The 115,343-nt window shown below is 29.3% G+C and carries 93 protein-coding genes and 2 other annotated features (2 of these 95 running past the window's edge); of the genes, 28 read left to right on the top strand and 65 right to left on the bottom strand.

The features are described 5' to 3' along the window. A protein-coding gene (locus Q6H37_RS12165; RefSeq protein WP_318742190.1) for a TetR/AcrR family transcriptional regulator crosses the window boundary here: on the bottom strand, positions 1–222 show its 5' end (the start). Its footprint begins 357 nt before the window's first position; 222 of the gene's 579 nt are visible here — the first part of the coding sequence; the start codon lies at positions 220–222; its stop codon lies off the left edge, out of view. Between the two features lie 285 nt (positions 223–507). On the opposite strand from Q6H37_RS12165, the gene Q6H37_RS12160 reads away from it, so the two are divergent. Then, positions 508–1,122: an ABC transporter permease gene (locus tag Q6H37_RS12160; protein WP_318742189.1), complete on the top strand. Its 615-nt coding sequence runs from the start codon at positions 508–510 to the stop codon at positions 1,120–1,122. A gap of 187 nt (positions 1,123–1,309) precedes the next feature. Continuing rightward, the gene (locus Q6H37_RS12155; protein WP_318742188.1) at positions 1,310–1,960 is read left to right on the top strand and encodes an HAD family hydrolase; all 651 of its coding nucleotides are present in this window, start codon (positions 1,310–1,312) and stop codon (positions 1,958–1,960) included. 776 nt (positions 1,961–2,736) lie between these two features. On the opposite strand, the gene Q6H37_RS12150 is transcribed toward Q6H37_RS12155, so the two are convergent. From Q6H37_RS12150 to Q6H37_RS12135, 4 genes are all read right to left on the bottom strand, one after another. Continuing rightward, a complete protein-coding gene (locus Q6H37_RS12150) occupies positions 2,737–3,384 on the bottom strand; it encodes a DUF3786 domain-containing protein (protein ID WP_318742187.1) in 648 nt (215 codons plus the stop codon). Between the two features lie 206 nt (positions 3,385–3,590). Beyond that, positions 3,591–3,779 (bottom strand): hypothetical protein, encoded by a 189-nt coding sequence (locus tag Q6H37_RS12145; protein ID WP_007061714.1) that lies wholly within the window; start codon positions 3,777–3,779, stop codon positions 3,591–3,593. 219 nt (positions 3,780–3,998) lie between these two features. After that, complete coding sequence (gene serS, locus Q6H37_RS12140; protein ID WP_318742186.1) at positions 3,999–5,276, bottom strand: serine--tRNA ligase; 1,278 nt, start codon at positions 5,274–5,276, stop codon at positions 3,999–4,001. 571 nt (positions 5,277–5,847) lie between these two features. Beyond that, positions 5,848–6,627: a PhzF family phenazine biosynthesis protein gene (locus tag Q6H37_RS12135; protein ID WP_318742185.1), complete on the bottom strand. Its 780-nt coding sequence runs from the start codon at positions 6,625–6,627 to the stop codon at positions 5,848–5,850. Positions 6,628–6,893: 266 nt separating this feature from the next. On the opposite strand from Q6H37_RS12135, the gene Q6H37_RS12130 reads away from it, so the two are divergent. After that, positions 6,894–8,312 (top strand): PLP-dependent aminotransferase family protein, encoded by a 1,419-nt coding sequence (locus Q6H37_RS12130; RefSeq protein WP_318742184.1) that lies wholly within the window; start codon positions 6,894–6,896, stop codon positions 8,310–8,312. A 2-nt stretch (positions 8,313–8,314) separates the two neighbouring features. Here Q6H37_RS12130 and eutH read toward each other — a convergent pair whose 3' ends face one another. Then, entirely contained in the window at positions 8,315–9,418 is a 1,104-nt protein-coding gene (eutH, locus tag Q6H37_RS12125; RefSeq protein WP_318742183.1) for an ethanolamine utilization protein EutH, read from the bottom strand. A 75-nt stretch (positions 9,419–9,493) separates the two neighbouring features. Beyond that, positions 9,494–10,798, bottom strand: coding sequence for an ectonucleotide pyrophosphatase/phosphodiesterase (locus tag Q6H37_RS12120; RefSeq protein WP_318742182.1), 1,305 nt, complete (start codon positions 10,796–10,798; stop codon positions 9,494–9,496). 266 nt (positions 10,799–11,064) lie between these two features. On the opposite strand from Q6H37_RS12120, the gene Q6H37_RS12115 reads away from it, so the two are divergent. Both Q6H37_RS12115 and hydF read left to right on the top strand, forming a co-directional pair. Beyond that, on the top strand, positions 11,065–12,489 hold the full coding sequence (locus tag Q6H37_RS12115) for an aspartate ammonia-lyase (RefSeq protein WP_318742181.1): 1,425 nt from the start codon (positions 11,065–11,067) through the stop codon (positions 12,487–12,489). Continuing rightward, entirely contained in the window at positions 12,489–13,724 is a 1,236-nt protein-coding gene (gene hydF, locus Q6H37_RS12110) for a [FeFe] hydrogenase H-cluster maturation GTPase HydF (protein WP_318742180.1), read from the top strand. The genes Q6H37_RS12115 and hydF overlap by 1 nt, the downstream gene beginning before the upstream one ends. A gap of 77 nt (positions 13,725–13,801) precedes the next feature. Here hydF and Q6H37_RS12105 read toward each other — a convergent pair whose 3' ends face one another. Next, positions 13,802–15,916 (bottom strand): glycosyltransferase family 39 protein, encoded by a 2,115-nt coding sequence (locus tag Q6H37_RS12105; RefSeq protein ID WP_318742179.1) that lies wholly within the window; start codon positions 15,914–15,916, stop codon positions 13,802–13,804. A 223-nt stretch (positions 15,917–16,139) separates the two neighbouring features. Between Q6H37_RS12105 and pepI the strand changes: the two genes are divergently transcribed. Next, entirely contained in the window at positions 16,140–17,021 is an 882-nt protein-coding gene (pepI, locus tag Q6H37_RS12100; RefSeq protein ID WP_318742178.1) for a proline iminopeptidase, read from the top strand. Positions 17,022–17,089: 68 nt separating this feature from the next. Here pepI and Q6H37_RS12095 read toward each other — a convergent pair whose 3' ends face one another. From Q6H37_RS12095 to Q6H37_RS12060, 8 genes are all read right to left on the bottom strand, one after another. Continuing rightward, positions 17,090–17,638 carry a DUF6144 family protein gene (locus Q6H37_RS12095; protein ID WP_007061729.1) on the bottom strand — a complete coding sequence of 183 codons (549 nt, stop codon included), beginning with the start codon at positions 17,636–17,638 and terminating at the stop codon, positions 17,090–17,092. Positions 17,639–17,861: 223 nt separating this feature from the next. Further along, on the bottom strand, positions 17,862–18,695 hold the full coding sequence (locus Q6H37_RS12090; protein ID WP_318742177.1) for an AraC family transcriptional regulator: 834 nt from the start codon (positions 18,693–18,695) through the stop codon (positions 17,862–17,864). 94 nt (positions 18,696–18,789) lie between these two features. Continuing rightward, a complete protein-coding gene (locus tag Q6H37_RS12085) occupies positions 18,790–19,206 on the bottom strand; it encodes a pyridoxamine 5'-phosphate oxidase family protein (protein WP_318742176.1) in 417 nt (138 codons plus the stop codon). Positions 19,207–19,294: 88 nt separating this feature from the next. Then, positions 19,295–19,651: a helix-turn-helix domain-containing protein gene (locus Q6H37_RS12080; RefSeq protein ID WP_318742175.1), complete on the bottom strand. Its 357-nt coding sequence runs from the start codon at positions 19,649–19,651 to the stop codon at positions 19,295–19,297. A 179-nt stretch (positions 19,652–19,830) separates the two neighbouring features. Next, positions 19,831–21,495, bottom strand: coding sequence for a ribonuclease J (locus Q6H37_RS12075; RefSeq protein WP_318742174.1), 1,665 nt, complete (start codon positions 21,493–21,495; stop codon positions 19,831–19,833). A 305-nt stretch (positions 21,496–21,800) separates the two neighbouring features. Beyond that, on the bottom strand, positions 21,801–22,592 hold the full coding sequence (locus tag Q6H37_RS12070; protein WP_318742173.1) for an alpha/beta hydrolase: 792 nt from the start codon (positions 22,590–22,592) through the stop codon (positions 21,801–21,803). Between the two features lie 158 nt (positions 22,593–22,750). Continuing rightward, the gene (locus Q6H37_RS12065) at positions 22,751–23,839 is read right to left on the bottom strand and encodes a VanZ family protein (RefSeq protein WP_318742172.1); all 1,089 of its coding nucleotides are present in this window, start codon (positions 23,837–23,839) and stop codon (positions 22,751–22,753) included. A 209-nt stretch (positions 23,840–24,048) separates the two neighbouring features. Further along, a complete protein-coding gene (locus Q6H37_RS12060) occupies positions 24,049–25,047 on the bottom strand; it encodes a DUF4003 domain-containing protein (protein WP_318742171.1) in 999 nt (332 codons plus the stop codon). Positions 25,048–25,278: 231 nt separating this feature from the next. On the opposite strand from Q6H37_RS12060, the gene Q6H37_RS12055 reads away from it, so the two are divergent. The 6 genes from Q6H37_RS12055 (at position 25,279) to Q6H37_RS12030 (ending at position 31,206) form a co-directional block, all read left to right on the top strand. Further along, on the top strand, positions 25,279–25,914 hold the full coding sequence (locus Q6H37_RS12055) for a sulfite exporter TauE/SafE family protein (protein ID WP_318742170.1): 636 nt from the start codon (positions 25,279–25,281) through the stop codon (positions 25,912–25,914). Beyond that, entirely contained in the window at positions 25,911–27,086 is a 1,176-nt protein-coding gene (locus Q6H37_RS12050) for a 4Fe-4S binding protein (protein ID WP_318742169.1), read from the top strand. Before Q6H37_RS12055 ends, Q6H37_RS12050 begins: the two co-directional genes overlap by 4 nt. Before the next feature lie 16 nt (positions 27,087–27,102). Next, positions 27,103–27,552 (top strand): hypothetical protein, encoded by a 450-nt coding sequence (locus tag Q6H37_RS12045; protein WP_318742168.1) that lies wholly within the window; start codon positions 27,103–27,105, stop codon positions 27,550–27,552. Positions 27,553–27,692: 140 nt separating this feature from the next. Then, on the top strand, positions 27,693–28,277 hold the full coding sequence (locus tag Q6H37_RS12040; protein ID WP_318742167.1) for a TetR/AcrR family transcriptional regulator: 585 nt from the start codon (positions 27,693–27,695) through the stop codon (positions 28,275–28,277). A gap of 170 nt (positions 28,278–28,447) precedes the next feature. Next, a complete protein-coding gene (locus Q6H37_RS12035; protein WP_318742166.1) occupies positions 28,448–29,890 on the top strand; it encodes an MDR family MFS transporter in 1,443 nt (480 codons plus the stop codon). A gap of 131 nt (positions 29,891–30,021) precedes the next feature. Further along, entirely contained in the window at positions 30,022–31,206 is a 1,185-nt protein-coding gene (locus tag Q6H37_RS12030; protein WP_318742165.1) for an MFS transporter, read from the top strand. 132 nt (positions 31,207–31,338) lie between these two features. On the opposite strand, the gene Q6H37_RS12025 is transcribed toward Q6H37_RS12030, so the two are convergent. The 12 genes from Q6H37_RS12025 to Q6H37_RS11970 form a co-directional block, all read right to left on the bottom strand. Beyond that, positions 31,339–32,352 carry a sensor histidine kinase gene (locus tag Q6H37_RS12025; RefSeq protein ID WP_318742164.1) on the bottom strand — a complete coding sequence of 338 codons (1,014 nt, stop codon included), beginning with the start codon at positions 32,350–32,352 and terminating at the stop codon, positions 31,339–31,341. Continuing rightward, entirely contained in the window at positions 32,349–33,023 is a 675-nt protein-coding gene (locus tag Q6H37_RS12020) for a response regulator transcription factor (RefSeq protein ID WP_318742163.1), read from the bottom strand. Before Q6H37_RS12020 ends, Q6H37_RS12025 begins: the two co-directional genes overlap by 4 nt. A 72-nt stretch (positions 33,024–33,095) precedes the next feature. After that, positions 33,096–34,994, bottom strand: a complete 1,899-nt coding sequence (locus tag Q6H37_RS12015; protein WP_318742162.1) for an ABC transporter permease — start codon at positions 34,992–34,994, stop codon at positions 33,096–33,098. Then, complete coding sequence (locus Q6H37_RS12010) at positions 34,981–35,748, bottom strand: ABC transporter ATP-binding protein (RefSeq protein ID WP_318742161.1); 768 nt, start codon at positions 35,746–35,748, stop codon at positions 34,981–34,983. Before Q6H37_RS12010 ends, Q6H37_RS12015 begins: the two co-directional genes overlap by 14 nt. A gap of 179 nt (positions 35,749–35,927) precedes the next feature. Further along, positions 35,928–36,869 carry a HAMP domain-containing sensor histidine kinase gene (locus tag Q6H37_RS12005; RefSeq protein ID WP_318742160.1) on the bottom strand — a complete coding sequence of 314 codons (942 nt, stop codon included), beginning with the start codon at positions 36,867–36,869 and terminating at the stop codon, positions 35,928–35,930. A 5-nt stretch (positions 36,870–36,874) separates the two neighbouring features. Further along, positions 36,875–37,582: a response regulator transcription factor gene (locus tag Q6H37_RS12000; protein WP_318742159.1), complete on the bottom strand. Its 708-nt coding sequence runs from the start codon at positions 37,580–37,582 to the stop codon at positions 36,875–36,877. Between the two features lie 127 nt (positions 37,583–37,709). Further along, the gene (locus Q6H37_RS11995) at positions 37,710–39,560 is read right to left on the bottom strand and encodes a serine hydrolase domain-containing protein (protein WP_318742158.1); all 1,851 of its coding nucleotides are present in this window, start codon (positions 39,558–39,560) and stop codon (positions 37,710–37,712) included. A 9-nt stretch (positions 39,561–39,569) separates the two neighbouring features. Then, positions 39,570–40,580: an alpha/beta hydrolase gene (locus tag Q6H37_RS11990; protein WP_318742157.1), complete on the bottom strand. Its 1,011-nt coding sequence runs from the start codon at positions 40,578–40,580 to the stop codon at positions 39,570–39,572. 208 nt (positions 40,581–40,788) lie between these two features. Beyond that, the gene (locus tag Q6H37_RS11985; protein ID WP_318742156.1) at positions 40,789–41,511 is read right to left on the bottom strand and encodes an ABC transporter permease; all 723 of its coding nucleotides are present in this window, start codon (positions 41,509–41,511) and stop codon (positions 40,789–40,791) included. After that, positions 41,504–42,424 carry an ABC transporter ATP-binding protein gene (locus tag Q6H37_RS11980; RefSeq protein WP_318742155.1) on the bottom strand — a complete coding sequence of 307 codons (921 nt, stop codon included), beginning with the start codon at positions 42,422–42,424 and terminating at the stop codon, positions 41,504–41,506. Before Q6H37_RS11980 ends, Q6H37_RS11985 begins: the two co-directional genes overlap by 8 nt. A 271-nt stretch (positions 42,425–42,695) precedes the next feature. Then, positions 42,696–44,675, bottom strand: coding sequence for a serine hydrolase domain-containing protein (locus tag Q6H37_RS11975; RefSeq protein ID WP_318742154.1), 1,980 nt, complete (start codon positions 44,673–44,675; stop codon positions 42,696–42,698). Positions 44,676–45,078: 403 nt separating this feature from the next. Then, positions 45,079–45,738 (bottom strand): GntR family transcriptional regulator, encoded by a 660-nt coding sequence (locus tag Q6H37_RS11970; RefSeq protein ID WP_318742153.1) that lies wholly within the window; start codon positions 45,736–45,738, stop codon positions 45,079–45,081. A 366-nt stretch (positions 45,739–46,104) separates the two neighbouring features. On the opposite strand from Q6H37_RS11970, the gene Q6H37_RS11965 reads away from it, so the two are divergent. Then, positions 46,105–47,370 (top strand): serine dehydratase subunit alpha family protein, encoded by a 1,266-nt coding sequence (locus Q6H37_RS11965; RefSeq protein ID WP_318742152.1) that lies wholly within the window; start codon positions 46,105–46,107, stop codon positions 47,368–47,370. 157 nt (positions 47,371–47,527) lie between these two features. Here Q6H37_RS11965 and Q6H37_RS11960 read toward each other — a convergent pair whose 3' ends face one another. Both Q6H37_RS11960 and Q6H37_RS11955 read right to left on the bottom strand, forming a co-directional pair. Continuing rightward, the gene (locus Q6H37_RS11960) at positions 47,528–48,466 is read right to left on the bottom strand and encodes a DUF6263 family protein (RefSeq protein WP_318742151.1); all 939 of its coding nucleotides are present in this window, start codon (positions 48,464–48,466) and stop codon (positions 47,528–47,530) included. Between the two features lie 266 nt (positions 48,467–48,732). Next, positions 48,733–50,196 (bottom strand): MFS transporter, encoded by a 1,464-nt coding sequence (locus tag Q6H37_RS11955; RefSeq protein WP_318742150.1) that lies wholly within the window; start codon positions 50,194–50,196, stop codon positions 48,733–48,735. A 144-nt stretch (positions 50,197–50,340) separates the two neighbouring features. Here Q6H37_RS11955 and Q6H37_RS11950 point away from each other — a divergent pair, with 144 nt between their 5' ends. After that, the gene (locus tag Q6H37_RS11950; RefSeq protein ID WP_318742149.1) at positions 50,341–51,213 is read left to right on the top strand and encodes an AraC family transcriptional regulator; all 873 of its coding nucleotides are present in this window, start codon (positions 50,341–50,343) and stop codon (positions 51,211–51,213) included. Positions 51,214–51,336: 123 nt separating this feature from the next. On the opposite strand, the gene Q6H37_RS11945 is transcribed toward Q6H37_RS11950, so the two are convergent. Then, positions 51,337–51,948, bottom strand: coding sequence for a TetR/AcrR family transcriptional regulator (locus tag Q6H37_RS11945; protein ID WP_318742148.1), 612 nt, complete (start codon positions 51,946–51,948; stop codon positions 51,337–51,339). A gap of 164 nt (positions 51,949–52,112) precedes the next feature. Here Q6H37_RS11945 and Q6H37_RS11940 point away from each other — a divergent pair, with 164 nt between their 5' ends. Both Q6H37_RS11940 and Q6H37_RS11935 read left to right on the top strand, forming a co-directional pair. After that, on the top strand, positions 52,113–53,333 hold the full coding sequence (locus tag Q6H37_RS11940; RefSeq protein ID WP_318742147.1) for an alpha/beta hydrolase: 1,221 nt from the start codon (positions 52,113–52,115) through the stop codon (positions 53,331–53,333). Next, on the top strand, positions 53,320–53,868 hold the full coding sequence (locus Q6H37_RS11935) for a class I SAM-dependent methyltransferase (RefSeq protein WP_318742146.1): 549 nt from the start codon (positions 53,320–53,322) through the stop codon (positions 53,866–53,868). Before Q6H37_RS11940 ends, Q6H37_RS11935 begins: the two co-directional genes overlap by 14 nt. A gap of 215 nt (positions 53,869–54,083) precedes the next feature. Here Q6H37_RS11935 and Q6H37_RS11930 read toward each other — a convergent pair whose 3' ends face one another. The 11 genes from Q6H37_RS11930 to Q6H37_RS11880 form a co-directional block, all read right to left on the bottom strand. Next, on the bottom strand, positions 54,084–54,842 hold the full coding sequence (locus Q6H37_RS11930; protein ID WP_318742145.1) for a GGDEF domain-containing protein: 759 nt from the start codon (positions 54,840–54,842) through the stop codon (positions 54,084–54,086). Between the two features lie 239 nt (positions 54,843–55,081). Further along, positions 55,082–56,935 carry a SpoIIE family protein phosphatase gene (locus tag Q6H37_RS11925; protein WP_318742144.1) on the bottom strand — a complete coding sequence of 618 codons (1,854 nt, stop codon included), beginning with the start codon at positions 56,933–56,935 and terminating at the stop codon, positions 55,082–55,084. 2 nt (positions 56,936–56,937) lie between these two features. After that, the gene (locus Q6H37_RS11920) at positions 56,938–57,321 is read right to left on the bottom strand and encodes a DUF1987 domain-containing protein (RefSeq protein ID WP_318742143.1); all 384 of its coding nucleotides are present in this window, start codon (positions 57,319–57,321) and stop codon (positions 56,938–56,940) included. A gap of 8 nt (positions 57,322–57,329) precedes the next feature. Next, entirely contained in the window at positions 57,330–57,884 is a 555-nt protein-coding gene (locus Q6H37_RS11915) for a SiaB family protein kinase (protein WP_318742142.1), read from the bottom strand. Between the two features lie 279 nt (positions 57,885–58,163). Continuing rightward, positions 58,164–58,958, bottom strand: coding sequence for a TPM domain-containing protein (locus Q6H37_RS11910; protein ID WP_318742141.1), 795 nt, complete (start codon positions 58,956–58,958; stop codon positions 58,164–58,166). Positions 58,959–59,041: 83 nt separating this feature from the next. Continuing rightward, positions 59,042–59,611, bottom strand: coding sequence for a LemA family protein (locus Q6H37_RS11905; RefSeq protein ID WP_318742140.1), 570 nt, complete (start codon positions 59,609–59,611; stop codon positions 59,042–59,044). A 132-nt stretch (positions 59,612–59,743) separates the two neighbouring features. Beyond that, the gene (locus Q6H37_RS11900) at positions 59,744–62,179 is read right to left on the bottom strand and encodes an ABC transporter permease (RefSeq protein WP_318742139.1); all 2,436 of its coding nucleotides are present in this window, start codon (positions 62,177–62,179) and stop codon (positions 59,744–59,746) included. Continuing rightward, the gene (locus tag Q6H37_RS11895) at positions 62,172–62,852 is read right to left on the bottom strand and encodes an ABC transporter ATP-binding protein (RefSeq protein WP_318742138.1); all 681 of its coding nucleotides are present in this window, start codon (positions 62,850–62,852) and stop codon (positions 62,172–62,174) included. The genes Q6H37_RS11900 and Q6H37_RS11895 overlap by 8 nt, the downstream gene beginning before the upstream one ends. A gap of 91 nt (positions 62,853–62,943) precedes the next feature. Beyond that, positions 62,944–64,203, bottom strand: a complete 1,260-nt coding sequence (locus Q6H37_RS11890) for a HAMP domain-containing sensor histidine kinase (RefSeq protein WP_318742137.1) — start codon at positions 64,201–64,203, stop codon at positions 62,944–62,946. Continuing rightward, positions 64,200–64,886, bottom strand: a complete 687-nt coding sequence (locus Q6H37_RS11885; protein ID WP_318742136.1) for a response regulator transcription factor — start codon at positions 64,884–64,886, stop codon at positions 64,200–64,202. Before Q6H37_RS11885 ends, Q6H37_RS11890 begins: the two co-directional genes overlap by 4 nt. Positions 64,887–65,050: 164 nt before the next feature. Continuing rightward, positions 65,051–69,226, bottom strand: a complete 4,176-nt coding sequence (locus tag Q6H37_RS11880) for a DUF445 family protein (protein WP_318742135.1) — start codon at positions 69,224–69,226, stop codon at positions 65,051–65,053. Between the two features lie 439 nt (positions 69,227–69,665). On the opposite strand from Q6H37_RS11880, the gene Q6H37_RS11875 reads away from it, so the two are divergent. The 3 genes from Q6H37_RS11875 (at position 69,666) to Q6H37_RS11865 (ending at position 73,083) form a co-directional block, all read left to right on the top strand. Then, positions 69,666–71,768 (top strand): M1 family metallopeptidase, encoded by a 2,103-nt coding sequence (locus Q6H37_RS11875; protein ID WP_318742134.1) that lies wholly within the window; start codon positions 69,666–69,668, stop codon positions 71,766–71,768. 368 nt (positions 71,769–72,136) lie between these two features. Then, complete coding sequence (locus Q6H37_RS11870) at positions 72,137–72,358, top strand: hypothetical protein (protein WP_318742133.1); 222 nt, start codon at positions 72,137–72,139, stop codon at positions 72,356–72,358. Positions 72,359–72,426: 68 nt separating this feature from the next. Then, positions 72,427–73,083, top strand: a complete 657-nt coding sequence (locus tag Q6H37_RS11865) for an erythromycin esterase family protein (protein ID WP_318742132.1) — start codon at positions 72,427–72,429, stop codon at positions 73,081–73,083. 90 nt (positions 73,084–73,173) lie between these two features. On the opposite strand, the gene Q6H37_RS11860 is transcribed toward Q6H37_RS11865, so the two are convergent. The 14 genes from Q6H37_RS11860 to Q6H37_RS11795 form a co-directional block, all read right to left on the bottom strand. Then, the gene (locus Q6H37_RS11860) at positions 73,174–74,517 is read right to left on the bottom strand and encodes a lanthionine synthetase C family protein (RefSeq protein WP_318742131.1); all 1,344 of its coding nucleotides are present in this window, start codon (positions 74,515–74,517) and stop codon (positions 73,174–73,176) included. Next, positions 74,486–76,360 carry an ABC transporter ATP-binding protein gene (locus Q6H37_RS11855; protein ID WP_318742130.1) on the bottom strand — a complete coding sequence of 625 codons (1,875 nt, stop codon included), beginning with the start codon at positions 76,358–76,360 and terminating at the stop codon, positions 74,486–74,488. Before Q6H37_RS11855 ends, Q6H37_RS11860 begins: the two co-directional genes overlap by 32 nt. Before the next feature lie 71 nt (positions 76,361–76,431). After that, positions 76,432–79,683, bottom strand: a complete 3,252-nt coding sequence (locus Q6H37_RS11850; RefSeq protein WP_318742129.1) for a lantibiotic dehydratase — start codon at positions 79,681–79,683, stop codon at positions 76,432–76,434. 338 nt (positions 79,684–80,021) lie between these two features. Then, on the bottom strand, positions 80,022–80,162 hold the full coding sequence (locus Q6H37_RS11845) for a hypothetical protein (protein ID WP_318742128.1): 141 nt from the start codon (positions 80,160–80,162) through the stop codon (positions 80,022–80,024). A gap of 387 nt (positions 80,163–80,549) precedes the next feature. Continuing rightward, complete coding sequence (locus Q6H37_RS11840) at positions 80,550–82,019, bottom strand: MDR family MFS transporter (protein WP_318742127.1); 1,470 nt, start codon at positions 82,017–82,019, stop codon at positions 80,550–80,552. Between the two features lie 203 nt (positions 82,020–82,222). Further along, entirely contained in the window at positions 82,223–84,238 is a 2,016-nt protein-coding gene (locus Q6H37_RS11835) for a methyl-accepting chemotaxis protein (RefSeq protein WP_318742126.1), read from the bottom strand. A gap of 375 nt (positions 84,239–84,613) precedes the next feature. Then, positions 84,614–85,084, bottom strand: a complete 471-nt coding sequence (locus Q6H37_RS11830; protein WP_318742125.1) for an HAD family hydrolase — start codon at positions 85,082–85,084, stop codon at positions 84,614–84,616. Between the two features lie 33 nt (positions 85,085–85,117). Next, on the bottom strand, positions 85,118–85,867 hold the full coding sequence (locus Q6H37_RS11825; protein WP_318742124.1) for a phosphate ABC transporter ATP-binding protein: 750 nt from the start codon (positions 85,865–85,867) through the stop codon (positions 85,118–85,120). A gap of 2 nt (positions 85,868–85,869) precedes the next feature. After that, positions 85,870–86,700, bottom strand: a complete 831-nt coding sequence (gene pstA / locus Q6H37_RS11820) for a phosphate ABC transporter permease PstA (protein ID WP_318742123.1) — start codon at positions 86,698–86,700, stop codon at positions 85,870–85,872. A gap of 13 nt (positions 86,701–86,713) precedes the next feature. Next, on the bottom strand, positions 86,714–87,583 hold the full coding sequence (gene pstC, locus Q6H37_RS11815) for a phosphate ABC transporter permease subunit PstC (RefSeq protein WP_318742122.1): 870 nt from the start codon (positions 87,581–87,583) through the stop codon (positions 86,714–86,716). A gap of 59 nt (positions 87,584–87,642) precedes the next feature. After that, positions 87,643–88,557: a phosphate ABC transporter substrate-binding protein gene (locus Q6H37_RS11810; RefSeq protein ID WP_318742121.1), complete on the bottom strand. Its 915-nt coding sequence runs from the start codon at positions 88,555–88,557 to the stop codon at positions 87,643–87,645. Positions 88,558–88,864: 307 nt separating this feature from the next. Further along, on the bottom strand, positions 88,865–89,023 hold the full coding sequence (locus Q6H37_RS11805) for a zinc-ribbon domain-containing protein (RefSeq protein WP_007061385.1): 159 nt from the start codon (positions 89,021–89,023) through the stop codon (positions 88,865–88,867). A gap of 256 nt (positions 89,024–89,279) precedes the next feature. Beyond that, complete coding sequence (locus Q6H37_RS11800) at positions 89,280–91,142, bottom strand: ABC transporter ATP-binding protein (RefSeq protein ID WP_318742120.1); 1,863 nt, start codon at positions 91,140–91,142, stop codon at positions 89,280–89,282. Next, the gene (locus tag Q6H37_RS11795; RefSeq protein WP_318742119.1) at positions 91,139–93,391 is read right to left on the bottom strand and encodes an ABC transporter ATP-binding protein; all 2,253 of its coding nucleotides are present in this window, start codon (positions 93,389–93,391) and stop codon (positions 91,139–91,141) included. Before Q6H37_RS11795 ends, Q6H37_RS11800 begins: the two co-directional genes overlap by 4 nt. A 243-nt stretch (positions 93,392–93,634) precedes the next feature. Here Q6H37_RS11795 and Q6H37_RS11790 point away from each other — a divergent pair, with 243 nt between their 5' ends. Together Q6H37_RS11790 and Q6H37_RS11785 are read left to right on the top strand one after the other, a co-directional pair. Then, positions 93,635–94,078 (top strand): MarR family transcriptional regulator, encoded by a 444-nt coding sequence (locus Q6H37_RS11790; RefSeq protein ID WP_318742118.1) that lies wholly within the window; start codon positions 93,635–93,637, stop codon positions 94,076–94,078. Between the two features lie 216 nt (positions 94,079–94,294). Then, a complete protein-coding gene (locus tag Q6H37_RS11785; protein ID WP_318742117.1) occupies positions 94,295–95,443 on the top strand; it encodes a Coenzyme F420 hydrogenase/dehydrogenase, beta subunit C-terminal domain in 1,149 nt (382 codons plus the stop codon). 66 nt (positions 95,444–95,509) lie between these two features. On the opposite strand, the gene Q6H37_RS11780 is transcribed toward Q6H37_RS11785, so the two are convergent. The 5 genes from Q6H37_RS11780 to Q6H37_RS11760 all read right to left on the bottom strand — a co-directional run bounded on the left by Q6H37_RS11780 (position 95,510) and on the right by Q6H37_RS11760 (position 101,450). Continuing rightward, entirely contained in the window at positions 95,510–96,313 is an 804-nt protein-coding gene (locus Q6H37_RS11780; RefSeq protein ID WP_318742116.1) for an epoxyqueuosine reductase, read from the bottom strand. 80 nt (positions 96,314–96,393) lie between these two features. Continuing rightward, positions 96,394–97,146 carry an AraC family transcriptional regulator gene (locus tag Q6H37_RS11775; protein ID WP_318742115.1) on the bottom strand — a complete coding sequence of 251 codons (753 nt, stop codon included), beginning with the start codon at positions 97,144–97,146 and terminating at the stop codon, positions 96,394–96,396. 307 nt (positions 97,147–97,453) lie between these two features. Beyond that, on the bottom strand, positions 97,454–99,115 hold the full coding sequence (gene ilvB / locus Q6H37_RS11770) for a biosynthetic-type acetolactate synthase large subunit (RefSeq protein WP_318742114.1): 1,662 nt from the start codon (positions 99,113–99,115) through the stop codon (positions 97,454–97,456). A 23-nt stretch (positions 99,116–99,138) separates the two neighbouring features. Further along, on the bottom strand, positions 99,139–100,140 hold the full coding sequence (gene ilvC / locus Q6H37_RS11765; RefSeq protein ID WP_318742113.1) for a ketol-acid reductoisomerase: 1,002 nt from the start codon (positions 100,138–100,140) through the stop codon (positions 99,139–99,141). A gap of 113 nt (positions 100,141–100,253) precedes the next feature. Then, positions 100,254–101,450 (bottom strand): PLP-dependent aminotransferase family protein, encoded by a 1,197-nt coding sequence (locus Q6H37_RS11760; RefSeq protein ID WP_007061398.1) that lies wholly within the window; start codon positions 101,448–101,450, stop codon positions 100,254–100,256. Positions 101,451–101,535: 85 nt separating this feature from the next. After that, positions 101,536–101,733, bottom strand: a binding site (T-box leader). A 377-nt stretch (positions 101,734–102,110) separates the two neighbouring features. Next, positions 102,111–102,312: a binding site (T-box leader), on the top strand. Between the two features lie 68 nt (positions 102,313–102,380). Here Q6H37_RS11760 and Q6H37_RS11755 point away from each other — a divergent pair. Then, the gene (locus Q6H37_RS11755) at positions 102,381–102,800 is read left to right on the top strand and encodes a PPC domain-containing DNA-binding protein (protein ID WP_318742112.1); all 420 of its coding nucleotides are present in this window, start codon (positions 102,381–102,383) and stop codon (positions 102,798–102,800) included. Positions 102,801–103,458: 658 nt separating this feature from the next. Here Q6H37_RS11755 and Q6H37_RS11750 read toward each other — a convergent pair. Continuing rightward, entirely contained in the window at positions 103,459–104,091 is a 633-nt protein-coding gene (locus Q6H37_RS11750; RefSeq protein ID WP_318742111.1) for a TetR/AcrR family transcriptional regulator, read from the bottom strand. Between the two features lie 261 nt (positions 104,092–104,352). Here Q6H37_RS11750 and Q6H37_RS11745 point away from each other — a divergent pair, with 261 nt between their 5' ends. Then, positions 104,353–105,693 (top strand): MATE family efflux transporter, encoded by a 1,341-nt coding sequence (locus tag Q6H37_RS11745; protein WP_318742110.1) that lies wholly within the window; start codon positions 104,353–104,355, stop codon positions 105,691–105,693. A 308-nt stretch (positions 105,694–106,001) separates the two neighbouring features. Here the strand turns inward: Q6H37_RS11745 and Q6H37_RS11740 are convergent, their stop codons facing one another. After that, complete coding sequence (locus Q6H37_RS11740) at positions 106,002–106,949, bottom strand: AEC family transporter (protein WP_318742109.1); 948 nt, start codon at positions 106,947–106,949, stop codon at positions 106,002–106,004. A 665-nt stretch (positions 106,950–107,614) separates the two neighbouring features. Here Q6H37_RS11740 and Q6H37_RS11735 point away from each other — a divergent pair. The 5 genes from Q6H37_RS11735 (at position 107,615) to Q6H37_RS11715 (ending at position 112,940) form a co-directional block, all read left to right on the top strand. Further along, the gene (locus Q6H37_RS11735) at positions 107,615–108,346 is read left to right on the top strand and encodes an ATP-binding cassette domain-containing protein (protein WP_318742108.1); all 732 of its coding nucleotides are present in this window, start codon (positions 107,615–107,617) and stop codon (positions 108,344–108,346) included. Further along, positions 108,336–109,520: an ABC transporter permease gene (locus Q6H37_RS11730; protein WP_318742107.1), complete on the top strand. Its 1,185-nt coding sequence runs from the start codon at positions 108,336–108,338 to the stop codon at positions 109,518–109,520. Before Q6H37_RS11735 ends, Q6H37_RS11730 begins: the two co-directional genes overlap by 11 nt. Positions 109,521–109,665: 145 nt before the next feature. Beyond that, complete coding sequence (locus Q6H37_RS11725) at positions 109,666–110,622, top strand: ABC transporter ATP-binding protein (protein ID WP_318742106.1); 957 nt, start codon at positions 109,666–109,668, stop codon at positions 110,620–110,622. A gap of 1 nt (position 110,623) precedes the next feature. Next, entirely contained in the window at positions 110,624–111,487 is an 864-nt protein-coding gene (locus Q6H37_RS11720; RefSeq protein WP_318742105.1) for an ABC transporter permease, read from the top strand. Between the two features lie 16 nt (positions 111,488–111,503). Beyond that, the gene (locus Q6H37_RS11715) at positions 111,504–112,940 is read left to right on the top strand and encodes a GldG family protein (RefSeq protein WP_318742104.1); all 1,437 of its coding nucleotides are present in this window, start codon (positions 111,504–111,506) and stop codon (positions 112,938–112,940) included. Between the two features lie 105 nt (positions 112,941–113,045). Here Q6H37_RS11715 and Q6H37_RS11710 read toward each other — a convergent pair whose 3' ends face one another. Both Q6H37_RS11710 and Q6H37_RS11705 read right to left on the bottom strand, forming a co-directional pair. Next, positions 113,046–114,311, bottom strand: a complete 1,266-nt coding sequence (locus Q6H37_RS11710; protein WP_318742103.1) for an ammonium transporter — start codon at positions 114,309–114,311, stop codon at positions 113,046–113,048. Between the two features lie 331 nt (positions 114,312–114,642). Next, positions 114,643–115,343, bottom strand: partial view of a low specificity L-threonine aldolase gene (locus Q6H37_RS11705; RefSeq protein ID WP_318742102.1) — the 3' portion only. The gene runs 334 nt beyond the window's last position; only the last 701 of its 1,035 coding nucleotides appear in the window; the start codon falls outside the window, past its right edge; its stop codon occupies positions 114,643–114,645.

Raw genomic sequence — 115,343 nt, 5'->3', positions numbered from 1 at the left:
TAATTCAATTGACTCCTCAATACTTTTATCAAATTTAGAATAATAATCCAAAACACCCAATATAATTTCATTTTTGCTTTTAAAGTGTTTATATAAAGTTCCCTCAGAAATTCCTTGTCTTTTAGCTATCTCTTTAGTAGACAATCCTTGAAAACCTAGATCACTTACAATATCAATAGCTGTAAAAATTATTCTTTCCTTTCTCTTTATAAAATGGTTCAAATTTAACCCTCCTATAATTTTCTCTTTGGCCGTTATGTAATTAACATTATTTTTTTAAGATACATGGATTATGAATACTACATTTTCAAACAGATAGTTAACTGTAATTTATCTGTAATCTACAGTATACCATAAATTATAGGTAAAATAGCAATTTTTTTATATACTAAATTTTTTTGCACATATGTTTACCTTAAACAGATTAACTAATATATTGATGTAAACTAAATCATAGTTCACATTTCCTAATATTGTATAAAAGGTGGGAGGAATAATAGAAATAATATGTCTACAATTTTTCCGATGTGTATTACTTTGATTGCTGGATATATCATCACCCGCGAACAAAAAGATGACACTTTGAAAAACATTTTAACAATTCCTATTTCCTTTAAGCAGCTTCTTATAAGCAAATTGATTGTATGTGGAATGTTGTCTTTAATTCTTGGTATTACCTGTACCGTTTTTACACTTATAGCAGAAATCCTTGCTGGTTTTCCAAACTTTTCTTTAGGATTAGCAGTACAATCTCTGTGGCAAATTACATTAGTTAACCTTTTCCTCTATATTGCTGTGATACCCATTATCATCATAACAAGCCATTTAACAAATGGTTTTCTAGCTGGTGTCATTGTAGCTTTTGTATATGGTTATGTTAGTATGTTGTCATCAGGTAATATGCTGCTTGCAAATCTGTGTCCAATTACTGCAGGTCTTGGCATAATTCAATATAGAAGCTATGATTCCTCTATTCATTGGAATATACTATTGAATCTTTTAAGTATAGGAATCTCACTGTTTTTTTCTACCTTTTTGATTCATTGCACCGGAAATTCTATTGAACTAAAAAAAGCTTCTAAAAAAGTTGCAAAACATACACGAAAAAAGGGATGGATTTAACGAATGAGGAAAATTCCGATATAGTTTATATAGATAAAAACATTTAAAAAGAGCAAAGTTCAAATACTAAGGAACAAATAAGATAACTTTTTTATTCAAGAAAAGATGTTCATTATGTGCTAAAATTAGGACATACTTACAATACTTTTAGAAACAAATATTATATATTGCTAAGGAGGCAGCTTTTATGAAAAAATATGATACTGTTATATTTGATTTAGACGGAACATTGCTTAACACACTTGAAGACCTTAAGGATAGTGTGAATTTTGCATTAGAACTATATGGCTTTCCATGTAGAAAGGCGGAAGAAATTAGAAGTTTTGTCGGTAATGGTGTTGCTCGTTTAATGGAGCTTTCTATACCAAATGGAATTAATAATCCTAAATATGAAAAATGCCTTGAAGATTTCAAACATCATTATTCCAAGAATATGCGAAATAAGACTAATGCCTATAAAGGAATTATGGAGCTTTTAGAACAGTTAGCAAAAGAAAATTATAAGATGGCAATTGTGTCAAACAAATTTGATAAGGCAGTAAAAGAACTTAACCAAGTTTACTTTGAAAAATATATAAAGGTAGCAATTGGAGAATCAAAAAATGTTTCTAAAAAACCAGCACCTGATACTGTATTTAAAGCACTTAAAGAATTAGGCTCCAATACTAATAAAGCAGTATATGTAGGTGATTCAGAAGTAGATGTTAAAACAGCCCAAAATTCTAAGCTTACATGTATAGGTGTAACATGGGGTTTTAGGGATATAGATGTTTTGAAAAAAAATGGTGCAGACTACATTATAGATAAACCAGAAGAATTATTGAGAATAATTTCTTAATGGGTAAAATAAGCACAATGCGACGTAAGGGTGCAGTGGAAGTTTGGATTTTAACTTAAAGTGCACGTATCTAATTGCATTATTATAGATAATTTCATTAAGTCAAAATTGTATTCGTAATCATAACTTATGACAATTAAAGATTAAGGCGGATCCTGATGTTTGGCTAATATATTTAGTTTAAAAAGAAGTTGTTTTTTATTTTATAGAAATACCTCGAAAGAAATTTATTGTTTATGCCGTTGAAAAATATAACGCTGAAAACTATGAATATTTATAATACAGTTAACAAGCAACCAATTTACTATTTTTTCAGGCTGCTCCATATTATATTATTAAAATATTTTAAGTATACATAAGCTAGGGAATAAGTATTATGAAAGCTACCCTTTTTTTCTAAAGAGCTATAGTTATAATGTATTACAAGCAATTTTTTATATTAGAATTACAATAGTTACTACACAACTTTTTAGGTGGAGGGAGCTTTGAAGATATGGTGTATAAAAGCTTTTGAGTGAATTTAGGAGCTCTTATGTCTAAAATTTAAAAAATCTCGTAATTTGAATCAGGACGATTCAAGCCGCGAAAGTCCCAGGACGGGACATTTGAGCGGGTAGAGATTTTTTGAATTTTAGGCATTAGAGCTCCTTAATAAACGGTTGGCTTTTATACACCATATCTTCAATGCGGACTCCACCTAAAAAGTTGTGTCGCAATATCTTTAAAATACATACTTAATGCTATGACGATTTTTATAGCATAAATAATACTTGTATTTAAACTAACTCAGCATTTTTAACTATTTCATCAACAGCTATGGAGCATAATCCTGCTAAATCTTCTACATGCAATTCTTTAACCGCAGAACAATCATAAAGAATAGTAGCATCAGCTGGAAACTCATCATCTGCTAGCCATAGTCCAAAAATCATAGGAACATTAGGTAATACATTAATTTTTATTCCTACATCGCCAACATTAACCTTTTCTGCTCCTAATTTAAAACCTGCTTTTAAAAAAAGCTCTCCTTTGTTCCCAAAAACTTCAATTAATTTATCTATACCACTTTTAGCAAATCCATGATATGCATAACCGACTCCCTCTAATTCTCTAAATGGTACCCACTTATTTGTAAGTCCGCTATTAGTAGCCCGATATAAATAGCTCAAAATCAACATCTTGTGAATTAACATTCTGTTTTCATTATTGGATATATCTTTTTCATTATCATCTTTTAGCACAATATTTCCATCTGGATAAGAAATTAAGTACTCTTTGTTGAAATAGGTTAATGTGAATTGCTTTTTTTCAGAATCATAGTAAGCTTTACTTCTTTGAGCTACATCCTCTGGACTATATTTGTAGAATTCTCTGCACATCTTTTCATAACAAAGTTTATAATTATTTTCTCTTTCTTCCCCCATACTGAAATCTCCTTATCATTATTTTTCTATTACTTACTTTTATTGCATTTGAATAAAAGTATCTCCTTGTTTTGGAACTTAATTAAATAAATAAGCTTAGAATGTAAATCTTGTATTCTAAGCTCATTTTTAATTATTCAATTTTAATAAAGCATTGTTTTTCACTAATGAGAATTAAATAGTTTTAACAAGTTTACCTTCTCACCTTATACTATACTTTGATTTTGTCTTTCCATAATAACATTGATACTGTTTTTAACAAAATCCATTGCTTGGGTTTTTGTTTGGCCCTTATGTTTAATTTCTTTGTCTTCCTTTCTAGCAATTGCTTTAAATGGGTAATCCTTTTCATTATTCTCTATAACTGTTATTTCGTACCCTCTATAATTTTCCACACAACGACCCCCTTTATTATGTTTTACATATTTATTATACCATATTTTTAATTTTTTAATATTGTGTTATTTTTAAATATTTAACTTAAAAATCTTAATTTTGCTATAAAATCAAAGTTAAATTTTGATTTTCATTAAAAATATAAAATTTAATCATGTTTATATATAAATAATAGCAGCGTATGAACTAAAAAGTTCAATACGCTGCCTAATTTATCACTATTTAATTACTTTCTTACCACCCATGTATGGTTGTAATACAGTTGGGATGTTTATAGAACCATCTTCATTTAAGTTGTTCTCTAAGAATGCAATTAACATTCTTGGAGGTGCTACTACTGTATTGTTTAATGTATGTGCAAAGTATTTTCCATCTTTACCATCTACACGGATTTTTAAACGACGTGCTTGTGCATCACCTAAGTTAGAACAGCTTCCTACTTCGAAGTATTTTTTCTGTCTAGGAGACCAAGCTTCTACGTCTACTGATTTAACTTTTAAGTCTGCTAAGTCACCAGAGCAGCACTCTAAAGTTCTTACTGGTATATCTAAAGAACGGAATAAATCTACTGTATTTTTCCATAGTTTATCATACCACATCGGACTGTCTTCTGGTTCACATACAACGATCATTTCTTGTTTTTCAAATTGGTGAATTCTATAAACTCCTCTTTCTTCAATACCATGAGCTCCTTTTTCTTTTCTAAAACAAGGAGAATAACTAGTTAAAGTTCTTGGAAGAGTATCTTCTGGCAATATAGTATCAATGAATTTACCAATCATAGAATGTTCACTAGTTCCAATTAAATATAAATCTTCACCTTCAATTTTGTACATCATAGCATCCATTTCAGCAAAGCTCATAACTCCAGTTACAACTTCACTTCTGATCATGAAAGGTGGAATGCAATATGTAAAACCTCTGTCTATCATAAAATCTCTAGCATAAGAAATTACTGCAGAATGAAGTCTAGCAATATCACCCATTAAATAATAGAATCCATTACCAGCAACTTTTCTTGCACTATCTAAATCTATACCATTTAATTTTTCCATAATATCTGTATGATATGGAACTTCAAAATCAGGTACAACAGGCTCACCAAAACGTTCAACTTCTACGTTTTCACTATCATCTTTACCTATTGGTACACTTGGGTCAATTATATTTGGAATAGTCATCATATCAGTTTTTATTTTCTTTTCTAATTCAGCTTCTTTTGCTTCCAATTGAGCTAAGTGCTCAGAATGTTCAGTAACCTTTTTCTTCATTTCTTCTGCTTCATCTTTTTTACCTTGAGCCATTAATCCACCAATTTGTTTTGAAATCTTATTTCTATCAGCTCTTAAAGAATCTGCTTCCTTCTTTATATTTCTAAGTTCAGCGTCTAACTCAATTACCTCATCTACTAAAACTAACTTATTATCCTGAAACTTATTCTTTATATTTTGTTTAACGATTTCAGGATTTTCTCTTACAAACTTTAAATCTAACATACTTTTACCTCCTAAGTTAAATGTAATATATTATTGTGTCTTTTTAAAAATATAAAAAAACTTCCACCCCACACATAATAATGGGACGAAAGTAATCCGCGTTGCCACCCAAATTGCTAGCACGTAATAAATACTAGCCTCTTGATATAGTATTATAAAGAATACCAATCTTTCGATTCATCACCGACAGCTCCAAAAGTGGAAAGATTTAACCTTTCACCGATTCTCACCAAACACCGGCTCTCTTGAGAAATTTATAAATCGTAGCTTTTATTATCACTGTTTTTAATATGTATTTCATGTATCATTATATACACATTCATACTGGTTTGCAAGACCTTTTTATGAAATTCTTTTATTTATTGGTCATTATCTAAAATTTTGATAAAATATCTTTATTATTTTTTGCCTAATTCTTGAAAATTATACGTATTTGTAAAAATATAAAGAATGATTTTCCAAATGCAAGTAAGAAAATCATCCTTTAACTTTTCCATAGTTCCAACATCATTCAAGTTTTGAATTAAATTTTTATCCAATACGACTTGTTCATAGTTAAAGTTTCCATTTGTTATACTAAAATATTTCCTTCTAAATACAATGCCACTTCACCTGATATTCTTACCTTATCACCTAAGTCAGCACAATACAGTTTTCCTTTTCTTTCAGATAACTGCAAATCCTTAAGTTCTTTTTTATTTAAAACCTTGGACCAATAAGGAATTAATGTACAGTGTGAAGAACCAGTTACTGGATCTTCATTTACTCCTAGCTTAGGAGCAAAAAATCTTGAAACAAAATCTACTTCATTTCCCTTTGCAGTTACTATAACACCTACAGAATCTAATTTTTTAAGTTCTTCCATGTTTAATTGAAGATTTAAAATATCCTCTTCCTTTTCAAATACTGCCATATAATCTCTAGCTTTATATACTTCCACTGGCACTTTACCTAAGCCTTTAATAAGTGCTTCTGGTACTTCGCATTTTTCTGCTTCTCTTGATGGAAAAATCATTGTAAGCAAATTCCCATCTTTTGAAACTTCTAAAACACCACTTTTAGTATTAAATTTTACAGATGAAGTATTCTTATCAATATAATTGAATATAACATAAGATGTACCCAATGTTGCATGTCCGCATAAATCTATTTCACCTTTTGGCGTAAACCATCGTAATTCATATTCATTGTTCTTTTTAACAAAAAAAGCAGTTTCTGATAAATTATTTTCTGCTGCAATTTTTTGCATCAATTCATCATCAATCCACTGCTCTAGTGGACATACTGCAGCTGGATTGCCTCCAAATTGCTTATTTGTAAATGCATCAACTTGATAAATTGGTATTCTCATTTTTAACTCCTCCATTATATTTACTTTTTATTAAATGTAAGCTTAATATGCTAATTTACCATATAAAACATCAATGGCAGCACTACCTATTATTCTTAACTAATTCATAATACTTGCCGGCACAACACGCATACAATGTATGCATTAAACAAATTATAGCATTGTGATTGTATGGTTTCAATGCTATAATTGTATGTACTACAATTATGTTAAACATAAGGATTAATAATCTTTATACATAAATTAAGAAACTTTAGGAGGTCTATATGCCTGTAAATTCTTTTGAAAATTATCCAATGTCATGGAAGCCCAATAAATCCCAACTTACAACACCACTATACCTTTCAATTGCAAATTTATTAGAATATGATATTGTAAATGGACATCTTACTCCAAACACAAAATTGCCCCCTCAAAGAGAACTTGCAGATTACTTGGATATTAATCTTAGCACTATTACAAGAGCATTTAAAATATGTGAATTAAAAGGATTAATTTATGCTACAACTGGGAAAGGAACTTTTGTCTCACCAAATGCAGGTGCAACAATATCAATAATAGATGGCAAAGCAGAAAAAAGCTACATAGAACTGGGAATTATAAATCCCATTGACCAAACTAATTATATTGCAGCAGACATAATGAAAAGTATCTTGTCAAAGGGATATGTAGAAAACTTACTAAATTATAACCATCCATTAGGAAGTCCGCATCATAAAACTTCTGCTCAAAAATGGTTAAAAAAATATAATATAGATACTAATGTGGAAAATATTGCAGTTACATCAGGTGCCCAAAATTCCCTTGCAGTGACGTTAATTTCACTTTTCCACTCAGGAGATAAAATTGCAGTAGACACTTACACTTATCCTAATTTTATAGAACTTGCAAATATGTTAAACATTCAATTAATTCCAATAAGAGGTGACATTTTTGGAATGAAACCTGAAGAATTGAATTCTCAATGCAAACTAAATAATATCCAAGGTATATACCTTATGCCTTCTTGTAATAATCCTACAGGAATTTTAATGAATATGGAACGAAGACAGGAAATTGCAAAGGTTATAAAAAAGAATGATCTTATTTTAATAGAAGATGATATTTATTATTTTCTTGCTCCAGAAAATTATGTTCCTATTACTTCTTTTATACCTGAACAATCCATTTATATAAACAGTGTTTCAAAGTCCTTATGTTCAGGCATAAGAGTAGCCTTTATAGTATATCCTGAAAAATATTCCACAAGTATAACTCGAGGAATATATAACATAAATCTAAAGACTTCTTCATTAAATGCAGAAGTTATTACTGAAATGATCAATACTGGAATTGCAGATAAAGTAGTTAAAGATAAATTATCAGTTTCAAAAGAACGTAATGAAATCTATGAAAAGTATTTTGAAATGGAAAATTCAAATGAAAACCCTATGAGCTTTTTTCGCTGGCTTCCACTAGAACAAAAATTTAATGCGAATCAATTTGAAAAAAGTGCTTTATCAAAGGGAATTCACATTTATCATTCTGATCGTTTTTTAGTTGGAAATAACCACGAAAATCAATTTTTACGTGTGTCTCTTTCTTCACCTAAGGATACTGGTGAATTAGAAAAAGGACTATATATATTAAAAAATATGCTAGCTGAATCAGCTGACAAAACAGACATAAATCCGCTAATAATATAAATTTATGCTACATGTTTTGAACTTTTAGCTTTACTATTTATTTGACGATTATATATCCATATAGCCACAGGTACACTGCAAATACCCCCTATAAGTTTAGATAAAACAAATGCTTGTACCATTCTAGGAGCCACACCTGATACAAAGCCAAACTGTCCTCCAAACATAAATGCACCACTTACACCATACGCAGTACAAAGAACTTTTCCTTTTGCATCCATATCCTTAAATGTACAAAACACTAATAAATTATTGGCTAAATTTCCAATCAATCCTGTTACAGACGCGCCATTTATGCCTATCTTTTCACCAAGTTTATCAAAATATTTTCTAAAAAAATAGTTTATAGCAAAAAGCATAGGATATGATCCTCCTAAAACTATTGTCATTTTACCTAAAAGATTAAGTCCTTCTGAAAAAGAAATTAATCCAGAAACAACTTGTACATGAAATATGACTGCTATTCCTTGTATAATCAAACCTATAATACTAAGTGATATTATTGATTTTCCAAAAACATTAAATATTTTCATCAAAGTGCTAGGAACTTTTAAAATTGCTATGCCAATGATAAGTGAAAATACCACAACTGGTAAAATACTCAATACTAAATCCTTAAAACTTAACCCTTCACATATTCCACCAACTATACACGTTATAGGAATTGTCATCATTCCTGCCATAATTCCCATGGAAAAATACTTTTCATCCTTTTTATCAATCATTCCCATACCTATTGGTATTGTAAAACTTATAGTAGTACCTAAACTAGATGCCAAAATAACTCCTGAAAATAATCCAATATTAGTATTTAAAGCTAAGCTTTTTGCCACTACATAGCCACCCATCTCCGTGGTTAACAAAGAACCTGCAAATATTGAAGGATCCAAATGAAGCATTTTAAATAAAGGAATTATAATTGTACCTAATCCATTTGAAATTATTGGAGTTAAAGAATAAATTCCTATGACACTAAGAGCCAACACTCCCATTGATTTTATTCCTTCTTCAAATTTTTCCCCTAACCTAAACTTGTTACCTAAAATATAGTCAATTCCACCAAGCACAAAAAAAGTACCTATTATATATAGTATTACATTGCTCATTCTTCTGCCCCCAATTTATTTAAAAATACCTTATAAATTTTTATTCTATCAAACTTTTTTTAATATTATAGTATGTTATTCAAGAATCTCTTCAATAACCCGTCCATCCACATCTTTTAATTCCAATCCCAATAATTTTGCCATAGTTGGTCCCTCGTCTATAAGATTCATTTTTTCAATAGCAACACCCTTTTTTATTCCACATCCAGCTGCCATAAAAACAGTAGTATACTCTTCTTTAAAGGGAGAATATCCATGGGTTGCATTTGTAATATCAGGCACTTGCCCAGCTTCATGTGGTTCAATACTTTTGATTATTTCACCTTCCACATGATCTAAAAAATAATATCCTCTATTTGCTTCAAGCATCATTGCACACTTGGGATCTGCCCCTAGTCCTCTAGCTTCATCTTTTGTTAAAACTGCCTCTATGCATTTATGTTCCTTGTTAAAGTTATCTATTAAATCTCTGACTTCATAAATAAGCTTTTTATTTTGCATATCCTTAACATACACATAAGCTGAACCATCACAGGTTTTAACAATTGCTCTATAATCAATTATATTTCCTGATGTATCGACCTTAATATATCCATTTTCTTTGAGTAATATATTTAAGTTAATAATTTTATCTTCATCAATACTACTGTGATCACCTAAAGCTATAATTGTACTATCGTCATAAATGTTATTTTTCTTTAAAGTTTCTATTATATCTCCAAGTCTTCTATCATGTCTTTTTATCGCTTCCATTGCCTCTTTAGAGTTAAAACCATGATGATGTCGCATAGTATCCAAATCAGTATAATGAACAAGTATTAAATCTGCTTTTTTCTCTTTTATTGTATATAAAAGAGACTCATGAGTAAAATTATCAAGATTTGGCTGCCTGATTCCATCCCTTAAAGCTCCAAACCTGTTATTAAGGCTAATTTGAAATAAAGGACTTCCATTAAAAAGAGAAACCATTATCTGATTCTGCCAAGGTCTGTTTGCAAATATTTCAGGCATATTGTATTGTATACTTGATTTAGCAGTTACCGGCCAAAGTAATGCTGCTACCTTCATTCCACTATCTATTGCAATATCATAAAGGGTTTCTCCCTTAACATACTTTCTCTGCCAATACCAGTCCGGAGATCTTCTGCCTGGCTGAAGTAATGTGTTGTTTATTATTCCATGATTTTTAGGATATTTTCCTGTAACTATTGTGACATGTGCGGGGTAGGTAAGTGTAGGATACACACTATAAACATTTTTACAATAAGATGATTCATCAATAAACTTTTTAAAATTAGGCAGCGATTGTATAACCTCAAAATCTAAAGTTGACAATCCGTCAAAAGATATAACAATTAAATGCTTTGATATTCTTTTCATCAGTATTAACACCTCTATAATCAAACCTATATTAAAGAGAGATACTCCTTATTAATATTTGTGACATTTTAACCTGCTCTTATTATAAGGCAAAAAAGTGTGGCAATCCACACTTTTGCTCTAATACAAATGACAAAAATCCATTTTATTTTTATTTTAGCTTTATATGAATGAAATTCTAAAAAGTTGCTTGTTTTAGTGATAAAATTTATAATAATATAAGATTCTATTATTACCCACTTATTTATATAAAGGAGTGAAAAATAATGGCTTTAGATACAAACTTTAGAGTAGAAAAAGATTTACTTGGAGAAAAAAAAATAAGCAGCAATGTTTATTATGGTATAAATACTGCAAGAGCATTAGATAATTTCAATGTATCTTCTAAAAAAGTCAACTTACATTTAATTAAAGCAATCGTTATAATAAAAAAATCTGCTGCTATTACTCACAAGAAATTAAAAGAGTTGCCACCAGAAAAAGCAGATGCAATCATAAAAGCTTGCGATAAAATATTAAAGGATGAATTTAATTCTGAGTTTGTAGTAGATTCTCTGCAAGGTGGTGCTGGAACATCTACTAATATGAATGTAAATGAAGTAATTGCAAATGTTGCTATAGAATTACTTGGCGGCGAAAAAGGAGATTATTCCCTTGTTCATCCTCTTCATCATGTCAATATGTCACAATCAACTAATGATGTATATCCCACTGCTATACGAATTGCTGCTATAAAGCTCTTAAGGCCTTTAAGTTTAGCTTTTGCCAATCTTCAAGAAGCTCTTCAAATAAAAGAAAATGAATTTGCAGATGTATTAAAGCTCGGAAGAACTCAACTTATGGATGCACTTCCAATGATGGCAGGTCAAGGTTTGGGAGCATATGCACGAGCAATTTCCAGAGATAGATGGAGATTGTATAAGGTTGAAGAAAGACTTCGTGAAGTAAATATAGGTGGTACTGCTATTGGTACTGGCATGAATGCAACTTTAAAATATATATTTCTCATGACAGACATTCTTCAAGACTTAACTGGACTTGGATTAGCTCGCAGCGACTACCCTATGGACACCACTCAAAATATGGATGTCTTTGTAGAAGTTTCTGGTCTTTTAAAGTCTGCATCTGTTAATTTGATAAAAATATCCAATGATATACGTCTTTTGGGTTCTGGTCCGCGAGGTGGAATTGGTGAACTTTCATTACCTAAAGTTCAAGCTGGTTCTTCTATTATGGCTGGAAAAGTAAATCCAGTAATAGCTGAAATGGCTGCTCAAACTTCTATGAAGGTAATATCCAATGATGCTGCTATTACCTATGCTGCAGCATCTGGTCAGTTAGAACTAAATGCCTTTGGTCCTTTAATTGCTGAATCACTTTTAGAATCTCTTGAAATATTAACTAATGCAGTAAGTATATTTACAGAAAAATGCATTAATGGCTTAGAATTTAATGAAGGTAATTGCAGTCATAATCTTGAAGCTTCTACTTCTGTAGTTACAGCTCTTGTCCATCATATAGGTTATGATAAAGCTTCTGAAATTGCAAAAAAATCACTAAGAGAAAATAAGACTATTAAAGAGCTTTGTCTGGAAGAAGGTATTTTAACTCCAGAAAAGCTAAATGAAATACTGAACCCTTATGAAATAACAAAACCAGGAATTCCTGGAATGAAAGAAGGTAAAAAATAATGAGCAATTTAAATGAAACTCCACGTGCAAACAGATTACACATAGCACTTTTCGGAAAAAGAAACGCTGGAAAGTCAAGTATCATAAACGCTCTTACAGGACAGGAAATAGCTCTTGTTTCCGAGGTAAAAGGAACCACCACAGATCCTGTATACAAAGCAATGGAAATTTTGCCAATTGGTCCTGTAGTTTTAATAGATACTGCTGGTCTTGATGATGAAGGTGAATTAGGTGAACTTAGAAAAAAGAAAGCCATGGAGGTCTTAACAAAAACAGATGTGGCTATTTTAGTTATTGATGCTGAAATTGGTGTTACTGATTTCGATAAGGATATATTATCTAAAATTAGAGGAAGAAATATTCCCGTTATAGGAGCTTTAAACAAAACAGATACTAATATCATAAATGCTGATGCTCTTTCTGAAATGCAAAATCAGCTGGATTTAAAATTAATTCCTGTGTCCGCTGTTTCCAATAAAGGTATTGACTTGATAAAAAATGAACTCATTAAAATTGTACCTGAAGATGAAGATAAATTTAAAATTGTTGGAGATCTCATATCTCCTGGTGACTTTGTTGTTTTAGTTACACCTATTGATAAAGCTGCTCCAAAGGGAAGACTTATACTTCCTCAGCAGCAGGTTATAAGAGATATTCTTGAAAGTGATGCCATAGCTGTTGTCACAAAGGAATATGAACTTAAGGAAACTTTAGCTAATTTAGGTAAAAAGCCTAGAATGGTAATTACTGATTCTCAAGTATTTTTAAAGGTAGCTGCTGATACTCCAAAGGATATTCCTTTGACTTCTTTTTCAATTCTCTTTGCAAGAAACAAAGGAAATCTTACAGAACTTGTTAAAGGTGCTAAAGCTATAAAAGATTTAAAAGATGGTGACAAAATATTAATTGCAGAAGGATGTACACATCACAGACAATCTGATGATATAGGAAAAGTTAAAATACCAAGATGGCTTAGACAAATTACTGGTAAGAAACTTGAATTTGATTTTGCATCTGGAGTAAGCTTTACAGAAAATATAAAGAATTATGCTCTCATAGTTCACTGCGGTGGCTGCATGCTCAATAGAAAAGCTATGCTTTATAGAATTGAACAAGCTCAAAATGCTGAAGTACCTATTGTAAACTATGGTGTTTTAATAAGCTATGTTCAAGGCATATTTGATAGAGCTTTAGAAGTTTTTCCAATGGCAAAGCTTACCTGGGAAGAAGAATAAAATTCAAAATAAATAATCATAAAAAAGGTGTTTTAGAACTAATCTCTTAGCTTTAAAACACCTCTTTTAATTATTATTTATTTTGTTGAAGTGGTTGAAGTAGTAGCAACTCCCTTTAAATCGTACAGCTGTTCAGAATTGCCTCCTCCAAAACCTTGAGATTTAGAATTTGAATCCTTCCACTGACTTTCTGAAACAACTTTACCATTTGCCTTAACCCAATTCATAATTTCATTGTTGCCGCCTTGACCACCTACCATAACATATCTTACTTCACCTTTATTCACTAATTCCTTAAACTGGCTCAGTGTAATTGCATTATCATTTCCAAAGAATCCCCAGGTCATTACAGCTTCGCCTGTTTTAATTATTATGTCTGAAGCATATCCATTAGTAGATGATGTTACAAGGATATATTTTTCATTTGTTTTATTTTTTTGTAAAAATTCTATCAGCTTTGAATTACTGCTGTTTGAAGAACTTGTACTTCCTACACCCGCTTGCTTACTAGTCATTAATGACAAACTAGCAGATGGGAAGCTTCCATTCATATTACAAAAGGCAGCAGTACTTGACCAAACTGTAGGTGCAGCCAAAAGTCCTGTAAGTGCAGTAGCTAATACTATTTTCTTTAACTTTATGTTTTTATTTTTTAGTAAATTAAAAGCAATTAATATTAATGAAGATCCAAAGCATAAAACTGACATTATTATCATTATAATTTTTGCAACACTTGATGAACTATAGTAATAAGATATAAGAAGCATTTGAACTAACCCATCTGCAATAAGTGCTGCTGGTAAAATCCATGACTTCCATCCACCCTCTTTATAAAACTTCCACATTGATACAACTCCAATTCCTGTTAAAGCTGCAATTGGTGCAGAAAGCATAGTTAAATAGTATGGGTGAAACAACCCTGTTGTGAAGCTAAAGTATATAAATTCTGGAACCATCCATATAAACCATAGTGCCAATGATATTTTTCTCTTACTATCATAGGATTTTTGTCTTCTTTCCTTTATTGCAGCTGCTATAAATCCAAATACTGCAAGTGGGAAAAGCCAACTGATCTGATCTGATAAACTATTATTGGAAAATAACCTTGTAATACTTGATTTTTCTTGTCCTCCAAAGGTTCCTCCACCTTGTCTGCCGCCATTTCTTCCTTTTCCTGGACCTCCTCCACTAGGAGGCGTTCCTTGCCCTGGAGCATTATTATTAGATGTTCCTTTTCCAGAAGTATTACTAGAAGAATTTTGCGTACCATTACCTGTAGTAGATTGTCCTTTTGTGGCGCTAGAAGTAGCATCTGTTTGTGTTTTAGACGTTGTTTGTGTCTTGCTGCTTTGTCCTGGAGGATTACCACCTGGATTACCCTTTGATCCAGAACCTGATGTACTGCTAAGTCCGAGCCTTTCCAAACCATTATGCTGAACTATAAGTTGTATAACTGAATTACTTCCACTGCTTCCTACATAAGGTCTGTTGGCAGCAGGTGTTAAATCTACAGCTGCAGCCCAAGAGAATGATATTGCTAATAGAACAGCTGTTCCTGCAATAAGATGTACTATTCTCTTTTTTATAGAAACTGTATTAAAAAGAAGATAAGTTATATATAAAGCTGGTGCTGCCATATATGCCTGCAGCATCTTTATATTAAAGCCGACTCCTACAAGTGCTAAACTTAACAAAAGGTATTTTAATTTTCCTTTTTCGGCTGCTATTGAAAGTGCCCAGCAGGCTAAGAGTAAAGTTAAAACAAGCAGGTTATCACAAGTATTATTTCTGCTTACTGCAACAAAAACTGGTGTAACTGCAAGACATAATGCCGAAATTAGTCCTGCTGCAGTTCCAAAAGATCTTTTTACAACACGATATATAACCCAAACGGAAATCACTCCTGCAATAGCCTGTGGAAGAATTATACTCCATCCACTATATCCAAATATCTTAGCAGATATAGCTTGTATCCAAAAGCCCAGCGGTGGTTTATCAATTGTTACAAACCCTGCAGGATCAAAAGATACAAAGAAGAAGTTTTTCAGACTCATAGTCATACTCTTTACACCTGCAGCATAATATTCATTTCCATATCCCTCTATGCTTAAATTTGCCAAATTCAATACCGAAGACATTATTAAAATCATTACCAATCCAAAAGTTTCTTTTGTAAATTTTATCTTTTTCATTTTCACTTTCCTAACCCTTTCCATTTATTAAAATTTATCAACAACATTTACAATTGTTTTTCAATATTTAGCTTATGTATATATCTTACCGTTTAATTGTTACAATTTAGTTGCAGTTAAATAACAATTTGTCAACAATCGCAGTTTGCTATGAATTGACAAGGTTTACATACAAGTATATTATTATATTTGTACTATAATTGCATTAAAAAGGAGATTGCTTATGAAAATTACTGAAGGCTATATGCCATATCTAGAATATAAAACCTACTATCGTATAGTAGGTGAATGTACAGGAAATAAGAAACCGTTGGTTTTATTACACGGTGGCCCAGGTTCTACACATAATTATTTTGAAGTACTTGATAAAATTGCTGAAGATGGACGTGCAGTTATTATGTATGATCAATTAGGATGTGGATTATCTGCAACACCTTCCCGTCCTGACTTGTGGTGTGCTAAAACATGGATTGAAGAATTAATACAACTGCGTAAACATCTAGGCTTGGATGAAATTCATTTATTAGGACAATCTTGGGGAGGAATGCAGGCGATTGAATATGCTTGCGAATACAAACCTGAAGGAATAAAAAGCTATATCCTATCCAGTACTTTACCATCTGCTGCACTATGGGAAAAAGAACAGCGTAGAAGAGTTGCATACCTTCCACAGGAAATGCAGGCTGCCATTGCTAAAGCAGACAAAACTGGAGATTATTCTTCAAAAGAATATCAAGAAGCAGAGGCAGAATTCATGCTTCGTCATTGTGCAGGCAAAGTAGGACCAGATTCTCCAGAATGTTTAAGACGTCCAAAGGTTGCTGGAACAGAAGCTTACATAACTGCCTGGGGACAAAATGAATTCAGCCCATCTGGTACATTAAAAAACTTTGATTTCATGAAAGAAATTGAAGATATTCAAGAACCTTGTTTAATCATCAGTGGTTTGCTTGATCTTTGCTCACCACTTGTTGCAAAAACAATGTATGATAAAATTCCTAATTCAGAATGGGAATTATTTGAATTCAGCCGACATATGCCATTTGTAGAAGAAAATGAAAAATACATAAAAATACTTAATAAATGGTTGAATAAAAACGACTAATTATAAGCTTTAAAAAAATAATGTGTCAACGACTTTCTAGGGTCGTTGACACAAGCTACTTAAATATTCTATTTCCATATAGATTCTTGTGGAATTATTTTCATAAGGCATATCTCATCACCCATTTTTATACTTTTTAACAACTCCACATCTACTTTGCACTCAAAGGCTTTTTCAAAAAGAACTTTACTATACCCAGTTGTACATTGACACCAGGTATTGGTATCTAATCTATCCACATCTGTAAGCATTGGACATGGACAAAAATGAAATTGCAGATATAGCTCTCCATTTTCATAAGAAAGTCCTGCTGCTTTTGCCTTATCTGAATTTCCAAACTCCTCCATACTTGAAGATGATTCTATCAACTCTTTAACCAATGCTAATTTGTCATCCATACCATATCCACATTGACAGTGTGCTCTAATATGCTTAACCTTTGACTTATCAAAATGGTTTTCTAATCTCTTCATTGTAGATTTCACCCATGTGGGATTATCCTCTGTTTTAGCCAGCTTATCTTTTCCATATACTATTTCTCCTGCAATTTCATCATTACTGGCGTTTTTTACAGCTTCATAAATTACCTGTTCTTGAATTTTCCTTATATCAAACATTTTCAAATCGCTCCATTTTTCTTATTTTATTTAACTATAAACTGTGAATTTATAAAATCATATTCATTCAAATTCTGATTCTTATTATAATGATTATCATATACACAACTTTATTCCTATTACTTTTAAAAACATAAAACAGACTCCTTTCAACTCGAACTATATCCCTGTTACAGTTCTTATTATACTAAGGCGTCTGTTTTTTCACTTCTGAATTCTTGCTCTATTTAATCGGTATGCATAGATCCATTACAACACGCATACTTTCCCAATCAATAGCTCGATAAATATCTAATCCATACCTTTCGTCCATTTCATAACCGCTCTCTGGCAGCCAAATACTAAATGCCCCCTGAAAAGCAGCAAAAATATCTTGTATCAGTCCATCAAAGCGACAAAGTGCAAATTTACCTCCTTGAATAGTTGTAACATTATCTAGTGAACAATTTTTATCAACTGTAATGCATATATCATATAAACATTGATCTAGGCTTGTAATACAAGGATCATCATAAAACCTTTCAATCAAAAGCGTATCTTCCTTAAAATAATCTTTATACTTTTCTGTGAAGTCATACCAATTTTTCCCCAATTCAATATAGTTTCCAATATATCTTTTGTAGATAACCACAAAATCATCCAATTCCTGTATAAGTATCCGTTGATCATATTCTTCAAAGGATTGAAACTTGGCAAGCTTGTCCTGGTAAAAAGGATGAGGTACACATGTTGTATTGTTACTCTTTCGAAATTCCGCTGGAGAAATATTATGGTGCTTCTTAAATGCAGAACTATAATTTGATGGGCTATATCCATAATCATATCCAATGTCAGTAATTGATTTCTCTTTTTGAATTTTGAGGTTTAAAGCACTTTGTTCCATTTTTAAGCGTTTGATAAAAGCATAAATACTTTCTCCTGTTTCTTTCTTAAAAATTCTGCTAAAGTAATATTTTGAAAAATGGCAGTAATCTGCAACATCTTCAATGGAAATCTCCTCATCTAAATGTCGCATGATATAATCAATACTTTGACTTACTAATTCATTTGTAATCATAATACACAACCCTCATTACTTTCTTCTATTGACCCTTTGAAAATAAGGATGTTTAGCAACCTTTTATAATATTAAGCATTAAATTACAATTTGTTCAGATATCAAAATCTTCAGACTTAAAATTGCTATAATAGCGTCCTTTTTTTGCTGTAAATTTTAACACGCAATAATCCGGGTCAGTCATACCTTGTTTATAGTACATAGTATCACCATCCTGCCATAATTTTTCTTTTGCTTCTGGTGTTTCAAGGATTTCTACCATTCCAACAAGGCTTACCCCTCGGAAAAAACGTTTATTAACAAAGTATATACTTGCTTTAGGATTTTCTCGAAAATATTTCACTTTATTTGATGATGTATTTGTTGAAAACCAAAATATTTTAATTCCTTCACGCTGTCGTGGAGATAACATTGCCTTACTGATAGGGAATCCCTCATTATCTGTATAACTAATAATTGTCAGATTACTTTTATCAATCAGATTACCAATTGTTTGTTCTGGATTTCTCATTATTAAAAATACCTCCTGCTTATATTTTCTTTTATTTTAACAGGAACATATCTAGTTGTATATTACACACTTTTTTGTATGCATAGATTCAAAGTAATCCCTTTTCTTTCAAGAAATCTTCTTTGCCATCATCTTTCATAAGCTCAATTCCAATTTTCTGCATAGTAGTTACAACATCTAACATTTGTTTTCCTCTTTCAGTTAACGAATATTCTACTTTCAATGGATATCCATTAAATTGCTTCTTTTGAACCATATCAAAATCCTGCAATTCGCTCAAATGTTGAAGCAACATTTTTTGTCCAATTCCTTCTATACTTTCTTGCAAATACACTAAAGAAGAAGCTCCTTTTCCTAGTTGCCATAATATAATCGGTTTCCATTTTCCACGAATAATATCATGGGTTAATTCTAAAGGGCAAGTATATTCATTTCTTAATTTCATTATCATACACCTCAACTACAAATTACTATTATTAAATTGTTTCACATCTGACATTAAGTTATAACTCTGCGATAACTAATTTTAGTATATCATAAAATTTAAGGAGAGGCTTTTTTCTTCCTCTCCTAGATTTCTAACTATTTTTTATTTAACTTTTATGCATATATAATTAATTGTTCCTAAGTTTCCATGATTATTGGTAGAATAATAGGTCTTCTTCTTGTTTTATTATACAAAAATCCTCCTAAGGAATATTTTATGTTAGATTTTATAGTAAACCAATCTTTAATTTTATTTTCCATGCATTTATCCAGCTCTGCTTTTACTACTCCTCTTGCTTCATTTATTAAATCTCCAGATTCTTTCATATAAACAAATCCTCTTGTAATAATATCTGGTCCAGAAAGTATATTAAAGGATGCTCTATCTATTGTTACTACTATTGTTACTACTCCATCCTGTGATAAATGCTTTCTATCTCTAAGTACTATATTCCCTACATCACCAATACCAAGTCCATCTATCATAACTGTTCCACAAGTAACTCTTGCTGACTTTGCAGCACTATTTCTATTTAACTCCAGTACCTGACCATTTTCTAGTACAAAGATGTTTTTCGAGTCCATACCAAGATTTTCAGCTAGTAATTCATGCTGCTTCAAATGTCTATATTCTCCATGCACAGGCATAAAAAATTTAGGTTTAATCAAAGTATGCATCAATTTTAACTCTTCTTGACAAGCATGACCTGAAACATGAACTTCTTCTAAAGCATTATAAATTACTTCCGCTCCCTTCCTAAAAAGTTCATCTATAAGTTTAGATATAAGTTTTTCATTTCCAGGAATTGGTGAAGCAGAAATAATTACAACATCACCTTTTTCAATAGTAATTTTTCTATGGTTTGAATATGCAATTCTTGAAAGTGCAGCCATTGGTTCTCCTTGACTTCCAGTAGTTATAATAGTTATTTTATCAGAAGAGTATTTATTAATATCATCCACACTTATAAGTTGATCTTCAGGTAATTTCATATAACCTAATTCCATAGCCATATTTGAAATTTTCTCCATGCTTCTTCCGCTAAATGCAACTTTTCTTCCATAAAACAAAGATGAATCAATAATCTGTTGAATCCTATTAGTATTTGATGCAAAGGTAGCAACAATTACTCTCCCCTTTGCCTTGCTAAAAATTTCTGTTAAATTATCTCCTATAATTCTCTCCGAAACTGTATAACCTGGACGCTCAACATTTGTACTATCTGCCATTAATAATAGTACTCCCTTACTTCCTAATTTTGCAAACTTCTGAAGATCTATTACCTCTCCATCTATAGGCATATAATCTACTTTAAAATCTCCTGTATGAACTATAACACCTTCTGGAGTGTGTATAGCTAGTGCACAGGCATCTGCAATGCTATGACAGCTTCGTATAAATTCTATTCTGAAATTTTCAGTTTTAATCTCTTCTCCTGTTTTAACTTCAGAAAGAGTACAGTTAGAAAGTATTTCATGTTCTTCCAATTTACTTTCTACAAGTCCTAAAGTCAATCTTGTTCCGTATACTGGTACATTTAGTTGTTTTAAAACATAAGGAAGAGCACCTATATGATCTTCATGTCCATGGGTCAACATAAACCCTTTTACCTTGTCTCTATTATTTAGCAAATAAGCTATATCCGGTATGACTAAATCAACACCATACATCTCCATATCGGGAAAACCTAAACCACAATCAATTACAATTATCTCATTATCATATTCTATAGCTGTCATATTTTTGCCAATTTCACCTAGACCTCCTAATGGAATTACTTTTACTTTACTTTTATTTTTCATTACCATATAAGCTCCTATCTGGTAAAGAAGCTGACCTTATAAAAAGGCTCTTTACCATTGAAAATTTTATGCAACTGCTTTTATAAATATTATTTTAAAATATGAATATTTTATACTTGAAAGCACATTGACAGTATAATTAAAAGTAAAATAATAATAATCCACCATTTTTTAAAGCTAACATAAATTTATGAAAAGCAGCTTTATAATTTGAAAACTATAACTTTTCCATTTTATAAGGAACTACCTTTCACCAATATTTTCATCTACTTGTTCCTTGTAAGTTGTAAAATATTGACTTTTTATTAACATCCATAAAATTTTAGATATTTTTCAATATTTGATTGTATATATTTAGCACTGTGATTACCAGGAAATACATGATTTTGAGAGTTTATCCCCTTTTCTTTCAATCTTTTATATAGAATTAAACATCCTTCATAAAATTTACCTTCATCCTTATCTCCAGCATCAAGATAGATATCAATATGAGAAGAAATATTATTATTTCTCGCAATATTTATTGGATCATATTTCTCCCACATCTCCATGTTTTTGAAATAGGGTTTGTCTTCATCTTCAAGCTTCAACTCCAAGGCAGGCATGTGCCCTCCTACCTTTGAAAACATATGCTGATGTCTTAAACAATTATGAAGAGCTATATAACCACCAGCAGAAACTCCTCCTACATATCTTCCTTGTTTATCTTTTATAGTATTGAAAGTTTTATCGATGGTTGGCACTATTTCTTTTATAAAGTAATCTTCATACATTCCTAAATTTATGCTTCTATTGTTGTCTGCAGAATCATATACTTCTTTGCAAATTAAGGATGAATTCAATCCACGACTGTTTTCAATTCTTGGACATACAATTATCATAGGCTTAATTTCTCCACTTTTTATCATTTCATCAGCTTTGATATTTATATTCAGTTCAAGCATTATATTTTCATTTCCGCTTCTTCCATGCAAAAAATATAATACAGGTAGTGGAGTAAAAATATCATAACCTTCAGGTAAATATACAAGCATCGACATCTCTTTATCTAGTATATTACTATAAAAATTTACTTTTTCTACTTTTGATTTATTCATTTCTATATCCCCTCATTTAAAATTTCAAACTTAATCATTAGAATAATTTTGCTGTTTTCAATAAAAAACACCTGTATTATGATAACTCTATTTACAATATTATTCCAGAATTATATTGCTCAAATTTAGCATAATTTTGATGTGAGGATATAATTATTTTAATTTGCCACTATTAACCTTGTCCCACTTATTTTATCATAAAACAATTTTTTATCTTTTGAGAAAAAGTGTACTGTGACATTTCGTATGACTGCTAAATTTAATAAAAGTACCAAAATCATTAAAATGTAATTAATACAACTGCTTAATATATTGCGATTTAATATATTACCAATAAAAATTATATAATTTGCTCCAAAAAAACCGTAATATAGTGTGCCATATCTTATAAATACTTCTTTAAATTTTAATTTTTTATCCTTACCTTTAATCCTTATTCTAAGAATCCATTTTCCAAAAGTTGTACCATTGGTAAAATAAGTAACTAATATAAAATAGATGAATATAAATATATATATTTTTAAATGTCCTAATGTAATTATTGATAAAATGATAAAAATACCCCAATCAAATATAAAGGCTAAAAATCTTCTTATAAAACCAATAGTAATCTTTTCAAGCTGAACACTTTCGTCCAGCTTACTAACATTAGGTAATAATTTCATGAATACTGGAGATATCATATATCCTAGATATCCACCTAAAGTATTTAACATCAAATCATCTACATCAAAAGTTCTATAAGGTGCATTATAAAAACCATATAATGCACTTAGCTGAGTAAGTTCAAAAAATAAAGAAACACAAAATGATATTAATACAATCTTTTTAAGACTCTTTTTAAAATAATAGCTTAAATAAATTCCCAGTGGTAACAGTAAAATTCCGTTAAAAGCTGCTTGTAAAAAAGCTCTTTCTTTAAATAAATGAAAATAAGTTGAAGGTTTTACTAGCTGAACCTTTGTTTCACTTAAAATGTCTAGCACAAATGTAAATGGCATTAACTGAATGTGCTTGGTTCCAGGTTTTTGTAAACTCAGTACATCATGTGTTTTAGGTAGGGGCAATATAATAAGATAATATGCTGTTATCAAATATAATAAGAAAGAGTATAAAAATAGTGCTCTGTAATAATTTATATATCCATGTTTTCTATATTGATATATCAAAAATGGTAGTGTAAATAATGCTGCAAAAATCGGAAAAGTGATTATTGCTATCTTTATTGGAATAATATATTCTGACATTTAGACACATCCTCTCATAACTTACAACATACAATTATATAACTTAATTTTTACAATACACTTTAGTACTCCTTAAGATTTTCTTAAGATTTTTATAAATACCTTAAAATTCATATATAAAATCCATTAATTAAGGCACGGCTTTTTAGCCACGCCTTAATAATTCTAAACTAAATTTTGTACATTATTTTATAACTATACTCACTTTCTTATGATGAACTTGATGATGAAGCTGCTGCTGCGCTTGCTGCAATGCAAGCTGCAATTGCTGCTTGTTCTTGAGCAATAATAATAGCATTAATACTATTTGCTAGCGCTACCTTAAGCACTCCCTTTTTCATTTCATCTATATAAAAATCACAAACCAAATTAGCTGAAAGTATAGTTCTCATAGATTTATCTAAACTCCACATACCATAACCATCTTTTTCATAAATAAAATCATTAACTTCTTTTATTTCTCTGACTATCTGATCTTCATTTCCTCCAATAAGGGTTAAAACGCCTAGAGTTGCGAGTCCACTATATTTAAGTTTGCATTTTTCATTCTTAAGTTTATTATAAAGTGAATTTGCCTTTTTACATTTTTCATAAACAGACTCTTCTCCAAGTGCCATAATATGAGACAATGTTTGAAGATCATTGCCCTTCCAAAATCCTTCTTCATTTAAAGCCTTATAGCACTCTTCTACTTTTTCCATAGTTTCCTTTACATCTAAATCTGTAGCAGCAAGTACTGCAGCAAAAACATAATCATCAGTAGAAGTTAACCAAAAATGCTTTTCCTTCATGCCTTTGTAAAACTCATCCATTCTTTGAAGTTTACAATTCCACTGTTCTTCAGGCACATCTTTTACCATAGTATAAGTAGCCAGTGGCAAATATTCACTTTTTCTAAAACCATATTGTCTCATTTTCTCATGAACCTCTACCATACTCTTAAAAAAGCTTTTATAATTTTCTTCAAAACACAAGAGAGTAGATATAATCAATAAGTTATTACCTCTATAATCAGATGTCCATCCTGTTTCTTCCTTTATGTAATTTTTTATTTCTTTAATTTTATCTGCATTTACCCTTTCTCCTCTTACAGCATGCATCATTGCACAAAAATGTTTTAATATGCCTGTATCCCATTTAAAGTTTCCTTTAAGTTCTTTGTAATTTTCTGCCATTAAATTTGCTTTTTCCTTTATCTCTATATTCATAATACTTCCCTCCGCCATTTCATCTTAATTTTATTATCACTTAAAATATTTACCTTGTACATATATATTAAAAAAAAATATTCAAAAAATGTTAAAGGAAACCTTAAGAAAACCTTAAGATTTATTCTAATGCATCTTACATACACAATATTGCATGTTAAAAGCAATCTATAGTTTATATTCATAAAATTAACTACAATGGGTTTATACAGAAAAGGAGGTACTTTATATATGCTGAAAGGATTTATCTTAGGACTTTCAAGTGGGGGGTATTGTCTTGCTTCCTGTATCCCCGTATTTATTCCATATATTTTAAGTGAAAATAAAAAGACAAAATGGAATTTTATTTGTTTATCAAAATTTATGTTAGGAAGACTTCTCGGTTATGTATTATTTGCTCTTTTAGCGTGGATTACAGGGAATTTTATAATAAAACAATCACACTACAAAGAAATTATATTTGCTCTATCTTATATATTTTTATCATTTACTCTTATAATTTATACATTTTCAAAGTCTCACAGAGTTTGCAATATTAAATATTTTAGTAAATTTTTTAATCACTCAAATAAGGAAAAAAACTTTGCAACTATACTACTTTTAGGATTTTTAACTGGCATAAATGTATGTCCACCATTTATTTTAGCTTTCTCCGATGCTACTTTCTTTTCCAATGTTATAAGCAGTATTTTATACTTTACTGCCTTTTTTATAGGCACTACTATTTACTTTATGCCACTTCCTTTTATAGGTGTCTTAAAAGGAAAGCAAATTAAATTAGTAGGTCAAATGTGCTCTTTAGTAATTGGAGTGTTTTACATGTATTCAGGAATTATAATGCTTTTTAAGGAGATGATTTTAAAATGAATAATTTAGAAACTGAAAAAATAACAGAAACAAGTAAGAATAAAAAAATCATAAAATCAATAATTGCTTGCATACCAGTGTTACTATTAAGTATTGTTTTAATGAGCGGAGGTAGTACCCTTCCAAAAGAACCTTTAATGAAAATTTCCTTTTTCATAGTTTATATTTTCATAAACATATTATTTTTTCTTATGGTATACACAAAGAAAACCTATAAATACAGAAAAATATTTTTTGTAACCTATGCGCTGCTTTTTGCAGTCAGCTTTATGACTAATTTAATAGAAGTACGAGGCAGCATTTTCTATAATGAATCTACTTTTATTAATGGAGAAACTCCTTTTTGCCATATGGTAATTCCAATGATCATAATACCTGCTGCTTTAACTAAAACCATAGTTTTTCCTGGCTCTCTTTTAACTGGATTTGCCAGCATTGCAAGTATGATGGTCATTTGGATTGGAGCTACCTTAGCCTTTGGACGCGGATTTTGCAGCTGGGCTTGTTTTTATGGAGGACTTGATGAGGGGTGTTCTTCATTATGCAAAAAAACAAAGTTAAAAATAAATAGAAGGTGGACTTATCTACCATTTGCTATTTTAATATCCATTGTTTTATTATCTGCAGCTACTCTTTCTCCTGTTTACTGCGATTGGCTTTGTCCTTTTAAAGCAGTTACAGAATCTGAACAGATAACTTCTACAATAGTGTTAATTAAAACTATAGTTTTTTGTTCTTTATTTTTAATTTTAGTCATAGTACTTCCTATACTTACTAGAAAAAGAACTCAATGTGGACTATTTTGTCCCTTCGGAGCTTTTCAATCTCTCTTTAACAAAATAAATATATTTGAGATAAGAATAGATAAGGATAAATGTTTGAATTGTAAAAAATGTGTAAGAGAATGTCCAACTTACTCAATAGATGAAAATAGTCTTTTAAATGGAAAGGCTTTAATAACTTGCACTAAATGCGGAAAATGTATAGATATCTGTCCTTCTTCTGCTGTATCTTATCACATAAAAGGAACAAAAATAGGAGTAAAAACTAATTTATCCAGATACCTTTTTCTTTACCCTGCCTATATTTTTGCACTGACAATTGGTGGTGGAGCAATAGTTAAAGGATTATATAGAATTTTAAAGCTCATAACTACAGGCAGTTTTTTTTAAAAGGAAGGTGAATGAAATGATTAAATTAAAAGCTTTTTTAGGATACTCTGCTGCTGTTTTAGCTTTGTTTATAGTATTAGCTACTTTCATAGCTAATGACTGCTTAGCCAAAGAGTTTGTCAATATAACTTCATTAAAGGTTTCTCCTTTATTTACTGGAGGTGAAATATATAAAACACTTACTTCTAAAGATGCTGAAATAAAAATACACAAACCTGTATTTCAAGGACTTTTTTCTGATAGATCTGAAGGCTTTGTAGAAGTTGATTATGCAAGTAAAAACACACATACTGTAATTTCTGAAAGTATAGATTTTGATGGTGATGGTAAGGATGATTTTTCTATTAAATATAACCCACAAAACAATACTTCTGATTTTAAGTCTTTAAATAAAAATGTTGTTTCCTTAAAAGGAGTATATAAAATAAAAAACGGTTATGCCATAAGAATAAATTTAAAAAAATAAACTTTAGGCATCTGAAAGAAAATAATTAGTACAAATATTTCAAAATGTTTTAATTTCATTTTACTGTTGACATTTTTTAAATCATATTTATATAATATATATAGACCAGTCGTTATATTATTAGAAAGGATATTAATTCAATGAAAAATAAAACTGATTCAAGAGAAAAAATACTTACAGCAGCAGCAATGCTTTTTCAAATTAAAGGATATAATGCTACAGGATTAAATGAAATTTTAAAGGAAAGTGATTCACCTAAAGGTTCTTTATATTACTATTTCCCAGGTGGAAAAGAAGAGCTAGCTTTAGAAGCTATAAACCTTACTAGTAAGACCATCCAAAAAAGATTAGAAAACACACTAAATGCACACTCAAATCCAATTGAAGCTGTACAATCCGTAATCAAAAATATTATGGAGGATTTAAGAAATGATGGCAAATTAAAAGATATTTCTTTAAGTCTCATAGCTTTAGAAACTTATTTATCAATTGAATCTTTGAGAAAAGCTTGTGAATCAGTGTTTTTAACCATAGAAAATATCTATGCTAAAAAGCTGATGGAAAGTGGGCTTTCCAAAGAAGTGGCAAGTGAACTGGCTACCTTTATTCAAGTTTCTATTGAAGGAGCTATTACAGCCTCAGTTACAGAAAAAAATCCTAGAGCTCTCTTAACAGTTAGTAAACAAATTGGTATTTTACTGATCCCATACATAAATACTAAATAATTTAACTTTGGCGAATACAAAATTTTCACTTATTATAATAAGCACTTTAGAACACAACTCTTCAGATGACAATTATTCCCTGAAAAGTTGTGTCGCATAATTTTTAAAGTGCTATTTATCCTTTTAATATATAGACCGGTCTAGAAAAAAGTTTAAGGAGATTATATTTTATGGAAGCAAAACAAATTTATACAGAAGAAAAGCCTGAGTACAATGCAAAAGCAATTATGTTTGTATTACTGCTTGGAAGCTTTATAGCACTATTTAACGAAACAATACTAAATGTAGCATTTCCTAAGTTAATGATAGAAATGCACATTACAGCCACTACAGCTCAGTGGCTTACTACGGGTTATGTATTAGTAGTTGGAATTCTTGTACCAGTTACAGCTTTCCTTATTCATACTTTTACTACAAAACAACTATTTTTAACCGCAATGATAATATTTTTAATTGGAACCCTATGTGCTGTATTTTCTAATACCTTTACAACACTATTAATTTCAAGAGTAATTCAAGCATTAGGTACTGGTATGCTAATACCTATTATGATGAATTCAGCTTTAGTGGTAACTCCACCAGAAAAGTGTGGTTCAATAATGGGGTTATGTATTTGTGTGATCACATTGGGTCCCGCACTTGGTCCAACAGTTTCTGGTTTACTTTTACAATATTTTAGTTGGCATTCATTATTTATAATGCTAATTCCAATTTTATTGATTTGTATTATTGGAGGTTATATTTATTTAGAAAATATCTCTGTAATAACAAAACCTAAAATTGATTATCTATCCATACTACTGTCAACTATAGGATTTGCCAGTATTATATATTCTGTAAGTTCAGTTGGTACTTCAAGTTTATCATCTACTGCTGTTATTTTTGTAATTGGGCTAATAGCACTAATTTTCTTTGGAAAACGCCAATTATCTTTAAAGCAGCCAATATTGGAAATACGATCATTTAAACATCCTGTATTTACAATAGGTACACTACTGATTATATTAATGCAGATGTTTAACTTTTCAATAAATGTTATATTACCACTACTGCTGCAAAACGGCTTAAATACATCCTCTTTTACATCGGCAATGGCCATATTACCACCAATTCTTGTTGGATGCGTATTAACTCCATTTGTTGGTAAGATTTATGATAAAATAGGCGGAAATATAATCATTCCATTAGGTTTCGCAGTAGCATGTATTTTTACTTTTGTGCTATCACATATTTCGCCATCAACTCCTATAAGCACAATTACTCTTATATATTGTGCTATAATGATAGGAATATCTATGGCAATGTCAACTAGCCAAACCACTGCACTTAGTGAATTACCTGGCAAAAATCAAGCCGATGGTGTTGCTATAGTAAATACTGCAATGCAGATAGCTGGTGCTTTAGGTTCAGCTTTATTTGTAGGTATTATGACAGCTTATCAAAATATATATCTGAAAAATATAAATGGTGCTGCAGCTCCAGGTAATCAAGTAAATGCAATATATAGTGGCTTTAATCATTCTATAACAATTGCAGCTTTACTAATTGGAATAGGTTTTATATTGTCCTTAATTCTCAGTAAAAAAAGTAGAGCTAGAAATACTGAAAAATAGCATAATGCTCACCTTGACAAAGAAAAATACTTGTACTATAATTTAACCTAAATTGTATCAAATGTTGTGTTTGCCCCTCCTAAGGATGTTTGGAGGGGCTTATTATTTTTTAACAAAGGAGAATTAACTTTATGAATGAGAACGAACAGTCTATCCAAAAAAAATTATTACTTTTAATTGTTTCACTATTTTGGTTTGGACAATATGTTTATATTCCATATCAAACACCTTATCTTGCTTCCATTGGTGTAACTTCTTCCATGATTGGAACTATTGTTGGTGCTTATGGAATTTCACAATTGGTATTAAGACTTCCTGTAGGCGTTATGGCTGATAAGAGCGGAAGACATAAGCGTTTTATCATGATTGGTGCCTTTTCTTCAGGTGCAGCATCTATATTTCGTGTTATCATGCCAAATGGATTTGGTTATTTAATTGCAAACATCTTTTCTGGACTTGCATCTGCAATGTGGATTTGTTTCATGATTTTTTATATGAGTTTTTTTTCAAGAGAGGAACAGCAAAAAGCTACTAGTAAAATCATATTAGCAAATAATTTTGGTATGTTGTGCGGATTTATTACCAGTACTCTATTTTATGATAAACTTGGTATGAATTTTATTTGTACAACCAGTATAGCTGCTGGAATATTAGGTGTTATATTAAGTTTATTTATAAAAGAAAGAAATAATGCTCATACTTCTTCCCCATCCACTAAAAGCTTGTTATCAGTATGCTTAAATAGAAAATTGATATTTTTCTCTCTACTAGCACTTATACAGCAAGGTATTCAAATGACAACAACTATGTCCTTTACTTCTCAAATAATTAAAGGATTAGGTGCTTCTTCCTTTATTGTGGGATTATCTTCAATTATTTACATGCTGTCATCAGTTTTTTGGGCTGGTTTTGCTAGTTCAAAGCTTTGTTCTAAAAAAGGCCCAAGGTTCTGGATTTCTTTTGTATTTTGTGTTATAGCAGTATATTGTATTGCTATTCCTAACCTTCATATTATTTATTTAATTTGTATTTTTCAAATTTTACCTGGAATGTCTACAGGAATTCTTTTCTCGCACCTTACTGCACAGGCCATGGATGGCATAAGTGCAGATAAAAAATCTACCGCCATGGGATGTTTCCAAGCAATCTATGCAATTGGCATGACAACATTTCCCCTTTTAGCAGGAAATATCATTGATTTTGCAAATATGTCTACTGCTTACTTAACATTAGCTGTAATTTCAATTGTAGGCTGCATTACTTCTATAAGCTACTATCTTATAAAAAAGCCACATTTTAAAAAACAAGCTAGCTAAGAAATTGACTTATTTATAACTTAAATAAACTAACAAACTATATAATAAGCTGTAATAAACGTTCTATACCAAAATAAAAGCTATGTATAAATATGAAAACAAACTTCATTATATACATAGCTTTTGTTCAAATTACATATAACTCATAAAAGGAAAGTGAATTGAAACTTCCACCCCGCTACCATATTCAGAATCTATAGTTATATAATGTCCTAGCTTTCCTGCAAGCTTCTGGCTTATATAAAGTCCCATTCCTGTTGAATGCTGCTTTACCCTTCCGTTGTAACCTGTAAAGCTTTTTTCAAAAACCCTTTCAATATCTTCTTTTCTTATACCTATACCATTATCCTTTATGAAAAGAATTTTCTCCTTTTGCTCTACCTTAGCATATATTTTTATATTTCCACCCTTAGCTGTGTATTTTATGGCATTATCTAAAACCTGTTTTATTATGAATTTAAGCCATTTGTAATCAGAATTAACCTCTATATCCAAATTTTCTACTTCCAATTTTATATCCTTGTTTATAAACCAAGAAGCCTCACCTTTTATGCTATCTTTCACAATCTGTTCAATTTTAACAGTATCTATTCTATAATCTTTAGAGAAATCATTTATCCTAGAATAAAATAATACCCTTTGAATATAATCTTCAACCTTCTCTATTTCCATTTCTACTGCATATAATAATTTTTCATTGTCATTATTTAAATTGTTTTCAATTATAAGCTTGGAAGCTGCAATAGGAGTTTTTATTTCATGAACCCAAGTGGTTAAAAATTCAACACTTTCATTGTTATTGTCAATAAGCTTTTCTATTTGTATATTAGCATTTTCATGTAACTTATTAATTGTATCCAAATAAATTTTTTGCTCCCAGCTTAAAGGAGAAGGTAAGCTGTAAATCCAATCTAATCCTTCCTTAGGTATCTTCTTGATTTTACTTATATGACAGGCAATTATACTATAATCAATTGCAAGATATATTAAGAACATCAAAAAAGAAACTGTAACTAAATATTCCGCATTGGATTTTAACATTCTTATGGATTTATCAAAGAAAATTACTCCACCTATAAATATCATTAATGTAATAAAGAAAATGATTAAACTTCTTCTATCCCTTAAATATTCTTTTAAACTCATACTATATACCCCATACTTTTTTGGGTTTGAATGTAATTTTCCAGTCCAATATCCTTAAGTTTTTTTCTGAGCCTTGTAATATTTACAGTCAAAGTGTTATCATCAACAAAGCTCTCATCCTGCCAGAGACTTCTTATAATTCTATCACGACTTACTATGGAACCTTTGTTTTTCATAAGTATATGAAGTATTTTAAATTCATTTCTAGTGAGCTGAAGACTTTTGCCATTACACATAATAGTGTCATCTTTTAAGTTTAGTATTAAGTCTTTATGTGTAATTACATCTGACTCTAAATCATTAAAATAAGCATAGGTTCTTCTGAGCAGCGCATTTACTTTAGTAAGTAAGATATTTATAGAAAATGGCTTAGTAAGATAATCATCTCCGCCCATATTTGTTGCTATTATTATGTCCATTTCCTCAGTCCTTGAAGATATAAAAATTATAGGTACCTTTGAAAGCATTCTTATTTTTCCACACCAATAAAAGCCATCATAAACTGGTAAGTTTATATCCATGAGCACCAAATCTGGCTTATATTTTATAAATTCTTCTATTACCATATTAAAATCTTCGATTTTTTTGCTCTCATATACCTGCTTTTTTAAAGCAGTAATTATTTCTTCTCCTATGATTTCATCATCTTCAACTACAAGTATTTTAAACATAAACACACCTTACTTAATGAACCTGCACTAAGTTCATTATATTATATTTCCTTTCCTTAAAAAAATGTACTATTATTCTTTCCCCCACACAATATTAGTATAGGAGTTTACAGTTGCAATGTAATATATAAAGTAAATACATATATAAAATAGCAGTATCACTATACAATATTTCATTATTGCTTCATTCATTAATCTCTGAAATACCATTAAAGCTGCTGTGCTGTGACAAAGTGCAATTATTAAAGGCATTCCAAAAGTTATTGATAATTGTTTTGCTACAGACTTCTTTATTTCTTTCTTGTTCATTCCTATCTTTCTTAAAGTTAAATATCTCTTTTTATCATCAGCTGCTTCCATTAATTGTTTAAAGGAAATTATACTTCCTGTTGCTAGGGAAAATAATATTCCTAAAAAAATTCCAATAAAAATAAATACAGCTCCGCCCTTATAAAATCCTTGATAAGTATCGTAATAGGAATCTATGTATATTCCTTGTGGAACAACTTTACTTAATTCCTTAGTAAGCTCTTTTGATTTTTGTGGGTTTTGAACTAAATATCCACTTATATTAATAACTTCACCCTTACTGCTTAAATCACTAAAGGCTTTATCCGAAACTACAATAGTTTTTGTTGTTATGAAATAGCTTACTACCTGCTGATCTGTAACTTTTTTAATATTAAAATCCATTTGTAAATTGCCTGATTTAATTGAAGTCTTACTATTGATATAATCTTTTTCTTTATTAGATACTTCACCAGATTTAATAAGTAAGCATTCATTATCTCCTAAATATATCTTATTTCCTCTATTTTTTATAGCAATTACACTATTGTAATCACTTTGTGATATTATCTTCCCTTCAAAATCATCTTTTTGAAGCACAGGCAAATTAACCTTTGCATTTATAAGCTTTAAATTATTTACCGAAATCAATTTATTATCATTGTATTTATTTATCACACTTTCAATTTTTTCACTTAATTCTTTATTTGTATTCATAAACTCATAAGAAAAAGGTATACTCCTATTTATATCTTGTTCTGTGGTTTTATAAAAAGAATAAGCTGCTCCAATGGAAGTCAAGGTTACTGAACTTAAAAGAGAAATAATACAAAGAGTTTTTGCATTGCTTTTCATTCTATAGAGGATTTGAGCTGTAGACAGCATATTTTGTCCTCTATAATAAAACCTTTTATTCTTTTTAATAGCTTGTACAAATATTATAATTAAACTATTAAAAAGCATATATGTACCTATAGATACTAAAACAACTATTGGTATACCCAGTCTTATAAGCTGTACTGTAGTTTTATTATAAGACATAAAGTACCCTGATAAAATAAAAACTAATGATAACATTGACATAAACCATGATGCTTTTGGAGTTTTTTCTCCCTGCTTTTGTGCACTTAAAAGTTCTATTACCTCATACCTATATATTATACTGTAACTGTGAATAGAATTTAATAAGAAGAGTATAAAAAATACTAAAATAGTTATGTAAAAAGCTTTAAAAACAATAATAAATTTTATACTTATAGTTTCCCTCATTAAGTAAATGAGCATAAGTGAAAAATATTTTGAAAACATCACTCCTAAAACTATTCCACAAACTATTGATAAGCTGCCAATAATTAAATTTTCATAAAATAACATTTTTGCAATTTGCTTTTTTTCCATACCACTCATAGAATATATACCTATTTCTCTTTTCCTATTCTTTAAAAAGAAACTGTTTGAATACCATATGAATATAAAAGAAAATAAAGCAACTATAATAGCCGAAGCCTTAAATATAAGCTTAACTGTAGGCTTATTATCTGCAAGTTTTACAAATACATCATTAAAAGCAATAGAACAAAAAATATAAAATATCATAACTGAAAATACAGCACTTACAAGATACATAATATAATTATTGAAGTTTTTCTTAACATTATTTACAGCTAAATTAATGAAGGTCACTGTTTTCACCTCCAAGTGCTGATAATACCTTTAGAATTTTATCAAAAAATTCTTTTCTATTTCCATTACTGATTATTTCAGTGAACAAACTACCGTCCTTTATAAATATAACTCTCCTACAAAAACTAGCTGCAAAAGCATCATGAGTTACCATTAAAATTGTAGCATTTTGTTCCTTGTTCAATTCACTCATACAATTAAGCAATTCTCTTGATGACTTAGAATCAAGAGCACCTGTTGGTTCATCTGCCAATATAAGTTCTGGATTAGTTATTATGGCTCTAGCTGCAGCTGTTCTCTGCTTTTGACCTCCTGACACCTCATAAGGATATTTATTGAGTATACTTTCTATGCCTAAAGCCTCTGCTATTTTCTCTACACTTCTTTCTATTTTCTTAACACTAACTTTAGAAAGCGTTAAAGGCAGTATTATATTTTCCTTTAAAGTTAAGGTATCAAGCAAATTATAATCTTGAAATATAAACCCTAAACATTCTCTTCTGAACCTTGAAAGTTCAGGTTCCTTTAAATGCACTATATCTTTGCCTCCTATGTTTACATTACCAGAAATAGGCTTGTCTATAGTAGCTATAACATTTAAAAGTGTGGATTTTCCTGCTCCTGATGGACCCATAATCCCAACAAAATCTCCCTTTTCCACTTCAAAGCTAATTCCATTTAATGCATTTGAAACATTTCCTCCATGACGTCCGCCATATACTTTTTTTATACTTTGTACAGTTAATACCTTCATAAATTGTAAATCTCCTTAATATTTAATTTCAATTCTTAACTAAATTATACAAAGCATTTATAATATACGCCATTTATTTACCTTACAATATGAGCAAATCAATGTTACATTAATGTAAGGATATAGAGGCGATTATTAGAGTTAGAATTGCGTAAATCCCTTTTTAATCTTCCATTTCATTAAAAATCATTATTGAGATTTTTACTTTTAGGCAGTGAAAATGTAAATGATGTTTTTTTTAAAGGATCACTATGAACAGTTATTGTGCCCTTATTAGCTTTTACCAACTGCTTAACTATACTTAATCCAATACCCGTTCCACTTATCATAGCACTTCTTGAATCTTCCACAGTATATAATCTTTCAAATACTAATTTTAAATCTTTATCACTAATACCTTTGCCATTATCCCATACTTCCACATAAACATAATTATCATCTTCTCTTGCTGATACTCCAACTTTATCTCCATCTTTTCCGTATTTCAAACTGTTGGATAGCAGATTATTTATTATTCTATTTACTGAAATTCTATCTGCTAAGACATACATATCTTCTTCAGGTATTTTTATATCTGGAGTTATGCCTAAATCTTTAAAATCATTATAGAAAAATACTATCTGCTCTTGTATTACATCCGTTAGGCTTATTTCTTCTATCTTAAGTTTTTCATCATTTGATTCTAACCTTGATAAATAAAAGAAATTTTCTAAAGTTGTATTTAAATAATATGCTTTACTATGGATAATATCTAGATACTCACGCAGCTCTTCTATACTCAGATTATTACTTTGTTTAATGAGTTCAATATAACCAATTAGAGATGTAAGAGGAGTCTTAAAATCATGAGATATATTTGAAATCATTCTAGACATAGCATTAGTTTTCTTATTCTTTTCGTTTTCAATTTCACACATATTATCTGCCATATTGTTTATGCTGTTAACTAAATCCTCTATAGATTTTTCACTGTTATTTAATGTAATTCTTCTATTTATATTACCTGAAAGTACATCATCCAAAACTACTTTGATATGTTTTAGTTTTTTTCTGGTGGAAATTATTATTAAAAGCAAAGCTATAATTATCACTATACTCATAATCATAAATATTTTATACATAATATTTATTCTCCCAATTTGTATCCAATTCCCCATACTGTTGATATATATTCAGGACTGTCCGCATCATGCTCAATCTTATCTCTAAGTCTTTTTATATGAACCATAACTGTATTATCATTTCTTAAAGCATCCTGTCCCCAAATACTGTCATATATCTGAGATTTAGTAAAAACTTTATTTGGGTTTAAAAGAAATAATTTTAATATTTCAAATTCTATAGGGGTAACTTTTATTAATTGATTTCCTTTTAATATGGTATGAGCTTCTATATCAACTACTAAATCTTTATAATTTATAGCAGATTCATGCATCTCCTGCTCACTATTAAAGTATATATATCTTCGTATAAGAGCTTTTATTCTAACTACAAACTCGTTTAATGAAAATGGTTTTACAATATAATCATCTGCACCCATGCTTATAGCTGATACTTTGTCCATTTCTGTATTTTTCGCTGATATTACAAGTATAGGTACAGTACTTTTTTGTCTAACTCTCCTTATTATTTCAAAGCCATCTACGAAAGGTACCATTAAATCAAGCACTATTAGCTGAAATTCTCCGTCAAAATTAAATTTATCCATAGCATTCCTACCATCAAATGCTTGTACCATTTCATACCCTTCTTTTTCAAGTACCTTACTAATTAAAGTGTTAATCTCTTTATCATCTTCAACTACCAACATTTTTATGTTACTTACAGCATTCACAATAACTCACCTCTTAATGACTATTTTAACATATAATAGTTTATAATCATTGAATTATTTTAATCTGTTATTATTAACCTTGTATCACTTATTTTATCATAAAATAATTTTTTATCTTTTGAAGAAGTTAGAATAAAAGATTCGATTGAATCAACCAAACTACAAACAAAATATATGATATACTCCAAGCTGCATAAAACAAGCGGATAAATACATTTCTCTTTCTTAACCAGAAATGTATTGTAGATAATACGCCAAAAAATCCCAGTATACTAATCAATTCAGATACTTGCTTTGTAAAAGTAAATATTTCTTCTGCCATTGAATACACAACATTATCAAAGAAAAGAAACAAGTGAATAAACGTATAGGCTGCTGCTGCGAATACAAGCAGTGTTGGAATTTCTGCAAGCAAAGAATATTTCAATGATTTTTTCTCATTTACAATACCTCTTATTAAAGAAACAACAGAAATAAATGATCCAACAATTGTTAAAATAACAAAACACCCCAAAACTGAAATCTGCCATGTAAACCCCTCATACCACGGTACTCGTATAAATGATTGTCCATCATCATTTGTAATATAGATTCTTCCGTTTTTTTCAATTTGTTTTACATTTCCAAGATCAGGATGACAATACATCTCTTTTCCAATAGAAGTAAACTTCTTGCCATTCAAGCTAAAACCTTTATTAACATTACCTGATATATGCAGTAACCCTGATTCTGTATTTAAAAGATTGTAGAACTTTTCATCACTTTTAAAACTGCTTCTTACAGAAATGTAATTTCCACTGATATCAGCTTGATTTTTACCACTATAAGCTTCTTTCTTCTGCTCCACTCCACATCGGCTGTCCAATACAGTATTTATAATTTCACTAAACTCACCACACTGTGTATTAGCTGATATAAAAACTCCAAGCTTTTGATCAGGAATAATAAAAATAATTGTAGAAAAATTATCTGTTCCACCTTCATGCAAATATATAAAATGTCCATTTCTCTCATTTCTTCCCCATGCATAACCTATACTAGATGAAAATTCTTTATCCATTTTAAACTGCTGACTAAACATAATTTCTTTTGCCTTATTTCCAAGAACAGATGAATCCTCATCCATCATCAAGAAATTCATATACTTAGCCATATCACTTGCTGTTGATGTCATGGAACCTGCAGGATATATATTAATTAATGACTCTATTCCTTCTCTACCATCTAATTTGTACCCTTTTGAAACTAATGATGCAGACGATTTATGGAGGTCAAAGGTAGAACTGTCCATTTTTAACGGCTTTAATATATTTTCCTCTGCATACTTACTGAAAGATTTTCCATATATTTTTTCAATTACATAACCTGCAAGTGCAACCCCATAGTTTGAATAAGCTTCAACTTCTCCTGGTTTAAAAACCTGTGCTGGAAGATACTTTTTTAGTACAGATCCTAGTGGCTCTTCTTTAGCATTCTGACATATAGCTAGTCCTGAACTTTTTTCTTCAAATCCAGCAGTATGTGTAAGCAAGTCATGCATCGTAACAGGATACTTTAATTTTGGAGAATCTTCTCCAAGATATTTGCTTATAGGTGCATTCATATCAAGTTTACCCTGTTCAACCATTTGCATTGCTGCAAATGCTACAAAAGTCTTTGACACTGAACCAATCCTAAATGCCGTATTTTCACCATCAGCCTTAATATTATTTTTTTCATCCGCATAACCATAACCTTTACTTAAGAGTACATTGTTATTCTTAACTACCGACACACTAGCACCCTTTGCTTTTTTATTTTTTATTAACTCATTAACTTTTCCATCAATATAATCAGTTATTTTTTTATCTGTACTCAAATCAGTTGTTTTTGCATATACAAGAGAAGTACAATTAAAATTCAACAAAATCAACATCATCAATAATACACTAAATATTTTTTTCATACTCATTCTTTTTATCATAGAATTAATCGCCATTTCCTTCCACTATTTATTTAAAATTTCTAATATCTGTTCATTTATGGTTTCAGGTTTATATTGATGTATGTAGTGACCTGCATCAGGAACCATTATTTGTTTACTGTCTGTGGACCAATTTTTAAAAGCCTGCTGACTCTGTTTCCACTTAAGTTCCCCATTAGATTCACTTTCAGAAGTTAATATTCTAAGAGGTATACTTCCTAATTTACCATTTGATACTACTTCAGTGGCATTATTTTTTGCATTCTTTAACTCATCATTTTTATTTTTATTAGTCATGTTTTTCAAGTACATTGCTTTATCAAGTTCTTTTAAATCCTTTGGCACTAATGCAAGATTATTTCTTGGTGCATTTATAGAAGAAGCTAAACTTGGTATGTTAAATATTACTCTGAAAGCTCCAGATTTACTAAGTGATGAAATCAATACATAATTTACACCCTCTTGTTTCTCATTTGAATAATACTCTGGATTCCCTCCCTCTATCATAACAATTCCTTTTACTTCATCCTTGTACATCTGAGCAAATCTTACCACTTCAAGTGAACCCAAAGAATGTCCAACAAGTATATATGGAGCTTTTTCCCCAGATTTAACAAGCAATTCATGCATCTCTTTTGTTATTGTATCAATATCTCTAGGGGTTTTTGATACATCACTCCATCCATATCCTGGTCTATCATAAACAGCTACTCTTGTATGCTTGGATATTTCATTATACAATGGGTAAAAATCCGCATATGGAGATGGAGTTCCCCAACCAGATGCAAATACCACTGTAGCATCTCCCTTTCCTTTTGCAAAAATATGCATATTATGTCCATCTACATTAATTATTTTACCTACAGGTTTATATTTCTTACTATCAGAATACTGTCCAAATTTTTCATATGCAAATCCCATTATCAGTATTACTGCTATTACTACTGCCATACCTTTTAAGAATTTTTTAATACCTGCTAAAAATTTTTTTCTTTTACCTGTAATTCTTTTATTACGTGTTATCTGATTATTCATATGTCCACTCCTAACTAACTTTTAACTTACAAGATATAATTATATAGATTAATTTTTACAATGTACTTTAGTATTTCTTACGATTTTCTTACGATTTTTATAAACAACTTAAAATTCATCTCATAAATCCCCACCTTGATACTAGAAAAACTATTGATGTAAAAAGCACTGAAATCATATTAAAAATACAATTTCAGTGCTTATACTATTAAATATCTCTTTCTTTTGATAATTGAAATATACACAACAGTATTCCAACAATTGCTGTTATTATGCCTAACTTTATCGATGGCATTAAATCTACAAATTGACTAATTTGAAGTTTCCTTATTGGAATATATGGCAGCATTAATGGCCAATAGCTATTCCTCTTAGTCTGATACATAAAAAAGTTTAAAGTCAAAGTAACTACAGCAATAAAAATTGATGCTGCTGTATTTTTTAATATGTTAATGAGAAAAATTATAAGAGGTACTATTGAAAATTCCAACATCATAGAAATTACGTAAGCTGATGCATGGCTTAAGAAAAATATTTTCGTCAGTGGTTTATGTATTACAAGCAAACCTCCACCAAATAGTATTGTAAAATGTAAAATATATATTAATGCTATTATTATGTATATAGTAAATAATTTACTTATGAATATTGATATTTTACTTAAAGGATAACTATACATCAATTTTACAGTATCATATGAATATTCTCTAATAAAAATATGTGATGATAAAAGTATAAAAGCTATTGTACCCACAAAACCAAATGTCAAATCTTCTGCCCCTCCAGCATAAGTTAACCATATTTGTCCTTCAGTATTAAAAGGTGTAAGCACACACTCTAAAGCAGGAAAAAATATACTGATTAAAATTATAAATAAAATTGTTTTTGACTTTTTAAGTTTCAATATTTCTGAGTACACCAAATTAAACACTTTTTTCACCCCCTGTTAATCTAAAGAAATAATCTTCTAAAGCTTCACTATTTACTTTTAATTCCTTTACTAAAACCCCATTTTCTATCATTTGTTTATTGATATCTTCAGGTTCATATGAATTATCAAAAATTCGAATGATATTATCTTCATAAATCCTATATTCATTTATTCCAAATTTCTGTTCTAAAATAATAGAAGCTTTTTTCTGATCATTTACTTTAATTTGAAGGTAAGATTTATTTGTTTTTTCTAATTCCTTATAGAGAACTTCTTCTACTAAATTCCCCTTATGAATAATACCTATTTTGGTTGCCATCAGTTCTATTTCACTTAAAATATGACTACATATGAGTACAGTAGTATTTCGTTCCTTATTAAGCTTTAATATAATTTCTCTAATTTGACTTATGCCTACTGGATCTAAACTATTTGTAGGCTCGTCTATAATTAAAAATTCTGGATTGTTAAGAAGTGCTCTTGCCATTCCTAATCTCTGTTTCATTCCCAAGGAATACTTTTCTACATTCTTATTTCCTTCATCACTTAAATCCACTAAATTCAAAACTTTATCTATTCTTTTTTTATCTTGGACACCCATAGATCTTCTATAAACCTCTAAATTCTCCTTTGCTGTAAGCTTTGGATAAAATGTTGGATTTTCCAGTATTAGGCCAATTCTGCTTTTGTATTTGTAATCACTGCTGCTTATTGTCTCTCCAAATATTTCTATAGAACCGCTATTTGCAGTAGCCTGTCCCATTATCATCTTTAAAGTAGTAGTCTTTCCTGCCCCATTTCGTCCTAAAAATCCATATATATCACCTTTATTTATTGTCATATTTAGCTTATTTACCACTACTTTATCCTTATATTTTTTAGTTAAATTGCTGGTTTTTAATATGATATCCACTATATTAATTCTCCTTTCGGCTTAAGCAGGCGTGTCCTTTAATTTCGTTATTTTTAATTTCGTTATTTTTAATTATCTCAACTTTCGCATATACAAAATTTAAACTTAATATAATAAGCAAAATCGAAGCATTTTTAAATTGCGAAAGTTGAGTAATTACATTATTGTAAAGACGCACAATGAAATACGGACAACCTTTTAAATGAAATCCGCACTTCTAGATATATAGTATATAAAAACCAACCATTTATCAAGAATGTATAATCCTCTATTAATACTTAAATCCAAAAAGATTCCAATAATTTAAAAACCACATATATAGTATTCCTGTAAGGGCTACAAGCAAATAGTATAATCTAAAATATAATTTACTGTTTTTCTTCATCCAATCTATTACTATAAAAAATAAAAAGAGTAAATTTAAAATTAAACTCAATATTGGCACACATAGTAACAATTTAGCTCCCATATTTATGCCATATCTTGTTGGTTCTCCTAGTACAAATAATGCTGCAACAAAGAAAGAAACATTTAATAAGCTTATTACAAAAGCCATGTAAAAATTAGTTTTTTTCAAAAGGTTTAGTTCACTGCTTTTCTTCTTTATTGTAATATAAATTATCCTTCCAATAGAGTATATAACTGCAATTAAGAATATTATTAAAGAAAATAAAGCTACTCCTATTTGTACACCTGAAAGCTCATACCAATTAAGCTTTTCATACGTACCATGCCAACTGTCCTGCTGCTGAGCTAAATAATAAATTTTACCAGCTTCATTCTTCTTAAATATCACATACTCCCCATTGTCAGCTCTTTTAAATACTAATGGTTCTACTTCAGTAATATTAGTGGTATATTCATTTCCTACAAAAACATCTTTACCTTTAAGTGTCAAAGTTTTTTCATCCTTTAGACTTATAGTTAAGCCCTCACCTTCTGGAAAGGCATCCCCTTTATGAAAAGTACTTACAGGGTTTTCGCTAAATCTATAAGTGCCTACAAAATTCCTTAAATCACTTTTCTCTATAAAAACATTTTTATTATCTTTTATTGCTTCTTTTTGTGGAAAATATTTTTTAACCATTTCACCTACTATTTCATCAGGTACATTATTCATTCCTTGATTTATGGATATAAAAGCCCCTAAATTCTCCTCTGGAAACAAAGTCATATCACTGTATATATTATCTGGTGAATATCCAAGATGTTCAATAGCTCTATATCCATTTATAATTTTTTCATTAAATCCATAAGCCATTCCTGGAAGCCTCTTATCAAAGGCTGCATGCTGACTGTGCATATTAATGGCTGTACTTTCCTTTAATATTTTTTCATCTTCATATGCCCCATTATTTAAGTGTGCTATCATAAATTTAGCCATATCTTCAGAAGTTGATATTATGCCTCCAATGGCATAATTATTGAAGTATCCTTCCACTTCCTTAGCCTTTGAAATTCTACCATTTTCATAATTGTAACCACACTCTAATCCCTTTGGATTCATATCCCTATTTAATGTGGAATCGTTCATTTTTAGTGGTTTAAATATGTTATTTTCAATAAAACTATTAAGAGGTTTTCCTGAAACCTGTTCAACAATTCCTCCTGCCAGTGCTGTATCATAGCTGCTGTAGTTTATAATAGTTCCTGGCTTTCTTACCACCTTAGGCAAATGTTTTTTTAAGAAATCATTCATGGACACCAAATCCTTTTTATCCTTTGACAAATCTGCTATTCTGTTATCATCTATTCCTGATGTATGTGTAAGAAGCTGTTCCACTGTTACTGGATTTGAATATTCATTTTTTAAACTATAACCTTTTAAATACTTATTTACATCAGCTTTTAAATCAACTTTTCCTTGTTCATAAAGCTGCATCATTGCTGTATAGGTAAAGAGCTTTGATACAGATGCTATTCTTATTAATGTTTTATCTGCTGTCATAGGTACTTTATTTTCTAAATCAGCATATCCATATCCTTGGCTAAAAATAACTTGTCCATCTTTAACAACAGTAATTACTGCTCCTGGAATATGCTGCTTTTCCATCTTTTTTTGAAAAGTAGTATCCATAAATACTTTCAAATCATCTTTATTACTTAACAAGTCATCATTTGAATTAGTCTCTGCGAAAACTGTAATGCTGTTCCCAAAGCATATTATAAACATTGATATAATTGCAAATATCTGTTTTACCAGCTTATTTTTCAAGAAATTTATATTTTTTTTAGATTTTTCATAACACATGCTCATGTTCCTCCATAGCTTTAACATATTAAGAAATTAACTAGCATTTTTCTTAATATTACTTATTTAAAATTTCAAGTTTAGAACTGTACATATTCTTTAACTTTAATCTTTAAATAAATTATAAAAAACATCTTTAGCATGAGCCATTTATTTACCTTACAATATTCATTAACTAAAGTTACATTATTGTAAGGATGTAAGCTTAACTTTAAATTAAATGCAGGAACACTATTGATTTTATCTGGAAGATTATAATTGAAAAGCAAATATTAAAACCAAGAACTTTTGATGTTTTAATGATAAACTTTCAAAAATTCTTGGCTTTTTTAATTTATTTTTATTTAACTCATTGTTTTATTTAATTTTTAACTAAAAACATATTTATAATTTCCTATACTACTTATAACATATCTCCTTTTTTATCCTTGTTTATTGGAACGGGAACAATATCCGGAATCATAAGATTCTCAATATCTGCCTTCAAAATGTTCACAGCCATTTCAATTTCTCCTCTTTCCAAATAATCAATTAAAACCATATGCAAACTGGTTCTGCTGTAATGCTTTCTCTGTACAAAGCAAATAGTTTGAATATTCATAGCATCTTCCAGAAGTTTATATGCATAATGGTTGCCATAAATAGAGAACAATTTCAAATGAAACTGACAATTATAATTCCAGCGAACCATAAAATCGTTATCTGGACAATTGGTGTGACCCATACAAATATTTTTCAGTTCTTTTATTGAGGTTTCATCTATATACATGCAATAATTTTCTAAAAAAGAACATTCTAAAGCAGAACGAAATTTTGTAATTTCCAATAGTTTATTAGAACTTGGTTGAATAATTTTATATCCCTGCCTTGGAATACTGGCCAATATATGAGTTCCAATAAGCTGTGTAAGTGCTTCACGTATTGGTGCACGACTAACGCCGTATTTTTCCATCAAAAATTTTTCAGTTAAGATAGTATCTGGAGGATATATTCCATTAATAATATCAGAAAATAAAGCATTATAAATTTGATTTTTTAATGTATCCAAGCTTTTTTCACCCATAAAACGACCTCCTTATGTCAATATTATTGTCAAGTTATTATACATTTAAAAAGAAAGTAAGTCAATATAAAAAGACATGGTTTCATAATCAACATTCGTGATCATACCACAAAATAATATACATCATCTTTTTTTACATTAAATCTCAATATTTTCATTATATATCCAATGTAATCAAATACATTGCACAAATACGACATATAATATTGATTATTACACCTTCCTGTGATATGATTAGGATGCATACTAAAGTATGAAACTACATAATACAAGACAGTAATTACTACTGTTTTAGCTGTGTTAAATATTCTTGTAATCATATTAGCACGAAAAATAATTAAGTATTACATATAGGAGGTCTTTTTAATGAATAAAATTCAATACGATAATTACGTTAAAATATTAAAAGGGGAACTAATTCCAGCTATGGGATGTACAGAACCTATTGCCATTGCATTTACAGCTGCAAAAGCAAGAGAAGTTCTTGGACAGATGCCAGAAAAAATGGTTGTTCGCTGCAGTGGAAATATTATTAAAAATGTAAAGGGAGTTATTGTACCTAATTCTGGTGGACAAAAAGGTGTAGAAGTAGCAGCTATCTTAGGCACCGTAGCAGGAAAGGCAGACTTAGAGCTTCAAGTTATCAGCGAAGTACAACAGGAAGACATTGATAAGACTAAAGAATTATATCAAAAGGGAATCTGCAGCTGTGAATTAGAAGAAGGAGAAGAAAATCTTTTTATCCGTGCTGAATTAACAGCAGGACAGGATGTGGCAGCTGTAGAAGTTAGAAAAAAACATAACCACATTGCCAAAATCGAAAAAAATGGTAAGGTAATATTCGAGCAAGCTGATATTGTGACTCAGCAATCCGGAGATAAATCAAAGCTTAATATTAAAGACATACTTCAGTTTGCCAATGAAGTAAATCTTGATGATGTAAGAGATGTTATCAGCACACAAATTAAATATAATTCTGCCATATCAAAAGAAGGCTTAACTCACAATTGGGGTGCTCAGGTTGGACAAACCCTTATGAAATTTGGCGGTAATGATGTTCGTACTAAAGCAAGGGCAGCAGCAGCAGCAGGCTCTGACGCAAGAATGAATGGATGTGCTCTTCCAGTAGTTATTAACTCAGGAAGTGGTAATCAAGGAATCACTTGTACTATGCCAGTTTTAGTTTATGCTGAAGATATGGGAGCAGATGAAGATAAACTTTACAGAGCTCTTGTTTTAACTAACCTTATATCCTTACATCAAAAACGTTATATAGGAAATTTATCTGCTTATTGTGGAGCTGTATCAGCAGGAACAGCTGCAGCTTGTGGTATTGCTTATTTAAATGGTGCTGATTATGATACAATTGGTAAAACTATAATCAATTCCGTTGGTAATGTTGGTGGTATTGTATGTGATGGAGCTAAAGCTTCCTGTGCAGCAAAAATCTCTAGCTCAGTAGATGCTGGAATCATGGGTTATGAAATGGCAAAACATGATTTAGTATTTCCATTTGGAGAAGGAATTGTTGAAGAAGATTATGAAAAGACAATTCAAAACATCGGTCGTATGGGACGTCAAGGCATGAAATCCACTGATGTAGAAATTCTTAATATCATGATAGGAAAATAATTTTTCTTTGCTATAAGCTTAACTATTTCCTAAGTTACATTTAAAAACTGTAAATATTATTAAGCAAGAGAAATCTATATACATTTAAAAGTAAAAAAACAATCTCCTAACCAATTAACAAATATAATTAGTTAGGAGATTTGTTTAATCAAACGCCTTATTTTTTTGTAGTTTCATAAATTATTTTAGCTGTCATTTTCATTGGCATTTTCATATTTTGAGCACTTGCATTAGTAGACAACATTTCCATAGTACCATTCATATTTTCTGTAAGATCAGCTTTTGCAACAAGTCCAGTTTCTTTATTAATGTTTACTGTTCCTTTACAATTACCATTTAACTTCATATTTGTCTTTATGCTCATAAAATTTATTGGTTTATTCTTAGTATCTACATCAACTGTAGATTGAACATCAACATTTAATAGTCCATCCTTTTCTCCTAAAAACTTCAATTTATTACTAATAGACATTGGCATCATTGTTTTAATATCATACTTACTTTCCCATGTATCATTATTTTTAACTTGATTTTTTGGATAATAGTTCATACTCTGATTAATCATTGATTTAATAGCTTCATCACCAAAACTTTGAGCTAAACTATTTTTAATTTGATTCTTTTCTTCAGCACTAGCCGAAATCTTATCAACTATTGAATTTAATAGTTCATCTGTTCCCTTTACCTCTAATACTTGTCCCTTGTTACTTATCTTTACAGTAAAACCTTTTCCTATAACACTTCCATACAAAGCACTCATAGGATTAGCTGAATCTGGTTTTTTAGAATCATACTCATTTTTTGCTCCATCTGATTCTGCAGACACCTTTATAGAATCATACTTGTAATCCATAGTTACATTTTTGTCCTTGTCAACATCTTTTACTTCCATTGCAAAATTCATATCCATAACTTGATTTAAGTCAATATTCTGACCTTGTACATTTATATTGCCTTTTTGTTCAATTAATTCATGTAAGTTATATTTGTCCCCTTTTTTTAAATTGATGCTTAAATCCATAGCATTACTACAACCTACAAAAGCAAATAACATTGTCATTATAGAAAGTGATGCTATTATTTTTTTTAATTTCATTGTTTGTCCTCCCAACGTAATTTAATAAACCCCCTTACATTTTCAATTAATTTTAACATAAATTATTAATTTGTCAATATTTAAGAAATTAGACCATAAAAAGTATGATCGAAATATGATAATGTCTTACTGTACCAAAAATGATTATGTTCCAAAAGTAAAATTTGTATTATACTAAAACCTTGTTAATAGGAAATGTGGCAGGCATAATTAGATGTAAAATTTATCCAACAGCTGCTGGTTTTAACCAGTAGTTTTCTTTATAGCTATAAATGGCTAATTTTCTTTTTATAATTTTCTGGATTTGTCTCTGTTTTAGTTTTACTTTTGTATAACCTAAAAGCAGTAAGCATCCATCCCATTCCACATATAACAACCAAAATAGCATATACCCATCTCATTCCATATATAAATACATCATCTCTTCCTGCAATATAATCTACAACATGATAACCTATTTTATAGCTCATACAAACATATAAAAAGCTTGTAGCTAATGTAACTCCAAAAATTTGTCCTAAGTTTCTTGTAAGTGAATTGACACTGCCTGCAATACCTAACTTATCCCTTGGAACAGAAGACATTATCAAAGAATTATTAGATGGTTGAAATAGTGCATTTCCTACTGCTATTACACTTACAAAACTTATTATAAACATTATTGAGGATTTTTCATTTAAGAAGGACATAAGTAAAAATCCTATACTTGTGAATATTAATCCTAAAAAAGTTAGAAATTCTGATCCAATTTTATCTGACAAGTTGCCGCTTAATGGAGAAAGTACTGCAATAATTAAAGGCTGTACCATCATGATTACTCCTGCCGTTCTTGAAGTTAACTTAAGGGTATCCTGAAGATAAAAAGGTATTAAAATGCCTGATGCACTTAAACATATAAAAGAAATAAAGGCACAAAATAGACTTAGAGAAAATACATTATTTTTAAAGATATTCAATTGCAAAAGAGGATTATCTATTTTATCTTCCAATTTAATAAATATTACAAAACTTACAATTGATATTACAAAGCCTAAAATAATTATAGGATTATTGTAGCCTATTTTTTGTCCCCAGGTTAAAGCTGTAAATAAACATATAACTACTATAAAAAATAGAACTGCTCCTTTCATATCAATTTTTTCACTATTGCTTTCTGATTTAGGAAACACCTTTAAACCTAATATAAATGCAGCAATACCTAAAGGTACATTAATTAAAAATATATAATTCCACTCCATTAGGGATATTATAAACCCTCCTGCAGGAGGACCTATAAGTGTTCCCATTGCTGCAAAGGATCCTAAAATTCCTAAAGCCTTACCTCTCTCACTTTTAGGAAATACTTGAGTAATGATTCCTTGATTATTAGCCATATAAGCTGCTGCACCAATTCCTTGAATTATTCTAAAAAACACTAATTCTACTAAATTGTTTGAAAATCCACACATAAAGGACGCAAGTGTAAAAATAACTATCCCCCACCTAAATACCTTTATTTTTCCCTTTATGTCTCCTAACCTTCCAAATATTAAAATTATTGAACAAATAGTCATTACATAACTTACTATTACCCATTCTATAGACGCCATAGAAGCTGATAACTTTTTTGACATTAATGGTAGTGCCACATTTACAATGCTAGAATCTATACAAGCCATAAAAGTCATTAATACAACTACAAACAGAATAGGCCATTTATTTTTATATACATCTTTATTTATTTTCTTCATAATTTATCCTTTCTTCATAATACTAATGAGCACATTATTGATATTTACAATTTAAATTGGTAATCTTATAATATCAATATATGCAGTATATTTCATGAATTATATTGCTTGATATTAGCACTATTTTGATAAGGATGTGTTTTAATGAAGGATTACTCAAATTATTTTTATAAAAAAATGCCTGATGAAAACTTTTTTGTGGATATATTTAAAAAAGAACATCATAATACTGGACCTGCTTTTGACATTCACTGGCATGAACATATTCAATTTTTTTATATTACCGAAGGTGAAGGCATACTTAACTGTAATTCTAAAAAAATAAATGTTAAAGCTCAAGATATAGTGATTATAAATAGCAATGAGCTACATTATATTGAAAGCTTGTATGATTATTTATCCTACTATGTTATTAGAGTTGGTTTACCTTTTCTTTTTAGCAACCAAATAGATTACTGCCAAACTAAATTTATAGCTCCTTTATCACAAAACTTAATTTTATTTAAAACTTTGGTACGTAATGACAATGATATATTGAATTGTATTAATAAAATAATTGGAGAGTACTTTACTAAAGAAATTGGCTTTGAATTAGCTGTAAAATCATATATATATGAATTGATTGTATTATTAATTAGAGGCTACATAGAAAAAATTCTTACTAAGAAAGAATTCAATTCCCAAGTCAACAATTTAAGACGTTTTAGCGATATATTAAAATATATAGAAAATAATTTCACCCAAAAAATAACCATTGGCGAACTTGCAGCTATGGTTAATGTCAGCAATTATCACTTTTGCAGACTTTTTAAACAAATCACTGGCAAGTCTACCATAGACTATATAAATAAATTAAGAATAGACAAGGCTATAGATCTTTTACACGAAAGCAGCCTTAACATAACTGAAATAGCCTTAAGTTGTGGTTTCAATGATACAAATTATTTCAGCAGGCTTTTTAAAAAGTATAAAAATGTTTCTCCTGTAGAGTTTAGAAAAAATTTAGCTAGTATTTAGTTAAATACTAATATTAATGCCATTTAAACTTGTAGGTTTGAAATAAAGGAATAATTCTAATTATATTTATGAAAAAATAGCTATCTGAAAATACATATACATTTTCAGATAGCTCATTATATTTTATAAATGAAATTTAGTCACAGAATTACAAAGAAATTGCATACTCCCCTTTGGTGCCATCAATCCACGTTCTAATAAATCAGCTAATGCCTTTGTCTTATTAGAAACTTGCTCCTGAGTCCATGAGAATATGCCAGGGTCAAATAAAAAACAGTATGTAGATAAAACAATTTCAGCAGTTTCTTCTGGTCTATCACACTGGAATAACTTTTCATCAATACCTTGTTTAATAATATCTGCAATAATTGGGGAAAGAGATGATAATATTTTTGCAAGAGATTTTTGATGTATTGCTGCATTATGTTGTTGATGCAGATATGCATCAATTGAAGATAATATCATAGAACTTCTATAACTTTGAATCAGCAAGGATAGTTTTTCTATAGCATTTATTTGTGCAGTATCAATTAAATCCTTGCATTTATCAATAATTTCATTATATACACGTTCAACCAGTGCATCAAATATTTCTTCTTTGGATTTAAAATAATAATATATACTTCCTTTTCCAATACCAGCTTTTTTTGCAATATCACTAACAGAACAAGCAGCACCCTTTTCCTCTGCTAATAAATCCATCATAGCATTTAGTATTAATTCTTTTTTATTCATTCACAGCACCTACCTTAAAATTATTGTAGCACAATAAATATAATTTGACCATCGGTCGAAAAAATGATAACATGAATGTATAATTTTGCCCAACGGTCGAATTTATTATTAAGAAAAATCGCTATGTAATTAGTTCAATTCATATTTTTACAGGAGTGACCTTTATGATACAGATAATTATTTTTGTAATACTTCTTATTTCAATTATTGGAACCTTTATAACAGAACTTATCATTGGAATATTGTGGATAATAAAGATAAGGAAAAAAGTTCCCTTGAATAATATAATCTTAAAACTAAAAAGAAATACCATCGTTTTAGGAAGTTTATTTGTATTTATGCTTATATTAATAACATTTAGTTATTTTTCAGCTAGTACTCCCTCAATTGTGGATAAGAATGGAAAGACTGTGCCAGAAAGCATTGCTGAATTAAGAAAAGTAGAATTAAATGGTAGACAAGAGTGGATTAGCATAAGAGGAGAAAACAGAAATAATCCAGTATTATTATTTTTGGCAGGAGGCCCAGGTGGGACTCAAATGGCCGCAGTACGCTATAATCTTCAAAAACTTGAGAAAGATTTTGTTGTTGTGAATTGGGACCAACCTGGTTCTGGCAAATCCTATTATGCTGCAAATATCAAAAATTTAAATGTAAATAATTATATTCAAGATGGATATGCACTAACTAAATATTTATGTAAAACATTTAAAAAGGACAAAATCTATTTAGTTGGTGAGTCATGGGGAAGTGCCCTTGGTATCTTTTTGGCTGAAAAGCACCCAGAAAAGTATTACAGTTTTATTGGAACAGGGCAAATGGTTGATTTTTCTAAAACAGAAGAATTAGATTATAAGAAAGCCATTAAAATAGCTGAGATTAAAAATAATACTAATAAGATTTCAAGACTAAGATCAAATGGTTATCCACCATATTATGGAACAGATGTTACTTGGAAAGGTGCAGAGTATTTAAATTACTTAAACTCTTATATGGAAAAAGACTCAAAAATATATAATTCCCGATTTAATACATGGAGAGATATTTTTTCACCAGAATATGATCTTATAGATAAGATTAACTTTATGTGGGGACTTATTAATACTTTCAATCATGTTTACCCTCAGCTTTATAATATTGATTTAAGAAAAGATTATGCCAAAGTAAAAATACCAGTTTATTTTTTTATAGGAAAACGTGACATTAATGCTCCACTTTCATTAATTGAAGACTATTACAATGTTTTAGAGGCTCCACATAAAGAAATTGTTTGGTTTGAGCATTCTGGACATAGTCCTTGGATTAATGAAAGTGATAAATTTGTTAAGCAAGTAAATAAAATTCTAATCTCAAGTAAAACAAGGATGGGAAGTGTTTCAAATTAGTAGTTTTAAGAATACAAAATTATACTATAAGATTTTAAATATATCATATTTTTTTGAAGATTTATTTAAAAACAAAGAAAAAATACTTGATAGTTTCGGCATTAATAAAGGATATATTGTTTTAGACTATGGCTGTGGCACAGGAAGGCACCTAAAATACTCCTCTAAGCTAGTAGGCACAACAGGCAAAGTTTATGCTTTGGATATAAATGAAGCTTCTATTGAATTTGTAAAAAAACTTGTAAATAGCGAAAGCCTTAATAATATTACCTCCATCCTATTAAAGGATAGTTTACAATTAATAAATAATGATTCAGTGGATATAATATATGCATTGGACATGTTTCATCAAGTAAAAAACCCAAATAAATTTTTTAAAGACTTACATAGGATGATTAAGAAAAATGGAAGGTTATATCTTGCAGATGGACATCAACCAAGGAAAATTACTAAACAAAAAATTAGTCAATCAAATTTATGGTATATTGAAAAAGAATATGAGGATTATATAAAATGTAAGCCAAGAAAGATATAGATATATTACTAACTCAACTTTCGCATTCTAAAAATTATGCGACGTAAAGGTACAGTGGAAGTTTGGATTTTAACTTTTACTCCGTGATATATGCTGTGAAGTAAGTTTTCCTTCACAGCATATATCAGCCGGAATACAGTTGAAAGTTACTTCGCTTACGTCGCAATGTGCTTATTCTATTACTTGAAAATTTGAGAAAATATATAAATAAATTTTTAGTTATTATAAGCTAAACCTAACTTTTTATACTTTTGTTTATTTTCATACATTTTTGCATCTGATTTCTGTATAATTTCATCAATGCTTAAATTACTATTATATTCCACTTGGAATATTCCGTAGCTGAAAGAAATATAATAAGGTTTCAACTTCTTTTCATTTTCCACATGTATATTAGATTTAATCCTTTCTACAATCTTTTCTACATCTTCAACTTCACTGTTTGAAAAAAGAACTAAAAATTCATCTCCGCCTAGCCTGCATAAAATATCCTTTTCTCTTACAGCTTTCTTAATGGATTTGCACATGGTTACAATGAGTTCATCACCTTCAAAATGCCCAAAATTATCATTTACATATTTCAATTCATTCACATCTATATAGCAAATAGAAAAAATGCCCTTGTTCCTTTTTATATTTTTTATTTCATTCTCTAAAAGAGCTATTCCCATGCCCCTGTTGTAGCAACCTGTAAGTGTATCTATAGCTGCAAAATATTTCAGTTTTTCCTCCGCTCTTATCCTGTCTTCAATTTCATTTTTTAAATCACTTTGAATTCTGTGAAGATATTCCTGCTGACCATCACTAATTTTGATTATCTTTTCAGCATCCCTTATCATCTTGTCAAATCTTTCAATGACTTGTGAAAAATTTTCAAGCAAAACTTTCTTATCATGTTTTTCATTTTTAATTAATTCTTTTGCTTCTTTAATCAGTGTTTTTTCAGCTTCAAAAAAATTATAATCAATGGACACTGCATTTTCCCTCCAATACTACAATCATCTTATTTCATAATTGCTATCTATAAGATAGCAATTGATACACAGCTGAATCAAGTGATTCTTAGACTCAGGTGGAGTTTGCCTGTGAGGAATACCTCTCTCTCCATTTGAGTCTTAGAAGAACTTATCCAGGCGCATAGCAGTGCTTATCCCTAACTTGAAAAAGGTGGTGGTATTAGCAATGGTAGCGATCGGATAAATCCTTCTAAAAATCACTTTATTTTAAATGCAAAAACAGTAATATCGTCTCTTTGATCTTCATCATTCATGTACTGCTGTAGAGTGTTTTCAAATTCAATCTTCATTGAATCTAAATCTTTAACTTCACATTTTTGAATCATATTATACAAACGTTTCTTTCCAAAAGGATAATTTTTTTGGCCTCCATTTTGATGAATAAAGCCATCAGTAGTAACTATAAGTATGTCCCCTTTTTCAATTGATATATTTTCATTACATAAATTTTCTTTAAGTTCTATGTAATTATATCCCACTCCTTTAGTTTGAGGCTTAAAAGTTCTCACTTCTTCACCATTTTTAATATACAGCTCTAAGTTAGCACTGCAGTATAACAAATTAGATTTTTTATTTATGCAAAAGATTGCTATATCCAATCCATCATCAACACTTTCTGGGTTAGAACTTTTGTTTAAAGTTTCCTTAAGCCTAGTATGAAGTTCCTTTAATATTAAACTAGGGTCATCTTTATCTACAGTAGCAACTATATTATGAAGTATTGCATTTACTGTCATAGTCATAAATGCACCTGGAACACCATGTCCTGTACAATCTCCTACTGCTAATATAGTTACATCATCAATTTGTCTTAACCAAAAGAAGTCTCCTCCAACTATATCTCTAGGTTTCCAAATTACAAAACTATCTTTAAATACTTTTTTCATTTCACTATTTAAAGGTAAAATAGATTCTTGTAATCTTTTAGCATATTCAATACTGTCCTTTATTTTTTCATTAGATTCCCTTAACTCTTGAGTTCTAATATTAACCTTGTAATCAAGTTCACTATTCAATAACATAACCTGTTTGTATGGATTGGCAATTTTTTTAGAAATAAAATAGTATAATAACATAAAAAATAATAAAACTAAAATTACAGTTATAATGGTATTTACTCTTAATGAATCAATTAAAGATATGCTTTCTTTTCTTGGAATTTTATAAAATAAAGTCCAATCAGTTGAATTTAATTTACAATAAGCATAATCATTAATTTCATTATCAAAGTCGTAGTATTGTGCTACTTTAACCTTACCATCTTCATTTAAATTTTTATCCTTAATTTTTCCAACTACATCCTTTGGTAAAAGATCCTGAACCTTTTTTCCTATATCTTCTCTTTTATCAGAAAGTTTGATTACATCATTTTCATCCACCATCCAAAGATTGCTTTTTTTACCTACCTTAAATTCTTTAAATTCCTTTGTTATACTGTTAAGGTTCAAACCAACTCCAGTTATACCAATAGGATTTTCTACAGTTCCCATAATTGTATTTACAAAAAGAAATGATTCATCCAGTGCAATATCATAATTTATATTAAAGGCAATTGTTTTTTTAGATTTAAGCATTTGATAAAACCATCTATCATCAGGATTACTTTCTGATAAAACCATAAAATTTTTATTAGTTTTATTGGAATTCTGTCTAAAATAATAATGTTTGGTATTCACTCCTGCTATGAACGCATAATTATAATCATAAGAATTTTCAATATTTTCTAGGTTACCTAAAACTAATTTTCCAAGCTCTTGATTCTTTTCTTCTTCATTTATCCATTTTACATTTAAAGGATCTCTTGCAAAAATACAGGAAGTTTCAACAGCTCTGTTAATACGTCCATCTATTTTAGCTGCCATTGATTTTACCATAAAAACAATATCCTGAGACTTAGCTTTACTTATAAGAGATTTTTTTGTATTTACATATCCTAAAAAGGCTGTAATAATTACTGCAAAGGATATAATTATGCTGGATACAAGAAGTATTTTAAAAACATTTTTTACATAAGACTCACTAAATTCCTTAGGTGTTTCTTTTTCTTTCATTTTTATTCCTCATCACTAATTGAAATAAAATTAAAAGGAATATCTATGTCCATCTTAAAATCTTGTCCCATATCATAATCAAATCCATTATCTTCATCATAATACCAATTTATAATGATGTCTTTTCTATTATTATAATTAGTATTTAACTTGTCAAATAACATAATCAAACATTTTATGCTGCTAGTATTTATATAGGAAAGTTGAATATCTGCAGTCATTTTTTCAAATTCAACAAAATATTCATCTATCAACTTATAAATAGGTTCATAAAAACCATAAGCATTTTCTGGATAAGATTCACCTTTAAAAATCAATTTATTGTGTTCTGGGTCAAACTCCACATAGGGAGTGCTTTTAGTATTTTCGATAACAAAATTATCCATTTTCCACCTCATATCCTGACAGTCAATGTGTAATAAGAATAAACATCATCTATTTTTTCAAAGTTATATTCAATCTTTTCAGTAGATTTCCTTGCAATTTGAATCAAGCCAAGACCACATGTCCCTTTATTCATATCAATTTCTCTTCTCGATATCTCTCTAAAATAATTAGTGAGCTCTGCACCATCCAGTGCTATTATTTTATTCAACTTTTCTTTCAAACCTGAAATGTCCGCATTTAGGACAATATTTCCTGAATTTATGCAATATCCAGACTGAGTTTTTGAGATAGCTATTACACCAGAACCTGCTATAGTTAAAAATTCTTCTGTGTTTTCCTTTGACACTTCATATTGCTTAATATTTTGTGTTTGTTCAATAAAGGTAAAAAAAACCGAACTAATTTTACTCTTTTTAACCTGTTGAAGCTGCATTCTCTGCTTTAGGGCTAGTCCAAGTTCTTCTATTAATCCTTGAGAAAATGTTCCTGAAAATATGAATTCAATTTTTGACTGTCTTAATTTTTTTTGAAGCACATATATTGCATTTTCCAATGTGTTCACTCCTTTTTAATGAATATTTTATAAGTTATTTACTGTAGTTATTTATCTTAACAAAGTTTAACTTTATCAGTTCCTTATAATTTTTAATGGCTGTTTTTCTTATAAAATTTATCAAGAATTACTATTACAAGTAATTTTCCAATTTATTATACCCTATTTTTATTACAAACCTATTACATTATTCGCAATTTTATTTTAAAATTTTCATAATAAAAATTAACTTATGACTATTTCAAAACATATTTATAAGCAGTCTTGAAATAGCATAAGTTATTAATTTTACCAACCTCCTGAAGAACCACCTCCACTGGAGCTTCCTCCTCCAAATCCGCCTTGATTACCTCCACCAAAGCCTCCGTTACCTCCTCTTGGGCCTCCCCAAAAGGAATTCCAAAACATCAAATAGAATAAAAATCTAGTTATCCTTGCTTTATTAAGTAAAATGTCCAATACAAAAGCACCTAGGATATAGTATATTATTACAGGATTTATAGAAACTGATTTTTGTCCCTGTGCAATTTCATTACTTCCTTGTAAACTAACATTATATTCTTTGGCTATATCGCTTGCAAAAATTGAATATGCATTTTTTAAACCTTCTCCATATCTTCCTTCTTTAAAGAGTGGAACCGCTTCACTATTCATTATTCTAGAAGAATATATATCTGTAATTGCACCTTCCAGTCCTCTTCCTACTTCCACTCTCCATTTTTTATCATTTATTGATAACAATATTAAAAGCCCATTATCCTTACCTTTTTGTCCAATTCCCCAATTTCTGAAAAGTTCATTAGAATAAGATTCTATATCTTTTCCTTCAAGTGAACTAATTACAACAATTACTGCTTGTGAACCAGTCTTACTTTCCAATTCATTACCAAGTGATACAATATAATTTTTAGAATCCTCATCAACAATGCCTACATAATCATTTACATATTTTAATTTAGTTGGTACAGGTATATTTGCAGCTCCTTTTGCAAAATAAGGCAGAATCAAAATAGAAATTAACACAAGAAGTATTATACCTAAAGATGATAAAGTCACCTTTAACCTAGTATTTACTTTATTCATTTAAGTTTTCCATTTTAAATTATCTAAAATAGCTTTTTTACAACCTAGTTTATCAATTAATTAATCTTAGGCTGTAACTTAAACTATTTTGTAAAATTCACCTTTGGAACTTCCTGTGCTCCCTGACTAGCCTTATAATATGTTTTTTGAGAAAAACCAAACATACCTGAAATTATTGAATTTGGAAACCTTCTTATGGATGTATTATAATTATTCACAGCAGTATTATAATCTTGTCTGGCAATTCCTATTCTATTTTCTGTACCCTCCAAAGCAACAGATAAATCTTTAAAGTTTTGATTGGATTTTAAATCTGGATATCTTTCAACAATTACCAAAAGTCTTGAAAGTGATGATGAAAGCTCAGCATCTGCATTTGCTCTATCAGTAATTGTTTGTGCTCCAGCAAGCTTAGCTCGTGCATTTGCTACATCTGTAAATATTGTTTTTTCTTGAGCTGCATAACCTTTTACAGTTTCAACTAAGTTTGGTATCAAATCTGATCTTCTTTGCAGCTGAGTATCAATATTAGCTTGTGCTGCACTAACTTTCTGCTCTAATCCTACAATGGAATTATAACTACCTATTAAAGGTAAAAATATAATTAATAATACTCCTATAAAAATTAAAGATGTTTTTAATCTTCTACTCATTTGATACACCACCATTTTTTATAATAGTATATTTATTTTAAGGAATTCTTTTAATAAATATACTAGTGCATCAAATTTTAATTTCTTGAACCAAAATAAGCCCATATATTTTAAAAACATATGGGCGTGTAATTACTCGTTATATCTAACTCTATCTATTACAGATTCTTTTCTAAGTGATCTTTCTCCAATATAGGTTATGACACCTTGAATACATATAGATGCCATGATAACTAATATTATAGGTATGAATGGTAATTTATATCCACTGCTTTTTGCAAATTCCATATTCAAATAAAGCACATAAGAAAGTGAAATTCCCAAAATAACAGATACTATTATGCTTATACCTGAATAATAAAGTCCTTCTATTTGCAGCAATTTTCTAAGCTGAGTACTTGAAAGTCCTACAGCTTCCATCATTCCAAATTCTTTTTTTCTTGCCATTATACTTGTAAACATAGTATTTATAGAGTTTAAAATTCCTATTAAACCTATAATGGATATTAAACTGACAGCAGCAAGTCCCATCCCCTTATACTCCAAGTCCTGTTTTTGTTTATACTCTTTTCTATCAAAAAATATGGCATTATCATTTCCCTTTGATATACTTTCCAAGCTCTTTTTTATGCTTTTATAACTTTCATTATTAATGTCAATACATATCTTTCCTATTCTATTATCGTTAAGAACCTTGGAATAAGCTGCTTCATGAGTTATAAACTGTGGTCCAACAGCAGTATAACCAAGCCATCTTGTATTATAACTAACTATGGCTGCTATAGTAAATTCTCTTTTTATTGAATTACTTTCATTTTTATCTTCTAATATGACCTTATCTCCAACTTTAAGAGGATTTCCAGTAGTGTGATTATCTTTATTATAATTTACCATAACAACTTCATCTTTGTTTTTTAAATTTTCTTTAGAAATTTCCCCTTGTAAAAGATTCTTTTTTAATTCCTCCAGTATAGAATCATCAAAACCAAAAAAGTCACAATTTATCTCAGAAAAATTTTTCATATCATCACTTTTAACTTCATTATTGACTTTATTTACAATCCTTTTATCTGCTGTAAAAAGCTCCTTATGCTTAAGTATATTTATTTTTTCAATTCCCTTTATTGCCTTTACCTTACTCAATACATCTTTATTTAAAGGATCACTTCCATCATCCCTGCCATGAAGAGTTAATCTAGATGAAGTTAGTTCAAAATCACTAGTTATATAGTTATCTGGATTATTTTTCATACTAGAAAACATTGAAAAAAACACTATAAATAGTATGCCTGTTAATGACATCGACACTATAGTAGTAATAGTTCTTTTTTTACTTCTCCAAAGATTCAAATAAGCTAACCTTCTTAATGTAATTATTCCTTTAGACTTTCTTTCTTTTTTCCTTGAATTTAACTCTACTCCACTATACCGTATTGCTTCAATAGGAGATACTTTAGCTGCAACTTTACTTGGTTTTCTAAGGGACATTGCTACTGTAACTAAACTTACAAAAGCAGATAATACAACTATATATGGTGAAGTTTCTAATGTTAACTTTACGTTCAAAGGAATCAAAGGTATTATAAATAAGCTTAAAAGATGCCCTAAAATAATGCCTCCAGGAATTCCTATAATTGATAACATCAATCCTTCTCTAAATATAAGTCTTCTAATCTGCTTCTTAGTTGCTCCTAAAGCAGACAACAATCCAAACTGAGTTATTCTCTCTTTAATGGAAATATAAAAAATATTATATATTACAAGTACCGTTGCCAGCACTACTACAACTCCCGCAATACCTGCAGGTATAAGAACATCCTTAGATAGTCCTAATGCATTTATATACATTTTATTTACACTTATATTTTTGTCACTAAGTCCTACACTATGCCCTACTTCATAAGCAGTATTTGAAATGTTTCTTCCCTTTACCTTGGCAGTTACTTGATTAAATCTGTATTCAGGTTTTACATTTTTTAAAATATAATCCTTTGAGACTACAGCTATTGCCTTATATAGTTCTGTTCTCATAAGCTCACTATCTTCTAAAATACCGCAAAGAACAAATTCTCCTTTACCTTCATATTTATATTTCTTCATTTCCTGGCTGTAAGAAAGATTAACCTTCTCTCCAATTTTAGCTTTAACGCCCATTTTTTCCAGCATCCATTTAGGCACAGCTATATCATTTTCTTTTTCAGGCCAGTTACCTTCCTTCAATCTAAAATAATCGGTTGTATCCCCTGTAGACTTATCTACATAACACATTTCAATTGAATAAGGTATATACTTACTATTGAATCCTAACCCTATATATTCATTTACCGAGGTAAGCTTCTTATTGTTTTTTAGCATTTCAACCTGCTTTGCACTGACATTCTCATACTCTACATGCAAATCACCAGTTTGAGCTACAATTTGTTTTATTTGCATTTGCTGAATGCTGTAAGATAAAATACCTATTGTAGTTATTAAGCAAGTAGACAGCATTATAGCTATAATAACTAGTACATTTTTTAACTTATTTACTTTTAAATTTTTTCTTGAAAGGTTTGATAAACTATTCATTTCTCAAACCTCCCACTATTTTTCCATCCTCTATTCTTATTACCCTATCAGCCATTTGAGCTACTTTATCATTATGAGTTATCATAACCAAAGTTTGATGATACTTTTTTACAGATAGTTTAAGAAGATTCATAACTTCCTGTCCAGTTTTAGAATCAAGATTTCCTGTAGGCTCATCAGCTAAAATAATTGAAGGCTTGGTGGATAAAGCTCTTGCTATTGCAACTCTCTGCTGTTGTCCTCCTGACAGTGCATTGGTGAGCATATCCTTTTTATCATAAATACCTAAAGTCTCCATTAATTCTTCTATATAAGCTTCGTCCACCTCTTTTCCATCTAACCCTATTGGGAACACCACATTTTCCCATACATTTAAAACTGGAATTAAGTTAAAGGATTGAAAAACAAATCCTATTTTTCTTCTTCTAAATACAGCAAGCTTATCATCTTTCATCGAATAAATATCCTTACCATCAATAAACACTTTGCCAGCTGTTGGTCTATCCAGCCCACCTAACAAATGCAAAAGTGTACTCTTACCAGAACCTGAAGTTCCAACAACAGCTGTAAACTCACCTTCATTTATATCTAAGTTTACATTATCTAAAGCTTTTACCAGGCTTTCACCTTTCCCATAGTATTTCTTCAATTCACTTGTCTTTAATATTTCCATAGTATTACCTCCAACTTTACATTATAGATTTGCAATCAATTTAGCCTATATCTATAATTAAAGCATAGCATCATGTTCTTTCATTTTGCTTTCAACTTTCATAACAATTTTGTAAGAAAAGACTAAAGGTAGTTCCTATGCCATTTTGGGATTGAACCGTTATGCAGCCTCCCTGTTCTTCCAGTATCTTTCTTGTAAGATACAAGCCTACGCCAGAACCTTCTGATGCTTGTACTGCTTTCGATTTTCCTCTATAAAATCTCTTAAAGATATTATTAATTTCTTCTTCTTCTATCCCTATTCCATTGTCTTTTATATCTATTCTTGTACAAGTTTCCATTTTATTTATAATAATTTTTATTTTTCCTCCTTTTTTTGTGTATTTAATTGCATTTTCTATAACATTAACAATTGCTTCCTTCGTCCATTTACAATCATAAAAAGTAAAAATGCTTTTACTCTCTTCTAAACTTATATCTATATCCTTTTCTTCCGCCTTTAAATACACATCATTAACCGCTCTAAATATAGTTTCTTTTATGTCTCCTTTTTCCTTTTTCAAATTAATCATACCTGCTTCTAATCTGGATAATTTCACCAAAGAACTAGTTAACCATTCCAATTTCTTTATATCTTCTTTACTTCTATTTAAAAATTCCATTCTTTCTGAATTTCCTACACCATCTTCTAATAAAAGCGAATTGAACATCTTTATAGATGCCAGAGGGGTTTTCAATTGATGTGATATATCCGTTATTAAAGATTTTATATTTTCCTTTTCTTTTTCCAAGGACTCAAAGCTTATTTTAAGTCTTCTTGACATTTGCTCAAATTGAGTAGAAATTCTTGACAATATTCCTTCTTCTTCATCACATATATTTACGGAGTAATCTCCCTCCATTAATTTATCTATATTACTTGAAAAAGCTTCTAATTTTTGTTCAAAACATTTGCTTCCCTTCAAAAATAAAATAACATTTAACATAATCATAATTAAAAAAGCTGCAATATTGAATTTTGCAAATTTGTAAAAGCTATCTCTAAATATATCATCTTGAAAAGCTCTTGTATTCATATCATATCCATATTTTATCAAGGCTTCGTTTCCTGTCTTTACAAACTTTTCATCATTTTTATTTATAACTGTTTTTACTATTTCTACTTCTTTATCTGGATATACACTTACAAGCTTTCCTACTACATTTTGATTTAACTGAATTTGATTTCTATGGATTTGCTCTAAAAAATAATACTGTATAGCTAGAAAAATAAAACACATGGAAAATAAGCTTATTACTAATATAGTAAGCAGCCTTTTTAGTAAAGGTTCTTTTTTTATATAATCAATCATTTCACACACCCCTCAGACCATATATATCCTATACCTCTCACAGTTTTAATATACTTAGGTTTCGAAGGATTTATCTCTATCTTTTCTCTAAGCCTTCTTATATTTACAGCAATTGTGTTGGAATCCACAAAATCTCCATCTAAATCCCATAATTCATTCAAAAGCTGTTCCTTCTTAATAATTTGTCCACTATTGATCATTAGATATTTTAAAAGCCTTAATTCTGTTTTGCTTAAATCAATTTGTTTTTCATCCTTTAACACCTTCATCTCCTCAGGATAAAAAGCTATGTTCCCCGAAACAATTTTAGAGCTGCTGCTACTGATGTTTCTTCTAAGAAGTGCATTTATCCTTGACATTAAAACCATAAAACTGAAAGGTTTTGTAATATAATCATCTGCACCCATGTCAAGACCAGTAACTATATCCACTTCTTCATCACAAGCCGTTAAAAATATAATTAAAACTCCACTTTGCTTTCTTATTTCACTGCAAAATTCAAAACCATTTCCATCAGGAAGCCCTATATCTAATATAATCAAATCTAATGATGTGTTATTAAATATTTCTCTTCCTTCTTCTAAATTTTTAGCAGCAAAAACCTTCATACCTTCCTTATTTAGTTTAAAGCTAATTCCTCTATTTAAGGATTCATCATCTTCCACAAGTAAAATATTCTTCATACAAATCTCCTTAATACAAAACATTTTTTCAGAGGACAATTAACAGTGAAGGTTGATTTTTTGCTAACGCAGAAAAGTTCTCCTTCACTGTTCTCTGCCAATTGTCAAATGTCCTCTAAAAGTGCTCTAGATAAATTTCTTAATGCAGCAGCTCCATCTTATAACTAGCTTTTTAGTTTATCTTTTAATTCTGAAGCTTTATATATCACAAAAGAAATAACTCCTATAGCCCAATGTAATCCAAAGAATGCTCCACCAAAGCCATATAATTTAAGTCTGTTAAAATACTTTTTAGCGAAGGAATTAAATAAATCTTCTATTTCCTTAGCATTCATTTTATTTATTTGTTTTTCTGTAATTCCTCTAAAATCAACGCTGGCAATTACATTTGAAAAATTATCTTCTGCTGCATCTATACTTGATTTAATTATTATGCTAAGTATATCCTTTTTGGTATCACTATCTACAATATTTAAATTGTTTTCTGTAACATCTTCAATTATATGTGCAATGGACTTTTTAAGCTCTTCATCAATTTCTTCATTTTCTATAAGTTTTTCTATAACATACAGTATAGAATTATTAAATTCCTTTAAATCAAAGAACTCACTAATACCTTTTTCAGTTATTGCACTGTTTGCCAATACTTCTATAAAGCTTTGCAGGTTTTGTTGTACAGCACTGCTGCTATATGCTAAATTGCTTAAATTTTCAGCTATATCTTCTACATATTCAATCCCAATTTTTCCTGTAAAATCACTAACTTTTCTTGATAAAATTAAATCTTCAAAAACTTTATAGCCAAGATTACTATATTCATTTGCAATTAAATCCCTGTGTTCATTTATACTATTTGCCATTTCTTTATCTATAAATTTAATTTCTTTTTCAAACACACTGCACAAATCTTTTATATTGGTAATGGATATATCCTTTAAATAGCTTTCTATTTTAATTTCCGTTAAAGAATTAAGTATTTCATTTGTAGTCTTCATCAAGTTATTTTGTACTGCACTCATGCATTCTTCGCTGTTAACAATATTGAAAACTTCTTTGCTTTCAACAGTAACCTTTAGATCAGAAACTGTACTGCCTAAAACTTTGTCTCCTGCAAAGTTAGCTATCACTTGATATAACTCAACCTTTTTATTTCCTATAAAACCTGGAAATTGTTTATTTATCACATTGCTAACTACATCAGCTACTATTGCATCTCCACCCAGCATGTTATATCCTACCTTTTCAAAGAAGCCTAAACCTTCTTGAATTGTAGCTGAAGCACTTTCTGCTATAATTTGCTCATTATCTGTAAGTTTCTTTGAAGCATATGCAATTATACCTTCCACTATAAGGTTAAATTTATATCCTAACATTTTTACAAAAAAACCATTAAATAATTCACTTATTTTTTTATCAAAAGAAATCTCTTTAGATATAACAGCTTCAATGTAATTAAAAATCTTATCTTCAGTTTCCCTAGAAGATAGTTTATCTTTTATTAATTCACCAAAAAATTCACTCCACTTTATTATATATTTAGAATTTACTACTTCATTAACTGATTTGTTTACTATTTCATTGTATTCACTATGAAATTGATTCATAAAATCATTTTCTTCATTAAAATAATTTGATACATTATTTACTTCTTCTTGAACCTTGTACTTTAATCTGTTTTGTAATGATGTTTTAAAGCTATTTGGAATTACTTGTGAAATACTCTTTTCTGATTTTAAAAACTCTTCTAAGCTGCTGCTTATTACTTTATGAGATTCCTTTATTTTTTCCAAAGCTTCCTTTACTATTTTTCCTTCAATATGAGAAGAAGAAACTGTAGAAGGAGTAAAATTGCTTAATTCTCTTGCTAATGAATTTGAGATTTTTTCTTTATTTTTATTAATAATCTCCTTAATATAACTGTAACTCATATCATTTATGTTACCTGAATACCTATTTAGAACATCTGCAGCTATTTTATAATCATTTTCAGAAACCTTTTCTTCAAGTTTTTTATAAATAGTATCCTGATTTTTATTGAATAAATACTTCATACTGTCTTTATCCAATAAGCTATTATCAACAAAAGCACTCATGGATTTTGCAAATTTAGGTTTTCTTGCAGCCACTACACCAGGGGTAAAAGGTATTTTTATATCAAAAATTCTTTTCTCAGTATAAGGTCTAAAAAGCATTGCTATTGCCTGAACATTTGTAATCCAGCCCACAAATCCATATACAATTAAATTAATAATAGTTACAGTTACAATGTTATAGCCTACTGTAGATTTATCATAAAAGTACATGAGTATACCCGCAATTGCTCCAAGAAGTGCGCCAATTACTGTAATTGGCTTCATTTCCTTTTCCATAAACTCTTCAACAGCTACTTTAAGTTCTTCATCCTTTAGCTTAGATAAATTTTTTGAAATTGTCTCCTTTATATTTCCTTTTACAACGTACTCCAAATTATCATTTAACCACAATTGAATATTATCACTTAAAATTCCATCTATATTTTGTATTTTATTTATACCATCACAAAGCTTTTTAACTTCTAATTGTTTCAAATCATCAATGGCACCATTAGCTTTATGTAATATGTTGTCTACAACTTCATTTAATATGTTTTTTCTTTCATTTTCATTTAAACTGTTGTATAAATTTTCATCCCCTATAGAAGTTACCAATTGTTTAGAAATTAAATTTACTATATATCCTTTATTACCATTTAACTTTTCTATTATTGATTTTTTAATAATACTGCTATTTTCATGAACAATTTCTTCACTTATAAGCTCACTGAATTTTAAAGCATTAATATTGTTTAACCCTCTAAGAATTTCATTCTTTACTAATTTAGTAACATTATCTGAATATATATATTTATTTTTTATTGTACTTAATAAAGGCTTCTTAATATATGTTTTAAAAGCACCCACTAAATCCAATGTACAAACATCACCTATTTTTTTATTGGAAATTTCTAAAACATATGCCTGTAAGCTTTCATTCATATAGTTACTAAAACTGCAGCTTATAAAGTCTCTAATGGTTTCTCCATTAAATACATTATTTTCTCTTAAGCTTTCTATAGCACTAGATAATTTCTGTTCTTTAACATACCTAACTATTTTATTTGTTATTTCTGTGCTTACAGAATCTACATCTAAATTGTTATCCAAATATCCTGTTATCTTTGATACCATACCAAATCTGCCTGCTGCGCCACTTAAAAACTTATTCTTAAGTGAATTTAGGGTTCCCTTTTTCATTTCATCATCTATGGCATTTATAGTATCATCTAATGCATTTTCCACTAGACCTTCTATATCATTCTTGTTATTTTGTATCCAAAGTATTAATTCTTTTACTCCATCCTGAAGCTTATCCTTTATAAAAATTTCTATATTTCCTTCTGCATTTTCTGAAAGCAAATCATAAATGGACTTATCCATAGACTTTATAACACTAAATAATTCAATGATAAAGTTATCTATTAATTTTTTTCCTTCATTCCCCTTTAAGAATTCTTCTATTTTAGCGCTTAAACTTCTTGAAAAATTATTGATATCTTCACTTTTAACAAAATCCACAATTGTCTTTTGAGATATTTTTTCTTGTAATTTATTTAAGATTTCATCTATTTTTAAAACTTCAATTGTATTTTCAAAAGCACTATCTATAGAGTCACTAAAATTATTTTTTAAATCCATATGAAAATTGCTGAGATTATCTTCAAAGCTTTCACCTAAGCATTCTACTATTTTGCCTCCAAGAAACTCTTCAAAACTTAAAGATCTATTTTCATTATAAAAATCTACTATAGCTTTTTCTATAAAATCATCAGTGTTTAATTTGTCTAATGCATATTTAAATACATTTTCACTTATACTTTCAACTTGTTTATCGTTTAATACATCTTTTAAAGTAACATTCCTGCAAACACCTTCAAATATATTAAAAAAGTTTTCATCTGCATGTTCTCTTATATAATTTTCTGTTTTGTCCATTGTAGAATTAAATCCTTTAATTTCACCTAAGGATAAATTTAAAGTTTTTTTATAAATTTTATTTTTTAACAAATCATTAGAAAATCCTTTAATGCTCTGTTTAAAAGACTCCTTTTCCAATTCTCCTTTTAAAGTATGAAAGTTTATTATATCATTTTCAACCAATGAACTTACATTATCTATAAATTCATTTCTAGTCTTTACTACCATTCCTCCCACCTTAAATTTTCCAATACCATACTCTCTAAATATCATTTTAATTGCTAAAGCATTAGTTATATATCCTGTTATTGAACCTGTCAAAATTTCCTTTATTAAATTAAATTCCATAGTATCCTCCTTAATAACGCTGTTATCAATGTTTTTTGTCATACAAAATTATAACATAAATTTCATATAATAATCATAGTACAACACATTTTTTAGAGGACAATTAACAAAGGCAGACTGAATGACCACATTTAACCTCTTATATTATGTACTTGAATATTTTTTAAATTTTCTCATGAATTAATATCTTAACATTGGCTAAAACTAGAATTAAGATTAATTTATATAAAAATTTTAGTTACATACTAAATTTTATAAATACCTTAGTTATTTAACATCTTTATCCAAAAGCTACCCGCTTCAATAATTCAATTTGCAAAAATCCTTTTCCACAATTTACTTAAAATTAACATTTAAGATTTATTTAAGATTTTATTTCCATATTTTATGGTATAATTTACATACAACATATTTATGTTAGAAAGGATGTGATATTAAAATGAACTTAAAAAAAGTCAAGAATGTTATTTTTACCTTTTTTCTAAGTTTGTTCACTGTGTGCTTAATTAGCAGTGGAATTGTCAAAGCTTCAGCTCTTCCTGCAAAGTACAATATGGATTTAGACTTTAATGCAAATACTAAAACTTTAACTGGAAGTGAAGAAGTTAACATTAAAAATAGTACTAGTACAGACTTAAAAAACATTGTATTCCATCTTTATCCAGATTCTTATAATAAAAAGGAAACTATGCCTTCTCAAGTTGGAATATCTAGTACTCAAAATTTAACTGAAGCTCAAAAGGGGGACATATCCATAAGTAAAGTTCTTGTTAATGATAAACAAGTAAACTTTACTCAAGACAATCAAGTACTTAAAATCAGCTTAGATAATAATTTTAAGAGTAATGAAGATATGAAGGTATACATCGAATTTAAATTAAAATTACCTATGAGCACTTCAAGACTAGGCTACATAGATAATGATGTTTCATTGACTAACTGGTATCCTATACTTTCAATGTACAATGAAAAGGAAAATAAATGGGATGAAAATACTTTCAACGTAGTAGGAGAATCAAATTACAGTGATGTAGGAGACTATACTGTAAATTTAAAAGTTCCTAAAAATTATGTAGTTGCATCTACTGGAAAAGAAACTGAAAAATCTTCTGAAAGGGACACTAAAGTAATGAATTTAAATGCTAGTAATGTAAGAGATTTCATTATTATAATGAGTCCTAATTATAAAGTTTTATCTAAAGAAATAGATGGAATAAAGGTAAACAGTTATTACATCTCTAAACCAGGCGAAGATGACTCTGCTGCAGCTCAAAATGTTCTTGATTCAGCTGTAGGCGCAGTAAAATTTTTCAGTCAGCAATTTGGCAAATATCCTTATGATGAATTAGATTTAATGGAAACCCATCTATCTGGTGGAGCAATGGAGTATCCCCAAATAATCCAAATGCCAATGTATGCTCAAAAAATACAAAATTCCGGTAATGCCTCCAGGGCTGATGATGTTTCATATGAAGATTCTTTTATATCAGAAGCTGCAGTACATGAAGTAGGCCATCAGTGGTGGTATGTAACTGTAGGTAACAATGAATTTAAAGAACCATTTTTGGATGAATCTATTACCGCTTTTTCTACTGCTTACTATTTTGAAAAAACTGCAGGTGAATACTCATCAAACAGTATAATTCCTATGATTAGTTCTTATAATGGTGCAAATATTGGTAGAATTGCATCTCTATATAAGTTTCCAAGCATAGCTTCAGGAGTAGATAAATTTGATAATGATTCTACTGGTGCAGGATATAACCTAGTTATATATGGTAAGGGTGCTCTTTTAATGCAAGATTTAAGAAAAAGAGTTGGAGATGCTGCCTTTTTAAATATAATGCAGACTTACTTTAAAGAATATAAATTTAAAAATGCATCAATAGATGATTTCTTAGGTGTAATAGAAAAAGTATCAGGAAAAAATGTAAGTGATACTATTCGAGCTTCTCTAAATTCTGATAATTATACTGCAGACAACTTAAAGCTTACAGATGACCAAATTAAGAAAATGTCAGAAGAGCAATATAAAGATAGACTTAAAAACTTAGAAAAAAATAATGGATTAATTATTGGCAGTCTTCAACTTAGATTGTTAAATGGTGAAAAAGTTATATTAGTAGAACCATCAACTTTAACTGATGATGAGAAAAAATCAATAGACAATATGACTAAAGCTGGAATATTTGCAAACAGCAATATATCATTAAAACAAGATAAGGATTTAACTGATAGTGATATAAGCAATAACAATATCATACTTCTTGGCAACCCTTGGAAAAATAAAACCTTTGATTCCATGAAAAATGTTCTTCCAGTTACTATAAATAAAGATGGTATTTCTTCTAGTGCTTTTTCATTTAAAAGCCAAGATATAAATGGAGCATTTACTGTTAAAAACCCTAAAAATGCTAATAAATTGATATTTGTACTATTCTGGACAAAGGATAACTCAATTTATACAGATTTAGATTGGTATACAGGTTCTCAATTTACAATATCTATAGACAATAAACAATTTTTTAAGGGCAGTTTTTAAAAACTTTCTTTAAATAAGACAAGCTACCATATTATTACAACTTAAACATATTACAACACAAGATTTTTAAAAAATACAAAGTTCAAAGAACAAATAAGGATGATTTCCTTTGTAACTAAGAAAATTATCCTTATTTGGTATTTGAACTTTGTTCTCTTTAAAAATACACTTCTATATCAAATAAATATCACTTTCATGATACTTATCATTTATATAATTGAAACTTCTAAACAAATACAATTAGAATACAAGATGTACATAAAATAATGCATAATAGTAATTTAACGTAAAGTAATCATAAATTCATATTAAGAATATAGTTTAAATAGGAATGGACTGAAAAGCCAGTAACTGGGGGATAAACCTATATGAAAAATTTTAAAAGTTACTTAAAACTGTTATTCTCTATGCTATTTTTAATTATTATTTTGTTCAGTAATGAAAGTATATGTGTAAAAGCAAATAATACACAAGAACTTGATTTAAAAAATATAATAATACCTTTAAAAACTACAGAAGCTGGAAATGGTTTTGAAGATTTAGACAAGCTACAAGAAATGCTAAAAGATAAAAAAGTACTAGCAATGTGAGAAGCAACTCATGGTACTAAAGAATTTTTTGAAATGAAACACCGTTTCTTTGAATTCTTAGTTAAAAAATGGGCTACAGAGTTTTTGCTATAGAAGCTGAATCAGGTGGTACTCAAATTGTTAGCGACTATGTACTTAATGGAATTGGAAATGCAGAGGATGCTGTTAAATCTATGAAATTTTCCGTATGGTCAACAAAAGAAGTAACTGATATGGTAGAGTGGATAAGAATGTATAATAAAAACCCTGAACATAAAGAAAAAATTAAATTTTATGGTTTTGATATGCAATCTTCATCTGAAAACAGCACTAGAATTTTAGATTATATAAAAAAAGTTGATAACAATAATTTATCACAATTTAAAGAAAAATTATCATGTGTATATGATCAAATGCCTTCACTAAGTAATGAAAAACTAAATGATGTAAACAAAGATACTGAAGAACTAAAAAATATTTTTGAAAAGACAGGTATCCCTTTAAGTTTTATAGATTTTAAATCAGCTTCAGAAAATAAAAATGTTGGAGAGTGGTTATCACAAAAACAGTTAATTCACAGCGTTGAAGATGGTTACAATGGAAATATTGAGCAATGGATGATACCTGAAGTGCCAATAGAATCTTATGATGGGTTAATATTTGTTAGTAAAACCTCAGCAGCTGTAGGTATTAAAGGATTTGAAATAATAGCATTTATAAATAATTGGCTAAGAAGTAACTTTTAACTGTATGAATAAAGGAGTTATTTGTATTACCTTTCCATAATGTATTTTCAAATTACTTATATTGAAGCTTTAATTTACAAAATTAAAGCTTCAATTAATAAGAAAATGTCTCATCCAATTTGTTGTAATTGGCTTAAAAAAAAGCAACAAAGAAAGTAAAATACCACAAGTACCTTCTAACAACGATATATCATCTTTTTTAACTAACTTGCTTTTTTCACTATATGGATGATCAAAATCAATATTATGAAAAACAAATCTTGCATCATCACTGTAAAAGCTTAATATTATTTTTAACAATCTTTTTCTTCCAATATCAAATATAAGTTTGTTTGTATCTAAATACATAGCCTGTATAACAGTTAGTAATCCTGCATACCCATGGCACATAGTTGGTGAATCTAACATCCAATCTTCATCTTTCATATTACATAATCCTTCTATAGCCTTTATTCCTATGTTCATACTCTCAATATCATTTACCATTTTACCTGCCAAATACATAGTTCTAGCTATTCCAGGAGTTCCATAACACCAGCTTGCTCTACTTTTATGAATTTCACAATTTCCAACAATATAATCTTCAAATTTTATTGTTGGAGGCCAGTAAATATATCCATTTTCATCTATATACAAGTATTTCTTTAAATCTATTAAAATCCTGTTAATAGCATTTTTATGACCTTCAATTTCAACTCCTTCTTTTAACGCAATTGATAAAATTCCTAAAACTCCAGTTATACCATGGGATATTCCCAAATTAAAGTTACCTTTTTTATACATAACTTTTTCTTGTTCCAAAAATTGATTTTTACTTGATATATGCCATCCAGCAACTCTTTCACCAAATACCTCTCTATCCTTTGTTATAGAAATTAAAGCCTCTAATATTACTTCTATACATTTTTTAATTTTAGTCTCTTCTTTAAATAATAATAAATATCCTGTAATTCCTGATAAACCACTAATTGTATCATATGTACTCATATGAAGATCATTTAAGTTCATGTTATTAATTAAATCTAAAGTTTCATTAATAATTACTTCATTTAAACTATCAATAAACTTTTTATAGTGTGATGTACTTTTATATAGCGAATATACTCCAAAACCAACTCCAGCAAGACCAGAAAAAAGAGAACTTGTTAAGCGTAAGTGACCACTTTCTATACCATTTTTAATATATAACATATATTTATATGATACATCATCCCAATCAATTTCATCATTTAATAATTCTTTACTTTCACCTAACAACATACAAATTGATGGGTACATAAAAATTGGGTTAACCTTCATATTTATTAAATCATTATTAAGTTTTTCAGGATATTTCATTTTCTCCATTATTCTTTCTAATGCAAATTTGACTAATTCTACCTCACTATTTTCAATTTCTTTACTAGTTATTAATTTTACATTTTTCATCTTCATAATAATTTTCTTCATCCTTTCCAATAGTAAGATCATTTTGTTGAAAATTTTGTAACTTATACATAGATTTATAATGACTATTTATACTCATTAACTCATTATGAGTACCTTCTTCAATTATTTCCCCATTATATAATACTAATATTTTTGAATTCATTTTTTTTATATTAAATAATCTATGAGTTATAAATACTCCTATTTTGTCCTTTGTTAACTTATATAACTTTCTAAATATTTCATACTCTGAGATTGCATCCAATGCTGAACTTGGTTCATCTAAAATATAACAATCTGCCTCTCTCAAAAAAGCTCTTGCTAAGGCTATTTTTTGCCATTGTCCACCTGACAGCTGAACTCCTTCTTCAAACCAAACTCCTAATTGTGTATTAAGACCATTTGGTAGATCTTCTAATAACTCAATTCCAGAAACCTTTTTCATAGAACTCAATAATTTCCAATCATCATTTATATAATTCAGTTTACCAACTGCTATATTTTCTCTACAACTTAGTTCATACTTGTTATAGTCTTGAAAAACGACGCCCATTCTCTCACGTATATTTTCATTTCCTATCTTTTTCATAGAAACTCCATTTATTAAAATTTCACCTTCATAATTTTCATAAAATCCCGCTATTAATTTAACTAACGTTGTTTTCCCTGAACCATTTCTCCCTACTAAAGCTACATTTTGTCCTTTACAAACTTTAAAACTAATATTTTTTAATGCATATTCAGTTCTATTTGGATACTTGAAGGAAACATTTTTAAATTCTATACTATTTATCTCATCAATAGAAACTAAATCATTTAATTTTCTGTCACATTCATTAGGAAGATCTAAAAATTCAAAAAATTGTTTTATATATAAATTATTCTGGCACAAACCAGATATTGTTTCTAATATAGCTTGTACGCTAGTGCTAATACTTGAAATACACCGTATATATGCAACAGTATTTCCTAATAAAATTCTTCCCACATATGCATCTCTTATTATTAGTAAACAAATTATTCCACCTATAACTCCATCTGATAATTCAAACATAAATCCTAGTTTAGCTGTTTTTATAAGAATTTTTTTATCCTGAGAAATAAATCCTATATTTAACCTTTTAAAAATTGGTATAAAATATTCAGCTAATTTATAAATTTTTACTTCTTTAAAAGCTAAATCATTTGTCATAATAAAATTGAGATACCATGACTTCCTTTCTTTTGAAGCCCTCTCCCTATGAATTTTGAACTGTTCATATCCTAAACGTATCATACATATTGATGAAATTATGGGCACTATTGGTATTATAAGTATAACCCATGGTTTCCAAGCCATTAGTATAATTGAAGTTGATACTAATGTTACTACTTGACTGAAAAGACTCAACATTAAGGTGAACACTGTAAATGGCTTTTCTCCTATTCCATCATTAGCTCTTTTTAACTTATCATAAACTTCTGAATTCTCAAAATCACTCAAATTGAATTTTTTTGATTTCTCTAATATAATCAAATTTAAATTGTAAGAAAGTTTCATTTTAAACATGTTTTGAAAATATGTTATTGCTTGTGCTATAATAGCTCCACTAAAACTAATTGATACATATAATACAAATGGTATTAATATATACTGAAAACTTTTTAAATTATTCACTTGAATTGAATTTATCAAATATTGGGTGGATAATATAGCTAAAGTGGGTATAAATCCATTTGCTATATTTAGTATAGTTATTAATATTACATATTTTTTATCTATATCACATAATATTTTAAAAATTCTAGGCATATATTTAAAAGAATTTATAATATCTTTAAAGCAATACGCATTTTCGTTACAGTTCATAATTATTGCTCCTTAAAAATTTATATAGGCTTATTAATTTTAATAAAAAAACACTAAGATTCTTTTCATATTCATTTAGAATTAATGTTTTTTATATATTCAAGTGAATGTAAAGTATGCCTTACTAAACACATTATTTTTTCTTCTGTCTTTACTGTTCCAAACAATCTATTACAAAACATATGCATTATACTTAAAATAATATTTAATTTACTGTTACATAATTTATTTTCTTCATCCAATTCATTCATTTTATCTGCAAATATATTAAGCTTTTCTTTTCTTATTTTAAATAAATTATATAAACATTGTCCTTCTTCTATCTCCTTAAGACTTGACCAATCGTTATCAGAATTTGCCATTTTCATAAAAACTTTTCTATTTTCCTGAAATAATTCTCTATATCTATTTTTATCAAAACGATTTATAAATATTTCATTTTGAGTTTTATAATCAAGCTTCATCTCATCCATAAAGTTTATTATACTTGCTACTGCAATATAATTTAAATCCAATCTAAGCTGCTTGCTTCTTTTTAAACTAATTATATTTGAAACAAATATACTATCAACATAAAAAACATCTTCTGCTAAATCAATTAAGCTAGGTCCACCATATCTTTCCATTTCCCTAGAATAGACATCTAGGCTTACTTTAGACAATAATCCTTCTTTTATTAGCTTCTTAAACCATAAATTTAACTTTGGCATAATAGCAGAGTAAAAATCAGTACTATTTCCCTTTAGCCTTAATCTAATATGATATTCCGGATCAGAATATCTTATATAAAAAAACTTTTCTATTTCTCTATTCATAATAAGTTCCTTACAAAATGGAAGAAGATTATATCCTATAAACTCATCTACTCTCCTTGAAATTCCATATAGCTTCATATATATCCATTCGTCGCCTGGAATAAAATTAACTTTTTTATCAAGCGTATCGAATTTTTTTAAGTTATTTCTATAATCTGATTTTGTTTGTAACACATTAGATTGAAGTTCAATATTATTTTCATTCAGAACATTTTTTAAGAACTGTTTGTTCACAGTTACAGGAACCACAATTTCTGAAAAATATTTACCATCTTCTCCACGTGTCCAAAGTTTATCTAGTCCATCTTCTATCTCCGTTATAATTATCTCCTTTTCTTTCTTTAGCAAATTTAGCAACTCATTTAAGTGCAGTTCATTTTCTAAATTTAGTAACAATCTATTATCATACATTTTCTGGTATACAAATTGAGGAACCTTCCATTTTTTTCTCCACAATTTAATAGCCCTACAAAAACTTTTTATATCAACATTTATTGCATCAACATTTAATATATCATTAGATAGCTTCCATTTAGCTGGAGAGATTATTACTTTACTATATCTTATTCGAGGACAATAATTAAGGTAATCTAATTGAGTAATGTAAAATGTCTCCATTAGATTAGTAGTATTTGATAAAGAAACTTCCCTGAGAAACCTATATATATTACTACCATAGGTTGGATTTAACATATGATTACAACTTATTATTACTTTTTTATTTAATGTTTTAGATTTTATGTAAAAATTATCTTTATTTTCTCTATCTATTCCTATATACAAATCCGAAACACTTATATTCTTCTTTTTTCCACTATAATTTGTAGCAATTGCTACTTCATAATCCCGTGGGCTCCAATTTAAGCATACGTTTGAATTTCTCATATTTTGAGGCAATTCCACAATTTCACTGAGAACTGTTTCATCTCCATATATACTTTTCTCAGTATCATTTAATTGATTAAGTTTAGCATAAATTTCTCTCGGTAATATATCAACAAACCTTCCAAAAGTTTTTCCTGCTCTGTTTGACCCTACATTGGGACCTATAAATACTTTAAAGTCACCTTTGTCAATTGCTTCCTCACTTTTAGCTGAAATTAATGCATTAATTTCTAAAGATTTTGGCATTTGGGATTTAGTAAATTCTGTTAAAGGTTTATTGTCAATATTATCAATATCCTCATCAGTTATAATAACTTCTTGTTCTTTATTAAGTAATGCTTCCATTACTTTGTTAACTAAATAATTTTCAAATTTTTTATTTTTATAATCATCTGGAATATCACCTATATATTTATTACTTTTAGGATTTTCATACCCTGAAGGTGCACCTATTCCCTTATCTGGATCTAATAACTCAATTACAGAAATTTCGCTGTCTGTACCGTATTTTTCAATAAAATCAGTTTTATATCTCTCTAAATGATAAAACTGAGCTGATTTATTAGATAATCTCAGCATAATCTCAACAACTTTCTCTATTTCTTCTGCTACTTCACTGTTTAAAGCTGCTTTTTCTTCCTTTAATCTTAAATCAACCTGCAAATAGTTATCACTTTTTTCCAGTGCACTCATAGATTTTACTATATCTTTATACAATTTTTCACCATTTCCTACAGCAGTCGTATTATATATATCTATAAGCTCTTTAATCCTTTTTAATTTTAAATACAAACTTTCTCCTGCTTCTATATTTTCTAATTTGGAAAGTATATATTCAAAGGGTGATGTATTGGCTAATGGTGGTCTCATTTCAGTTAATAAGTATTCATTTTTTATTAACACATCTAAAAAATTTTCTATTCGTTCTACTGGTGTTGATTGATTTTCATATTTTAATTTTGATAATAATTCCTTATATGTAATTTCGGATTTAGCTAATTTCATAACTAATTTTACAGTCGTATTATATCGTATAGATGCAGTTAAATTATCTTCTGACTTTTCCTTTGAATTTTGGCCATAATTACTTATATATACTAAATCCAATCTCGTACCATTAATTAGTACCATATTATTAGTGATTAAGTTCAATTCATTTAATATTTTCTTATCACTTTCTATATTTCTTATTATTGCGCAGAGCCATCCCATATCTGGTCTTGCTCTTTTTATATAATATCTTTTTTCTTTAAGCTTAATTTCTGTTTTATCGCAAAATTCTCCTAGTGTAACTCCTGAAAATAATCCAAATGGTGTTGTTCTTGTTGTCATCCTAATAAAATATTTTAATAATGAACTTAAGATTTTTTTCTTTTTTTTCTCACTAATTCCTTCATTCATTGATACTAATGATTCACTTAATGATAAACTTGAGACAGCTATTGCTTCTTTAATAATACTATTTTCTGCTAACTCAAAAAGTTTATTTTCCATTTCATCTGTTGATAGTGATTCATCAAATAAATAATTGTACATATTTACAGGTAATATAGGCGTTCTCAACATAAAAAAATCTTTAGTTTCAAAAATATTTTTATTACTTTTACATTTAGTACCTGACATTTTTCTCCTCCTGTGCATTTAATTATACATATTACCCTTTGCAAAATTAAGAATAGTAGAAGATCTAAGTAACATAAACAGAGTTCTTGGCACCAAATGAAGCTTGTCCATAACCACTGGGCATATGCTACCTATTAAATATACCCTTCAGGTATTTAGTCTTCTCTCCATCTAATGCTTAGAAATCATTATCCAGGAACATATTGGCTCAAAACAGACACTTTAAAAAGTGAGATTCTAGAGCAGATGGCCATGGAATAGATTTTTTACTATGTTGTTACTTAGATCTTCTTAATTATTTTTTATAAAATGTTGTAATTATGACAAAAACTTAATTTTTAACGTTTACATGTCATGTCATATGTTTTAGGTGGACATGTATCAGTAGGACACCACCAAGTTCCAGCAGCTTGTACCTCATCAGATTTAGTTGTTTTTATGTTTTGTACATCTAAGTCAAAGTTATCATATTTAGTCATAACATTTTCCCCCCAAAATTTCTTATTTAGAATTTTATTAGTGCACTAATTATTCTATGCTATTATTGTAACTTCTATTTACTTATTTGTAAATAGGTGTATTTTATATTCTTTTGTTGAAATTTAGTAAAATTTATCCATAAATAAAAAATTATTGTATTACATTAATATAAAATAATATATATACATCATTTGTTTTTTTAAGTATTTAATTTAAATATAAGCTAATCGTAAATTTATGTTGACATACAGTTTAAATATACATAAATTAAAACGTCAATAAAATAGTAGAGAAAATAAAAAATTTCCAATTTTTATTTTCTCTACTATTTCTAGTTATCATTTTATTAAAATATGAAAGCATAAATATAGACTATTACGATGGAATTAATTCTCGTGGCTATACTTATTTTTTCTTTTCTTTAAATTACTAGGAAGAGCTAATGCTAATATTAAACAAACTATAGAAATTAAAATAAATATAATAAATAATATATGAACTCCAGAAAATATTGAAGCTTTTATATGGCTTGAATATGCTAATAATGATGATGAAGTACTATATAAATTGCTTGAATTTACTCCCTTAATGCCTAAGTTTTTAAAATATTTATCTATGGTTAAATTAAATATTCCCCCAAGCACACTTATTCCTATAGTCTGACCTAATGTCCTAACCAAAGCGTTAGAAGCTGTGGCTGCTCCTCTTTTATCATAATTTACAGATTCTTGTATGACTATGGTTAATGTAGTAAAACATCCTCCAAATCCAAAACCCATTATAAATCCATAAACTATAACTGTAAACAATGATGAATTTATAGTTAATGTAGGTAAAAGAGCAGTACTTACTATCAAAATTACTGTAGATAGGCTGGCTATCACCTTTTCTCCATATTTAGGTATAGCCTTTGCTAAAACAATAGAAGACATAAGCCATGATAAGGACATTGGAGCCAATGCAATTCCAGCAATAGTTGGTTGAAACCCTAAAACATTTTGTATATAAATAGGCATATATGCATCTATACCCATTAAAAAGGCAGAAATCAGAAAGCTTATTATATTAACCAAAATATTGGTTTTTGTAAAAATGTCAAAAGGTATAATAGGTTCTAAAGCTTTATTTTCTATAAAATAGAAAGCAATAAAGAATATTATTGTTGCTATAATACACATTATAATTACGTATAATGAAACACCTTCACTTTTTCCCATTGATAAAAAGAGATATAAAAGAGCCATAATAGCCAAACTTAATGTGATTGCACCTGCATAATCTATTTTATGCTTCTTTTTTTCAAATTCCTCAACAAGATTTTTTTGAATAAGAATTATAGAAAGCATGCCAAAAGGTATGTTTATGAAAAAGATCCAATGCCAGGAAAGATTATCTATTAAAAATCCGCCCAAAAAAGGCCCTATTAAACTGGCTATTCCCCAAACTGTACCCAACCACCCTTGAACTTTTCCTCTTTCTTCAAGAGTAAACACATCTCCTACAATAGTATAAGTGACAGTAAATATTGATCCTGCCCCCAGTCCTTGAACTGCACGAAAGAATATGAGTTGGTACATGCTTCCAGATAATCCACAAAGAAAACTACCAATTAAAAAAATTATTATGCCAATAGAAAGAATATTTTTTCTTCCATATAAATCTGATAGCTTTCCATATATAGGAGTACTAATAGCTGATGTAAGCAAATACAAAGAAAAAACCCAACTTATAAGCTGAAATCCATTTAAATCTTTAACAATAGTTGGCATAGCAGTAGTTACTACAGTACCTTCTACCGCAGCAAGAAACATAGAAACCATCAGCGCACTAATTATACTTTTTTTCTTAGAATCCATAATTGACAATACTTCCTTTCTATATTCCTTATGCTAAATTTAAATATCATATATAAATAAACACAGTATTATTATTTTATCATTAATATATATGGCTGCCAAGTTTTTGAATTTACGTACTTAATGAAAAAAATACTGTGCCAAAATCAAAATTGCTGATTTTAGCACAGCATTAATATTTATGCTTGCCTATTCAAAAAAACTTAAACTGACTTATCACAGCTAAAAAAGCTTATTGATTTCTTCAATTCTTCAGATAATACTAAAAGATCTTCTGTTGAATTTGAAATATCCTGAAGGTTTGCAGCTTGCTCTTCTGATGCTGCATTTACTTCTTCCGTAGCTGCTGCAGCTTCTTCTGAAATAGCTGCTACCTCTTCTATCTTTGTAATTACAACTTTTTTATTTTCATTTATATTTTTTAATGCTTCAACTACAGTATTAATATGATTTTTAAGTTCATCTATATTTTTTTCTACTTGTATAAATCCATTATCTACTGTAACCATATTTTCCTTTGTGTTCATATTAGTTTCTTTTGTATTTTCTATCTTTTCTGTTACCATTCCTACACTATTTTTCATTTTACCTATTACTATTTCTATTTCACCCGCAAAAATAGTGGACTGTTCTGCTAACTTTCTAACTTCTTCAGCAACTACTACAAAACCCTTTCCATACTCTCCTGCTCTTGCAGCTTCAATACTAGCATTTAATGCTAATAAATTTGTTTGTTCTGCTATGTCTTTAATATTATTTATTATACCAACTATTTCTTGTGAATTGCTATTTAACACTTCTGCTTCTCTTATTAATTCTTCATTAACCTGGAACCCTTCTTCAAGATTGTTTTTTAAGTTATCAACTAATTTCATGCTGTTTTCTATAACTTTATTAGCTTCACCTGAAGTTTCTTCCATACTTTTAGCACTTTTTAATGTATTATCTACCAATTCTCCAAGATTCTCCACACTGCTTGAACTTTCTTGCAAATGGTCAGCTTGATTTGAAGCTCCTTCTGTTATTTGACTTACAGAACCAGAAACTTCTTCTGCTGATGAGCTAACTTCCTGAGTAACTGAAGCAAAATGCTTTGCAGATTTATTTAGCTTTTCAGAAACTTGTACAGCTTTATTTATAATAGATACAATTTCCATTTTCATAACATTAACTTCTTCTTTTATCATTGATACTTCTTTTAATTCATTATCTCTACATTCTATTTGTACACTTAAATTTCCCTTACCTATGCTCTTAAGAATTTCTATAATTTCATAAATAGATTTTATTAAATATTTTGATATTAAAAGTGAAACTATAATACCCAAAATTGCACATATCAAACCTACTATAATGTTAGGTACAATTAAGGATTTAATTTTGTCACTTAATTCTTGATTAGGTACAAAAGTCACTGTTAACCATCCAGTTTCACTATTTTGTGATTTTAAGGTTAAGTATTTTTGTCCATCTATATTTACTATATTGCTGCTATCTTTTGATTTAATTATTTCATCAAGCCACTTTAAATCCTTGCTTTTTTTGCTTACAAGTTTCTTATCCTTATGCGCAATAATAGTACCCGTTTGATCTACTACAGCTGTATATCCGCTATTTCCTATTTTTATATTGGAAATTTCCTTGCTTATAGTATCTAATGGTATGTCCCCTCCTATTACTCCTAAAGTTTCTTTGGTATTAGGGTCTTTAACAGTTTTTGCCAAAGTAACTACATAAGTCCCTGGTTTAACTACATCTTCATAAGGATCAGTTAACGCTACCTTTCCGTCCTCCTGTGCTGCTTTTGTATACCATGGTCTGCTTGTTGGATCATACCCAGGTTTTGGTTTTCCAGAAGTTGTGTGATGAACTTTTGAAGCTTCTCCATAATAAATTGCTCTTATCGCTTCATGATATTTTATATAATCATTAAAAGTTTTCATCATAGATACTTCTAATTCCGGTTTTTGTTTTAAACCTACTACATCATCATTTACAGAAAACATATCAATAGTGTTTTTATTATTAGTATACATATCAGCTATTATATTAGATATCTTGCCATTACTTGCACTCATTAAATCATAAAAATTCCTGGTTTCATTGTCTTTAACCTTAATTCCATTAAAAATGGAAATTATAAATATAGGAATTATTACGAATAATGGTATAAACGTCATCAGCAGTTTTTTAACACTTAAATTGATCTTACTTTTCATACCTATTCCCATCCATTCATAATTAAAATTTATATTATTTGAACTTGATATTAATCAATACTATACCATGATATCACAATTTGTCATATCTTCCAATAATATTATTTTTTAAAAATTAGATAATTATATTAATTTTTTAATAGAATTTTGTTTAAATAAATAAAAATTGATACTAATTAAAGTCCAATTTTGTTTATATAATTTAACAAATTATATATTTTTTTATTTTAATTATAAAAGCTGTGAATACAAATACAATATATCAATTCACAGCTTTGATTTTTATTACATTTTTCGACTTTTAATGATTCTAAACGCATTTTTTAAAAGTTCCTTTTAAATATGGACTTTTTATAATGAATTAAATAATAATGTTTAATCCCTTAAAGTAGCTTTTATTCTAGACTTTTTCATTATCATATTAAATACATCTTTTATATCTTTTACAGTTATATTGGAATTCATTATAGCTTCTGAAGCACACCCTTCTTCCTCAATGACTGCTACTGATAACGCTGATACTTTAAACATTTCCACATCATTAAGTCCATTACCTACAGCTATAGTAAATTTTGCTCCTATTTTTTCTACAAACTGCTTTTTATAAAAAGTTGCATTACCTTTTGAAAAAGTCTCCACCTTAACTGGTAGTCCTTCGCATTGACTTCTTACATTTCCATAGGTATCTGCAGTTATTATATATACATTTAAATACTCACTTAGTTCTTTAATCATTTCTTTAACCTTTACGTTCATTCCCCCGTCTACTGCTACGGTACCATTATAATCAAAAACAACATTTTCTATTTTTAAATCTTCTCTTCCTGGTATATTTATTTCTATCATTTGTATTTCTCCTCTCAAATTCCACTAATAAATTTATCCAATTAATCCTCCAATATATTTTTGTGTACTTTCTTTTAAAGGATTTTTAAAAATTTTTTCTGTTTCTTCATATTCTTCTATATGTCCATCCATCATAAAAGCTGTATAATCTGATATCCTTCTAGCTTGAGCTAAATTATGGGTTACTATTACAATGCTATAATTTCCACTTAATTTTTTGAGTGTTTCCTCTATTTTCATGGTATTATTTAAATCCAATGCAGAACAAGGTTCATCCATTAAAATAATCTCTGGTTCCATGGTAAGGGTTCTCGCTATACACAGTCTCTGCTGCTGTCCTCCTGATAGTTTAAGAGCTGACATATTTAAATAATCTTTTACTTCTTCATAAAGACCTACCATTTTTAACTTTTCTTCAACAACGCTGTTAATATCATCATTGCTATATGTACCATGATACTTTAGTGCATATATCATGTTTTTATATATAGAAAAAGGAAATGGTGTTGGTGCCTGAAAAACACATCCTATATTTTTTCTTAAAATATTTTTGTCTATTTTTCTAATATCTTGATGGTTAAATTCAATAATTCCTTCCACCTTAGAATTCTTCTCTTCATCTATTATCCTATTTATACATTTTAATAATGTAGACTTTCCACATCCTGAAGGACCTATTATTGCTGTTATCTTACATTTTTTTATAGAGAGATCTACATTTTTAAGTATTAATTTATCATCTAGCCACACATTTAAATCATTAATTTTTAATATATTATCCATATCTATCCTCTCTTTCTCTTACTTAAAAGAGCTGCTAAAAGGTTTAATAATATTAGCATTACAATAAGTACAAAAGCAGTTCCGTAAGCTTTTTGCAGCGAAATTCCTTGGCTTATTAGCATATACAAATGATAAGGCAGTGCCATTACTGGAGAAAAAAGAGAGTCTGGATTAGGTGCAGCTACCACTGCTGAAGTAAGCATAACTGGTGCTGCCGCTCCCATGGCAAATCCTCCTGACATTATAATTCCCGATATAATTTCTCCCTTACACTGCTGCAGTATTATGTGAATAAAAGTATATGATTTATCTATTCCAAGTGCATAAGAAGAAAGTATTAAATTTTCATCTACTTCTCTAATAGACTTTTCACTTAACACTTCTATATATGGAAAAATCATTATTCCAAGAGTAATGCCTCCTGATATAAGACTTACTCCAAAATTACAAAAATAAACTAAAAAAGAATATCCAAAAAGCCCTAAAACAATTGAAGGTATTCCCGCAATAGAACTCACTATCAAATGTATAAAATTTTCAATTCTTTTATTGTTACAATATAGACACAAGTACACAGCAGTACCTATTCCTAAGATTGCAGAATTCACACAAGCTAAAAACATTAAAGAAAGACTGCCAAGTATGGCTGGTAATATTCCTCCATCCATACCTAGAGGGGTACCCTTTGGACTGTCTAATATAAATCCAATATTTACAGAAGTATATCCTTTAATAAATATATAAGAGAATATAAATATAATTATGGAAACTACAATAAAACTACTTATAAAATACCATAACCCAAGTACTGTATTTTTTAAAACTCTATTCATATATGCTCCTTCTTTAAATTTGAATTTTCCTATTTATATTATAAAAAATTATATTTATTACCAAAATCAACAACATAAGTACAAGTCCCGCAGCAAAAAGCCCATGATAATGTAGACTTCCTATTTGAGCTGATCCCATTTCCAAAGCTATTAGTGCAGGTATTGTTTCTCCCTTTCCAAATAAGGTTGGCATTATAGGGCTATTTCCTATAACCATCATAACAGCCATAGTTTCTCCCATTGCTCTTGCTGTAGCAAGTATAGTTGAACATAATATGCTTTTTTTACAAACAGGCAGTATCAAGTTGCTAATCATATACCACTTTGATACTCCAAGTGCCTTTGAATAAACTTCATATTTTTCATAAGCTTTACTCATGGTTTCATCACAACTTGAAACTATATAAGGCAATATCATAATGCTTAAAAGTATGGCTGCACAAAATATAGATTCCCCTGTAGAAAAGGAAAGATATTTTTCAAAAAATTTTACTATAACTGAAAGTCCAATAAATCCATAAACTACAGAAGGTATACCTGCTAACATATTCACAAAAGCTTTTAGCACATATTTCAATCTTTGATTTACTAAAATGGACATGAATATAGAAAAACCTATACCTATGGGCATGGCAATTAAAACTGCTATAAAGGATACATATAAAGTTGATAAAAGAAATGGCATTATTCCAACCTTATTAGAATTTAACGGCTGCCATTCGGTTCCAAGTATGAAACTTATAAAAGATACTTTGCTAAAAACTCCCATACTTTCTTTTAATATAAATATTAGTATTAAGCTTAAAATACTTACAGCTAGAAAAGCTATAAATTTTACTAAAACACAAAATGCTCTTTCCGTTTTATTTCTTCTATTTTTCATTTAACTCACCTTTTAATTAAAATAACTCCTCAGGTAATAATCCCGAGGAGTTTGTCCATTTATTGTTTAGAATTACTTACAGGTACAAATCCTAATTCCTTAACTACTTTTAATCCTTCCTCTGAAGTTACATATTTTATAAAAGCGTTTTCTTCTGCATTTAAATCTCCATCCTTTATTATTAGAAGAGGTCTTGCTATTTTATATTTCCCTGATAGTATATTTTCAGATGTTGGAGTCACTCCATCAACATCCATAGAAACTATTTTTCCTTTATTTTGATCTACTATACCTACTGATGCATATCCAATAGCATCTTTATTTTCCATAATTTTTTGACCTAACGCTCCCATAGAAGGTGCTTGTATAGCTTCTTTACTTATTTTTTTACCATTCATTATACTCTTATCAAAAACTTCACCTGCACCACCACCTGCATCTCTTACTACAATTACTATTTTATTGGCAGGTAATGATGGATCTACATCACTCCAAAGCTTTGCTTCTCCTGAAAATATTTTTTGTATTTCTTCCTTACTTAAACCCTTCTTTTTCTGCAAGATAGAATTTTGTGGATTAACAGATATAGTAAGTGCATCCATACCTATTTTGAATTCTTTATATTTAGTCATTTTAGATTTTTGATCTTTTGGCATTTCCATTGATATCAACCCAAAATTACTTGTTTTCTCAACTGCAGCTTTAACTCCTGTTCCTGAACCTCCAGAAGATACTGTTATTTGTATGGGCTTATCTGGTAAACTGCTGTCAACCTTATTCCAAGTCTTATTTTTTTCTGTAAAGTTATTTGCTATCTTAGAAATAGTTGGTGCCATTGTGGAAGATCCACTAAACATTATTTTTGTTTCTTTGGAGTCTCCACTATTCTGTGAAGTTTGCTGGCTTCCGCATCCTGCAAATGTCATACCCGCAGCTAAAAATAAGCTTAAAAGTACACTTGAACTTTTTTTCATAAGTTAATCCCCCTTAATATGTATATATAATATATTACTTATAATATTATTCTATCATCTAATACAATTATATTCTTTATATATTACTTTTTTTAATAAACATGCTACAATTAATAATAATTTGTTATACCTTACATACATATAAAATTCTGACTTAATATAAAAATATTGCAATATAACCTTTTAAAGAGGACAATTGTCCTCTTTCCTCTTTAAAATGCTTTGTATTATGCTTAAGCTACAAAAATTAAACAAAAAACTAAAAAAACTGCAAGAATAATTCTTACAGTTTTTTTTAAAGATAATATTATCTTTGATATCCTCTTTGTTGTTTTCTAGCTTTTCTGCATTCTGGGCATCTTACTGGTTCGTTTTCGAAGCCTTTTTCCTTATAGAAAGCCTGTTCTCCTTCTGTGAAAACAAACTCTTTTCCGCAATCTTTACATACTAAAGTCTTATCTGCCATTTTAAACATTTCTCCTCTTTGATTCAGATTAAGATTCAATTATATTAAATCTCTTATTTCATTGGTTAATCATATTTGATTCCAACATGTGTAATTATAGCATAGATATAATTAGTAAGCAATAATTTTTGTATTAATTTTTAAATATTTTTTAATATTTCTAAATCTTAAATCCATTTACTTTATCCTTAAATTTTAATTGAAGAATACATTTTCAACTTAACTACCTATTCATACTCCTTTTAATGGTATTTAATTATGAAGCATACGCATTTTCAAATTGACTATTGTAAAGTGAAGCATAAAAACCATTTGCCTTTAATAATTCCTGATGACTACCTTGTTCTACAATATCTCCATCCTTCATTACAAGTATCAAATCTGCATCCCGTATTGTTGATAATCTATGAGCAATAATAAAGCTTGTTCTTCCTTTCATTAGATTTTCCATAGCCTTTTGAATAAGCACCTCTGTACGAGTATCAATAGAACTTGTAGCTTCATCAAGTATTAATATTTTAGGATCTTTTAAAAGTGCACGAGCAATGGTTAATAGCTGCTTTTGCCCTTGAGATACATTGCTTGCTTCTTCATTTAATTCCATATTATATCCCTTTGGCAAAGTTTTTACAAAATGGTGAACATGAGCTGACTTAGCTGCTTTAACAACCTCTTTATCCAAAGCATCAAGTTTACCATAACGTATATTCTCCATTATTTCACCATTAAATAGCCAAGTGTCTTGAAGTACCATACCAAACATACTACGCAAATCTTCTCTGGTAAAATCTTTTATATCATGTCCATCAATTAATATAGATCCACCATTTAAATCATAAAAACGCATTAAAAGCTTAACTATTGTGGTCTTTCCTGCTCCAGTTGGTCCTACTATGGCTACCTTTTGACCAGGTTTAATATGAGCCCTGAAATCATTTATTATCATTTTATCAGAGTTATATCCAAATCGAACATCCTTAAAAGTAACTTCTCCTTTAACCTCTTGAAGTTTAACTGGATTTTCTGACTCTTTGACTTCTTCTTCCTCTTCTAAAAATTCAAAAACCCTTTCTGCAGCAGCTGCTGTCGATTGAAGTACATTAGCTATTTGAGCTACTTGAGATATAGGCTGTGTAAAACTTCTAACATATTGAACAAATGATAAAATATCCCCAACTTCAATAGTTTTCTTTATTGCAAGCCATCCACCTAAAATAGATACAGCTACATAACCTATATTACCAATGAAAGTCATAATAGGCATCATCATTCCAGATAAAAATTGAGATTTCCATGCTGAACTATAAAGTATATCATTAACCTCTTCAAAATTTTTAACCGCTTCCTCTTCTCTATTAAAGGCTTTTACTATATTGTGACCACTATAAATTTCTTCTACTTGTCCATTAACATGTCCTAAATATTCCTGTTGAGATTTAAAATACTTTTGTGATTTTTTTATTACCCCTGTGATTAGAACCATTGATACTGGCAGTATTAAAAGTGCAACTAATGTCATTTGCCAACTTATCGATAACATCATAATTAATACACCTATTATTGTAACAACTGACGTTATTATTTGTGACATACTTTGATTTAATGATTGGCTCACAGTATCTACATCATTAGTAATCCTGGACAGCACTTCTCCATGTGTCTTCTTATCAAAGTACTTAAGCGGCATACGATTAATCTTTTCATCAATTTCCTTTCTGAAATTATAAGATACCTTTTGTGCTACTCCTGAAACTATATATCCTTGTATAATTGAGAACACAGCACTAACAATATATAATGCAAGAAGTAAAATTACAATATACCCTATATAGCTAAAGTCAATGGTTGCACCTTTTACTCCCATTACCTTATTTACCAATCCTTCAAAGAGCTTGGTTGTTGCCTTACCTAAAATTTTGGGACCTATTATAGAAAAAGCTGCACTACCTATTGCAAAAATAATTACAATAATTATTGATAGCCTATATGGTTTTAAATATTGCAGTAATTTATTCATAGTAGCTTTGAAATTCTTTGCCTTTTCACCATTTCCTATACCACCCATATGACCTTTGCCAAAGCCACCTTGTGTCTTATTTTCTATTTTTCTATCACTCATGCTGAAAGTTCCTCCTTTGAAAGTTGAGATAAAGCAATTTGCTTATAAACCTCACAATTTTCCATAAGTTCCTTGTGAGTACCAGTTCCTACTATTTTCCCCTCATCAAGTACAATGATTTTATCTGCATTCATTATTGTACTTATTCTTTGTGCAACCATTATAATAGTACTTGCTGAAATTTCATTTTTAAGAGCCTTACGTAATACTGCATCAGTCTTAAAATCAAGAGCTGAGAAACTATCATCAAAAATGAATATTTCAGGTTCCTTAGCAAGAGCACGAGCAATTGAAAGCCTTTGTTTTTGACCTCCTGAAACATTAGTACCACCTTGTGATATTTCTGTATTAAAGGTTTCAGGTTTAGTATTAATAAATTCCATAGCTTGAGCTATTTCTGATGCTCTTATTATTTCCTCTTTAGTTGCATTTTCCTTACCATATTTAATATTACTTTCTATGGTACCTGAAAATAAAATTCCCTTTTGCGGTACATAACCAACTTTTTCTCTCAATTCCTTTTGAGACACTTCTTTAATATTAGCACCATCTATTAATATTTCTCCACTTATTACATCATAAAACCGTGGAATTAAGTTTATTAATGTTGATTTTCCACTTCCTGTACTTCCAATAAAGGCTGTAGTTTCCCCTGGCCTTGCAGTAAATCTAATATTTGAAAGCACATCTTCTTCTGCACCTGGATATCTAAAGCTAACATTTTTAAATTCAACGGAACCCTTCATGTCTAAAGAGAATTTTTTAGTTTCTTCTAAATCAGTGATGGCAACTTCAGTATCTAAAACTTCTGCTATACGCTGAGCTGATACAGAAGCTCGTGGAAGCATAATTGATACCATAGAAATCATCAAAAATGCCATAATTATTTGCATTGTATACTGCATGAATGCCATCATATCACCAACCTGTATATGTCCCATATCAACCTGATGAGCTCCAATCCAAATTATAAGTAAAGAAACTCCATTCATTATGAACATCATTAATGGCATCATTAATGTCATTAAACGGCTTATAAATAAATTTGTTTTTGTTAAATCCTTATTTGCTTTTTCAAATTTACTTTCTTCGTATTTTTCATTATTAAAAGCACGAATTACTAGCATACCTGTTAAAGATTCACGAGTTATTAAATTAATCTTATCTACTAGCTTCTGTACACTCTTAAACTTAGGCAAAGCTATACTAAATAAGACAATAACTAAAGTTAAAATGGCCATAACTGCAACTGCTATAATCCACCCCATAGAAAGATCTGTATTAAGCACCTTAATAACTCCACCTACACCCAAGATTGGTGCATAAAATACTATTCTGAGCAACATGACCATAAGTGTTTGCACCTGCTGAATATCGTTTGTACTTCTTGTGATTAAAGAAGCTGTTGAAAATTTATCAAATTCTGTATTAGTAAAACTTGTAACTTTTCTAAATACTTTTTTTCTAAGGTCTTTTCCTAATCCTGCTGCTACTCTTGCTGCTAATAAACTAACTATTACTGTAGCAATCATACTAACTAAAGCTAAAAGAAGCATTTTTCCACCTGACACAAAAATGTAGTTAGATTGAAGCTTATCTGTATTTATTCCTATAACTTTATATTCATTATGAATACAACTAACTGCAGATTGAGTTACCATACTGCCTGGCATATTCTTAAATTTTTCATCTGCCTTTTCCCTTATTGTATTTATCTGACTTTGTGGCAACTTGGAAATTACTATAAAAGGATCTGTATTTGCTGGAAGCTTTGTTTGTGGTTTGCTTCCCTTACTCCCTGATATACTAGAGTTTAGTGCAGATATTCCACCCTTTTCAATTCCTTGAGTAATTAACATAGGTTTCCCAAAAATATTATTAAGTTCACTAATTGTATTTTTATTTTTTGTATTCAACTTATAAAGTGGCTCTTTATCAAGCCTTGGATAATCCTTTAAATAGTTATCTAACTCACTTTGAGAAAGACTTTCCTTATTCAAAAGAATATAATTTTCATCTATTTCTTTTTTCTCATTTTCATTCATAAAGAATTTAAGTTTATCAAATTCACTTTTACGAATTACACTTGGAACTGCATTTTCCACTCCACCTTGTTGAATGCCTACATTAACAATATTAGACATATAGTCCGGCAGTGATAAATCGCATACTGCCTGTACAAACAAAAGACATACCACTGCAACTATGGATGTCATAAAAGGTTTTAAATGTTTTATTATTTTTAACATTAAACTCATTTCTCCATTCTACTTTTATTTAGTTTTTGCTTTATTCTTTAAATTCTTCAATAACTAATTACAACTACATCTTATATACCTCCAAATGCAATTTAGTTATAATTATATAACTATTATATTTAAATAATTTTTATATGTCAATAACTTTTATGCATCCATAACTTTTCATATTGTATAATAATTATAAATGTATTATAATATAGGAAATTATATTATTTACTTATGGAGGACAAAATGGATAATAATCAACTTAATAAACTATCTGGAGATTTATATAATCTAATGTTATATTTACATAATAAAATTTTTCATCCAAACGATATTGCAAAGAATCTTCCTATACCCCATTCTCATTTTAGAGTTATAATTTACCTTGCACGTATGGGTACATCTTCCATTTCCGAAGTCGCCAAAAAGCTTGTAATATCAAAACCTAATATGACACCTATCATTGATAAGTTAATTAATGAAGGAATGGTTAATAGATACAATGATGAAAATGATAGACGAATCCTTAGAATTGAATTAACAGATAAGGCTTACGGTTTTATAAAAGAACAAGAAGAAATAACGAAAAATAATTTAGCCAAAAGAATATCCTCTCTTACTGATGAAGATTTAAAATCTCTTGGCGAGCATGTAGTAGGTATTACAAAAATAATTTCAAAACTAGAATAACTTGTCAATTTTTATCAAGATAATTTGGAAAATAAGAAAACAAAGAGCTTTATAAAAATTAGTTTATTTATTTCGCTGGCATAAAAATGCTTTCAAGTTGCAATATGAGTAGAATTAATAACATATTATATAAAAATTTTAAAAAGTATATAGAAAGGAAGTGAATACTTTAGTGAGTTTAGCGCCTATAGTACACTGAATCACTAATAACGATAAATGATTAATAACGATAATACCAATAGTAAACTTTCTGCTATTAAAGTGATAGGTATAGAAAAATGTACAAGCTGTTTTGGATGTGCTAATACTTGTAAATCTAAGGCAATTGAAATGAAAATTTCTGAGGAAGGATTTTATAAACCAGAAATTGTAGAAGATAAATGTATTAATTGCGGTCTTTGCTCTAAAAACTGTCCTGTTATAAGCTTTGAGTCAAATAATTTTACAAAAGAAGAAATAAAAACTTATGCTGCCTTTTCTACAAATGATACTACAAGACTTGCAAGCTCTTCTGGTGGAATTTTTACTGAGATTGCAGAAAGCTTCCTTGAAGAAGGTGGTGTTGTATTCGGTGCTGCCTGGAAAAAAAATTTAACTGTAAAACATATGTGTGTAAACAACAAAGAAGATCTTTCAAAGCTTAGAAGTTCAAAATACATTCAAAGCAATTTAGATAATACTTATTCAACAATTGTAGACTTAGTTGAAAATCAAGGTAAAAAAGTGTTATTTACAGGTACCCCTTGCCAAGTAGCTGCCTTAAAAACTTTTACTAAAAGTGAAAATTTATTTGCAGCAGATGTGGTATGTCATGGAGTTCCTTCTAAAATCATATTTGATAAATACATAAATTTCATTGCCAAAGGACATAAAGTAAATTCATATACCTTTAGAGATAAAAGTAATGGATGGTCAAAATATAAAGTGAAAATGAACATAGACAAAGCAGAACCTTATGAATGCATTACAAGGCAGGACCCATTTTTCCATGGTTTCATATGTGATCTTTATTTAAACTTATCCTGTTACAACTGCAAATTTGCAGCTGTACCCCGTACTGGTGACATAACTATGGGTGACTTCTGGAAAATATCTGAAGACTTGATGGATGAACGTGGAGTTTCCGTAGTACTTGGAAACAATTCTAAAGGCCTTTTATTTTTACATGAACTTGAAAGACAAAATAAAATTAAGCTTTTCAATAAGGATTTGAAGGATGCAATAAAAGGAAATCCCCGTATTCATGATGGTTTCTTAAATATGCGTAAAAAAAGGTCTGAAATTTTATCTAAAGTAAAAGAAGAAGGCTTCCAGTACATTTATGAAAATTACATAAAAAATACTGATAGATATACACCTGATTAAATATAAAGTGTATATAAAATACATGGTAGCTGATAAATAAGTGGCTACCATGTATAGTTATATATTTTATATTATTCTATTGAAGGTGCATGGTGTATTTACTACACATTTTCCACATACTTCACTACCCACACTGTTTGGCTGTTCTCCTGATTCATTAGTATAGGAACTTCCAAACTGTGTATATATTTCTGCATTTTTTCTAGCTACAGCATAACATTTTTGTCTATCATATCCATTTAAAGTTAAAGCACCTGCTGGACAATTCTTTACACATACACCACAGCTTCCATTTTTTTTATATAAACAATATTCTTCTTTCAAGGGCACATCTGGCTCAATATCAAGATTTGTTACAATGGTGCTATATCTCCCGCAGCATCCAATCTTGGTTATCAACATATTATTGATACCAAAAGTTCCCATACCCGCTGCTTTTGCAAAATGTCGGTGAGACCAATTGCTTTTTAATGCTTTTTGGTCAAAAGTAGCAGCTTCAGGTGAAACATCTGCCTTATACCCCATTTTTCTTAATGACTTTATTATATATTCATTAAGTTTGTTAAACATTGCATTGGTTTCTTCATAGGCTAATGCCCATTCAGGCGATGATATATCGCCAGCAACTTTATTAGTATTTGCTAATTCCTCGGTAAACGGCACAAAATAAGCTATTACAATTGATGCATCGGGAATCACTTCAGTAGGCAATCCATGAGTTGCTGTAATTAGTTCCTTCAACTTTAAAATATAGGGATGTTTTGCATCTGCAAAGCCTACCAAAGGCTCACCCCATTTCGTTGAAATATCTATTTTCTGTTGGTAGTCCATAACAAAGTCACGTATCTTAGCAGTGATTTTTTCTTTCACAAAAAAGCACATCCTTTCTTCTTATTAAGGAATATTTTCAAGTAGTCATTTAAAATGTTACCTATATATTATTATATCTCTTAAATTAGACAAGTCTTTGCTAAAATACAGTTACTTTTTAGTCTATTTTTTGATTTTTTTCTAAACTCTGAAGGTGATATTTTTTCTATGTGCTTAAATACTTTAGTAAATGATGAATTGTGTTCGTAACCTACCATTTGAGAAATTTGTAAAATTGTTAAGTTTGTATTTAGAAGAAATTCTTTTGCCTTTTTTACTCTTAGATTTTGTACATACTCAATTGGGGAAACATTCATATTATTTTTAAACCATTCACTATAATAACTAACATTATAATGCTCTATATCTGATAATTTCTTTAAATCTATATTTTCAGTAAAATTTTCATTTATATATTTTATAGAATTAGGAAAATTTTCGATAGTAATTAAATTATAAAAGTAGAGGAATAGATTATTTATGGAACTAGAGCTTTTGTTATTATCAGTTTCGCTTAATAATAAATATCGTATAGCTTTCCATTTTTCATTAAATAAAAAATCTTTTCCACCACGCATTTTTTTCATATCATACTTATTCAGCATTTTATCAGGTATATCTAAAACCAAGAATTCATTACTATTATAAGCATTAAAAGTATGTTCACAATCTGGAGGAAGAAAGAATAAAGAATCATCTTTTAACTTTAATCTCTTATAAGTAGTTTCTATAGAAAGCGTACCAAGAAGTGGTAAGATTAATTGCCCATATTCATGAGTATGTGTACTAATTTTAGAATTATATATTCTACGCTCACATTTTATACTATCCAAAAGTATTCCTTCTTTCTTTATATACTATAAATTGCAAATTAACATACTAACCTTATTATAGCATAAATTTAGTATTCTCTATCTTAGTATATAACTCAATTTTTTGAATAAAATTCTCTATAATATAAAAATAAAAGGTTTAGTACTAAAGTTAATTTTACTTTTAGTACTAAACCCTATTTTGTGCAGCCCCAAAATTGCACAAAATTAATCTTTTAAAAATCTTAATTTGACATAGACATATAGCCCTTATTTTTAAATAACAATGTGCTTATATTATGAGGCACTATATAAATTGAACATACCTTTATCCAATACTTTCATTTATAGGTGCTCCTGGAGGTACTATTGGAAATACCTTTTCATCTCTATTTATAGCACATTCTATCAATACTGGTTTGTTCATACTCAATGCCTTTTTAAGTACATCTTCTACTTGTGAGTCTTCAGTTATTTTAAATGCTTCTATATCATAAGCAGCTGCAAGTTTCACAAAATCTACATCAGGCCCCAATTTTGTATTGCAGAATCTTCCTTGATAAAATAAATCCTGCCACTGATGTACCATACCTAAAGCTTGATTATTAAGTACTAATTGAATCATAGGCACTTGATATTTTGCTACAGTTGCTAATTCTGTAGAATTCATTTTAAAACTTCCATCACCTGCTACATTTATAACTTTTTTATCTGGATTGCCTATAGCTGCCCCAATTGCTGCACCCAGACCAAAGCCCATAGTTCCAAGTCCACCAGAAGATACAAAAGTTCTTGGCTTTAAATATTTAAAATATTGTGCAGCCCATATTTGATTCTGGCCTACTTCTGTAGTTATGATACAATCTCCTTTTGTAAGTTCATAAAGTTTTTCTATTATAACCTTTGGACTTAAGCTTCCAACTGGACCATTCACAGGTTTTATCTCTTTCCATTTGCTGATTTGAGAAAGCCATTCTTCATGTCTTTGTTTTTCAAGCTTCTCATTTAGTAAAGTTAAAACTTCTTTTGTATCACCTTTTACAGCTAAATTTATATCTACATTTTTTCCAAATTCTTTAGGGTCAATATCAATATGAATTATTTTTGCATTAGGTGCAAAAGCTTCTACTTTGCTTATTACCCGATCACTAAAACGAGCACCTACTGCAATTAAAAGGTCACATTTAGTTACTGCATAATTTGAACAATGGCTTCCATGCATACCTAGCATACCCATATAGTTTTCATGATCTCCTGGGAAAGCCCCCATTCCCATAAGTGAACATGATACAGGCGCATCTATTTTTTCTGAAAATTCCCTCAATTCTACATTTGCTCCTGATATTATAACTCCTCCACCAGCATATATTACAGGTCTTTGGCTGTTTTTAATCATATCCAATGCTCTTTTTATAGCATTTTCATCTATCTGTTCTTTTTCTGTATCTAAAGCCCCCTGGTTATTTACAACACATTCGTATTCTATTTCAGCCACCTGAATATCTTTAGGTAAATCTACAACTACCGGACCTGGACGCCCGCTGCTTGCTACTTTAAATGCTCTTCTTATTGTATCCACAAGTTTGTCTGGATCTGTAACTATATAATTTTCTTTTGTTATAGGTACTGTAATTCCAGTAATGTCAACCTCTTGGAATGAATCCTTTCCCAAAAGGCTCTGAGGTACCTGTCCTGTAAACACTACCAAAGGTACTGAATCCATATAAGCTGTAGCAATACCTGTAACTGCGTTTGTAGCTCCAGGTCCAGAGGTTGTTAGTACAACCCCTGTTTTACCTGTTGATCTTGCATAACCATCTGCTGCGTGAGCTGCCCCTTGTTCATGAGCAGTTAGTATGTGAGTTAATCCTTCTGTAGAATACAGGGCATCATAAATTGGTAACACTTGCCCACCTGGATAACCAAATATTGTGTCTATACCCTGTTCTTTTATACATTCCAATAATACCTGTGCACCCTTTAACTTCATAATGATAGCCCCCTTAAACTTTCTTATTTACTTTGAACCCATGGCATCATGGCTCTTAATTCTTTTCCAACTGTTTCGATAAGTTGATTTTGTTCTTGTCTTCTCTTAGCATAGAAAGATGGTCTATTAACTTGGTTTTCAAGAAGCCAGTTCTTTGCAAATGTTCCATCTTGTATTTCCTTTAAAACTTGTCTCATTTCTTTTCTTGTTTCCTCTGTTATAAGTCTCTTTCCTACACAATAATCTCCATATTCAGCAGTATCACTTATAGAATATCTCATACGGCTTAAGCCACCTTCATACATAAGATCTACAATTAGCTTCATTTCATGAAGACATTCAAAATATGCATTTTCAGGAGCATAACCTGCATCAACTAAAGTTTCAAAGCCTGCTTTTATAAGTTCTGTTACTCCTCCACAAAGTACTGCTTGTTCTCCAAATAAATCTGTTTCTGTTTCATCTTTAAAAGTAGTTTTAAGTACTCCTGCTCTTGTTCCACCTATACCTTTTGCATATGCAAGTGCATAGTCCATAGCTTTTCCACTATAATCTTGATGCATTGCAATTAAGCAAGGTACTCCTTTTCCCTGTTGATATTCTCTTCTTACAAGATGTCCTGGTCCTTTTGGTGCTACCATTATAACATCTACATTTGCTGGTGGAACTATTTGATTAAAATGAATGTTAAAACCATGAGCAAACATCAATACTTTTCCTTCTGTAAGATTTGGTTCTACACTTTCTTTATAAAGTTTGCTTTGTTTTTCATCTGGAACTAACATCATTACAAAATCTGCAGCCTTCACAGCATCAGCAGATTCCATTACTTTAAGACCTGCTTCTTCTGCTATCTTCCATGATTTACTTCCCTTATATAAACCTACTACTACATCTACTCCACTTTCTTTTAAATTTAAAGAATGAGCATGACCTTGACTTCCATAACCTATAACAGCTACTGTTTTTCCCTTTAATAATTCTAAATTAGCATCCTTATCATAATAAACCTTTAATCTTTCCATTTTATATTCCTCCTAAATTTCCTCTTTAATTATAATATTTTTGAATTTATTGAATTTATTTACTGTAAAAGTTTAAAAAATTTTTTGTAGGTGCCCTTTGAAGGCACCTAGAGCTAAAATTCTTTTAAAACTTTACCTAGTCTTTTAATTCCTTCTACTATTTTTTCATCCTGCATACTTGAAAAGTTAAGTCTGAAATTATTCTTATGTGTTTCATTTGCATAAAAAGCTACACCTGGTACAAATCCAACTTTTTCATCCATAGCTTTCATTAACACTTTAGAAGCATCCATTTCTTCAGGTAAAGTCACCCATATGAAAAGTCCTCCTTCTGGATGTGTAAAGGAACAATTTTTAGGAAACTCCTCTTCCATAGTCTTTATCATTAAGTCTCTTCTTACCTTATAAACTTTATTTATTTTCTTTACATTTTCATTGATGTCATACATCTTCATATATAATGCTGTTTCTTTTTGTGACATTGTATTAGTTTGAAGATCTACAGATTGTTTAACTAAAACATATTGATTGAAGGTTTCCTTATCATTTGTACAAACCCATCCAAGTCTAAGTCCTGGACAGAATATTTTAGAAAAAGTTCCATGATAAATTACATGTTCACTTTTATCAAAACTCTTTATAGCTGGTAGTCTTTCTCCTTCAAATCTTAAGTTTCCATAAGGATTATCCTCTAATATAAGTACATCATATTTTTCAGCAAGTTCTACCATTTTCTTTCTTCTCTCTACTGGAAGAGTTCTTCCTGTTGGATTTTGAAAATCTGGAACTGTATATATGAATTTTGCTTTTGGATTTTCTTTTAAAGCTTTTTCTAGATCTTCCATGATCATTCCATCTTCATCCATTGCTACTTCTACAAATTTAGGACCATAAGCTTTAAATGCCATTATTGCTCCTAAATAACTTGGACTTTCACAAATAACTACATCATCTTTATCTAAGAAAATTCTTCCTGAGAACTCTAAAGCTTGTTGTGAACCACAAGTTACTAGTATATTTTCTGCTTTAGTTTCTACTCCTGAAGCTTTCATAATTTGATCTGCAATTGCTTCTCTTAGTTCCATTTGCCCCTCTGTGGAACTATATTGAAGAGCATTTTTTCCATCCTGCTCTAATACCTTTTTTGAAACTTCTTTCATCTCCTCTATGGGAAACAGCTCCCCAGCTGGTAACCCCCCTGCAAAAGATATTACATCAGGCATCCCAGTTAGTTTCATTATAAGAGCTATACTCTCATCTGATTCACTTGGGCCATCGCCCTTCATTCTACTTGCAAATTTGTTTTTCATTTATAGCACCCCTTTTTATGTATAATTTTAGGTCATATGCATTTTTTATACAGAAAAAAGTATAAAAAAAATCAAACCTCTTCCCATTTGGGGCGAGGTTTGATCGCGTTACCACCCATATTTATAACTTAATTCAAATAACGACTTTACGCCGGCATAGCTTACTAATTTCAGCTCGCTGCTCCTGGGTGATTTTCAACAGCTTCCAATTTGTGAGCTTTCACCTGCCCTCACTCTCTAAAAAATCTTTCACTATTTACTCTTCCCATATCATAGCATTTAGTTTTAATAATCAATTTTAAGTTTCTCGTTGAAACCTTTTTTTATAATCTACTATACTTTTTAAAACTTGTCAACAGTTTTTTTTATTCTCCAATTTTTTCATTTCTGGGGTTCTTAAAAACTGCTATGTCACATATCATAAGTTTTTATTTTATATTTGTCAATAGCTTTTTTTTAATTTTCAAAAATGTTTTTTTAATATATTATAGTCTTAAATGCAAAAAATTAAAGCATATATATGTTAGCTAAAATCTACTTGAATTTAAAAAATCATATTTATGTTTTTATGATTTTTTTTATTCTTTTTCCTGCGAAAAAAATTTTAAAATTTAGTTGACGAGAAAAAATTTTTTGTAGTATAATGTGGTAAAACTTAATTAAAAAGCTATGACAGGGAAGAGTATGCATATATTATATTTTAAAGAGAGTGGGAACAAGGTGAAAGCCCGTAAATCTAAATTTGCTGAAAATCACCCTTGAGCTGTAAGCTGAATCTAAAATAGTAAGCTGCACCGGCATTTGCCGTTATTAACATGAAGTTAAAAATTGGGTGGTACCGCGAACAGATCTCGCCCCAGATTAGGGTGAAGATCTGTTTTTTTATTGCAAAAATATAATTTACTTAACATTAGAAAGAAGGCTTTATACATGGAATTTAAAAAATTTGGAAGCAAATATGTAGTCAGATTGGACAAAGGAGATGAAATACTAAACTCTATTACTGAATTTTGTAAGCAGGCAAAAGTATCTCTTGGAAACATAACTGGAATTGGAGCTTGTGACAAAGCTGTACTAGGTGTTTTTGATTGTAAAACTCAAACTCATGTAGAAAAAGAATTTGTAGGACACTATGAAATATCCTCACTGCTTGGCAATATAACAAATCTTAATGGTGAACCATTTGTTCACGCTCATATATGCCTTTCTGGCAGCAATTATTCCACAATAGGAGGTCATTTACATTCTGCTGTAATTAATATCATAGGTGAAATAGTTATTGATACAATAGATGGTGAAGTAGGCAGGGAATTTAACTCTTCTGTAGGTGCTGAAGCATTGAAATTCTAAAAAAATTTTCAAGTATGTAACACAACTTTTTAGAGGACAGAGGACATTGAAGGATAATTTTTCTACGCTACACTTGTGAAAAATCTTCAATTAAATTTTTGATGACTCGTTTCACTAAAGTGAGACATTGCTAATCCATATAAATTTAAAGATTCTTTTGCATTAGCAAAAAATCAACCTTCATTTTCTTCCGTTCTCTGTTGATTATACTCATATCACGGAATAAGATTCAATCTAGCAATTTCATTTTAACCTAACGTACTAATATATTTTATGCATTTTTTTATTCATAATTATCGTAATGTTATTTTTTTAATTCAAAATGCTTATAAAAATGCAAGCCAATATTAACTACTTTTAATTCAAGTAGTTAAATAGAAAAGTAACAATCTTCACTATATTCAATTTAATCGTAATAATAAAATTGTGTTGTAAAAATTTCAATCCGTAAATTACATACATAATAATTTCAAAGCTCTTTTTCTATTTAAATTATTTAAACATTATATTTTCATATTAAACTCCTGAATCCATCTTCCACTTAAATAGCTTCCTACTGAAACATAACTTCTGAGTCTTAATCTCACGCTGTCAATAAGCAAGTATTATCCTATGGATTTTATATTTACTGAAAATAAATGTAAGAAAAAAATGCTTCCTATCTATTTAAATAGGTTTTAAAAGAATCTATAAAATTAAAACTACCTTTATGTAAATTTAAAGATTTTCCCATAATATATGAAAAAGCATTTATCTTTTTAATATATTCATCTCTATTCCATGAAAACAATTCAGGATCAAATAAAAAATTAGCATTTACTAAGAAAAACTCCGCTATTTCATCAGCAAACTCTGTTTTAAATACACCTTCATCAATTCCCTGATTTATGATACTTAAAACAATAGGTTTATAACTATCTATAATATAAATCATGAACTTTCTATGTAAAGTGGAATACTCTTCATCATGAAGAATACTGACAAAACCTGCTTTATTAAAATTAATATCAACTTCTATTAATTTTTCAAGTTTTTTTATAGCACTAATGTTAACATTACTTATTATTTTATTGAATTCATTAACAGTTTTTTCTAAGTGCCGTTGAAAAATAGAAACACAAATATCTTCTTTAGATTTGAAATAATAATAAAAAGTTCCTTGTGCAACAGAAACCTTTTTTACAATATCACTTACAGAAGTGTTCCTATAGCCAAGTGTTGAAAAAAGCTCTTCTGCCACATCTATTAATTCGTTTTTTCTCTCTTCTGGTTTTTTTGTTATTCTAGACATATGACCTCCCAATTATATTAATCTAATATAATTTTACAAATGCTGTAGTTATAAGTCAAGAAAACAACATTTCTATGTCTAGATTATTTTGTAGTTTCTTTAATTTGTTAATAAACATAAAAAGTTCAACTTTTATGCTCATTGACTTACGTCAGTCAGTAATATATACTTATATTTGACTGACGTCAGTTAATAAAAAAAACATATATTCAATTCACTAGATAATGTTAAATTTAATACAATGAAAGGAATGAACATAAAATGAATAATACAAGTCAATTAGCAAAAGATCCTGTACATATATTACTATTTAAATTTTCAACTCCAGCAATTATAGCTATGTTAGCTAATGCACTTTATAATGTATGCGATAGAATATTTGTTGGAAGGGGGGTTGGTACATTAGGTATTTCAGCAATAACAGCAGCATACCCTATTTCCTTGATAATAATAGCATTTTCCATGCTTGTTGGAATAGGTGCAGTATCATTAGTATCAATTAAATTAGGTGAACAAAATATCAATGAAGCTGAACTTGTTTTAGGAAATACATTCACTTTATCAGTTATAGTATCAATAGTGTTAACTTTTTTAGGATATATTTTTATAGACCCAGTTTTAAATGTCTTTGGCGGTAAAGGAGAAGTATTAATTTATTCTAAAGAATATACAAATATATTTTTGCTAAGTACTTTATTTCAAATATTAGGATTCTCAATGAATAGTATTTTACGTGGTCAAGGAAATGCTAAAAAAGCAATGCAAAATATGTTAGCAGGAATTATATTAAATATCATATTTAATCCTATCTTTATATTTATGTTTAATATGGGTATTAAAGGGTCAGCTTTAGCAACAGTCCTTTCTATAACAATTACTTCAATATGTGCAACATATTCTTTTCTTTCTAAAAAAAGTACATTAAAACTGTATGTTAAAAATTTGAAATTAAAAAAACATATACTTTTTAAAATCTTATCAATTGGTGTATCAGCATTCTTAATGCAACTAGCAATGTGTCTAATAACTATTGTTTTTAATAAAAGATTTGAAATTTATGGCGGCAACATATCATTAGCAACTTATGGGATAATAAATAGCTTATTTATGCTGATATTTATGCCTATAAACGGCATAATTCAAGGTGTACAACCTATAATAGGATATAATTATGGTTTCAAAAACTTCAAACGTGTAAAGAAAGCATTAAATATATCGCTTATATCTGTAACTATCATTTCAATTATAGGTTTCTTAATACTGGAACTATTTAGTGATAATATAATTAGAATTTTTAGTATAAGCAATTCTAAATTAATTACTATAGGATCTCATGCAATAAAAATATGTGCATCAATGATTCCATTTGTAGGGATTCAGATTTTAGGATCAAATTATTTTCAATTTATTGGTAAAGCAAAACATTCTATAATTCTATGCACATTAAGACAAGTTATACTTTTGATTCCATTGATTATTATATTGCCTATTTTTTTGAAATTAGATGGTATATGGTTATCAATACCAATATCAGACTTCATTTCTTCAATAATTACAATAGTATTATTATTTAAAGAAGTAAAAAATTTAAGTAACAAATAATGAATCATAGTATAATAATCATATCTATAAAATAAAAGGAATAGATAGTTATAAATAATTTGGTTACAGTTATATTTTAAAAAATAACCTAAACTAAATATATTATATCTCAATGATTATGTCATAATTTTTAATCACTATAACTTATAATTAAATATAATTTTCACTTACTAAAATTACCTATAACAGTGTAATTAAATATATACATTAGAAGTTGAATTGGTAACTTTTGCATTACATAAAAAGAACTGTGGAATATATAAATTTCACAGTTCTTTTTTCATTTAAATCTATTTAAATACTGTTTTTTAAATTAAAGCCATATACAATGGTATAAACAACAAACTTAACACAGTAGTAATCACAGTCATTACTGTACCATATTTATGATCTGCGTTATAAGCTCTAGCTACTATAGCCGTATTTGTCATAACTGGCATAGCTGCTTGTATTACAAATACTTGTTTCATTAGCAAAGGTACTGGATAGTAATAAGCCATAATAAAGATTAATAATGGAGATATTAAAAATCTTCCTAAAATTATAGCGATCATATCCCTACTTATCTTTATTTCGCTCTTATCAACAGAATAAATTGTTATACCTATAAACAGCATAGATAATGGTGTTGTAAGATTCCCCATGTATTTACATGTATCTAATACAAACTTAGGTAACTGAATATTAAATAATATAAGTAAAATAGATACTATAAATCCCATTAAAGGTGGTGACATTATTCTTTTTAATGTTTCTTTAGATAATATACCTGCCGAGCATTTTCCATCAGAAGTTTGTCCATCTTTACAAATTCCATAAGCTCCAATAGTCCAAAAAAATGTAGTATTTGCTATATAGTACAGCAAAACATAAGGAACACTTTTACTTCCAAAAAGAGCCATATTTACTGGAAGTCCAATAAAAATTGAATTTGAAACAAAAAACATGGATCTAAAGGTACCTATTCTTCCTTTTTTTACTTTTATTATTTTACTTACAGCTATAGCTATTAGGTAACACACTGCCATAGATAAAAAAGGAATTATTAAGCCTTTAGCCAAATGGCCAAGCTTTTCCTTATCAAAATTGCTCATCAAATCTGATACCATAAGACAAGGCAATGCTAGATTACAAACTAATTTTGCAAAAACCTTAGATATTTTTTCGTCTAACCACTTTTTTGAAGTTAATATATATCCAATAGATATCATAATAACTATACTTAGTACACTTCCTACTGCATTCATTACTACCATACTTCCCCCTCCTTTGATGTCTATTATATTATGTCACACAAATCAAATTTTTGAAAGTTTTTGCCTCATTATTTTATTTCTATATTTTTTTATTTTTATATTATTTAGTTTACTTTAGAGGTTAATTTACATAATATGCGAATTGTTAACCGTAAATAACAACTTAAATTTAATAACATTACTAAAATGAAGGTATTGATAAAAATTAACATAATATCATTTCATCAAGTGATTCTTAGGTTCAGATGAAGTTTGCTTATTAGAATGACCTTCTTCATCTGAACCTTAGAAGAACTTATCCAGGCGCGTAGCAGTGCTTATCCCCTACTTTGATAGATTGGGGTGTTAGCAATGGTAGCGATCGGATAAATGTATCACATTGCATTTTATCATAAATTATTGTAAATTTTACATTGTAATTACTTGTTTTCACATTTGTAACAGCTATAATGATATTTATGGATAAATTGTAATACTTAAAATATGACAACTGGTACAATAAAAAGTATAAGTTGAAGCCTAAATATTCATTTTGCAAACAATAATTAATATTATAATGATTATTAACTCAACTTTCGCAGTTTAAAAAATGCTTAATACTATTTTTTAAATACAAAACTATATATGAGAAAGTTGGACTATACAAAAGAAAGGCAGGAAAGATAATGATCAAGGTTCAAGCGTTGACTAAAACATTTAAAAGTATTTCAGCTGTAGACAATATTAGCTTTGAAGTTAATAATGGAGAAATAGTTGGACTTTTAGGGGAAAATGGAGCAGGAAAGACAACTACCCTTAGAATGCTGGCAACTATGCTAAGGCCAACATCAGGCACAGCCTTAATAAATAATTATGATGTAAATAAAGATTCAGAAAGTGTAAGAGGCGAAATAGGAATACTTTTCGGTGGAGAAGTTGGTCTTTATGATAGATTAACTGGAAGAGAAAACATAAGCTATTTTGCACAGCTTAATGGAATGTCAAAGGAAGAAACTGAAGAAAGCATAAAATATTTAGCAAAAAATCTTGAAATGGAAGAGTATTTAGATAGAAGAGTAGGTAAATTTTCAAGAGGAATGAAACAAAAAATTTCCATAGCAAGGTCCATAGTTCATAACCCTTCCGTAGTGTTATTTGATGAACCTACATCAGGACTTGATGTTACAGCAGCTAGAATAGTACAAAACTTTATAAAAAAGTGCAAATTAGATAATAAAGCTGTTATATTTTCAAGTCACAGCATGGCTGAAGTGGAAAAGCTTTGTGATAGAATTATAATAATTCACAAAGGAAAAATTATAGAAACAGGAACTATAGAAAGTTTAAAAAGTAAATATAATAGTAATGATATGGAAGAAATATTTATGAGTTTAGTGGGTGATTCAAATGAAAAATAATGTTATAAAAGTAGTACTAAAAAAAGAATTATTGGATATGTTTAGAGATAAAAAAACAATAATTATGAGTATATTAATTCCAATTTTAATTTTACCTATACTTTCATTTGTTATAGGCATGGCTACCAATGATAATCAAAAGAAGGTACAAAACAATTTAAAAGTAGCTATAATAGATAAAGGAAATAGTAACTTTAAATCCTTCTTAAAATCACAAAAGAATATTAAAATAACCGAATCCACTAATATAAAGCAGGATGTAAAAGATGGTAAAATTTTAGCAGCAATAACTATACCACAAGGCTTTGATGAAAATATAAATAAGGATATGAATGAAAATATTACATTAACTTATGATAACTCCAGCAGTGATGGCACACAAGCTTCTGAAATATTAAATTCTTATATAGAAAAATATTCAAAGACTATAGTTTCAAAAAGATTAGAAAAAAGAAACATTGATTCTAAAATATTAAATCCAATAAATGTAGTGCAGAATACCATAGAAAAAAAGGAAAGTGGTATGGGAATGTCGCTGCTTAATGTAGTGGTACCTTTACTTTTAATAATAGGAAGTGTAGGTAATACAGTAGCACCCGCATTAGATTTAGGCGTAGGAGAAAAAGAAAGGGGTACTTTAGAACCACTTTTAACTACAAAGGCAAACAGAATGTCTTTACTTTGGGGTAAATTTCTTGCAATTACCATAATGGGACTTATAGTATCCTTAGCAAACATTGCAGGATTACTTATTGCAATAAATCAAACTGGTGGAATTTTTCAAAATGCAAAGGATGTTAATATTGCTATGAGCACCATTGCTTTAATAATGATTTTACCTATAATGTTAACAATGGTTTTTGGAGCTTTAGGCCTGTCCATAAGTATTTATGCAAAATCATCAAAGGAAGCTCAAACCTATTTAAGCCCTGTTTCAATAGTAGCAATGATATTAGTTTATGCCACAATGATGAAGGATGGTAAAAGTATAGAAACTTATTTCTTTAATATACCTATTGCCAATGCTTCTTGCCTCATGAAAGAATTTTTAGTTGGAATACACAATTATACACACATAGGCATAACCTTTGGCTGGATGATATTATATGTAATTGGTTCAATTTTATTTGCAAGATATATGTTTAATAAAGAAAGTGTTATTTTTAGAGCTTAGTGCTCTAAAATAACACTTTTATGTTTTTGGGAAAAATATAATTTTCACACTTGTTAACAATAACTTTACAGTTTTGTAATTATTTTGCCATAGAAATGACATATTCATTTGTTATAAATTTCAAGTGGGACAAAAATACTGAGAGGTGATAATCTTGATAAAAATTGATAACCTATCAAAAAATTATGGTAACCATACAGCTGTAAATGCTATTAATTTAGAAATAAAGAAAGGAGAAATTGTTGGTCTTTTAGGTCCAAATGGTGCAGGAAAATCCACCACCATGAATATAATAACTGGGTACATATCCGCTACAGAGGGTTCAGTATCAATAGATGGATTTGATATATTAAAAAATCCAATTCAGGCTAAAAAAAGAATAGGATATCTACCTGAAATTCCTCCTTTATATACAGATATGACCGTTGAAGAATATTTAATTTTTGTAAGCAAATTAAAAAAGGTGGAAAAAAATAAAAGTAAGGAACATATTGATACAATTCTAGAATCAATTAAACTAACTGATGTACGTAAAAGGCTTATTAAAAATCTTTCTAAAGGTTATAAACAGAGAGTTGGATTGGCACAAGCTATAGTTGGAAACCCTGAAGTTCTTATATTAGATGAACCAACTGTAGGATTAGATCCAAAACAAATTATTGAAATTAGAGACTTAATCTCAAAGCTTGGAAAGGAGCATACAATTATCCTAAGTTCTCACATACTTTCAGAAGTAAGTGCAATATGTGATAGAGTTGTAATTATAAATAAAGGTTCTATTGTTGCAGAAGGTACTCCTGAAGATTTATCACATAAGCTAACCTGTGGAACAAAGATAGCCTTAAGGGTAAAGAGTTCAAAGGCTGAAGCAGACGAAGTTATAAAGAATATACCTTATATTAATTCTATAACTGATGATGGTATTAAAGAACCTAATACTATAGATCTGATAGTTGAAGGTAAAGAGGATTATGATTTGCGAGAAAACTTATTTAATGCCTTTAGCAAAGCAAATATTCCTTTACTTATGATGAAACCATTAAATCTAACCTTAGAGGAAATATTCTTAGAAGTAACAGATGAATCAAAGGAGGTATCTTGAAATGCTGCAAATATTAAGTAAAGAATTGAAATCATATTTTCATTCTTCTGCTTCTTATATTTTTTTATTTGTTTTTTTATTAATATCAGGCATATTTTTTACATTGTCAAACCTAATGCCTGGAAATGGCTATTATACTGATATAGTGTACTCAATGATATTTGTATTTTTATTTCTTGTGCCTATTTTAACTATGAGGATAATTGCAAGTGAAACCCATGAAAAAACGGATCAATTACTATTAACTTCACCATTAAAAATATGGGAAATAGTTGTTGGTAAATTTTTAGCATCTACTATAGTTTTTCTTATAGGTGTAATAATAACTTTTATATATCCTTTAATACTAAAAAAATTAGGCTCCTTCCCTGTAGGTGAAACCATTGGTGCATATATTGGCTTTGTTCTAGTTGGACTTTGCTTTATTTCAATAGGTATTTTTATTTCAGCTTTAACTGAAAATCAAGTTACTGCTGCAGTAGCTACTTTTGGTACCTTGTTTATCATATGGATACTTGACTGGATAGGCAGTGGACTACCTACCTCTACTATATCTGGAGTTATTTTTGCAGAAATTTTAGTTTTAATTATAGCCTTATTTTTATATTATAATGCTCAAAACGTAATTATAAGTGCTTCTAGTTTAGTTATAGGTTCTTTAATAGTTCTTGGAATTTATATAAAAAATAAAAGTCTATTCGATGGTTTTATAGTAAAATTTGTTGATTGGTTTTCATTAATAAAACGCTATGAACCCTTCAATATGGGTATGCTCAGTGCAGGTTCAATAGCATACTATATATCATTTTGTGCATTTTTCATACTTCTTACTATAAATGTTATTGATAGAAGAAGATGGAGCTAGGGAGGTGAAATAGCGTATGAAAAATATAAAAAGTCTTTTTAATAGCAAAAAATCTAAAAAAGGCAGCATAGCTGTACTAACATTAGTGTTAGCTTTAGCTGTTTTAATAGGAATAAATTTGGGTATTGGAAAATTAAATTGGAATAAAGATTTAACTAAGAGCAAAATGTTTACCTTGTCAGATCAAAGCTATAAAATTTTAGATAACTTGAAACAAGATGTAACAATATATGGATTTTATAAATCCGGGCAGGAAAACTATACTGTAAAAACTATTTTGGATCAATATGCTGCTCACTCAAAACACGTTAAAATATTGTATAGAGATCCTTCAAAATATCCTCAGCTTGCTCAAAAATTTAATAAAGATAATAGTAAAGTTGATGTTGGTTCTATAGTTGTTGAAAACGGATCAAAATTTAAGGTTTTAGACCAAAATTCTTTTTTGAATTCCAGTGCCAGTGATACTTCTAATCCATCTACTTCAACAACTCAATCTCTTGCAGTGGAGCAAAATATAACTTCTGGCATACTATATGTAACTTCTGACAAGAGTACTATTATATATACACTGCAGGGTCAAGGGGAAGGTGATGTTTCTTCAGAAATATCCAAGCAGTTATCACTTGAAAATTATACTGTGCAATCTATTAATTTATCCCTTAAAGATGCTAGCATGAAAGAAGATTCCATATTACTTGTAGTATCTCCAAAGAGAGATTTATCTCAGCCAGAAGCAAATACCATAAAAAGCTACCTTTCTAAAGGTGGTAAAGCTTTATTTTTAATGGATGTAACTGAAAATGATTTGCCAAACTTCCAAGCAGTACTAAATAGCTATGGTGTATCACTGCAGAGAGCTGTTTCGGTTGAAGGTGACAACAGCTATGTTTCTCAAAATCCTATATATCTTTTGCCTGAACAAAAAAATCATGACATTATGAACTCATTGATCACTGATAATTTAAGAGTACTCATCCCTGGTGCTCAAAGTATACAAGTATCCAGTAACAAAAAGAGTTCATTAACAATTGATCCACTGCTTACAACTACCAGCAATTCCTGGGGTAAAACTAATTTAAAAAGTGACACATTGGAAAAGCAATCTGGTGATCTAACTGGTCCTTTTAATATAGCTGTAGCTGTAACTGATAAATCCATAAGCCCTAAGTTTAGTGATACAAGAATAGTTGTTGTTGCCAATGCAACCTTTACTAACTCACAAGTAATATCTCTAAGTAATAATGCCAACTTGGATTTTCTCATGAATTCAATTAGCTGGGCTCAAGGAAAAAAAGACAGCATATCAGTTAGACCTAAAAATCTAGACAATTATACACTGCAGGTAAGTGCATTAAGCAGACTAACAGCATCAGCTTTTGCAGTTGTTGTTATACCTGGTGTAATTCTAATAGTGGGAATTGTTGTATGGGCTAGAAGAAGAAAATTATAAAATGTATAAAATTGAATTTAATCCTAAAAGAACGTATATAAATTTGAATATACTCAAATTTATATACGTTCTCTATATTTTATACATGAAAAACTTAAAATACTTCTATGCCCCTAACTTTTCAACAAAGAACTCATCCTTATCATTGTATGTTTCTTGTTTCTTACCAAGTAAACTTATAAATGAACCAGTAATTCTTCCACATACAAAAGCTATTACTACATTAATAACTATTGCTAATAATTGAGTTCCAACATTTCCAGTTATAAACACTGCCACTAATCCTCCAAGTATTCCTGGCATTCCATGTAAATTGTTGATTCCACATGTATCTGTTCCCTTTATAATATTTTCAAGTTTAGGAGCTATAATACTATATCCAATTACACTTAATGCTCCAGCTGCTATTCCTATAAGCATAGCATATCCTGGAGTTGTCATGTCACAAGTGGATCCAATAGCAACTCCTCCAGCCAAAGCAGCATTAGCAATATCCTCTATTTCTATTTTGCCTCTGATTAACTTTGTAAATATGTATGTTGCTAAAGTTGCACCACATAGAGCAAAAATTGTATTTATTGCAGTAAGTACTACCCTTTCTGGTGCTACTATTGCACTGGTAAAAGATGGCCAAAAAATCCATAAGATCATACTTCCAAGAAGAGAAAATTGATTAGAGTTTGGAGTATTTTCACAAACAGGATTCTTTTTAAACTTAGAAAGAGTTGATGCTACTACTCCTAATCCAAAATATGCACCAAAGGCATGTATAACAATTGAACCTCCAGTATCAAGAAAACCTTTAAACATTCCGCTGTCAAGTAGAAGCCATTCATTAAATATATAAGCTGGTACAAATAACAATCCCATTATTATGTATTGATCCATTTTTAAACGTCCTAATGGAGCTCCTATTGCTATAAGTAAACTTGCAGCAGCAAATTCTGCATATATTAAAGTATCTATACTTATAGTTGATTTAACAAAGCTTTCCCCTCCAAAGCTTTTTATAATCACATACATTGGAATTGCTATACTTACAACAAGAAATGTTGCTGTTAATGAAGTGTATCCATGATTTCTTACAAAAGTCATAAGAAATCCAAAACCCACAAGCAGCATAGCCAAAATATGAATAGATCTTTCATACTTTAAAGTGTCAAAAATAGTACTATATTGTATGGAATTTGTGTTTACCTTAGCACTTTCACCATTAATTGCTGATATCCCCATTGACACATTGTGATTAATACTAGGTATTAAAATTAAAGCTGCACCTATAAAAATTAATAATAAAAATATCAATAGTCCTTTTTTTTCAGAACCTTTAGGAATGTTTTCAACTACTTTTTTTGTAGTTAATTGAGCCATTATTTATCCCCCCAATAATGTTTTAATATTTTTTAACTTTATTTTGCAAAATATGAGACAAAAATGTCGCTAGTGTGACACTTTTGTCTCACTTTTTGTATAATAACACTTTTTCTATCATATCAAAAGTGTCATTACATACTTTTATTCATTGAAAACGTTTAAAATACATGAATTTATATTACTAATCTTGTATTCTCATACAATTTACTATAAAGGCTAAATATTCCTGAAATAATTTCTTTAATAATGCATTAGAAAAGCTGTGAAATACAAGTATATTACTTTAATTCCACAGCTTTTATTTAACTTTTATCAATAAAATAAATTGTTATTTATTTATAGTAAACTTTTTTAAATTTTCAATAAAACCTAAAACTTCTTCCTCCTTTGTTGCCCAAGAAGTTACAAGTCTTACCGCAGAATTATATTCATCAACCTTCTCCCAAATGTAAAAGGAATATTCAGCTTGAAGCTTTTCAATTAACTTATCAGGTAAAATTGGAAATATTTGATTTGAAGGTGAATGTGTTAAAAATTTATATCCAGCTGCAGTTATTTCCTTTTTCAATAAATTAGCCATTGCATTAGCATGTCTTGCCAAATCAAAATATAGATCATCTTTAAAAAGTTCTAAAAACTGTATACCAAGAAGCCTTCCTTTAGCAAGCAGTGCTCCTTTTTGTTTAATATGAAATCTAAAGTCTTCTTTAAGAGAATCATTACAAATTACAAGTGCTTCACCCATTAATGCACCATTTTTAGTTCCGCCTATGTAGAAAGCATCTACTAATTTTCCCAAATCAGAAAGTTCCATGTCATTTTCCTCTGAACATAAAGCAGACCCTAATCTTGCACCGTCTACATATAAAATAAGCTTATTTTCCCTGCAAAACTTACTTAAAAGTTCTAATTCATTCTTGCTATATATAGAACCAATTTCTGTAGGATTTGAAATATACACCATCTTAGGCTTTACCATGTGTTCATCAGTATGTGCGTCTAAAGCAGGTTTGATGTCTTCAGGTCTTA

The sequence above is a fragment of the Clostridium sp. JS66 genome (assembly GCF_033561535.1).
In the GTDB taxonomy this organism is placed as follows: Bacteria; Bacillota; Clostridia; order Clostridiales; family Clostridiaceae; genus Clostridium_AM; species Clostridium_AM carboxidivorans.
Note: the sequence above shows the minus strand (reverse complement) of the source record. Positions and strands in the feature narration are given on the sequence as shown.

What these genes read in the sequence shown, in the direction of transcription:
- Q6H37_RS12160 (WP_318742189.1), top strand. Translation starts at nt 508, where the DNA reads ATGTCTACAATTTTTCCGATGTGTATTACTTTGATTGCTGGATATATC.
- Q6H37_RS12155 (WP_318742188.1), top strand. Translation starts at nt 1,310, where the DNA reads ATGAAAAAATATGATACTGTTATATTTGATTTAGACGGAACATTGCTT.
- Q6H37_RS12150 (WP_318742187.1), bottom strand. Translation starts at nt 3,384, where the DNA reads ATGGGGGAAGAAAGAGAAAATAATTATAAACTTTGTTATGAAAAGATG.
- serS (WP_318742186.1), bottom strand. Translation starts at nt 5,276, where the DNA reads ATGTTAGATTTAAAGTTTGTAAGAGAAAATCCTGAAATCGTTAAACAA.
- Q6H37_RS12135 (WP_318742185.1), bottom strand. Translation starts at nt 6,627, where the DNA reads ATGAGAATACCAATTTATCAAGTTGATGCATTTACAAATAAGCAATTT.
- Q6H37_RS12130 (WP_318742184.1), top strand. Translation starts at nt 6,894, where the DNA reads ATGCCTGTAAATTCTTTTGAAAATTATCCAATGTCATGGAAGCCCAAT.
- eutH (WP_318742183.1), bottom strand. Translation starts at nt 9,418, where the DNA reads ATGAGCAATGTAATACTATATATAATAGGTACTTTTTTTGTGCTTGGT.
- Q6H37_RS12120 (WP_318742182.1), bottom strand. Translation starts at nt 10,798, where the DNA reads ATGAAAAGAATATCAAAGCATTTAATTGTTATATCTTTTGACGGATTG.
- Q6H37_RS12115 (WP_318742181.1), top strand. Translation starts at nt 11,065, where the DNA reads ATGGCTTTAGATACAAACTTTAGAGTAGAAAAAGATTTACTTGGAGAA.
- hydF (WP_318742180.1), top strand. Translation starts at nt 12,489, where the DNA reads ATGAGCAATTTAAATGAAACTCCACGTGCAAACAGATTACACATAGCA.
- Q6H37_RS12105 (WP_318742179.1), bottom strand. Translation starts at nt 15,916, where the DNA reads ATGAAAAAGATAAAATTTACAAAAGAAACTTTTGGATTGGTAATGATT.
- pepI (WP_318742178.1), top strand. Translation starts at nt 16,140, where the DNA reads ATGAAAATTACTGAAGGCTATATGCCATATCTAGAATATAAAACCTAC.
- Q6H37_RS12095 (WP_007061729.1), bottom strand. Translation starts at nt 17,638, where the DNA reads ATGTTTGATATAAGGAAAATTCAAGAACAGGTAATTTATGAAGCTGTA.
- Q6H37_RS12090 (WP_318742177.1), bottom strand. Translation starts at nt 18,695, where the DNA reads ATGATTACAAATGAATTAGTAAGTCAAAGTATTGATTATATCATGCGA.
- Q6H37_RS12085 (WP_318742176.1), bottom strand. Translation starts at nt 19,206, where the DNA reads ATGAGAAATCCAGAACAAACAATTGGTAATCTGATTGATAAAAGTAAT.
- Q6H37_RS12080 (WP_318742175.1), bottom strand. Translation starts at nt 19,651, where the DNA reads ATGAAATTAAGAAATGAATATACTTGCCCTTTAGAATTAACCCATGAT.
- Q6H37_RS12075 (WP_318742174.1), bottom strand. Translation starts at nt 21,495, where the DNA reads ATGAAAAATAAAAGTAAAGTAAAAGTAATTCCATTAGGAGGTCTAGGT.
- Q6H37_RS12070 (WP_318742173.1), bottom strand. Translation starts at nt 22,592, where the DNA reads ATGAATAAATCAAAAGTAGAAAAAGTAAATTTTTATAGTAATATACTA.
- Q6H37_RS12065 (WP_318742172.1), bottom strand. Translation starts at nt 23,839, where the DNA reads ATGTCAGAATATATTATTCCAATAAAGATAGCAATAATCACTTTTCCG.
- Q6H37_RS12060 (WP_318742171.1), bottom strand. Translation starts at nt 25,047, where the DNA reads ATGAATATAGAGATAAAGGAAAAAGCAAATTTAATGGCAGAAAATTAC.
- Q6H37_RS12055 (WP_318742170.1), top strand. Translation starts at nt 25,279, where the DNA reads ATGCTGAAAGGATTTATCTTAGGACTTTCAAGTGGGGGGTATTGTCTT.
- Q6H37_RS12050 (WP_318742169.1), top strand. Translation starts at nt 25,911, where the DNA reads ATGAATAATTTAGAAACTGAAAAAATAACAGAAACAAGTAAGAATAAA.
- Q6H37_RS12045 (WP_318742168.1), top strand. Translation starts at nt 27,103, where the DNA reads ATGATTAAATTAAAAGCTTTTTTAGGATACTCTGCTGCTGTTTTAGCT.
- Q6H37_RS12040 (WP_318742167.1), top strand. Translation starts at nt 27,693, where the DNA reads ATGAAAAATAAAACTGATTCAAGAGAAAAAATACTTACAGCAGCAGCA.
- Q6H37_RS12035 (WP_318742166.1), top strand. Translation starts at nt 28,448, where the DNA reads ATGGAAGCAAAACAAATTTATACAGAAGAAAAGCCTGAGTACAATGCA.
- Q6H37_RS12030 (WP_318742165.1), top strand. Translation starts at nt 30,022, where the DNA reads ATGAATGAGAACGAACAGTCTATCCAAAAAAAATTATTACTTTTAATT.
- Q6H37_RS12025 (WP_318742164.1), bottom strand. Translation starts at nt 32,352, where the DNA reads ATGAGTTTAAAAGAATATTTAAGGGATAGAAGAAGTTTAATCATTTTC.
- Q6H37_RS12020 (WP_318742163.1), bottom strand. Translation starts at nt 33,023, where the DNA reads ATGTTTAAAATACTTGTAGTTGAAGATGATGAAATCATAGGAGAAGAA.
- Q6H37_RS12010 (WP_318742161.1), bottom strand. Translation starts at nt 35,748, where the DNA reads ATGAAGGTATTAACTGTACAAAGTATAAAAAAAGTATATGGCGGACGT.
- Q6H37_RS12005 (WP_318742160.1), bottom strand. Translation starts at nt 36,869, where the DNA reads ATGTATAAAATATTTATGATTATGAGTATAGTGATAATTATAGCTTTG.
- Q6H37_RS11995 (WP_318742158.1), bottom strand. Translation starts at nt 39,560, where the DNA reads ATGGCGATTAATTCTATGATAAAAAGAATGAGTATGAAAAAAATATTT.
- Q6H37_RS11990 (WP_318742157.1), bottom strand. Translation starts at nt 40,580, where the DNA reads ATGAATAATCAGATAACACGTAATAAAAGAATTACAGGTAAAAGAAAA.
- Q6H37_RS11975 (WP_318742154.1), bottom strand. Translation starts at nt 44,675, where the DNA reads ATGTGTTATGAAAAATCTAAAAAAAATATAAATTTCTTGAAAAATAAG.
- Q6H37_RS11970 (WP_318742153.1), bottom strand. Translation starts at nt 45,738, where the DNA reads ATGGGTGAAAAAAGCTTGGATACATTAAAAAATCAAATTTATAATGCT.
- Q6H37_RS11965 (WP_318742152.1), top strand. Translation starts at nt 46,105, where the DNA reads ATGAATAAAATTCAATACGATAATTACGTTAAAATATTAAAAGGGGAA.
- Q6H37_RS11960 (WP_318742151.1), bottom strand. Translation starts at nt 48,466, where the DNA reads ATGAAATTAAAAAAAATAATAGCATCACTTTCTATAATGACAATGTTA.
- Q6H37_RS11955 (WP_318742150.1), bottom strand. Translation starts at nt 50,196, where the DNA reads ATGAAGAAAATAAATAAAGATGTATATAAAAATAAATGGCCTATTCTG.
- Q6H37_RS11950 (WP_318742149.1), top strand. Translation starts at nt 50,341, where the DNA reads ATGAAGGATTACTCAAATTATTTTTATAAAAAAATGCCTGATGAAAAC.
- Q6H37_RS11945 (WP_318742148.1), bottom strand. Translation starts at nt 51,948, where the DNA reads ATGAATAAAAAAGAATTAATACTAAATGCTATGATGGATTTATTAGCA.
- Q6H37_RS11940 (WP_318742147.1), top strand. Translation starts at nt 52,113, where the DNA reads ATGATACAGATAATTATTTTTGTAATACTTCTTATTTCAATTATTGGA.
- Q6H37_RS11925 (WP_318742144.1), bottom strand. Translation starts at nt 56,935, where the DNA reads ATGAAAGAAAAAGAAACACCTAAGGAATTTAGTGAGTCTTATGTAAAA.
- Q6H37_RS11920 (WP_318742143.1), bottom strand. Translation starts at nt 57,321, where the DNA reads ATGGATAATTTTGTTATCGAAAATACTAAAAGCACTCCCTATGTGGAG.
- Q6H37_RS11910 (WP_318742141.1), bottom strand. Translation starts at nt 58,958, where the DNA reads ATGAATAAAGTAAATACTAGGTTAAAGGTGACTTTATCATCTTTAGGT.
- Q6H37_RS11905 (WP_318742140.1), bottom strand. Translation starts at nt 59,611, where the DNA reads ATGAGTAGAAGATTAAAAACATCTTTAATTTTTATAGGAGTATTATTA.
- Q6H37_RS11900 (WP_318742139.1), bottom strand. Translation starts at nt 62,179, where the DNA reads ATGAATAGTTTATCAAACCTTTCAAGAAAAAATTTAAAAGTAAATAAG.
- Q6H37_RS11895 (WP_318742138.1), bottom strand. Translation starts at nt 62,852, where the DNA reads ATGGAAATATTAAAGACAAGTGAATTGAAGAAATACTATGGGAAAGGT.
- Q6H37_RS11890 (WP_318742137.1), bottom strand. Translation starts at nt 64,203, where the DNA reads ATGATTGATTATATAAAAAAAGAACCTTTACTAAAAAGGCTGCTTACT.
- Q6H37_RS11885 (WP_318742136.1), bottom strand. Translation starts at nt 64,886, where the DNA reads ATGAAGAATATTTTACTTGTGGAAGATGATGAATCCTTAAATAGAGGA.
- Q6H37_RS11880 (WP_318742135.1), bottom strand. Translation starts at nt 69,226, where the DNA reads ATGGAATTTAATTTAATAAAGGAAATTTTGACAGGTTCAATAACAGGA.
- Q6H37_RS11875 (WP_318742134.1), top strand. Translation starts at nt 69,666, where the DNA reads ATGAACTTAAAAAAAGTCAAGAATGTTATTTTTACCTTTTTTCTAAGT.
- Q6H37_RS11870 (WP_318742133.1), top strand. Translation starts at nt 72,137, where the DNA reads ATGAAAAATTTTAAAAGTTACTTAAAACTGTTATTCTCTATGCTATTT.
- Q6H37_RS11865 (WP_318742132.1), top strand. Translation starts at nt 72,427, where the DNA reads ATGGGCTACAGAGTTTTTGCTATAGAAGCTGAATCAGGTGGTACTCAA.
- Q6H37_RS11860 (WP_318742131.1), bottom strand. Translation starts at nt 74,517, where the DNA reads ATGAAGATGAAAAATGTAAAATTAATAACTAGTAAAGAAATTGAAAAT.
- Q6H37_RS11855 (WP_318742130.1), bottom strand. Translation starts at nt 76,360, where the DNA reads ATGAACTGTAACGAAAATGCGTATTGCTTTAAAGATATTATAAATTCT.
- Q6H37_RS11850 (WP_318742129.1), bottom strand. Translation starts at nt 79,683, where the DNA reads ATGTCAGGTACTAAATGTAAAAGTAATAAAAATATTTTTGAAACTAAA.
- Q6H37_RS11845 (WP_318742128.1), bottom strand. Translation starts at nt 80,162, where the DNA reads ATGACTAAATATGATAACTTTGACTTAGATGTACAAAACATAAAAACA.
- Q6H37_RS11840 (WP_318742127.1), bottom strand. Translation starts at nt 82,019, where the DNA reads ATGGATTCTAAGAAAAAAAGTATAATTAGTGCGCTGATGGTTTCTATG.
- Q6H37_RS11835 (WP_318742126.1), bottom strand. Translation starts at nt 84,238, where the DNA reads ATGAAAAGTAAGATCAATTTAAGTGTTAAAAAACTGCTGATGACGTTT.
- Q6H37_RS11830 (WP_318742125.1), bottom strand. Translation starts at nt 85,084, where the DNA reads ATGATAGAAATAAATATACCAGGAAGAGAAGATTTAAAAATAGAAAAT.
- Q6H37_RS11825 (WP_318742124.1), bottom strand. Translation starts at nt 85,867, where the DNA reads ATGGATAATATATTAAAAATTAATGATTTAAATGTGTGGCTAGATGAT.
- pstA (WP_318742123.1), bottom strand. Translation starts at nt 86,700, where the DNA reads ATGAATAGAGTTTTAAAAAATACAGTACTTGGGTTATGGTATTTTATA.
- pstC (WP_318742122.1), bottom strand. Translation starts at nt 87,583, where the DNA reads ATGAAAAATAGAAGAAATAAAACGGAAAGAGCATTTTGTGTTTTAGTA.
- Q6H37_RS11810 (WP_318742121.1), bottom strand. Translation starts at nt 88,557, where the DNA reads ATGAAAAAAAGTTCAAGTGTACTTTTAAGCTTATTTTTAGCTGCGGGT.
- Q6H37_RS11805 (WP_007061385.1), bottom strand. Translation starts at nt 89,023, where the DNA reads ATGGCAGATAAGACTTTAGTATGTAAAGATTGCGGAAAAGAGTTTGTT.
- Q6H37_RS11800 (WP_318742120.1), bottom strand. Translation starts at nt 91,142, where the DNA reads ATGAGTGATAGAAAAATAGAAAATAAGACACAAGGTGGCTTTGGCAAA.
- Q6H37_RS11795 (WP_318742119.1), bottom strand. Translation starts at nt 93,391, where the DNA reads ATGTTAAAAATAATAAAACATTTAAAACCTTTTATGACATCCATAGTT.
- Q6H37_RS11790 (WP_318742118.1), top strand. Translation starts at nt 93,635, where the DNA reads ATGGATAATAATCAACTTAATAAACTATCTGGAGATTTATATAATCTA.
- Q6H37_RS11785 (WP_318742117.1), top strand. Translation starts at nt 94,295, where the DNA reads ATGATTAATAACGATAATACCAATAGTAAACTTTCTGCTATTAAAGTG.
- ilvB (WP_318742114.1), bottom strand. Translation starts at nt 99,115, where the DNA reads ATGAAGTTAAAGGGTGCACAGGTATTATTGGAATGTATAAAAGAACAG.
- ilvC (WP_318742113.1), bottom strand. Translation starts at nt 100,140, where the DNA reads ATGGAAAGATTAAAGGTTTATTATGATAAGGATGCTAATTTAGAATTA.
- Q6H37_RS11760 (WP_007061398.1), bottom strand. Translation starts at nt 101,450, where the DNA reads ATGAAAAACAAATTTGCAAGTAGAATGAAGGGCGATGGCCCAAGTGAA.
- Q6H37_RS11755 (WP_318742112.1), top strand. Translation starts at nt 102,381, where the DNA reads ATGGAATTTAAAAAATTTGGAAGCAAATATGTAGTCAGATTGGACAAA.
- Q6H37_RS11750 (WP_318742111.1), bottom strand. Translation starts at nt 104,091, where the DNA reads ATGTCTAGAATAACAAAAAAACCAGAAGAGAGAAAAAACGAATTAATA.
- Q6H37_RS11745 (WP_318742110.1), top strand. Translation starts at nt 104,353, where the DNA reads ATGAATAATACAAGTCAATTAGCAAAAGATCCTGTACATATATTACTA.
- Q6H37_RS11740 (WP_318742109.1), bottom strand. Translation starts at nt 106,949, where the DNA reads ATGGTAGTAATGAATGCAGTAGGAAGTGTACTAAGTATAGTTATTATG.
- Q6H37_RS11735 (WP_318742108.1), top strand. Translation starts at nt 107,615, where the DNA reads ATGATCAAGGTTCAAGCGTTGACTAAAACATTTAAAAGTATTTCAGCT.
- Q6H37_RS11730 (WP_318742107.1), top strand. Translation starts at nt 108,336, where the DNA reads ATGAAAAATAATGTTATAAAAGTAGTACTAAAAAAAGAATTATTGGAT.
- Q6H37_RS11720 (WP_318742105.1), top strand. Translation starts at nt 110,624, where the DNA reads ATGCTGCAAATATTAAGTAAAGAATTGAAATCATATTTTCATTCTTCT.
- Q6H37_RS11715 (WP_318742104.1), top strand. Translation starts at nt 111,504, where the DNA reads ATGAAAAATATAAAAAGTCTTTTTAATAGCAAAAAATCTAAAAAAGGC.
- Q6H37_RS11710 (WP_318742103.1), bottom strand. Translation starts at nt 114,311, where the DNA reads ATGGCTCAATTAACTACAAAAAAAGTAGTTGAAAACATTCCTAAAGGT.